The 115,343-nt window shown below is 71.0% G+C and carries 93 protein-coding genes (2 of these 93 running past the window's edge); 62 read left to right on the top strand and 31 right to left on the bottom strand.

Translation table 11 applies throughout. From position 1 onward, the window contains the following. The 4 genes from ACFZAT_RS14170 to ACFZAT_RS14155 all read left to right on the top strand — a co-directional run. Nucleotides 1-37 carry the final stretch of an SDR family oxidoreductase gene (locus ACFZAT_RS14170; protein WP_391264054.1) on the top strand. 743 nt of this gene lie to the left of the window's left edge, so 37 of the gene's 780 nt are visible here — the last part of the coding sequence; the start codon falls outside the window, past its left edge; the stop codon is at nt 35-37. Between the two features lie 61 nt (nt 38-98). Then, on the top strand, nt 99-1,139 hold the full coding sequence (locus tag ACFZAT_RS14165) for a substrate-binding domain-containing protein (RefSeq protein ID WP_391264053.1): 1,041 nt from the start codon (nt 99-101) through the stop codon (nt 1,137-1,139). A 2-nt stretch (nt 1,140-1,141) separates the two neighbouring features. After that, complete coding sequence (locus tag ACFZAT_RS14160) at nt 1,142-2,659, top strand: ATP-binding cassette domain-containing protein (protein ID WP_391264051.1); 1,518 nt, start codon at nt 1,142-1,144, stop codon at nt 2,657-2,659. Next, on the top strand, nt 2,656-3,708 hold the full coding sequence (locus ACFZAT_RS14155; RefSeq protein ID WP_391264050.1) for an ABC transporter permease: 1,053 nt from the start codon (nt 2,656-2,658) through the stop codon (nt 3,706-3,708). The genes ACFZAT_RS14160 and ACFZAT_RS14155 overlap by 4 nt, the downstream gene beginning before the upstream one ends. A gap of 119 nt (nt 3,709-3,827) precedes the next feature. On the opposite strand, the gene ACFZAT_RS14150 is transcribed toward ACFZAT_RS14155, so the two are convergent. The 5 genes from ACFZAT_RS14150 to ACFZAT_RS14130 all read right to left on the bottom strand — a co-directional run bounded on the left by ACFZAT_RS14150 (nt 3,828) and on the right by ACFZAT_RS14130 (nt 9,626). Further along, nucleotides 3,828-4,499 (bottom strand): FCD domain-containing protein, encoded by a 672-nt coding sequence (locus ACFZAT_RS14150; protein ID WP_391264048.1) that lies wholly within the window; start codon nt 4,497-4,499, stop codon nt 3,828-3,830. Nucleotides 4,500-4,608: 109 nt separating this feature from the next. Further along, nucleotides 4,609-6,222 carry an FAD-dependent oxidoreductase gene (locus ACFZAT_RS14145; RefSeq protein ID WP_391264046.1) on the bottom strand — a complete coding sequence of 538 codons (1,614 nt, stop codon included), beginning with the start codon at nt 6,220-6,222 and terminating at the stop codon, nt 4,609-4,611. A 5-nt stretch (nt 6,223-6,227) separates the two neighbouring features. Continuing rightward, nucleotides 6,228-7,769: a glycerol kinase GlpK gene (glpK, locus tag ACFZAT_RS14140; RefSeq protein WP_391264044.1), complete on the bottom strand. Its 1,542-nt coding sequence runs from the start codon at nt 7,767-7,769 to the stop codon at nt 6,228-6,230. Between the two features lie 42 nt (nt 7,770-7,811). Further along, complete coding sequence (locus ACFZAT_RS14135; protein ID WP_391264042.1) at nt 7,812-8,603, bottom strand: MIP family channel protein; 792 nt, start codon at nt 8,601-8,603, stop codon at nt 7,812-7,814. A gap of 240 nt (nt 8,604-8,843) precedes the next feature. Next, nucleotides 8,844-9,626, bottom strand: coding sequence for an IclR family transcriptional regulator C-terminal domain-containing protein (locus ACFZAT_RS14130; protein WP_391264285.1), 783 nt, complete (start codon nt 9,624-9,626; stop codon nt 8,844-8,846). Between the two features lie 219 nt (nt 9,627-9,845). Between ACFZAT_RS14130 and metH the strand changes: the two genes are divergently transcribed. The 3 genes from metH to ACFZAT_RS14115 all read left to right on the top strand — a co-directional run bounded on the left by metH (nt 9,846) and on the right by ACFZAT_RS14115 (nt 15,929). Beyond that, a complete protein-coding gene (gene metH, locus ACFZAT_RS14125) occupies nt 9,846-13,358 on the top strand; it encodes a methionine synthase (RefSeq protein WP_391264040.1) in 3,513 nt (1,170 codons plus the stop codon). Nucleotides 13,359-13,477: 119 nt separating this feature from the next. Beyond that, nucleotides 13,478-14,170 carry an HAD-IA family hydrolase gene (locus ACFZAT_RS14120; protein WP_391264038.1) on the top strand — a complete coding sequence of 231 codons (693 nt, stop codon included), beginning with the start codon at nt 13,478-13,480 and terminating at the stop codon, nt 14,168-14,170. Nucleotides 14,171-14,327: 157 nt separating this feature from the next. Beyond that, nucleotides 14,328-15,929 (top strand): ABC transporter substrate-binding protein, encoded by a 1,602-nt coding sequence (locus ACFZAT_RS14115; RefSeq protein WP_391264036.1) that lies wholly within the window; start codon nt 14,328-14,330, stop codon nt 15,927-15,929. Between the two features lie 16 nt (nt 15,930-15,945). Here the strand turns inward: ACFZAT_RS14115 and ACFZAT_RS14110 are convergent, their stop codons facing one another. Both ACFZAT_RS14110 and ACFZAT_RS14105 read right to left on the bottom strand, forming a co-directional pair. Further along, complete coding sequence (locus ACFZAT_RS14110; protein ID WP_018103734.1) at nt 15,946-16,617, bottom strand: response regulator transcription factor; 672 nt, start codon at nt 16,615-16,617, stop codon at nt 15,946-15,948. 9 nt (nt 16,618-16,626) lie between these two features. Next, nucleotides 16,627-17,472, bottom strand: a complete 846-nt coding sequence (locus tag ACFZAT_RS14105) for a PD-(D/E)XK nuclease family protein (protein ID WP_391264283.1) — start codon at nt 17,470-17,472, stop codon at nt 16,627-16,629. A gap of 183 nt (nt 17,473-17,655) precedes the next feature. On the opposite strand from ACFZAT_RS14105, the gene ACFZAT_RS14100 reads away from it, so the two are divergent. The 3 genes from ACFZAT_RS14100 (at nt 17,656) to ACFZAT_RS14090 (ending at nt 20,675) form a co-directional block, all read left to right on the top strand. Beyond that, nucleotides 17,656-18,906, top strand: coding sequence for a site-2 protease family protein (locus ACFZAT_RS14100; protein ID WP_391264034.1), 1,251 nt, complete (start codon nt 17,656-17,658; stop codon nt 18,904-18,906). A 72-nt stretch (nt 18,907-18,978) separates the two neighbouring features. Further along, a complete protein-coding gene (locus ACFZAT_RS14095) occupies nt 18,979-19,884 on the top strand; it encodes a tRNA (adenine-N1)-methyltransferase (protein ID WP_365687320.1) in 906 nt (301 codons plus the stop codon). Nucleotides 19,885-20,084: 200 nt separating this feature from the next. Continuing rightward, a complete protein-coding gene (locus ACFZAT_RS14090) occupies nt 20,085-20,675 on the top strand; it encodes a hypothetical protein (RefSeq protein WP_391264031.1) in 591 nt (196 codons plus the stop codon). 36 nt (nt 20,676-20,711) lie between these two features. On the opposite strand, the gene ACFZAT_RS14085 is transcribed toward ACFZAT_RS14090, so the two are convergent. Beyond that, the gene (locus ACFZAT_RS14085; protein WP_391264029.1) at nt 20,712-21,023 is read right to left on the bottom strand and encodes a ferredoxin; all 312 of its coding nucleotides are present in this window, start codon (nt 21,021-21,023) and stop codon (nt 20,712-20,714) included. A 242-nt stretch (nt 21,024-21,265) separates the two neighbouring features. On the opposite strand from ACFZAT_RS14085, the gene arc reads away from it, so the two are divergent. The 5 genes from arc (at nt 21,266) to prcA (ending at nt 27,074) form a co-directional block, all read left to right on the top strand. Then, the gene (gene arc, locus ACFZAT_RS14080) at nt 21,266-23,032 is read left to right on the top strand and encodes a proteasome ATPase (protein WP_073864561.1); all 1,767 of its coding nucleotides are present in this window, start codon (nt 21,266-21,268) and stop codon (nt 23,030-23,032) included. 240 nt (nt 23,033-23,272) lie between these two features. Then, nucleotides 23,273-24,784: a depupylase/deamidase Dop gene (dop, locus tag ACFZAT_RS14075; RefSeq protein ID WP_391264026.1), complete on the top strand. Its 1,512-nt coding sequence runs from the start codon at nt 23,273-23,275 to the stop codon at nt 24,782-24,784. Between the two features lie 130 nt (nt 24,785-24,914). Next, a complete protein-coding gene (locus tag ACFZAT_RS14070; RefSeq protein ID WP_018103742.1) occupies nt 24,915-25,133 on the top strand; it encodes a ubiquitin-like protein Pup in 219 nt (72 codons plus the stop codon). A gap of 202 nt (nt 25,134-25,335) precedes the next feature. Continuing rightward, nucleotides 25,336-26,184 carry a proteasome subunit beta gene (gene prcB / locus ACFZAT_RS14065; protein WP_391264024.1) on the top strand — a complete coding sequence of 283 codons (849 nt, stop codon included), beginning with the start codon at nt 25,336-25,338 and terminating at the stop codon, nt 26,182-26,184. Nucleotides 26,185-26,246: 62 nt separating this feature from the next. Next, nucleotides 26,247-27,074: a proteasome subunit alpha gene (gene prcA / locus ACFZAT_RS14060; RefSeq protein WP_391264022.1), complete on the top strand. Its 828-nt coding sequence runs from the start codon at nt 26,247-26,249 to the stop codon at nt 27,072-27,074. A gap of 52 nt (nt 27,075-27,126) precedes the next feature. On the opposite strand, the gene ACFZAT_RS14055 is transcribed toward prcA, so the two are convergent. Continuing rightward, a complete protein-coding gene (locus tag ACFZAT_RS14055) occupies nt 27,127-28,152 on the bottom strand; it encodes a substrate-binding domain-containing protein (RefSeq protein WP_391264021.1) in 1,026 nt (341 codons plus the stop codon). A 131-nt stretch (nt 28,153-28,283) separates the two neighbouring features. Here ACFZAT_RS14055 and ACFZAT_RS14050 point away from each other — a divergent pair, with 131 nt between their 5' ends. The 12 genes from ACFZAT_RS14050 to ACFZAT_RS13995 all read left to right on the top strand — a co-directional run bounded on the left by ACFZAT_RS14050 (nt 28,284) and on the right by ACFZAT_RS13995 (nt 40,355). Continuing rightward, nucleotides 28,284-29,543, top strand: a complete 1,260-nt coding sequence (locus tag ACFZAT_RS14050) for an MFS transporter (protein WP_391264020.1) — start codon at nt 28,284-28,286, stop codon at nt 29,541-29,543. A 9-nt stretch (nt 29,544-29,552) separates the two neighbouring features. Then, nucleotides 29,553-30,914, top strand: coding sequence for a Pup--protein ligase (gene pafA, locus ACFZAT_RS14045; protein ID WP_026171599.1), 1,362 nt, complete (start codon nt 29,553-29,555; stop codon nt 30,912-30,914). A gap of 142 nt (nt 30,915-31,056) precedes the next feature. Then, complete coding sequence (locus tag ACFZAT_RS14040) at nt 31,057-32,016, top strand: FKBP-type peptidyl-prolyl cis-trans isomerase (RefSeq protein ID WP_391264019.1); 960 nt, start codon at nt 31,057-31,059, stop codon at nt 32,014-32,016. Between the two features lie 43 nt (nt 32,017-32,059). Next, nucleotides 32,060-32,431, top strand: a complete 372-nt coding sequence (locus tag ACFZAT_RS14035) for an FKBP-type peptidyl-prolyl cis-trans isomerase (protein ID WP_391264017.1) — start codon at nt 32,060-32,062, stop codon at nt 32,429-32,431. Between the two features lie 113 nt (nt 32,432-32,544). Further along, on the top strand, nt 32,545-33,498 hold the full coding sequence (locus tag ACFZAT_RS14030; RefSeq protein ID WP_391264015.1) for a WYL domain-containing protein: 954 nt from the start codon (nt 32,545-32,547) through the stop codon (nt 33,496-33,498). Nucleotides 33,499-33,512: 14 nt separating this feature from the next. After that, nucleotides 33,513-34,469 (top strand): WYL domain-containing protein, encoded by a 957-nt coding sequence (locus tag ACFZAT_RS14025; RefSeq protein WP_391264013.1) that lies wholly within the window; start codon nt 33,513-33,515, stop codon nt 34,467-34,469. Nucleotides 34,470-34,485: 16 nt separating this feature from the next. After that, on the top strand, nt 34,486-34,764 hold the full coding sequence (locus tag ACFZAT_RS14020) for a hypothetical protein (RefSeq protein ID WP_391264011.1): 279 nt from the start codon (nt 34,486-34,488) through the stop codon (nt 34,762-34,764). A 14-nt stretch (nt 34,765-34,778) separates the two neighbouring features. After that, nucleotides 34,779-34,976, top strand: a complete 198-nt coding sequence (locus ACFZAT_RS14015) for a hypothetical protein (protein ID WP_391264009.1) — start codon at nt 34,779-34,781, stop codon at nt 34,974-34,976. A gap of 275 nt (nt 34,977-35,251) precedes the next feature. Next, nucleotides 35,252-35,536, top strand: a complete 285-nt coding sequence (gene tatA / locus ACFZAT_RS14010; RefSeq protein WP_391264281.1) for a Sec-independent protein translocase subunit TatA — start codon at nt 35,252-35,254, stop codon at nt 35,534-35,536. Between the two features lie 51 nt (nt 35,537-35,587). Further along, nucleotides 35,588-36,538, top strand: a complete 951-nt coding sequence (tatC, locus tag ACFZAT_RS14005; protein ID WP_391264007.1) for a twin-arginine translocase subunit TatC — start codon at nt 35,588-35,590, stop codon at nt 36,536-36,538. Nucleotides 36,539-36,555: 17 nt separating this feature from the next. Then, entirely contained in the window at nt 36,556-37,476 is a 921-nt protein-coding gene (locus ACFZAT_RS14000) for a diacylglycerol kinase (protein ID WP_391264005.1), read from the top strand. Nucleotides 37,477-37,520: 44 nt separating this feature from the next. Then, a complete protein-coding gene (locus ACFZAT_RS13995; RefSeq protein WP_391264003.1) occupies nt 37,521-40,355 on the top strand; it encodes a DEAD/DEAH box helicase in 2,835 nt (944 codons plus the stop codon). Nucleotides 40,356-40,433: 78 nt separating this feature from the next. Here ACFZAT_RS13995 and ACFZAT_RS13990 read toward each other — a convergent pair whose 3' ends face one another. The 3 genes from ACFZAT_RS13990 to ACFZAT_RS13980 all read right to left on the bottom strand — a co-directional run bounded on the left by ACFZAT_RS13990 (nt 40,434) and on the right by ACFZAT_RS13980 (nt 43,366). Further along, nucleotides 40,434-40,880: an SPW repeat protein gene (locus ACFZAT_RS13990; protein WP_391264001.1), complete on the bottom strand. Its 447-nt coding sequence runs from the start codon at nt 40,878-40,880 to the stop codon at nt 40,434-40,436. Between the two features lie 184 nt (nt 40,881-41,064). Continuing rightward, nucleotides 41,065-41,712: a fasciclin domain-containing protein gene (locus ACFZAT_RS13985; protein WP_391263999.1), complete on the bottom strand. Its 648-nt coding sequence runs from the start codon at nt 41,710-41,712 to the stop codon at nt 41,065-41,067. A gap of 109 nt (nt 41,713-41,821) precedes the next feature. Next, the gene (locus ACFZAT_RS13980; RefSeq protein ID WP_391264279.1) at nt 41,822-43,366 is read right to left on the bottom strand and encodes a molybdopterin-dependent oxidoreductase; all 1,545 of its coding nucleotides are present in this window, start codon (nt 43,364-43,366) and stop codon (nt 41,822-41,824) included. 207 nt (nt 43,367-43,573) lie between these two features. Here ACFZAT_RS13980 and ACFZAT_RS13975 point away from each other — a divergent pair, with 207 nt between their 5' ends. Genes ACFZAT_RS13975 through ACFZAT_RS13955 form a run of 5 tightly spaced genes read left to right on the top strand, consistent with a single transcriptional unit; the run spans nt 43,574 to nt 48,975 of the window. After that, nucleotides 43,574-44,848 (top strand): FAD-dependent oxidoreductase, encoded by a 1,275-nt coding sequence (locus ACFZAT_RS13975; RefSeq protein WP_391263997.1) that lies wholly within the window; start codon nt 43,574-43,576, stop codon nt 44,846-44,848. Continuing rightward, on the top strand, nt 44,845-45,567 hold the full coding sequence (locus ACFZAT_RS13970; protein ID WP_391263995.1) for a DUF1365 family protein: 723 nt from the start codon (nt 44,845-44,847) through the stop codon (nt 45,565-45,567). The genes ACFZAT_RS13975 and ACFZAT_RS13970 overlap by 4 nt, the downstream gene beginning before the upstream one ends. Next, entirely contained in the window at nt 45,564-46,847 is a 1,284-nt protein-coding gene (locus ACFZAT_RS13965) for a class I SAM-dependent methyltransferase (protein WP_391263993.1), read from the top strand. The genes ACFZAT_RS13970 and ACFZAT_RS13965 overlap by 4 nt, the downstream gene beginning before the upstream one ends. Further along, complete coding sequence (locus tag ACFZAT_RS13960; protein ID WP_391263991.1) at nt 46,844-48,175, top strand: class I SAM-dependent methyltransferase; 1,332 nt, start codon at nt 46,844-46,846, stop codon at nt 48,173-48,175. Before ACFZAT_RS13965 ends, ACFZAT_RS13960 begins: the two co-directional genes overlap by 4 nt. Then, on the top strand, nt 48,172-48,975 hold the full coding sequence (locus tag ACFZAT_RS13955) for a DUF1295 domain-containing protein (RefSeq protein WP_391263989.1): 804 nt from the start codon (nt 48,172-48,174) through the stop codon (nt 48,973-48,975). The genes ACFZAT_RS13960 and ACFZAT_RS13955 overlap by 4 nt, the downstream gene beginning before the upstream one ends. Nucleotides 48,976-49,022: 47 nt before the next feature. Here the strand turns inward: ACFZAT_RS13955 and ACFZAT_RS13950 are convergent, their stop codons facing one another. Both ACFZAT_RS13950 and ACFZAT_RS13945 read right to left on the bottom strand, forming a co-directional pair. After that, nucleotides 49,023-49,784 (bottom strand): anti-sigma factor domain-containing protein, encoded by a 762-nt coding sequence (locus ACFZAT_RS13950; RefSeq protein ID WP_391263987.1) that lies wholly within the window; start codon nt 49,782-49,784, stop codon nt 49,023-49,025. Then, entirely contained in the window at nt 49,781-50,365 is a 585-nt protein-coding gene (locus ACFZAT_RS13945; protein WP_391263985.1) for an ECF RNA polymerase sigma factor SigK, read from the bottom strand. The genes ACFZAT_RS13950 and ACFZAT_RS13945 overlap by 4 nt, the downstream gene beginning before the upstream one ends. Before the next feature lie 206 nt (nt 50,366-50,571). On the opposite strand from ACFZAT_RS13945, the gene ACFZAT_RS13940 reads away from it, so the two are divergent. The 3 genes from ACFZAT_RS13940 (at nt 50,572) to ACFZAT_RS13930 (ending at nt 53,190) form a co-directional block, all read left to right on the top strand. Then, complete coding sequence (locus tag ACFZAT_RS13940; RefSeq protein ID WP_391263983.1) at nt 50,572-51,207, top strand: helix-turn-helix transcriptional regulator; 636 nt, start codon at nt 50,572-50,574, stop codon at nt 51,205-51,207. Between the two features lie 196 nt (nt 51,208-51,403). Continuing rightward, complete coding sequence (locus tag ACFZAT_RS13935; protein ID WP_391263981.1) at nt 51,404-52,414, top strand: ATP-binding cassette domain-containing protein; 1,011 nt, start codon at nt 51,404-51,406, stop codon at nt 52,412-52,414. Then, nucleotides 52,411-53,190, top strand: a complete 780-nt coding sequence (locus tag ACFZAT_RS13930) for an ABC transporter permease (RefSeq protein ID WP_391263979.1) — start codon at nt 52,411-52,413, stop codon at nt 53,188-53,190. Before ACFZAT_RS13935 ends, ACFZAT_RS13930 begins: the two co-directional genes overlap by 4 nt. A 67-nt stretch (nt 53,191-53,257) precedes the next feature. On the opposite strand, the gene ACFZAT_RS13925 is transcribed toward ACFZAT_RS13930, so the two are convergent. Beyond that, nucleotides 53,258-54,100: an SIP domain-containing protein gene (locus ACFZAT_RS13925; RefSeq protein ID WP_391263977.1), complete on the bottom strand. Its 843-nt coding sequence runs from the start codon at nt 54,098-54,100 to the stop codon at nt 53,258-53,260. Between the two features lie 79 nt (nt 54,101-54,179). Then, nucleotides 54,180-55,088, bottom strand: coding sequence for a 5'-3' exonuclease H3TH domain-containing protein (locus tag ACFZAT_RS13920; protein ID WP_391264277.1), 909 nt, complete (start codon nt 55,086-55,088; stop codon nt 54,180-54,182). A 320-nt stretch (nt 55,089-55,408) separates the two neighbouring features. Between ACFZAT_RS13920 and ACFZAT_RS13915 the strand changes: the two genes are divergently transcribed. The 4 genes from ACFZAT_RS13915 to ACFZAT_RS13900 all read left to right on the top strand — a co-directional run bounded on the left by ACFZAT_RS13915 (nt 55,409) and on the right by ACFZAT_RS13900 (nt 60,487). Next, nucleotides 55,409-56,473: a betaine/proline/choline family ABC transporter ATP-binding protein gene (locus tag ACFZAT_RS13915; RefSeq protein WP_391263975.1), complete on the top strand. Its 1,065-nt coding sequence runs from the start codon at nt 55,409-55,411 to the stop codon at nt 56,471-56,473. Then, nucleotides 56,466-59,099, top strand: coding sequence for a glycine betaine ABC transporter substrate-binding protein (locus tag ACFZAT_RS13910; protein WP_391263974.1), 2,634 nt, complete (start codon nt 56,466-56,468; stop codon nt 59,097-59,099). Before ACFZAT_RS13915 ends, ACFZAT_RS13910 begins: the two co-directional genes overlap by 8 nt. A gap of 171 nt (nt 59,100-59,270) precedes the next feature. Then, nucleotides 59,271-59,816 (top strand): helix-turn-helix domain-containing protein, encoded by a 546-nt coding sequence (locus ACFZAT_RS13905; RefSeq protein ID WP_143625543.1) that lies wholly within the window; start codon nt 59,271-59,273, stop codon nt 59,814-59,816. A gap of 5 nt (nt 59,817-59,821) precedes the next feature. Next, nucleotides 59,822-60,487 carry a helical backbone metal receptor gene (locus ACFZAT_RS13900; protein ID WP_391263972.1) on the top strand — a complete coding sequence of 222 codons (666 nt, stop codon included), beginning with the start codon at nt 59,822-59,824 and terminating at the stop codon, nt 60,485-60,487. Here ACFZAT_RS13900 and ACFZAT_RS13895 read toward each other — a convergent pair. Beyond that, on the bottom strand, nt 60,426-61,574 hold the full coding sequence (locus tag ACFZAT_RS13895; protein WP_391263970.1) for a TDT family transporter: 1,149 nt from the start codon (nt 61,572-61,574) through the stop codon (nt 60,426-60,428). The genes ACFZAT_RS13900 and ACFZAT_RS13895 overlap by 62 nt on opposite strands. Before the next feature lie 70 nt (nt 61,575-61,644). Here ACFZAT_RS13895 and ACFZAT_RS13890 point away from each other — a divergent pair, with 70 nt between their 5' ends. Next, on the top strand, nt 61,645-62,583 hold the full coding sequence (locus tag ACFZAT_RS13890; protein WP_391263968.1) for a LysR substrate-binding domain-containing protein: 939 nt from the start codon (nt 61,645-61,647) through the stop codon (nt 62,581-62,583). Here the strand turns inward: ACFZAT_RS13890 and ACFZAT_RS13885 are convergent. After that, nucleotides 62,580-63,026, bottom strand: a complete 447-nt coding sequence (locus tag ACFZAT_RS13885; protein ID WP_391263966.1) for a winged helix-turn-helix transcriptional regulator — start codon at nt 63,024-63,026, stop codon at nt 62,580-62,582. The two genes, ACFZAT_RS13890 and ACFZAT_RS13885, sit on opposite strands and share 4 nt — an antisense overlap. Before the next feature lie 140 nt (nt 63,027-63,166). Between ACFZAT_RS13885 and ACFZAT_RS13880 the strand changes: the two genes are divergently transcribed. From ACFZAT_RS13880 to ACFZAT_RS13865, 4 genes are all read left to right on the top strand, one after another. After that, entirely contained in the window at nt 63,167-64,084 is a 918-nt protein-coding gene (locus tag ACFZAT_RS13880; RefSeq protein ID WP_391263964.1) for a zinc-binding dehydrogenase, read from the top strand. Nucleotides 64,085-64,138: 54 nt separating this feature from the next. Continuing rightward, nucleotides 64,139-64,513 carry a DUF4267 domain-containing protein gene (locus tag ACFZAT_RS13875; RefSeq protein WP_391263962.1) on the top strand — a complete coding sequence of 125 codons (375 nt, stop codon included), beginning with the start codon at nt 64,139-64,141 and terminating at the stop codon, nt 64,511-64,513. An 86-nt stretch (nt 64,514-64,599) separates the two neighbouring features. Then, complete coding sequence (locus ACFZAT_RS13870; protein WP_391263960.1) at nt 64,600-65,100, top strand: GNAT family N-acetyltransferase; 501 nt, start codon at nt 64,600-64,602, stop codon at nt 65,098-65,100. Then, nucleotides 65,097-66,038, top strand: a complete 942-nt coding sequence (locus ACFZAT_RS13865; protein ID WP_391263958.1) for an aminoglycoside phosphotransferase family protein — start codon at nt 65,097-65,099, stop codon at nt 66,036-66,038. Before ACFZAT_RS13870 ends, ACFZAT_RS13865 begins: the two co-directional genes overlap by 4 nt. Here ACFZAT_RS13865 and ACFZAT_RS13860 read toward each other — a convergent pair. Beyond that, nucleotides 66,035-66,718 carry a gamma-glutamyl-gamma-aminobutyrate hydrolase family protein gene (locus tag ACFZAT_RS13860; RefSeq protein ID WP_391263956.1) on the bottom strand — a complete coding sequence of 228 codons (684 nt, stop codon included), beginning with the start codon at nt 66,716-66,718 and terminating at the stop codon, nt 66,035-66,037. The two genes, ACFZAT_RS13865 and ACFZAT_RS13860, sit on opposite strands and share 4 nt — an antisense overlap. 110 nt (nt 66,719-66,828) lie before the next feature. On the opposite strand from ACFZAT_RS13860, the gene ACFZAT_RS13855 reads away from it, so the two are divergent. The 4 genes from ACFZAT_RS13855 to ACFZAT_RS13840 are packed head-to-tail and all read left to right on the top strand — an operon-like array spanning nt 66,829 to nt 71,344. Further along, entirely contained in the window at nt 66,829-68,196 is a 1,368-nt protein-coding gene (locus ACFZAT_RS13855) for a glutamine synthetase family protein (RefSeq protein ID WP_391263954.1), read from the top strand. 38 nt (nt 68,197-68,234) lie between these two features. Then, entirely contained in the window at nt 68,235-69,599 is a 1,365-nt protein-coding gene (locus ACFZAT_RS13850) for an aldehyde dehydrogenase family protein (RefSeq protein WP_391263952.1), read from the top strand. 7 nt (nt 69,600-69,606) lie between these two features. Beyond that, nucleotides 69,607-70,395 carry a 3-oxoacyl-ACP reductase gene (locus ACFZAT_RS13845; protein WP_391263951.1) on the top strand — a complete coding sequence of 263 codons (789 nt, stop codon included), beginning with the start codon at nt 69,607-69,609 and terminating at the stop codon, nt 70,393-70,395. 22 nt (nt 70,396-70,417) lie between these two features. Next, nucleotides 70,418-71,344, top strand: a complete 927-nt coding sequence (locus ACFZAT_RS13840; protein WP_391263949.1) for a DUF2510 domain-containing protein — start codon at nt 70,418-70,420, stop codon at nt 71,342-71,344. A gap of 116 nt (nt 71,345-71,460) precedes the next feature. On the opposite strand, the gene ACFZAT_RS13835 is transcribed toward ACFZAT_RS13840, so the two are convergent. Next, nucleotides 71,461-72,663 (bottom strand): alanine racemase, encoded by a 1,203-nt coding sequence (locus ACFZAT_RS13835; protein ID WP_391263947.1) that lies wholly within the window; start codon nt 72,661-72,663, stop codon nt 71,461-71,463. Nucleotides 72,664-72,972: 309 nt separating this feature from the next. Between ACFZAT_RS13835 and ACFZAT_RS13830 the strand changes: the two genes are divergently transcribed. The 4 genes from ACFZAT_RS13830 to ACFZAT_RS13815 all read left to right on the top strand — a co-directional run bounded on the left by ACFZAT_RS13830 (nt 72,973) and on the right by ACFZAT_RS13815 (nt 76,433). After that, a complete protein-coding gene (locus tag ACFZAT_RS13830) occupies nt 72,973-73,710 on the top strand; it encodes a hypothetical protein (RefSeq protein ID WP_391264275.1) in 738 nt (245 codons plus the stop codon). Next, nucleotides 73,707-74,879 carry a type VII secretion-associated serine protease mycosin gene (gene mycP, locus ACFZAT_RS13825; protein WP_391263945.1) on the top strand — a complete coding sequence of 391 codons (1,173 nt, stop codon included), beginning with the start codon at nt 73,707-73,709 and terminating at the stop codon, nt 74,877-74,879. The genes ACFZAT_RS13830 and mycP overlap by 4 nt, the downstream gene beginning before the upstream one ends. Nucleotides 74,880-74,913: 34 nt before the next feature. Further along, the gene (locus tag ACFZAT_RS13820) at nt 74,914-75,642 is read left to right on the top strand and encodes an SseB family protein (RefSeq protein ID WP_391263943.1); all 729 of its coding nucleotides are present in this window, start codon (nt 74,914-74,916) and stop codon (nt 75,640-75,642) included. 83 nt (nt 75,643-75,725) lie between these two features. Next, nucleotides 75,726-76,433, top strand: a complete 708-nt coding sequence (locus tag ACFZAT_RS13815) for an MIP family channel protein (RefSeq protein WP_391263941.1) — start codon at nt 75,726-75,728, stop codon at nt 76,431-76,433. Between the two features lie 85 nt (nt 76,434-76,518). Here ACFZAT_RS13815 and ACFZAT_RS13810 read toward each other — a convergent pair whose 3' ends face one another. Then, entirely contained in the window at nt 76,519-76,881 is a 363-nt protein-coding gene (locus tag ACFZAT_RS13810) for a DUF1844 domain-containing protein (protein WP_073967877.1), read from the bottom strand. 343 nt (nt 76,882-77,224) lie between these two features. On the opposite strand from ACFZAT_RS13810, the gene infC reads away from it, so the two are divergent. The 9 genes from infC to ACFZAT_RS13765 all read left to right on the top strand — a co-directional run bounded on the left by infC (nt 77,225) and on the right by ACFZAT_RS13765 (nt 86,963). Continuing rightward, nucleotides 77,225-77,932 (top strand): translation initiation factor IF-3, encoded by a 708-nt coding sequence (infC, locus tag ACFZAT_RS13805; protein ID WP_391263938.1) that lies wholly within the window; start codon nt 77,225-77,227, stop codon nt 77,930-77,932. 120 nt (nt 77,933-78,052) lie between these two features. Continuing rightward, on the top strand, nt 78,053-78,247 hold the full coding sequence (rpmI, locus tag ACFZAT_RS13800; protein WP_018103793.1) for a 50S ribosomal protein L35: 195 nt from the start codon (nt 78,053-78,055) through the stop codon (nt 78,245-78,247). A 107-nt stretch (nt 78,248-78,354) separates the two neighbouring features. Continuing rightward, the gene (rplT, locus tag ACFZAT_RS13795) at nt 78,355-78,738 is read left to right on the top strand and encodes a 50S ribosomal protein L20 (RefSeq protein ID WP_018103794.1); all 384 of its coding nucleotides are present in this window, start codon (nt 78,355-78,357) and stop codon (nt 78,736-78,738) included. 114 nt (nt 78,739-78,852) lie between these two features. After that, entirely contained in the window at nt 78,853-79,695 is an 843-nt protein-coding gene (locus tag ACFZAT_RS13790; RefSeq protein WP_391263936.1) for a TrmH family RNA methyltransferase, read from the top strand. A 120-nt stretch (nt 79,696-79,815) separates the two neighbouring features. Beyond that, nucleotides 79,816-80,922 (top strand): ATP-binding protein, encoded by a 1,107-nt coding sequence (locus ACFZAT_RS13785; RefSeq protein ID WP_391263934.1) that lies wholly within the window; start codon nt 79,816-79,818, stop codon nt 80,920-80,922. Nucleotides 80,923-81,077: 155 nt separating this feature from the next. After that, nucleotides 81,078-82,205: a phenylalanine--tRNA ligase subunit alpha gene (pheS, locus tag ACFZAT_RS13780; RefSeq protein ID WP_391263932.1), complete on the top strand. Its 1,128-nt coding sequence runs from the start codon at nt 81,078-81,080 to the stop codon at nt 82,203-82,205. Next, entirely contained in the window at nt 82,205-84,715 is a 2,511-nt protein-coding gene (pheT, locus tag ACFZAT_RS13775; protein WP_391263931.1) for a phenylalanine--tRNA ligase subunit beta, read from the top strand. The genes pheS and pheT overlap by 1 nt, the downstream gene beginning before the upstream one ends. Nucleotides 84,716-85,029: 314 nt before the next feature. Next, nucleotides 85,030-86,382 (top strand): transcriptional regulator, encoded by a 1,353-nt coding sequence (locus tag ACFZAT_RS13770; RefSeq protein WP_391263929.1) that lies wholly within the window; start codon nt 85,030-85,032, stop codon nt 86,380-86,382. Nucleotides 86,383-86,432: 50 nt separating this feature from the next. Further along, nucleotides 86,433-86,963, top strand: coding sequence for an NUDIX domain-containing protein (locus ACFZAT_RS13765; protein WP_391263927.1), 531 nt, complete (start codon nt 86,433-86,435; stop codon nt 86,961-86,963). A gap of 59 nt (nt 86,964-87,022) precedes the next feature. Here the strand turns inward: ACFZAT_RS13765 and ACFZAT_RS13760 are convergent, their stop codons facing one another. The 10 genes from ACFZAT_RS13760 to ACFZAT_RS13715 all read right to left on the bottom strand — a co-directional run bounded on the left by ACFZAT_RS13760 (nt 87,023) and on the right by ACFZAT_RS13715 (nt 113,541). Continuing rightward, nucleotides 87,023-87,526, bottom strand: coding sequence for a hypothetical protein (locus tag ACFZAT_RS13760; protein ID WP_391263925.1), 504 nt, complete (start codon nt 87,524-87,526; stop codon nt 87,023-87,025). Between the two features lie 6 nt (nt 87,527-87,532). Then, complete coding sequence (locus tag ACFZAT_RS13755; RefSeq protein ID WP_391263924.1) at nt 87,533-90,142, bottom strand: penicillin acylase family protein; 2,610 nt, start codon at nt 90,140-90,142, stop codon at nt 87,533-87,535. Further along, nucleotides 90,136-92,517 carry a lantibiotic dehydratase gene (locus ACFZAT_RS13750; RefSeq protein WP_391263923.1) on the bottom strand — a complete coding sequence of 794 codons (2,382 nt, stop codon included), beginning with the start codon at nt 92,515-92,517 and terminating at the stop codon, nt 90,136-90,138. The genes ACFZAT_RS13755 and ACFZAT_RS13750 overlap by 7 nt, the downstream gene beginning before the upstream one ends. Nucleotides 92,518-92,544: 27 nt before the next feature. Further along, complete coding sequence (locus ACFZAT_RS13745; protein ID WP_391263921.1) at nt 92,545-93,858, bottom strand: MFS transporter; 1,314 nt, start codon at nt 93,856-93,858, stop codon at nt 92,545-92,547. 1 nt (nt 93,859) lies between these two features. Next, nucleotides 93,860-94,897: a guanitoxin biosynthesis L-enduracididine beta-hydroxylase GntD gene (gntD, locus tag ACFZAT_RS13740; protein WP_391263919.1), complete on the bottom strand. Its 1,038-nt coding sequence runs from the start codon at nt 94,895-94,897 to the stop codon at nt 93,860-93,862. A 33-nt stretch (nt 94,898-94,930) separates the two neighbouring features. Further along, complete coding sequence (locus tag ACFZAT_RS13735; protein WP_391263917.1) at nt 94,931-98,824, bottom strand: amino acid adenylation domain-containing protein; 3,894 nt, start codon at nt 98,822-98,824, stop codon at nt 94,931-94,933. Continuing rightward, a complete protein-coding gene (locus ACFZAT_RS13730) occupies nt 98,824-103,536 on the bottom strand; it encodes an amino acid adenylation domain-containing protein (protein ID WP_391263915.1) in 4,713 nt (1,570 codons plus the stop codon). The genes ACFZAT_RS13735 and ACFZAT_RS13730 overlap by 1 nt, the downstream gene beginning before the upstream one ends. Nucleotides 103,537-103,599: 63 nt before the next feature. Further along, nucleotides 103,600-105,156, bottom strand: a complete 1,557-nt coding sequence (locus ACFZAT_RS13725) for a PhpK family radical SAM P-methyltransferase (RefSeq protein ID WP_391263913.1) — start codon at nt 105,154-105,156, stop codon at nt 103,600-103,602. Between the two features lie 38 nt (nt 105,157-105,194). Continuing rightward, on the bottom strand, nt 105,195-106,310 hold the full coding sequence (gene vioD, locus ACFZAT_RS13720) for a capreomycidine synthase (protein WP_391263911.1): 1,116 nt from the start codon (nt 106,308-106,310) through the stop codon (nt 105,195-105,197). Nucleotides 106,311-106,365: 55 nt separating this feature from the next. Next, nucleotides 106,366-113,541, bottom strand: coding sequence for an amino acid adenylation domain-containing protein (locus ACFZAT_RS13715; RefSeq protein WP_391263909.1), 7,176 nt, complete (start codon nt 113,539-113,541; stop codon nt 106,366-106,368). Between the two features lie 1,404 nt (nt 113,542-114,945). Between ACFZAT_RS13715 and ACFZAT_RS13710 the strand changes: the two genes are divergently transcribed. Then, nucleotides 114,946-115,343: the 5' portion of an amino acid adenylation domain-containing protein gene (locus ACFZAT_RS13710; RefSeq protein WP_391263908.1), read on the top strand. It continues 1,888 nt past the right edge of the window; the window shows 398 of its 2,286 coding nt (coding positions 1-398); its start codon is at nt 114,946-114,948; the stop codon falls past the right edge of the window.

Genomic DNA, 115,343 nt, shown 5'->3' with positions numbered 1-115,343 from the left:
GATGCAGGGTCTGCGCCTGCGCCCCGCCGGCAGCTGAACCCGCACCCCGCCATGCCCACCGGGTCCGAGCCGCGACCCCACACAGGAACGGGATTCCAATGAGAGTGCGTACGACGAGTGCGGCAGCCTGTGCCGTACTGCTGGCCGTCACCGCCCTCGCGGGCTGCAACCGCGAATCGTCGGACGGCGGCGCGGGCGGCGGCAAGGTCGGCATCGACCTGCCGCGCAGCGACAGCGACTTCTGGAACTCCTACCAGAACTACATCAAGAAGGGCGTCAAGGACGGGGAGGTCTCCGCGCTCCCGCTGACCAACTCGCAGAACGACATCGGCAAGCTCGTCGCCAACGTCCAGACCTTCACCGACCAGGGCGCCAAGGCCGTCGTGATGGCCCCCCAGGACACCGGCGCGATAGCCGAGTCGCTCAACACGCTCAACGAGAAGAAGATCCCCGTCGTCAGCGTCGACACCCGCCCGGACAAGGGCGACATCTACATGGTGGTGCGCGCCGACAACAAGGCGTACGGCACCAACGCCTGCAAGTACCTCGGCGAGCAGCTGAAGGGCAAGGGCAAGGTCGTCGAGTTCCAGGGCGACCTGTCCTCCATCAACGGCCGCGACCGCTCCGAGGCGTTCAAGGCGTGCATGGACAAGGACTACCCGGACATCCAGGTGTTCGAGCTGGCCACCGACTGGAAGGGCGACGTCGCCTCCGCGAAGCTCCAGTCCACGCTGGCCGCCCACCCCGACATCAACGGCATCTACATGCAGGCCGGCGGCGTGTTCCTGCAGCCCACCCTGGCGCTTCTGGAACAGAAGAAGCTGCTCAAGCCCGCCGGCACGGACGGCCACATCACCATCATCTCCAACGACGGCATCCCCGAGGAGTTCGACGCCATCCGCGCAGGGAAGATCGACGCCACCATCTCCCAGCCCGCCGACCTGTACGCGAAGTACGCGCTGTATTACGCGAAGGCGGCCCTCGACGGCAAGACGTTCAAGGAGGGCCCCACGGACCACGACTCCACCATCATCAAGATCCCCAACGGCTACGAGGACCAGCTCCCCGCACCCCTGGTGACCAAGGAGAACGTGGACGACCCGAAGCTGTGGGCCAACCAGCTGGAGAAGAAGAGCTAGCCATGGACGCTCAGGCACCACCCGCCGTACAGGCGGAAGGCGTCGTCAAGCGCTTCGGACCGACCGTGGCGCTCGACGGGGTGAAGCTGACCGTGCGGCCCGGCGAGTCCCACGCGCTCGTCGGCCGCAACGGCGCCGGCAAGTCGACCCTGGTCGGCGTCCTCACCGGCCTCCACAAGGCGGACGCGGGCACCGTCACCTTCGGCGGCGAACCCGCCCCCGCCTTCGGGGACACCGCGGCCTGGCAGTCCAGGGTCGCCTGCGTCTACCAGAAGTCCATGGTGGTCCCCGACCTGACCGTCGCCGAGAACCTCTTCCTCAACCGGTTCGAGGAGAACTCCCGCTGGATCAGCTGGGGCAGGCTGCGCAAGCGGGCCGAACGGCTGCTGGCCGCGTACGGCGTCGAGGTCGACCCGAACACCCGGGCGCGCGATCTCGCGGTCGAGCAGCGGCAGTTCGTGGAGATCGCCCGCGCCCTGTCCTTCGGCGCCCGGCTCATCGTCCTGGACGAGCCGACCGCCCAGCTCGACGCCCGGGGCATCGCGCGCCTCTTCGGCAAGCTCCGCGAACTCCAGAGCCGGGGCGTGGCGTTCCTCTTCATCTCGCACCACCTCCAGGAGGTGTACGAGCTGTGCACCGCGGTCACCGTCTACCGCGACGCCCGCCACGTCCTGACCGCGCCCGTCGCCGAGGTCGCCAAGGAGGACCTGGTCGCCGCGATGACCGGCGAGCGGGCGGCCGGGGCCACCGCCTGGCACGCGGCCGGTGACACGGCGCCCGACGCGGGCGCCGAACCCGTGCTGACCACCGAACAGCTGAGCCTCCCCGGCCGGTTCGAGCCCCTGGACCTCCAGGTGCGCCCCGGCGAGGTGCTGGGCCTGGCCGGGGCGGCGGCCAGTGGCAACACCGCCGTCGGCGAGGTGCTGGCCGGCATGCGCAAGGCGGGCGGCGGCACGGTCCGGGTGCGCGGCAGGACCGTACGGGCGGGCAGCGTGCCGGACGCGCTGGCCGCCGGGATCGGCTACATCCCGGAGGACCGGCACGACCAGGGCCTCGTCCTGGAGCGCAGCGTGGCGGAGAACGCCACCCTCACGGTCGCCGACCAGCTCGGCCCCTGGGGGACCGTCCTGCCCTCCCGTACCCGCCGGTTCGCCCGGTCCATGATCGACTCGCTCGACATCAAGACCCAGGGCCCCGAACAGCCCGTCTCCGGGCTCTCCGGCGGGAACCAGCAGAAGGTCGTGGTCGCCCGCGCGCTGGCCCGCGACCCCCGTGTGCTCGTGGCGGTCCGGCCCACGGCGGGCGTCGACGTCAAGTCCAAGGACTCGCTCCTCGGAGTCGTACGCCGGGTCGCCGACGCGGGCAACGCGGCCGTCGTCGTCTCGGACGAACTGGACGACCTGCGGGTCTGCGACCGGGTCCTCGCCCTCTTCCACGGGCGGGTCGTCGCAACGTTCGACAGCGGGTGGACCGACGGGGAACTCGTCGCCGCCATGGAAGGTGTGGGGGAGAGGGAATGACCGGCACGGTACGGCCGTCCACGGCCGAGGACTTCGACACGGCGCCCGAGGCGGGCCCCGGCGGTGACACCGCGCGCAGCAGGCTCAAGCTGATCCGGTGGAGCGACTTCTCGCTGGTGCCGGTGATCCTGGTGCTGATGCTGATCGGCTTCATCGTCTCGCCGGTCTTCCTCACCTCCGACAACCTGATCAGCGTCGTCCAGCAGTCCTCCGAGCTGAGCCTGCTCGTCCTCGGCCAGGCGCTGATCCTCATCTGCGGCCGAATGGACCTCTCGCTGGAGTCCACGATCGGCATCGCACCGGTCGTCGCCATGTGGCTGGTGCTGCCCACCGACGGCGGCCGCTTCGCCGGACTCGGGCTGCTCCCCGCCTGGTCCGCGATCCCGCTCTGCCTGCTGGTCGGGCTGGCCATCGGCGCCGTCAACGGCTTCCTGATGCTGAAGCTCCGGGTCAACGGCTTCATCGCCACGCTCGGCATGCTCACGATGCTGCGCGGCCTCCACATCGGCATCACCGAGGGCAAGTCCATCACCGATGTGCCGGAGTCCTTCCGCTACCTCGGCAAGAGCGAGTGGCTCGGGGTCCCGGCCGCCGTCTGGATCTGCCTGGTCCTCTTCGCGGGCGGCGGCGCCGCGCTCGCCTGGCTGCGCCTTGGACGGGCGCTGTACGCGATCGGCGGCAACCCGGAAGCGGCCCGCGCGGCCGGCATCCGCGTCGACCGGGTCACCTGGATCGTCCTCGCGATCGGCGGCCTGCTCGCCGCCTTCGCCGGCATCCTCTACACCGGTCACTACGGGGCGGTCGCCGCCACCCAGGGCGACGGCTGGATCTTCCAGGTGTTCGCCGCCGCGGTGATCGGCGGCATCAGCCTCAAGGGCGGCCGCGGCACGCTGTTCGGCGCCCTCACCGGTGTCCTGACGCTCCAACTGGTCGTCAACGTCATGACCCTGGGCGGCGTCCCGGCCCTCTGGAACCAGTTCCTGAACGGCGCGATCATCATCGTCGCCCTGATCATCTCCCGCTTCGCGAGCGGCGAGGAGCAGGACTGAACCCTTCGGTCCTCACGTGGTCCTCAAGCGCCGGACGCGCTCCTCCAGCCCGTCCGGCGCTTCTTTTCAAGCCCCTCCGGCGATTGAGGAGCGGGGCCCGGGGCAGAGCCCCGGAACGGTCACAACGTGGACCGCAACCACTGCTCCACGCTCGCCACGTGCACCGTCGCCCACGCCCGAGCCGCCTCCGAGTCCCGATCCCGCAACGCCGCCAGAATCGCCCGATGCTCGTGCAGCGTCCGGCTCACCGCGTCCTCCTGCGTCAGCCCCCGCCACACCCGCGCCCGCGTCGTCGGCCCCGAGAGCCCGTCCAGCAGCGAGCAGAGCACCGAATTGCCGGACGACTGGACGATGCCCCGGTGGAAGTCCAGGTCGCAGGCGACCAGCTCCTCCACCGAAGGATGCTCGCCCAAGGCGTCGAGCTGCGCGCTCAGCGCGTCCAGCTGCTCCTCGGTGATCCGGCTCGCCGCCATCGCCGTCGCCGCGGGCTCCAGGATCCGGCGCACCGCCAGGAACTCCAGCACGGTGTCGTCCCGGTGGAAGTCCACGACGAAGCTCAGCGCCTCCAGGAGCAGCTGCGGGTCCAGGCTCGTCACATACGTGCCGTCGCCCTGGCGGACGTCGAGAATGCGGATCAGCGACAGCGCACGCACCGCCTCCCGCAGCGAATTGCGGGAAAGCCCCAGCTCCGAGGCGAGCTCGCTCTCCTTGGGGAGACGATCGCCGGGCCGAAGCGCACCCGAGACGATCATTCCCTTGATCTTCTCGATGGCCTCGTCGGTGACAGCCATGGGCGACCTCCATACATCCGATGTATCGCCCCATTATGCGGGCACGAAGAGGGCCGGTACGACCGTCGGATCAACTCGTGGTCCGCCGCCCGCACCGGCCCGTCCCCGCTCAGCCGCGCCGCTCGCCGAGCATCTTCTCCACACCGGCCCGGACCTCGTCCGTCGCCAGGCCCCGGATCGTCAGCGTGGTCCGCCGCCGCAGCACGTCGTCCGCGGTCTCGGCCCACTCGTGGTCCCGGGCGTAGGCGACCTGCGCCCAGACCTCCGGGGCTTCCGGGTGGATCCGCTCGGCCAGCGCCGGGTTCTCGTTGGCCAGCCGGGCGATGTCGAAGGCGAGCGAACCGTAGTGCGTGGCCAGGTGGCGCGCGGTGTCGGCGGCCATCCGGGGACCGGGCGTCCCGCCGTCGATCAGCAGCCGGTGCGCCACCGCGTTCGGGGAGGCTATCCCGGGCAGGGGCAGCTTCCTGGGCAGCCGGGCCATCGGCTCCATGTCCTCCGCCAACGGGTGCCCGGGCAGCGCGGCCAGCTTGTTCATCACCGTACGGCCGATGTGGCGGAAGGTCGTCCACTTGCCGCCGGCCACCGACAACATCCCGCCCCGGCCCTCCGTCACGACCGTCTCGCGCTTGGCCTTCGAGGTGTCGCCGGGCCCGCCGGGCAGCACCCGCAGACCGGCGAAGGAGTACGTGATCAGGTCCCGGGAGAGCTGCTGGTCCCGTACCGAGAACGCGGCCTCGTCCAGGATCTGCGCGGTGTCCTTCTCGGTCACCGCGACATCCGCCGGGTCGCCCTCGTACTCCTCGTCCGTCGTGCCGAGGAGCAGCATGTCCTCCCACGGCAGGGCGAACGTGATGCGGTACTTGTCGATCGGCGTGGCCAGCGCGGCCTTCCACGGCCGGGTCCGCTTCAGCACCAGGTGGGCGCCCTTGGACAGGCGTATGGAGGGCGCCGCGTTCGGGTCCTCCATCTTCCGCAGGTGGTCCACCCACGGCCCGGTCGCGTTCAGCACCAGCCGGGCGGTCACCCCGAACTCCGCACCGTCCATGGAGTCCCGCAGCTCCGCGCCCGTCACCCGGCCCCGGGTGAACCGCAGCCCGGTCACCGCCGCGTGGTTGAGCACCACCGCGCCCGCGTCGACGGCCGCGCGGACCGTCATCAGCGCCATCCGCGCGTCGTTCATCTGGTCGTCGCCGTACACCGCGACCGCGCGCAGGTTCTCCGTGCGCAGCTCCGGCACGTCGCGTGCCGCCCGCGCCGGGCTGATCACATGGCCGACGCCGTCGCCGAAGGCGGACAGCGCCGAGTACGCGAACACACCCGCGCCGAGCTTCGCGGCGCCGTGCGGCCCGCCCTTGTAGACCGGCAGGTAGAAGGTGAGCGGGTTGGCCAGGTGCGGGGCGACCTGGCGGGAGACCGCACGGCGCTCGAAGTGGTTCTCCGCCACCAGCTTCACCGCGCCGGTCTGCAGGTAGCGCAGACCGCCGTGGAGCAGCTTGGAGGAGGCGGAGGAGGTGGCGCCGGCGAAGTCACCGGCGTCCACCAGGGCCACCCGCAGTCCGGACTGCGCGGCGTGCCAGGCGGTGGAGATGCCCAGGATGCCGCCGCCGATCACCAGGAGGTCGTACGTCGCCTTGGAGAGCTGCTCCCGGGTCTCGGCGCGGCTCGGGAGGGAGCCGGAGGCCGGATGCGTCCCGAGTGCGGGGACGCTCTGCAGGGTGGTCATGTTCTCTACTCCTCGTCTTCGAGCCAGCCCATGGTGCGTTCCACGGCCTTGAGCCAGCTCTTGTACTCACGGGCGCGGGTGTCCGCGTCCATGCGGGGGGTCCACTCGGCGGCGCGGCGCCAGTTGGCGCGCAGCGCGTCGGTGTCCGGCCAGAAGCCGACGGCCAGGCCGGCGGCGTAGGCGGCGCCGAGGCAGGTGGTCTCGGCGACCATCGGCCGCACCACGGGCGCGTCCAGGAAGTCGGCGAGCGTCTGCATCAGCAGGTTGTTGGAGGTCATGCCGCCGTCGACCTTGAGCGCGGTCAGCTCGACGCCGGAGTCCTTGGTCATGGCGTCACTGATCTCACGCGTCTGCCAGGCGGTGGCTTCGAGCACGGCGCGGGCGATGTGCGCCTTGGTGACGTAGCGGGTGAGACCGGCGATGACACCGCGGGCGTCGGGGCGCCAGTACGGGGCGAACAGGCCGGAGAACGCGGGCACGAAGTACGCGCCGCCGTTGTCCTCCACCGAGGAGGCCAGGGTCTCGATCTCGGCCGCGGACTGGATCAGCCCCATCTGGTCGCGCATCCACTGCACCAGCGAACCGGTGACGGCGATCGACCCCTCCAGGGCGTACACCGCCTTCTGGTCGCCGATCCGGTAGCCGACCGTCGTCAGCAGCCCGTTGTACGAGTTGACGGGCGTCTCACCGGTGTTGATCAGCATGAAGGTGCCGGTGCCGTACGTGGACTTGGCCTCGCCCTCGGCGAAACACGTCTGGCCGAACAGCGCCGCCTGCTGGTCGCCCAGCGCGGAGGCCACCGGCACACCGTCGAGCACGCCGCCCTTGGTGGTGCCGTACACCTCGGCGGAGGAGCGGATCTCGGGCAGCACGGCCATGGGCACGCCGATGGACGAACAGATCTTCTCGTCCCACTGCATGGTGTGCAGGTTCATCAGGAGCGTCCGCGAGGCGTTGGTGACGTCGGTGACGTGCACGCCGCCCTCGGTGCCGCCGGTCAGGTTCCAGATGACCCAGGAGTCCATGGTGCCGAAGAGGATGTCGCCGCGCTCGGCCCGCTCGCGCAGCCCCTCGACGTTGTCGAGCAGCCAGCGGACCTTGGGCCCGGCGAAGTACGAGGCGAGCGGCAGCCCGGTCTCGCGGCGGAAGCGGTCCTGGCCCACGTTGCGGCCGAGCTCCTTGCAGAGCCCGTCCGTACGGGTGTCCTGCCAGACGAGGGCGTTGTGGACGGGCTCACCGGTGTGCTTGTCCCACAGCAGGGTGGTCTCGCGCTGGTTGGTGATGCCGATCGCCTTGACATCGGCGGCGGTGATGCCGGCCTTGGAGATCGCCCCGGCGACGACTTCCTGGACGTTCTCCCAGATTTCGGCCGCGTTGTGTTCGACCCAGCCCGGCTTGGGAAAGATCTGCTCGTGCTCCTTCTGGTCGACGGAGACGATCCGCCCGTCCTTGTCGAAGACGATGCAGCGGCTGGAGGTCGTGCCTTGGTCGATGGCCGCGATGAACGGCCCTGCGCCGTGGCTGCCGGTGGTGTGTGCGTCGGTCACGGTGTGCTCCCGGAGGTCTGTGCGGTGAGGTGTGGGGGCGGGTCAGGCGAAGGCGAGGTTGTAGAGGCCGCCCGCGAGTGCGCCGCCGATCAGGGGGCCGACGATCGGGACCCATGCGTAGCCCCAGTCGGAGCCGCCCTTGTTCGGCAGCGGAAGCAGCGCGTGCACGATACGCGGACCGAGGTCGCGGACCGGGTTGATCGCGTACCCCGTCGGGCCGCCGAGCGACAGGCCGATGCCGACGACGACCAGGGCGGTGATCAGCGCGCCCAGCGTGCCGAGCCCGTTGCCGTCGTCGTTGAGGCCCTGGGTGAGGATGGCGAGGACCAGCACGACCGTGGCGATGACCTCGGTGAGGACGTTCTGCACGGCGTTGCGGATCTCGGGGCCGGTCGAGAAGACACCGAGCACCGGTCCGGCCTTGGGGGCCGCGGCCGGGTCGACCATGCCCTCTTCACCCGAGTGGGCGCGCAGCACGTCCTGATCGGTCAGGTGCGCCCGGAACTGTCCGTAGTAGGTGAGCCAGACCAGCACCGCGCCGATCATCGCGCCGAGCAGCTGGGAGGCGAGATAGAGCGGCACGTCGCCCCACTTGGTGCCGCCCTCGATCGCCAGGCCGATGGTGACGGCCGGGTTGAGGTGCGCCCCCGACACGCCGCCTGCGAGATACGCGCCGGTCAGTACCGCGAAGCCCCACCCGAAGGTGATGGCGACCCAGCCGGCGTTCTGCGCCTTCGAATGCTTGAGCGTGACGGCGGCACAGACACCGCCGCCGAGCAGGATGAGTACGGCGGTACCGATGGTCTCGCCGATGAAGATGTCGGAGCTGGACACCCGCGACTCCTTTGTCCTTCGTCCAGGAAGCCGAACCCCGGGTCCCTCCGGTGGTCCGCGCCCTCGTGTGAGGGCTTGGCCGGCCCTAGGCACGCTCACACCCTAACGCGAATATCCGTTAAGTGTTCGACAATGCCGACCGGTGAACGGCAGTGTTTCTCCCGGGTGAAGGCAGCGTCAAGAGGGATGTGACGTACGAATCGATCGTTACGAGGGAAGCCGGCCGGGTATCCGGGCGGCTCAGAAGCGACGGGCGCCCAGGTCCCGAGAGACCGCGCGGGCGCAGTCGCGGACCGCCGCGACCAGCTCGGGGCGCAGCTCGCCGTCCTTGCAGACCCGCTCCACCGCCCCCGTGATGGCTATGGCTCCCACCGGCATCCGGCGCCGGTCGTGGATCGGCGCGGCCACCGCGGCCACGCCCTCCCAGGTCTCCTCCACGTCGGACCCCCAGCCGCGGGCCCGCACCAGGTCGAGCACCCCCTCGAACTCCTCGGCGCCGGTCACCGTCCGGGGCGTGAACGGCTGCCGCTCCGCCTCCATCGCCTCGGTGTGCGCCACCGGGTCGTACGCGGCCAGCACCTTGCCCAGGGCCGTGGAGTGCAGCGGCTGCATGGCGCCCACCTCGAGCACCTGGCGGCTGTCGTCGGGCCGGAAGACGTGGTGGACGATGAGGACGCCCTGCTGGTGCAGCACGCCCAGATGGACGCTCTCGCCGCTGGACCGGGCCAGGTCGTCCGTCCAGACCAGGGCCCGGGCCCGCAGCTCGTGGACGTCGAGGTAGCTGTTGCCCAGGCGCAGCAGCTCCGCGCCCAGCTGATAGCGGCCGGAGGCGGTGTCCTGCTCCACGAAGCCCTCGTGCTGGAGAGTGCGCAGGATGCCGTGTGCGGTGCCCTTGGCCAGGCCCAGTGAGGAGGCGATGTCGGACAGCCCGAGCCGCCGCTCGCCGCCTGCCAGCAGCCGCAGCATCGCGGCCGCCCGCTCCAGCGACTGGATGTTCTTGGCCATCGCGCCGTACCCCTCCATCGTGTTCGACAATGCTGAACACTATCGGCCGATGCCGACCCGTGCTCGACCGCGGGGGAATTCCACAGCACCCCGCGACACCGGAACCCCCGTCATCAGGATGCCGTCCGGCTCGTGGGACAGAGTGACGGCCCGGCTCGCGGCCCGGCTACCCTGGCCGGGTGCGCCTTCCGCCGAAGACGCAAAGCCGACAGCCGTCGCATCCCAGGGAGTACATCCATGGCCTCGTCGCCGACCCCTTCCGCCGACAGCCGGAACCGATCCGCAGCCCTCCGTGAGGCGCTCGCCACCCGCGTGGTGGTGGCCGACGGCGCGATGGGCACCATGCTCCAGGCCCAGGACCCGACCCTTGAGGACTTCCAGCAGCTGGAAGGCTGCAACGAGATCCTCAACCTCACCCGGCCGGACATCGTGCGCTCCGTGCACGAGGCGTACTACGCCGTCGGCGTGGACTGCGTCGAGACGAACACCTTCGGGGCCAACACGGCGGCGCTCGGCGAGTACGACATCCCCGAGCGGGTCCACGAGCTGTCCGAGGCCGGTGCGCGCATCGCCCGCGAGGTCGCCGACGAGTACACCTCCTCCACCGGCGAGCAGCGCTGGGTGCTCGGCTCCATGGGCCCCGGCACCAAGCTTCCGACCCTCGGTCACATCGCGTACGCCACCGTCCGCGACGGCTTCCAGGCGAACGCCGAGGGCCTGATCGCCGGCGGCGCCGACGCGCTGATCGTTGAGACGACGCAGGACCTCCTCCAGACCAAGGCCGCCGTCCTCGGTGCCCGCCGCGCCCTCGACGCCCTCGGCAGCGACCTCCCGCTGCTCTGCTCCCTGGCCTTCGAGACGACCGGCACCATGCTGCTGGGCTCCGAGATCGGCGCGGCCCTGACCGCCCTGGAACCCCTCGGCATCGACATGATCGGCCTGAACTGCTCGACCGGTCCGGACGAGATGAGCGAGCACCTGCGCTACCTCACCCGGCACTCCCGCATCCCGCTGCTCTGCATGCCCAACGCCGGACTGCCGGTACTCACCAAGGACGGCGCGCACTTCCCGCTCGACGCCGAGGGTCTCGCCGACGCGCAGGAGACGTTCGTCCAGGAGTACGGCCTCTCGCTGGTCGGCGGCTGCTGCGGTACGACCCCGGAGCACCTGCGCCAGGTGGTCGAGCGCGTACGCGGCACGGCCCCCGGCGCCCGCGACCCGCGCCCCGAGCCCGGCGCCGCCTCGCTCTACCAGACCATCCCGTTCCGCCAGGACACCGCGTACCTGGCGATCGGTGAGCGTACGAACGCCAACGGTTCCAAGAAGTTCCGCGAGGCCATGCTGGAGGCCCGCTGGGACGACTGCGTCGAGATGGCCCGCGACCAGATCCGCGAGGGCGCCCACATGCTCGACCTGTGCGTCGACTACGTGGGCCGCGACGGCGTCGCCGACATGGACGAGCTGGCCGGCCGCTTCGCCACCGCCTCCACGCTGCCGATCGTCCTGGACTCCACGGAGCTGGACGTGTTGCGCACCGGCCTGGAACGGCTGGGCGGGCGCGCGGTCCTCAACTCGGTCAACTACGAGGACGGGGACGGGCCCGAGTCCCGCTTCGCCAAGGTCACCCAGCTGGCCGCCGAGCACGGCGCGGCGCTCATCGCCCTGACCATCGACGAGGAGGGCCAGGCCCGTACGGCCGAGCACAAGGTCGCCATCGCGGAACGGCTCATCGCCGACCTGACCGGCACTTGGGGCATCCAGGAGTCGGACATCCTCATCGACACCCTGACCTTCACCATCTGCACCGGCCAGGAGGAGTCCCGCAAGGACGGGATCGCCACCATCGAGGCGATTCGCGAGCTGAAGCGGCTCCACCCGGACGTGCAGACGACCCTGGGCCTGTCGAACATCTCCTTCGGCCTGAACCCGGCCGCCCGGGTCGTGCTCAACTCCGTCTTCCTGGACGAGTGCGTGAAGGCGGGGCTGGACTCGGCCATCGTGCACGCCTCGAAGATCCTGCCGATCGCCCGGCTTGAGGAGGAGCAGGTCAAGGTCGCGCTCGACCTGATCTACGACCGCCGCGCCGAGGGTTACGACCCCCTCCAGAAGCTCATGGAGCTGTTCGAGGGCGTCAACATGAAGTCCCTCAAGGAGGGCAAGGCCGAGGAACTGGCCGCCCTCCCGCTGGACGAGCGGCTCCAGCGCCGGATCATCGACGGCGAGAAGAACGGCCTGGAGGCCGACCTCTCCGAGGCGCTGAAGGACACGCCGGCGCTCGACATCGTCAACAACACCCTCCTGGAGGGCATGAAGGTCGTCGGCGAGCTGTTCGGCTCCGGGCAGATGCAGCTGCCGTTCGTCCTCCAGTCCGCCGAGGTCATGAAGAGCGCGGTCGCCTACCTCGAACCGCACATGGAGAAGTCGGACGCCGAGGGCAAGGGCACCATCGTCCTGGCCACCGTCCGCGGCGACGTCCACGACATCGGTAAGAACCTCGTCGACATCATCCTCTCCAACAACGGGTTCAACGTCGTCAACATCGGCATCAAGCAGCCCGTCTCCGCGATCCTGGAGGCCGCCGAGGAGCACAAGGCCGACGTCATCGGGATGTCCGGCCTCCTCGTCAAGTCCACGGTGATCATGAAGGAGAACCTGGAGGAGCTGAACCAGCGCAAGCTGGCCGCCGACTACCCGGTGATCCTCGGCGGCGCCGCGCTCACCCGCGCCTACGTCGAGCAGGACCTCCACGAGATCTACGAGGGCGAGGTGCGCTACGCGCGCGACGCCTTCGAGGGCCTGCGCCTCATGGACGCGCTCATCGCCGTCAAGCGCGGCGTCCCCGGCGCCACGCTGCCCGAACTCAAGCAGCGCCGCGTCCCCAAGCGCGACTCCGCCGTCCTGGAGGTGACCGAGCCGGAGGAGGGCGTCCGCTCCGACGTCTCCGTCACCAACCCGGTTCCCACCCCGCCGTTCTGGGGCAGCCGGGTCGTCAAGGGCATCCAGCTCAAGGAGTACGCCTCCTGGCTGGACGAGGGCGCCCTCTTCAAGGGCCAGTGGGGTCTCAAGCAGGCCAGGGCCGGCGACGGACCCACGTACGAGGAGCTGGCCGAGAGCGAGGGACGTCCGCGGCTGCGCGGCCTCCTCGACCGGCTCCAGACGGACAACCTGCTCGAAGCAGCCGTCGTCTACGGCTACTACCCCTGCGTCTCCAAGGGCGACGACCTCATCCTGCTCCACGAGGACGGCTCCGAGCGCACCCGCTTCACGTTCCCGCGCCAGCGCCGCGGCCGCCGCCTCTGCCTGGCGGACTTCTTCCGCCCCGAGGAGTCCGGCGAGACGGACGTCATCGGCCTCCAGGTCGTCACCGTCGGCTCCAGGATCGGCGGCGAGACCGCCAAGCTCTTCGAGGCCAACGCCTACCGCGACTACCTGGAGCTGCACGGCCTCTCCGTCCAGCTCGCCGAGGCCCTGGCCGAGTACTGGCACGCCCGGGTCCGCTCGGAACTCGGCTTCGCGGGGGAGGACCCGGCGCAGGTCGAGGACATGTTCGCGCTGAAGTACCGCGGCGCGCGCTTCTCGCTCGGTTACGGCGCCTGCCCGGAGCTGGAGGACCGCGCCAAGATCGCGGACCTGCTCCAGCCGGAGCGGATCGGCGTCCACCTCTCCGAGGAGTTCCAGCTGCACCCCGAGCAGTCGACCGACGCGATCGTCATCCACCACCCGGAGGCGAAGTACTTCAACGCGCGGTAAGACTCCGTTCGACGCGTCGTAGCCGATCACGTCGTACACTGGTCGGTCCAGCGCAGGCCGGTCGCCCATCCTCCGGGACGGGTGGCCGGCCTTCTCGTCCCTCATGGAAGGTGTGCCGGATGACCAGTACGGTTCCCGCGTCCCTGACCCGCACGGCGGAGGGCGCTGCCCTCCAGGCCGTCTTTCTCGACATGGACGGCACCCTGGTCGACACCGAGGGCTTCTGGTGGGAGGTCGAGGTCGAGGTCTTCGCCGGGCTCGGGCACCGGCTGGACGAGGCATGGCGGGACGTGGTCGTCGGCGGCCCCATGTCGCGCAGCACCGGCTACCTCATCGAGGCGACCGGCGCGGACATCACCCTCGACGAGGCCGCCGTCCTGCTCAACGACCGGTTCGAGAAGCGCATCGGCAACGGGGTGCCGCTGATGCCCGGCGCCGCCCGCCTCCTCGCCGAACTGCGCCGGCACGAGATCCCCACCGCCCTCGTCTCCGCCTCGCACCGCCGCATCATCGACCGGGTCCTGGACTCGGTGGGCCGCCACCACTTCGCGCTCACCGTCGCCGGCGACGAGGTCACCCGCACCAAGCCGCACCCCGAGCCCTACCTCACCGCCGCGCGCGGCTTCGGCGCCGACCCCCGGCTGTGCGCCGTCATCGAGGACACCGCGACCGGGGTGGCCGCCGCCGAGGCCGCCGGCTGCCGGGTGGTCGCCGTGCCCTCGGTCTCCCCGATCGCACCCGCCGAGGGCCGGGTGGTCGTGGGATCCCTGGAGGAAGTGAATCTCACATTCCTTCGGGGCCTCATCAACTGAATGCACAGGTGCGGGTACCGAGAGTATTCCTGTGAATGAAAGGAAAAGCTCTCGCGATGGCCGTGCGAAAGAATTCCGCGCACGACCCCCGTCCCATATTCCGGAACGCGGCCGCTAATGTATTTCTCCCTGAACCGATGAGGGAGAACGGCCAACCATGAAACGCAAGACCCTGGTGCTGCCGGCCGTCGCGGGCCTCCTGGCGCCCGTGCTCGCCGGCTGCGGCGCGGCGGGCGGCGGCACCGCGGGGAGCGGCGGCGCCATCGTCGTCGGCACCACGGACCGGATCGCCGCCTCCACCGAGGCGCCCGCCCCGCTCGACCCGGCCGTCGGCTACGAGGCGGGCGTCTGGAACGTCCTGCGGCAGACCGTGCAGACCCTGATGGCCACCCCGCGCGGCGGTGGCCTCCCGGTCCCCGAAGCGGCCGAGAGCTGCGGCTTCACGGACCGCGAGAGCGAGAGCTACCGCTGCCGGCTGCGCGCCGGGCTCACCTTCGCGGACGGCGACCCCGTCACCGCCGACGACGTGAAGTACTCCCTCGACCGGGTGCGGCGCATCAAGTCCGCGAACGGGCCCGCCGCCTTCCTGGAGAACATCGACACCGTCGAGACCGCCGGTGTCCGCGAGGTCGTCTTCCACCTCAAGACCCCCGACGCCACCTTCCCGTACAAGCTCGCCACCCCGCCCGCCGGAATCGTCCCGCGCGACCTGTACCCCGCGAATTCCGCCCGCAGCGGATTCCAGGTGGACGGCTCGGGGCCGTACACCATGAAACCGGAAGTGAAATCCGGGCGGGTTGTGAAAATATCCTTCACGAGGAATCCCCATTACCGGGGGAGCTACGAGGTGCGCAGCGAATCCGTCGAACTCGACCTCTTTCCCGACGCCACCGCCATGGGCAAGGCGTTCGACGCCGAGAAGATCGACATGATGGCCCGCACCCTCTCCACCGACCAGGCGCAGCGGATGCTGGCCAAGCCCGAGAACGGGGTCCGGCTCACCGAGATGCCCGGACTCGCCATCAGCTACCTCGGCTTCGACACCGAGGAGCCCGCCCTCAGGAACAAGGCCGTCCGCCAGGCCATCGCCCAGGTGATCGACCGGGGCAGGATCGCGAGCGAGGTCTACGGGACCACCGTCGAACCGCTGTACTCACTCATCCCGAGCGGGATCACCGCCCACGACAACGCGTTCTACAGCGCCTACGGCGAACCCAGCGCCGCCAAGGCCGCCGCCCTCCTCGAAAAGGCCGGGATCCGGACGCCCGTACGCTTCACGCTGCACTACACCGACGACCACTACGGCCGGGACACCGCCTCCGAGTTCCAGGCGCTGAAGAAGCAGCTCAACGACACCGGGCTCTTCGACATCACCGTCGAGGGCACCCCCTGGACGCGCTACCGCCCCGCCGAACTCCGCGGCGACTACGCCGCCTACGGCATGGGCTGGTTCCCCGACTTCCCGGACCCGGACAACTACACGGCGCCCTTCCTCGGCCCGGACAACTTCCTCGGCTCTCCCTACACCTCGACCGAGGCCCGGAACCTCATCGCGCACTCCCGCCGCCAGGCCGACCGGAGCGACGCCGCACCCGCCTTCGAACGGCTCCAGGACATCGTCGCCCGGGACGTGCCCGTCCTCCCGCTCTGGCAGGGCAAGCAGTACGTCGCCTCCCGCGAGGAACTGAGCGGCGTCGAATGGGCCGTCGACTCGGGCGCCGACCTCCACCTCTGGGAAATGGGCCGGGGCACCGACTAGGCCCCGCGCCCCGGTGTCACTGCGCGCCGGGGCGCACCAGGCCGCTCTCGTACGCGTACACCGCGGCCTGGACCCGGTCGCGCAGGCCCAGCTTCGTCAGCACGTGGCCCACATGGGTCTTCACCGTCGTCTCGCTGACGAACAGGTCGGCGGCGATCTCCGCGTTCGACAGGCCGCGCGCCACCAGCTTCAGCACCTCGACCTCGCGGTCCGTCAGCGTGTGCAGCGTGTCCGGCACGGGCTCCTCGCCCGACGGCAGATGGTCCGCGTACTTGTCGAGCAGCCGGCGCGTCACGCTCGGGGCGAGCATCGCCTCGCCGCCCGCCACCACCCGGATCGCCTGCACCAGCTCATCGGCCGGCGCGTCCTTCAGCAGAAAGCCGCTCGCTCCGGCGCGCAGCGCCTCCACCACGTACTCGTCCAGGTCGAACGTGGTCAGCACCAGCACCTTCGCCGGACCGTCCCGGCCGGGACCGGTGATCTGCCGGGTCGCCTCGACGCCGTCCATCCGCGGCATCCGGATGTCCATCAGCACCACGTCGGGCTGGAGCGCGCGCACCTGGTCGAGAGCCTGGAGACCGTCACCGGCCTCACCCACCACCGCCAGATCGCCCTCGGCCTCCAGGATCATCCGGAAGCCCGTGCGCAGCAGCGGTTGGTCGTCGACCAGAAGGACGCGGATAGCCACCAGATCTCCTCAATGCCCGTCGAGGGCCACAGGCCGGCCGGCCTCGGCCCGGACCGGCTCCATTCTGCCCTGGTCATCCTCCGTCGCACCGGCCGGGCGGACCGTCAGCGGATACACCGGGGGAGTCCCGCCGAATTCCGGACAGAGCGCCTGGTGGTCGCACCAGCCGCACAGCTTCGTCGGCCGCGGCCGCCACTCGCCGGTCCGCGTCGCCAGCGAGATCGCCTCCCACAGCGCCAGCAGCTTGCGCTCCACGCGCTCCAGGTCCGCCACCACCGGGTCGTACGTCAGCACGTCACCGCTGCCCAGATAGACCAGCTGGAGCCGGCGCGGCACCACACCCTTCAGCCGCCAGATCACCAGGGCGTAGAACTTCATCTGGAACAGCGCGCCCTCCGCGTACTCCGGACGCGGCGCCTTCCCCGTCTTGTAGTCCACGATCCGGACCTCGCCCGTCGGCGCCACATCGATCCGGTCGATCACCCCGCGCAGCCGCAGCCCCGACTCCAGCTCCGTCTCCACGAACAGCTCGCGCTCCGCGGGCTCCAGCCGCGTCGGGTCCTCCAGCGAGAACCAGCGCTCCACCAGCCGCTCCGCCTGGGCCAGCCACTCCGCCAGCCGCTCGCCCCCCGGATCCTCCGCGAAGAGCTCGCCCAGCTCCGGCTTCGACTCCAGCAGCCGGTCCCACTGCCCCGGGATCAGCGCCGTCGCCCGGCCCGGCGTGCGCTCCACCGCCGGGTTGTCGAACAGCCGCTCAAGCACCGCATGGACCAGCGTCCCCCGGGTAGCCGCCTCGCTGGGCTTCTGCGGCAGCTTGTCGATCACTCGGAAGCGGTACAGCAGGGGGCACTGCATGAAATCGCTCGCCCGCGAGGGGGAGAGCGAGGAAGGCGGCTGCGGCACCGGCGGGGAGGGCGGCGGGACGGAGGTCATGCGAAGACCCTACGACCCGCCACTGACACCAACCGGCATACCATCGACCACAGACCCCGGAACACCGCATCATCGTGCCGGAAGGCACCGAACCGAAGGGACCTCGTGGACGAGAGCGGCGACGGCCGGCGACCGCAGCCCGGCCCGGCGGCCCCCGGCCCCGGAGACGGCCCCGGCAAGGACGCGCCCCCGCGCCGGGACGAGCCCGGAGGCGGCATCCTCATGGGCCGCCCCTTCGGTGTGCCCGTCTACGTCGCCCCCAGCTGGTTCCTCGTGGCGGCCCTGATCACCTGGGTCTTCGGCGGCCAGCTCGACCGGGTGCTGCCCGACCTCGGCGCCGCCCGCTACCTCGTCGCGCTCTTCTTCGCGATCGCCTTCTACGCCTCCGTCCTCGTCCACGAGCTCGCCCACACGGTCGCCGCCCTGCGCTACAAGCTCCCCGTCCGGCGTATCCAGCTCCAGTTCTTCGGCGGCGTCTCGGAGATCGAGAAGGAGTCCGAGACCCCCGGCCGCGAATTCGTCCTCGCCTTCGTCGGACCGCTGCTCTCCCTCGTCCTGGGCGGGCTCTTCTACGTGCCCCTGCGCTTCGTGGAACGCGGCACCGTGCCCGCCGTCCTGCTCGGCGGGTTGATGATCTCCAACCTCATCGTCGCCGCCTTCAACCTGCTGCCCGGCCTTCCGCTCGACGGCGGCCGCATGCTCAGGGCCGTCGTCTGGAAGATCACCGGCAAGCCGATGAGCGGCACCGTCGCCGCCGCCTGGGTCGGCCGCGCGCTCGCCGTCGGCACCCTCATCGGCCTCCCGCTCCTCACCCGCAGCGGCTCCCTGGGCAACGACGCCGGCGAGATCAGCGGCATGGACACCGTCACCGACGCCCTGCTCGCCGCGATCCTCGCCGCCATCATCTGGACCGGCGCCGGGAACAGCCTGCGCATGGCCCGGCTCCGCGAGCACCTGCCCGGCCTCCGCGCCCGCAGCCTCACCCGCCGCGCCGTCCCCGTCGAGGCCGCCACCCCGCTCTCCGAGGCGCTGCGCCGGGCCAACGAGGCCGGAGCCCGCGCCCTCGTCGTCGTGGACGGCACCGGCGAGCCCAAGGCGCTCGTCCGGGAGACGGCCATCGTCGCCGTCCCCGAGCACCGCCGCCCCTGGGTCGCCGTCAGCGGCCTCGCCCAGGACCTCACCGACGGCATGAGGGTCCCCGCCGAACTCGCCGGCGAAGCCCTCCTGGACCGCCTCAAGGCCACCCCCGCCACCGAGTACCTCGTGGTGGAGGAGACCGGCGAGATCTACGGCGTGCTCTCCACCGCCGACGTCGAGCGCGCCTTCGTCGCGGCCATGGCCCGCCCCGCCGCCTGACACCCGCCCGCAACCCCGTACATCCGTACGGGCGGCGGTCGGCGGCCCGCGAAACACCGGTACGCTGGTCACATGTCTGAACCGACCGGTGCCGCCCGCCGACGCGGGCCCTTCAAGGTCGGGGACCAGGTCCAGCTCACCGATCCCAAGGGACGCCACCACACCTTCACGCTCGAAGCCGGAAAGAACTTCCACACCCACAAGGGTTCTTTCCCGCACGACGAGCTGATCGGTGCCCCCGAGGGCAGTGTGGTCCGTACCACGGGAAACGTCGCCTACCTCGCGCTGCGCCCCCTGCTCCCCGACTACGTCCTGTCCATGCCCCGCGGCGCCGCCGTGGTCTACCCGAAGGACGCGGGCCAGATCCTCGCCTTCGGCGACATCTTCCCCGGCGCCCGCGTCGTGGAAGCGGGCGTCGGCTCGGGCGCGCTCTCCACCTTCCTGCTCCGCGCCATCGGCGAACAGGGCATGCTGCACTCGTACGAGCGCCGCGAGGACTTCGCCGAGATCGCCCAGCAGAACGTCGAGCGCTACTTCGGCAGCCCGCACCCCGCCTGGCAGCTCACGGTCGGCGACCTCCAGGACAACCTCACGGACACCGACGTGGACCGCGTCGTGCTGGACATGCTGGCGCCATGGGAGTGCCTGGACGTCGTCTCCAAGGCCCTCGTCCCCGGCGGCATCCTCTGCGCGTACGTGGCCACCACCACCCAGCTCTCCCGGACGGTCGAGTCCATCCGTGAGATCGGCTGCTTCGCCGAGCCGCAGCCCTGGGAGTCGATGATCCGCAACTGGCACGTGGAGGGCCTGGCCGTGCGCCCGGACCACCGCATGATCGGCCACACCGGCTTCCTCGTCACCGCCCGCCGGCTCGCCGACGGCGTCGAGGCCCCGGCCCGCCGCCGGCGCCCCTCCAAGGGCGCCTACGGCGAGGACTACGACGGCCCGGGCGGCCGGAGCGGCTCCTCCCGCGACTGACCCCGCGGCAACGCACCGGCGCCGCCGCCGAGTTCCCGGACCGACCCGGGGACCCGGCGGCGGCGCCTTTTCCCGTACGGGGTGCGTCACGCTTGCACACCCCACCGTTCCGCTGCCGTGTGAGGTGTGGCACGATGCTGGCCACCCCCGTACCGCCGACGCCGACGGCCGCACCACAGGAACCACAGGAGACAGCCCGCGTGCAGACCTCCGCGCTCCCGGACCTCGCGCACACCGACAGCAGGCCCATGCACTGGCTCGCCACCGCGGCGGCCATGGCCGCCGTCGTCGCGGCAGCCGGTCTGCTCCAGCCCGACAGCAGCGCCTCGGCCTCCACCCGGCACCGCACCCCGGCGCAGCAGCAGCACGAGGAAGCGGCCGTCGCCCCCGACCCGGCCGAGGCGGACTTCCCCCTGGACTGCGGCAACGTCGGCACCACCGTCGCCAAGCAGGCCCCCGGCGACCTCGACGGCGACGGCAAGCCCGAGACCGTCGCGGTGGTCCACTGCGCGGCCGGATCGGGCACCCCGCCCAGCGGCGTCTACGTCCTCACCCAGGCGGGCGGGGCCGCACCCAGGATCGTCGCGACCCTGGTGGACCCCGCCCAGCAGCTGACCATCGGCGACTTCACGGTCCGCGACCGCGTCATCTCCGCCACGCTTCTCGGCTACTCCTCGTCATCGGTGCCGTCGTGCTGTCCCGACCAGCAGGAGAAGGTCACCTGGCAGTGGCAGAACGGCGCCTTCACGCGCAGCAGCGATACGGGCGAGGGCGCCGACGCCGGAGTCTGACCCGGGCCCGGCACCGCCGCCCGGCGGCCCGGACGGTCAGGCCGCCTCGGGGCCGTACACCTCGACCCTGTCCGAAACGCGACGCACGTGAATGCAGTCGCCCGGGCACTCCTTGGCCGAATCCACGACGTCCTGGAGCAGCGGCAGCGGCACCGGCGTGGTCGCGCCCTTGTCCTGCAGCAGCTCGTCGTCCCCGCTCTTCACGTACGCCAGACCGTCGATGTCCAGCTCGAACACCTCGGGCGCGTACTGCACGCAGATGCCGTCCCCCGTGCACAGGTCCTGGTCGATCCAGACCTCCAGGTCCTGCTTCTCGCCACCGTTGGGAGCGTCCTGCCGCACGGTCATGTCGCCTGCCGTTTCCTGCGTAGCCGGACCGGGAAAGAGCCAGCCCTGACGGGTGTTGAACGCTTTGACGATACAACCGGCCGCTTTCCGATGTTGAACGGTGGGTATCCCCCTGGGACGGGGGAGAGCGCAAGGGTGAAGATCGGACACACCTCACAGTCTTTGTGATCTAGGGGTTTCAATCACCACCCACGCAGGTAGGGTCAGGAAGCGTCCAGCTCCCCTTGGAGGAGGTGAGGACCGTGGCAGCCCACGACGACGACATCAACCGCGGCATCCGGCCCGGGCGGGGGTCCGACGACCCAGCCGGCCAGGTCGCCTATCTCGAGCAGGAAATCGCCGTCCTGCGACGTAAGCTCGCCGACTCTCCGCGTCATACGAGGATTCTCGAAGAGCGGATCGTCGAACTGCAGACCAACCTCGCAGGCGTGTCCGCCCAGAACGAGCGGCTCGCCGGCACACTCCGCGAGGCCCGCGACCAGATCGTGGCCCTCAAGGAGGAGGTCGACCGGCTCGCACAGCCGCCGGCCGGCTTCGGGGTGTTCCTGCAGGCGAACGAGGACGGCACCTGCGACATCTTCACCGGGGGCCGCAAGCTCCGGGTGAACGTCAGCCCCAGCGTCGAACTCGAAGACCTCAGGCGCGGCCAGGAGGTCATGCTCAACGAAGCGCTCAACGTAGTCGACGCCATGGAATTCGAGCGTGCCGGGGACATCGTCACCCTCAAGGAGATCCTTGAGGACGGCGAACGCGCCCTGGTGATCGGGCACACCGACGAGGAAAGGGTGGTGAGGCTCGCCGAGCCGCTGCTGGACATCACCATCCGCCCCGGCGACGCCCTGCTGCTCGAACCCCGGTCCGGCTACGTCTACGAAGTCGTGCCCAAGAGCGAGGTCGAGGAACTCGTCCTCGAAGAAGTGCCGGACATCGACTACGACAAGATCGGCGGTCTGGGCGACCAGATCGAACTGATCCGCGACGCGGTCGAGCTCCCCTATCTCCACCCCGACCTCTTCAAGGAGCACGAGCTCCGCCCGCCGAAGGGCATCCTGCTCTACGGTCCGCCCGGCTGCGGCAAGACGCTCATCGCCAAGGCCGTCGCCAACTCCCTGGCGAAGAAGGTCGCCGAAGTCACCGGACAGCCCGCCGGCAAGAGCTACTTCCTCAACATCAAGGGCCCCGAGCTCCTCAACAAGTACGTCGGCGAGACCGAGCGCCACATCCGCCTGGTCTTCCAGCGTGCCCGCGAGAAGGCGAGCGAGGGCACCCCCGTCATCGTCTTCTTCGACGAGATGGAGTCGCTGTTCCGCACGCGTGGATCGGGCGTCAGCTCGGACGTGGAGAACACCATCGTCCCGCAGCTGCTCGCCGAGATCGACGGCGTGGAGGGCCTGGAGAACGTCATCGTCATCGGCGCCTCCAACCGCGAGGACATGATCGACCCGGCGATCCTGCGGCCGGGCCGGCTCGACGTCAAGATCAAGATCGAGCGCCCCGACGCGGAGGCCGCGAAGGACATCTTCGCGAAGTACCTCACGCCTTCGCTGCCGCTGCACGCGGACGACCTGGCCGAGCACACCGGGTCCAAGGAAGCCGCGGCGCACGCCATGATCCAGTCGGTCGTCGAGCGGATGTACACCGAGTCCGAGGAGAACCGCTTCCTCGAGGTCACGTACGCCAACGGCGACAAGGAAGTCCTGTACTTCAAGGACTTCAACTCCGGCGCCATGATCCAGAACATCGTGGACCGGGCCAAGAAGATGGCCATCAAGGCCTTCCTCGACCACGGCCAGAAGGGCCTTCGCGTCTCCCACCTCCTCCAGGCATGCGTGGACGAGTTCAAGGAGAACGAGGACCTGCCGAACACCACCAACCCGGACGACTGGGCCCGTATCTCCGGCAAGAAGGGCGAGCGGATCGTCTTCATCCGCACGCTCGTCACCGGAAAGCAGGGCGCGGACACCGGCCGCTCCATCGACACGGTGGCCAACACCGGTCAGTACCTGTAAAAGGCCGAACCGGCTGCGGATGCCCGCCGGGCATCCGCAGCCGGTTGCTTTCCGGCCAGCCGCGGCGACACCGCGGCAATGACGACGCAATTGATCTCCCCACCGGCACGCGGGCGTTCTAGGCTCAGGCGTACCACCCGTTCACGCAGCGCGGGACGGGCAGACCGCGCACGCACCGAACAAGCAGCGGTACTTGAGCGCCGCCCCCGGAAGGGAGCGCCGCCGGGCAAGGAGGGCCGCATGACCGTACGGCGAGTAATGGGCATCGAGACGGAGTACGGGATCTCCGTCCCCGGACACCCCAACGCCAATGCCATGCTCACCTCGTCCCAGATCGTCAACGCGTACGCGGCGGCGATGCACCGGGCGCGCCGCGCCCGCTGGGACTTCGAGGAGGAGAATCCGCTGCGGGACGCGCGAGGCTTCGACCTCGCCCGGGAGACCGCCGACTCCAGCCAGCTCACGGACGAGGACATCGGCCTGGCCAATGTCATCCTCACCAACGGGGCCCGGCTCTACGTCGACCACGCGCACCCCGAGTACAGCTCGCCGGAGATCACCAACCCCAGGGACGCGGTCCTGTGGGACAAGGCCGGCGAACGGATCATGGCCGAAGCGGCCGAGCGCGCGGCGCAGCTCCCGGGCGCCCAGCCGATCCACCTCTACAAGAACAACACCGACAACAAGGGCGCCTCCTACGGGACGCACGAGAACTACCTGATGAAGCGGGAGACCCCGTTCTCGGACATCGTGCGCCACCTGACGCCGTTCTTCGTCTCGCGGCAGGTCGTCACCGGCGCCGGACGGGTCGGCATCGGCCAGGACGGCGGCGAGCACGGCTTCCAGATCAGCCAGCGCGCCGACTACTTCGAGGTCGAGGTCGGCCTGGAGACCACGCTCAAGCGCCCCATCATCAACACCCGCGACGAGCCGCACTCGGACGCCGAGAAGTACCGCCGCCTCCACGTGATCATCGGCGACGCGAACCTCTCCGAGATCTCGACGTATCTGAAGCTGGGCACCACCTCGCTCGTCCTGTCCATGATCGAGGACGGCTTCATCAACGTCGACCTGGCCGTCGACCAGCCGGTGCGCACCCTGCACCAGGTCTCCCACGACCCCGGGCTCCAGCAGCTCATCACGCTGCGCAGCGGCCGGACACTCACCGCTGTGCAGCTCCAGATGGAGTACTTCGAGCTGGGCCGCAAATACGTCGAGGAGCGGTACGGGGCGGACGCCGACGAGCAGACCAAGGACATCCTCAGCCGGTGGGAGGACACCCTGAACCGGCTGGAGAACGACCCGATGAGCCTGGCCGGTGAGCTGGACTGGGTGGCGAAGCGGCAGCTCATGGAGGGCTACCGGCGCCGCGACGGCCTGGACTGGGACGCCGCCCGGCTGCACCTGGTGGACCTCCAGTACGCGGACGTACGACAGGACAAGGGGCTGTACAACCGTCTGGTGGCCCGCGGCCGGATGAAGCGCCTGCTGGACGAGCGCGAGGTCGAGCAGGCCCGTACGGCGCCGCCCGAGGACACCAGGGCGTACTTCCGCGGCCGCTGCCTCGAACAGTACGCGGACGACGTGGCCGCGGCCTCCTGGGACTCGGTGATCTTCGATCTGCCGGGCCAGGACTCACTTCAGCGGGTACCCACCATGGAGCCGCTGCGCGGCACCCGGGAGCACGTGAAATCCCTCCTGGACCGGTGCCGCACGGCGCAGGAGCTGGTCGACGTCCTCTCGGGCCGCTGAAAGCGCCTGAAAGGGCTCCGGGCTGGGAATCATTCCGATGACCTCCGGACGTTGAGACAAGTACCGGGCCAATGTCGGACCCCGTAGGTAGGGTCTGATCAAGTGCTTCGAACCGAGCGGGGTGAGCTAGATGGCGACCAAGGACACCGGCGGCGGACAGCAGAAGGCGACGCGCTCCACGGAGGAGGTCGAGGAGCAGGCGCAGGACGCGCAGGCTTCCGAGGACCTCAAGGAACGCCAGGAGAAGCTGAGCGACGACGTGGACGACGTCCTGGACGAGATCGACGACGTACTCGAGTCGAATGCCGAGGACTTCGTCAGGTCATTCGTACAAAAGGGCGGCGAGTAACCGGCCCCGCGCCGGAGGCCGGCGGCGGGTGTGCGGCACGGGCAGAGCGCCCGTGCCGCACACCGCGGGCACGGACCGCGCTCCCCGTCCGATTGCCCGCGTCTTCGATGTGGATCACCGCCGATGGGCGGGTAGGGTCCGGGACGTAATGTGCTTCAACTGCAATGCGGCGCAGGGTCATCGCATACCTGGAGGGAAACGCGTGGAAGCCAACACTCGTAGCACCGGGCGTCTGCCGGCTGCCTTCCTGACGCCGGGATCGTCCTCCTTCATGGACTTCCTGTCCGACCAGGCGCCGGAGATGCTGCCGGGCAACCGCCAGATGCCGCCCCTGAAGGGCGCCATCGAGGCGCCGCACGGCACCACGATCGTGGCCGCGACCTTCCCCGGCGGTGTCGTCCTGGCCGGTGACCGGCGGGCGACCATGGGCAACATGATCGCGCAGCGCGACATCGAGAAGGTCTTCCCGGCCGACGAGTACTCGGCGGTGGGCATCGCCGGTACGGCGGGTCTCGCCGTGGAGATGGTCAAGCTCTTCCAGCTGGAGCTGGAGCACTTCGAGAAGGTGGAGGGCGCCCAGCTCTCCCTGGAGGGCAAGGCCAACCGGCTCTCCACGATGATCCGGAGCAATCTGGCGATGGCCATGCAGGGCCTCGCCGTGGTCCCGCTCTTCGCCGGTTACGACATCGACCGCGAGCGCGGACGCATCTTCAGCTACGACGTCACCGGCGGGCGCTCCGAGGAGCACGTCGGCTACGCGTCCACGGGTTCCGGGTCCATCTTCGCCCGGGGCTCCATGAAGAAGCTCTACCGCGACGACCTGACGGAGGAGGAGACGCTGACGCTGGTCGTGCAGGCGCTGTACGACGCGGCGGACGACGACTCGGCGACGGGTGGCCCGGATGTGGGCCGCCGTATCTATCCGATCGTCACCGTCATCACGGACGAGGGCTTCCGGAAGCTGACCGACGCGGAATCCTCCGAGATCGCCCGCTCGATTCTGGAACGCCGCCTGGAACAGCCCGACGGCCCGCGCGCCGCGCTGCTCTGAGCCCGCGTTCGTATCCAGCTTCTTCGATGCTCCCGCCACTGACAGAAAGGGACGGATAGCCGGTGTCGACGCCGTTCTATGTCTCACCTCAGCAGGCCATGGCCGACCGGGCGGAATACGCCCGGAAGGGTATCGCCCGCGGTCGCAGCCTGGTTGTGCTGCAGTACGCCGACGGAATTGTGTTCGTCGGCGAGAACCCGTCCCGTGCGCTGCACAAGTTCAGCGAGATCTACGACCGGATCGGTTTCGCCGCCGCCGGTAAGTACAACGAGTACGAGAACCTCCGCATCGGCGGAGTCCGCTATGCCGATCTGCGCGGTTACACCTATGACCGCGACGATGTGACGGCCCGTGGACTGGCGAACGTCTACGCGCAGACGCTCGGCACCATTTTCTCCAGTGCGGCGGAGAAGCCGTACGAAGTGGAGCTGGTGGTCGCCGAGGTGGGCACCGAGCCCGAGGGCGACCAGATCTACCGGCTGCCGCACGACGGCTCCATCGTGGACGAGCACGGCTCGGTCGCGGTCGGCGGCAACGCGGAGCAGATCAGCACCTTCCTGGACCAGCGCCACCGCGACGGGATGTCCCTCGCCGAGGCGCTGAAGCTGGCGGTGCAGGCACTGTCCCGCGAGGCCAACGGCAACGAGCGGGAGATCCCCGCCGACCGGCTGGAGGTCGCGGTGCTGGACCGCACGCGGCCGCAGCAGCGCAAGTTCAAGCGGATCGTCGGCCGGCAGCTGGCCCGGCTCCTCGAAGCGGAGGCCGCCGCTTCGACGCCGACCGACGCCCCGTCCGACGCGGAGGACGGCGAGTCCACGGACAGCCCGGCGGCCACCACGGACCCGAAGGGCACGACCGACACGACGGATTCCGGCGGCGACGTGGAGTAACGCCCCCCCGCCCCGCCGAGCCCCGGCCCGTCCCAGGCGGACCGGGGCTCCGTCATGCCGGCGGCGGGGCGGTGGAGCCGCGGACCACCAGCCGCACCGGCAGGCTGCCCGGCTCGGCGGGGCGGCCGTCCAGCACCGCGAGCAGGGCGGCCATGCCGCGCTCGCCGACCTGCACGGCGGGCAGCCGGACCGTGGTCAGCTCCGGTTCCACCGCCGTGGCCAGGGCCAGATCGTCGAAGCCGGTGACCGAGACCTCGTCCGGCACCCGCAGCCCGAACCGGCGGGCCGCCTTGCACGCGCCCGCCGCCAGGATGTCGTCGTCGCAGACGATCGCGGTGGGCCGGAACCCCGGCTCCCCGAGCGCGCGCTCCGCCGCGTCCCGCCCCGCCCGCACGTCCAGGGCGGCGGTCACCGTGCGGACCTCGGTGCCGGGGGTCCGGCGCAGCTCCTCGCGCAGGGCGTCGGCCCGGCAGGCGAAGGTCCAGGTGTCGACGGCCGAGGCGAGGTGGAGGAAGCGCCGGTGGCCGAGGGCGAGCAGATGGCGGGCCACCTGGCGCATCCCGTCGGCGATGTCCAGGTTGACCCGGGCGGCGGGCCCGGGCGCCGCGGGGTCGCTGTCCAGCATCACGAGGGGGACGTCGGCGCCGTGCAGGGCGTCGAGCGCGTCGGCGGCCATGGAGGAGGCGATGACCCCGTCCAGCGCCGCCCGGGCCGACGGGAAGGGGTCGCGGGCCGGGCCCGTGCCGTCGGGGGAGGGGTAGAGGACGACCCCGAAGCCGTGCTCGGCGGCGACCGCGGCGGCCCCGGTGTACACCCGGGCGAAGAACTCGTTGGTCAGGGCCGGGACGACCAGCAGGGCCGTCCGGGTGCGGCCGAGGCGCAGATTGCGGGCGGCGAGATTGGGCCGGTAGCCCAGCACTCGGGCGGCGTCGCGGACCCGGCCCGCGGTGGACTCGGAGACCCGGCCCCGCCATTTCTCGCCGAGCACCAGCGAGACCGTGGCCTGGGAGACGCCGGCGGCCCGGGCCACGTCGCGGCTGGTGGGCCGGGGCGGGCCGGGGGGTGCGGGGCTGGTCACGCGTGCCTCCGGGCCGTTCGGTTCAGGCCCGTGAGGTGGACCTGCGGACGGGCTCATGGTACGTATGAACCCGGAAGTTATACGTAAAACCTCGTAGGCCCGCACAGGCACCCGAGGGAGAGGGGCGGGACATGGCCGCGGGATATCTGGACATCCTCCGGGCGCGGCACGCCGCCAGGCTGCTGACCGGCACCCTGGTGGGACGGCTGCCCAACGGCACGGCGAGCATCGCGATCGTGCTGTTCGTCCGGGCCGAGGGCGGCAGCTACAGCGTCGCGGGCGCGCTCGCGGCGGTGTACGGGCTGGCCACGGCGGTCGGGCAGCCGCTGCTCGGCCGGGCGGTCGACCTGTACGGGCAGCCGCGCGTCCAACTCCCCGCCGCCGTCGTTTCCGCGCTCGGCATGGCCGTGCTCGCCCTGGCGGGGACCGGCTCGCTGCCGCTCGCCTACGCGGCGGTGGCCGTGGCCGGGCTCTTCACGCCCCCGCTGGAGGGCGGCCTGCGGGCGCTGTGGCCGAGCGTGCTGGGCGGCGAGGAGCGGGTGCACCGGGCCTACGCCATGGACGCCGTCGCGCAGGAGGTCATGTTCACCGCGGGACCGCTGCTCGTGACGCTCCTGGTCGCCCTCTGGTCGCCCGCCACGGCACTGCTGGTCATCAACGCGATCGGGGTGCTCGGCGCGCTGTCGGTGGTGCTCTCGGAGCCCTCACGGGCCTGGCGCTCCGCCCCGCGCGAGGCGCACTGGCTGGGCGCGCTGCGCTCGCCCGGGCTGCTGGCGCTGCTCGGCTCGTTCTTCTTCGTGGGCCTGGCCCTGGGCTCGATCACCGTGGCCGCGATGGCGTACGCCGACGACCTGGGCCGGGAGTCGGTGTACGGCTGGCTGATGGCGGCCCTGGGGCTCGGCGCCCTGATCGGCGGGGTGGTGTACGGGGCGCGGCAGTGGGCGGGGGCGCCCGAGCGGCGGCTGCGGGTGATCGTGGGGCTGCTCGCGCTGGGCTATCTGCCGCTGGTGCTGACGCCCGGTCCGGTCGCGATGACCGTGCTGGCGGCCGTCTCCGGGGTGTTCCTCGCGCCGGCCGTCGCCTGTTCGTTCATCGTGGTCGACCGGCACGCCCCTCGCGGCACGGTGACGGAGGCGTTCTCCTGGCTCGTGACGACCTTCGGGGTGGGCGCGGCCGTGGGGACGGCGGTGGCCGGTCCGGCCGTCGAGCTGGGCGGGACGGCGTGGAGCTTCGCGGTAGCGGGGGCCGGTGGAGTGGCGGCGCTGCTCGTTCTGCTGGCCACCGGATCGGTGCTCGCGGCTCCCGCCCGTACCGCCGTAGCGGTGCGAGGATCGGAAAATGATCGAAACGGTGCCGTCGAACCCGGTTTCAGCTCGGGCCATCAGGCGTAATGTTCAGTCATGGACCGCCGCATTTTCGGGCTGGAGAACGAGTACGGCGTCACGTGCACGTTCAGGGGACAGCGCCGACTGTCTCCTGATGAAGTGGCGCGCTACCTCTTCCGCCGTGTTGTGTCATGGGGCCGCAGCAGCAATGTCTTTCTGCGGAACGGCGCCCGCCTCTACCTCGACGTGGGATCGCATCCGGAATATGCAACCCCCGAATGCGACAACCTGACCGAACTGGTCACCCACGACAAGGCCGGCGAGCGCATTCTCGAGGGCCTGCTCGTCGACGCCGAACGCCGCCTGCACGAGGAGGGAATCGCCGGCGACGTCTATCTCTTCAAGAACAACACCGACTCCGCGGGAAACTCCTACGGCTGCCACGAGAACTACCTCGTCGCCCGGCACGGGGAATTCTCCCGCCTCGCGGACATCCTCATTCCCTTCCTCGTCACCAGGCAGCTGATCTGCGGCGCCGGCAAGGTGCTCCAGACCCCCCGGGGCGCGGTCTACTGCGTCAGCCAGCGTGCCGAGCACATCTGGGAGGGCGTCAGTTCCGCGACGACGCGCTCCCGCCCGATCATCAACACCCGTGACGAGCCGCACGCGGACGCGGAGCGCTACCGCCGCCTCCACGTCATCGTCGGGGACTCCAACATGTCCGAGACGACCATGCTGCTCAAGGTCGGCGCGACCGACCTGGTGCTCCGCATGATCGAGGCGGGCACGGTGATGCGGGACCTGACCCTGGAGAACCCGATCCGGGCGATCCGCGAGGTCAGCCACGACACCACCGGGCAGCGCAAGGTCCGCCTCGCCAGTGGCCGGGAGGCTTCGGCCATAGAGGTGCAGCGCGAGTACTACGAGAAAGCCGTGGACTTCGTGGACCGCCGCGGCATCCGCACGGGCAACGTCGAGCGCGTCCTCGAACTGTGGGGCCGCACGCTCGACGCGATCGAGGCCGAGGACCTCGACCGGATCGACACCGAGATCGACTGGGTCATGAAGTACAAGCTCATCGAGCGGTACCGGGCCAAGCACAACATGACCATGTCGAATCCGCGGGTCGCCCAGATAGACCTCGCCTACCACGACATCCACCGCCGGCGGGGGCTGTACTACCTGCTGGAGCGCAAGGGCCAGGCCGCCCGTATCTGCAACGACCTGAAGATCTTCGAGGGCAAGTCGGTGCCCCCGCAGACGACCAGGGCGCGGCTGCGCGGCGACTTCATCCGGCGGGCCCAGGAGCAGCGGCGGGACTTCACCGTCGACTGGGTCCACCTCAAGCTCAACGACCAGGCGCAGCGGACGGTGCTCTGCAAGGACCCGTTCCGGTCGGTGGACGACCGCGTGGAGAAGCTGATCGCGGGTATGTGAGGCGCAGGATACGCTCCGGCGCCGGTGCGACTCGGGCCCCGTACGTTCCTCGTACGGGGCCCTTCGTACGGCCTAGAGTGGCGGGGTCCCGGAACCCCCGGGGCGTGTCCCCCACATATGCCGTCTGAGATCTGAGGAACCAGTGCGCCGACTTGCCGGCCTTCTCGTCGTCCCCCTGCTGCTGTTGTCGTCAGCGGCCTGTGGCAGCGACGACAAGGGCTCCGACTCCGCTTCCGCCTCCGCGTCCGCCCCCTCCAAGGGCGGTTTCCCCGCCATCACCGCGGGCGCGAAGTTCGGTGAGAAGCCCACTCTGGCCAAGGGCACGGGCACGCCGCCCAAGGAGCTGAAGACCAAGGTCATCAGCGAGGGCGACGGCGCGAAGCTCAAGAACGGCGACGTGACCCAGGTCAACTACCTCGGTCAGGCGTACGACTCCACCAAGCCGTTCGACAACAGCTTCGACCGCAAGCAGCCGTTCGACCTGACGCTCGGCGCGGGCATGGTCATCCAGGGCTGGGAGAAGGGCCTGGTCGGCCAGAAGGTCGGCAGCAGGGTCCAGCTCGTCATCCCGCCGGACCTCGGTTACGGGGCCCAGGGTCAGGGCGACATCAAGCCGAACGCCACCCTGGTCTTCGTCGTGGACATCCTGAAGGCGAAGCAGATCCCGGCCTCGGCCAAGGGCACCGCCGTCGCCCAGGACAACATGGACCTGCCGAAGGTGGGCACCAACACCGACGGCAAGGCGCCGAGCCTGACCATCCCCAGCAAGGCCGCCCCGCCGAAGAAGCTGGTCTCCAACTACGTGCTGGAGTCGAAGGGCGACGTGGTCAAGGAGACCGACTCGGTCGTCGTGAACTACGTGGCCAAGCTCTGGAAGGACGGCAAGGAGTTCGACAACACGTACACCACCGGCAAGACGCAGACCTTCCCGCTGGCGCAGGTCACCCTCAAGGGCCTGAAGGACGGCCTGGTCGGCAAGAAGATCGGCAGCCGCGTCCTGCTGGTCGTGCCGCCGGACCAGGGCCTCGGTGACAAGGAGCAGTCGGGCGTCCCCGCCAACTCCACGCTGGTGTTCGCCGTGGACATCCTGGCGAAGATGTAAGACTGTCCCGGTTGCCCAGTTCATCTGTAAGAGGAGCAAGTCAGTGAGCATCGACAAGCCCGAGGTCGACTTCCCGGGTGGCGAGCCGCCGGCCGATCTGGAGATCAAGGACATCTGGGAGGGCGACGGCGAGGAGGCCAAGCCCGGCCAGTTCGTCTCCGTCCACTACGTGGGTGTCGCCTTCTCCACCGGCGAGGAGTTCGACGCCTCGTGGAACCGCGGCAAGCCGCTGCAGTTCCAGCTCGGTGCCGGCCAGGTCATCGCCGGCTGGGACAAGGGCGTGCAGGGCATGAAGGTCGGCGGCCGCCGCCAGCTGATCATCCCCGCGCACCTCGGCTACGGTGACCGCGGTGCGGGCAGCGCGATCGCCCCGGGCGAGACGCTGATCTTCGTCTGCGACCTGGTCGCCGTCTGATCCCGCGCGCAGGACGAGCAGGGCCCGCACCGCGAGGTGCGGGCCCTCGCTTTTGTCCGGACACCCCGGGGCGGTACGGTCGAGCGTCGTAGAGCACAAGGGAAAGGGCGCCGATGGCGATTGCCAAGGCCGAGCGGCTGATGAACCTGGCGCTGTGTCTGCTGGGGACCCGGCGCCCGCTCAGCAAGCGCGAGCTGCGCGGCTCCATCGAGGCGTACCTCGAAGCGGCTTCCGACGACGCCTTCAACCGGATGTTCGAACGCGACAAGGACGACCTGCGCGAACTCGGTCTGGTCATCGAGACCGTGGAGAACCTGGACGGCGACACCGGCTACCTCGCCCGCCGCGACAGCAACCGGCTGCCGCCCATCACGCTGGACGCCGAGGAGGCCGCCGCGCTCGGCCTGGCCGCCAAGGTCTGGCAGCAGGCCCGCCTCGCCGGCGCGGCCAGCGGGGCCCTGCAGAAGCTGCGCGCGGCCGGGATGCCCGAGACCGGGGACACCTACGAGGTGCACAGTGCCCTCGAACCCCGCATCCCCGTCCACGAGGCCGCGTTCGAACCCCTGATGCTGGCCTGCCGCGACCGCCGCCCGGTGACCTTCGACTATCGCAAGGCGAACGCCGCCCAGCCCGAACAGCGCCAGGTCGAGCCGTGGACCCTGGAATGCTGGCGCGGCCACTGGTATCTCGCCGGCTGGGACCGGGAGCGGGGCGCCGAGCGCGTCTTCCGGCTCTCCCGGATCACCGGCAAGGTCCGGTCCCGGGCCGGTGCCTTCACCGCCGAGGTGCCCGACGTGGTCACCGTCCGCGAGACCGTGGAGAGCTGGGCCGGCGAGACGGCCACCAGGACCGCCCTGATCCGGCTCCGCACCGACTCCGGCTACCCGCTGCGCGCCCGCGCCCTGTCGGTCCGGGAACTCGGGAACGGTTGGGACGAGTTGGAGATCCCGTACGGACACGGCCTGGACGCCTGGCTCGTGGAGTTCGGGCCCGACGTCGTCGTCACCGGACCCGAGGACCTGCGGGCCGACGTGGTGGACCGGCTGCGCGCCGTGGCCAAGGACTGAGGGGAACGTTTTCCATGGCCACGAACGCCATCGACCAGACGCGCCGGATGCTCTCCTTGGTGACGTATCTGCGCGAGCGCCCCGGCGCCCACGTCCAGGACGTCGCCCGGGCCTTCGGGATCACCGAGGACGAGCTGATCTCCGACCTGGACGTGCTGCCCATGTGCGGGACCAGCTTCCGGGGCGGCGACCTCCTCGACATCGACACCGACGGCGACCGCATCTGGTGGCACAACGCGGACGACGTCGCCGAACCGCTGCGGCTCGCCGCCGACGAGGCGACGGCCCTGCTGGTCGCCGCCCGCGCCGTGGCGACCCTGCCCGGGCTGCGCGAGAGCGACCGGCAGGCGCTGCTGCGGGCCACCGCCAAGCTGGAGACCGCCGCCGGAGAGGTGGGCGCCGCCAGCTCCCGGCTCTCGGTCACCTTCGAGTCCGAGGGCGGCGTCTTCGCCGAAGTGGACCGGGCGATCTCGGAGCGGCGCCGGCTCTGGCTGCGCTACTACTCGCCCGCCCGCGACGAGCTCACCGAGCGCGAGGTGGACCCGATCCGGCTCTTCGCCGTCGGGCACACCTATATGGAGGCGTGGTGCCGCTCCTCCGAGGACCGGCGCACCTTCCGCCTCGACCGGGTCGCCGAGATCCGGCTCCTCGACGAGCCCGCCGCCCCGCCCGAGCTGGAGCTGCGCGACCTGTCCGAGGGGCTGGTCCAGCCGGCTGCCGAGGACCCGGAAGTCGTGATCGAGGTCGGCCCCGGCGGGCGCTGGGTCGCCGAGTACTACCCGCACGACCGGGCCGAGGAACGGCCCGACGGCGGTCTGCGGATCACCCTGCGCACCCCGGACCCGGCCTCACTGCGCCGGCTCGCACTGCGGCTCGGCCGGGAGGGGCGCATCGTCTCGCCCCCGGAGCTGGCCGAGAGCGCGCGGAGTGCGGCGCGGGCGGCGCTCGCCGCGTACGACGGCCCGGCCTGAAGGGGCGGCGGTAGACATGGGCCACCTGTCCGCGCTGCCGGGCCGCGCCGCCGTGCCCACCGTGGCGGTGCCGGAGTCGGCGCGCTTCAAGGCCGCCTGCCCGGACTGCCGCGCGCGGTTCGAGCTGGCGGCGGCGGAGTTCCGGCTGGTGATCGGCGCGACCAGCCGCACCACGTTCTACTCCTTCACCTGCCCCGACTGCACCGCGTGCGTCCGTAAGCCGGCGGGGGAGCGGATAGTGGAGCTCCTCACCGACGGCGGCGTCCGCACGCTGCGTCTGCACACCGGCTCCTGAAAGGCTCCTCGCGCATGTTCTGGCCCATGCTCGCCATCGCTCTGGGATTCCTCGGAATCGCCGTGCTCGGCACGCTGGCCATCAGGGTGTTCATCGAGGCCCAGCGCCTCGGCCACCAGGTGACCCGCACCACGGAGCGCATCAACCGCGCCGCCGACGACCTGGAACGCGCGGCCGAACGGCTCGCCGCGACGGGGAAGACCCTGCCCTAGGGGGTGTCTTGTCGATCAGGGCCGGACCCGGCCATGATCGGCAAGACGCCCCCTAGAGGCCCCGTGGACGCGGCCTCCTGTTTCGGGAGCCCGGGAGGTACGCTGCTGCAGGACGGCCCAGGCAGGGAGGTGCGGGCCGCTATCGAAAGTATGCACGGGCATTGCCTCGCGTTTACTCCCGCGGGTTACGATCGCTGCCGGCGAATGGTCGGATGTGTATCCGCCACTCAAGGGCAGCGAGCCCACCTCCAGCCGCCTCAGCCAGAAGGAAGCACATCATGGGCAATCTGAAGCCTCTCGAGATCGTACTGATCATCGCTGTCATCCTGCTGTTGTTCGGCGCCAAGAAGCTTCCCGACATGGCCCGTTCGCTCGGCAAGTCGGCCCGCATCCTCAAGAGCGAGGCCAAGGCCATGAAGAAGGACGACGAGCCGACGGCCCCCGCCACCACGGACGCCCCCGCCGACCCGCAGGCCGCCGCCCGTACGATCCAGGCCGCGCCCGGCGACGTCACGAGCTCCCGTCCGGTGAGCGAAGCGAAGCCCACCACCCAGAGCTGACCGCGCTGACGGACTCATCCGTCAGCCGCCGCACGAGACGAGGGAAGTGGGTTGCTCAAGTCTGCCCGCAAGCAGGAGAAGGACAGCGAGGGGCGGATGCCTCTCGCTGATCACCTGCGAGAGTTGCGTAACCGACTGCTGATCGCGGTTGTGGCGATCCTCGTGATCACCTCGATCACGGCCTTCTTCTACCAGGACCTGATCACCTTCCTGATCAAGCCCATCCTGGAGTCGGTCGGCTGCGCCCATGGTGAGGCGAGGCAGCTCAACGGCAAGCCGTGTGCCGAGATGACGGTGAACGGAATCGTCGCCCCGTTCTCCATCGCGCTCAAGGTCTCCCTCATGGCAGGGGTGGTGATCTCCTCCCCGGTCTGGCTGTACCAGCTGTGGGCGTTCCTCGCGCCCGGCCTGCACAAGCACGAGAAGCGGTACGCGCTCTCCTTCGTGGGCGTCGGTGCGCCGCTCTTCCTCGCGGGCGCGACCCTCGCCTACGTGCTGATGCCGCAGACCGCGTCCGTGCTTCAGGAATTCACCCCGCATGACACGAAGCCCCTGCTGCCGGTCGACGAGTACCTCGACTTCATCACGCGCATGGTGGTCGTGTTCGGCCTCGCCTTCGAGTTGCCGCTGCTGCTCGTCCTGCTGAACTTCACCGGGATACTCACGGCCAAGCGACTCGCCTCCTGGTGGCGCTGGATGGTCATGGGCATCACGATCTTCGCCGCCGTGGCGACCCCGACCGGCGACCCGCTCACGATGATCACGCTGGCCGCGCCCATCGTGCTGCTGTACTTCCTCGCCCTCGGCGTCTGCATGGCCAACGACCGGCGCCGGAGGCGCAACAACCCGGACGCCGACCTCGACGACGACGAGGCGTCGGAGCTGGACCTCACCCCCGAGGACATCGGCGACATGGAGCAGGTCTCGGCGTCACCGACGCTGCCCGGCCAGTCCGACGGCGGACGATCCTCCGCGCGAGACGGTTACGACGACATCACCTGACCTTGTAGGGTCCCCGGGTGACCAGCGAGATCACCCTCTTCGTCAATCCCACCGCGGGACGCGGCCGGGGCGCGCGAGCCGCGCAGCCGGCCGCTTCCGCTTTGCGGGAGGCCGGTTTCTCCGTACGCACGATCCTCGGCGAGGACGCCGGTGACGCGCTGCGCCGGGCGCGGGACGCGGTCGCGGAGGGGACGGGCGCGCTCATAGCCGTCGGCGGGGACGGGCTCATGTCGCTGGCCCTCCAAGCGGTCGCCGGGACGCTCATCCCGCTCGGCGTGGTGGCGGTGGGGACCGGCAACGACTTCGCGCGCGCCCTGGGCCTGCCGATACGCGACCCGGAGGCGGCGGGGCGGCTCGCGGCCGACGCGCTCAAGGGGCGGGCGCCGGTGCGCGAGATCGACCTCGGGCGGGCCGGGGAGCGCTGGTTCGGCTCCGTGCTCGCCTCCGGCTTCGACTCCCGGGTCAACGACCGGGGCAACCGTATGCGCTGGGTGGGCGGCCGCTTCAAGTACGACCTGGCGATCCTCGCCGAGCTGGCCGCCTTCAAGCCGGTCACGTACCGCATGACCCTCGACGGCGGGCCGCCCCGGGAGCTGCAGGCGACGCTCGTCGCGGTCGGCAACGGCACCTCGTACGGCGGCGGCATGCGGATGTGCGCCGACGCGGTCATGGACGACGGCCTCTTCGACATCACGGTGGTCGGCGAGTGCAGCCGTACGACCCTGCTCAGGGTCTTCCCCCGGGTGTACAAGGGGACGCACCTCAGCCACCCCGTCGTCACCGTGCACCGGGCCTCGTCGGTCACCCTCGAAGCCCTCGGCGTCACCGCCTACGCGGACGGCGAACCGCTCGGCGCCCTGCCGCTGACCGCCACCTGCGTGCCGAGGGCGGTACGGGTGCTGGGGGCCGGTCCCGATGCGCGGACCATGGGCGATTAAAGATCGCGTCACTGTCAGAGGTGGCGGGTAGGCTCGACAGCAAGATGACAGAGGACCTCTCACCAGCTGAGCGCTACCAGGCTTCCCGGCTCCGGGCGGCCGAGCAGGCGACCGCTCTCGGGCCGTTCCGCGAGATGTACGACTTCGCTCTCGACCCGTATCAGATCGAGGCGTGCAAGGCGCTGGAGGGCGGGAAGGGCGTGCTCGTCGCCGCCCCCACCGGCTCGGGCAAGACGATCGTCGGCGAATTCGCCGTGCACCTCGCCCTGGAGCAGGGCCGCAAGTGTTTCTACACCACGCCGATCAAGGCCCTGTCGAACCAGAAGTTCGCCGACCTGGTCCGGCGCTACGGCTCCGACAAGGTCGGTCTCCTCACCGGTGACAACAGCGTCAACGCGGACGCCCCGGTCGTCGTCATGACCACCGAGGTCCTGCGGAACATGCTGTACGCGGGCTCCCAGGCGCTGAACGGCCTCGGATACGTGGTCATGGACGAGGTGCACTACCTCTCCGACCGCTTCCGGGGCGCCGTCTGGGAAGAGGTGATCATCCACCTCCCCGAGTCGGTCACCCTGGTCTCCCTGTCGGCGACCGTGTCCAACGCGGAGGAGTTCGGCGACTGGCTGGACACCGTGCGCGGCGACACCGAGGTGATCGTCTCCGAGCAGCGGCCGGTCCCGCTCTGGCAGCACGTGCTGGCCGGGCGCCGGATGTACGACCTCTTCGAGGAGGAGACCGACCACGGCGGCCGCGGCACCGGCCGCCGCGAGGTCAACCCCGACCTCGTCCGCCTGGCCCGCATGGAGAACCAGCGCGGGTACAACCCGCGCGAGCGCCGGCGCGGCAAGATGGTGCGCGAGGCGGACCGCGAGCGCGAGCGGCGCCAGCGCAGCCGGATCTGGACGCCGTCCCGCCCCGAGGTCATCGACCGGCTGGACGCCGAGGGGCTGCTCCCCGCGATCACGTTCATCTTCAGCCGGGCCGCCTGTGAGGCCGCCGTCCAGCAGTGCCTGCACGCCGGGCTCCGGCTCAACGACGACGACAGCCGCCGGACCGTCCGGGAGATCGTGGAGGAGCGGACGGCGTCCATCCCGTCCGAGGACCTGCACGTCCTGGGCTACTACGAATGGCTGGAGGGCCTGGAGCGGGGCATCGCCGCGCACCACGCCGGGATGCTCCCCAGGTTCAAGGAGATCGTCGAGGAGCTGTTCGTCCGGGGCCTCGTCAAGGCCGTCTTCGCGACCGAGACGCTGGCGCTCGGCATCAACATGCCCGCCCGCTCGGTGGTCCTGGAGAAGCTCGTCAAGTGGAACGGCGAGCAGCACGCCGACATCACCCCCGGCGAGTACACCCAGCTCACCGGCAGGGCCGGGCGCCGCGGGATCGACGTCGAGGGCCACGCCGTGGTGCTCTGGCAGCGCGGCATGGACCCGGGCGCCCTCGCCGGACTCGCCGGCACCCGCACGTATCCGCTGCGCTCCAGCTTCCGCCCCTCGTACAACATGGCCGTGAATCTGGTCCACCAGTTCGGGCGGCACCGCTCGCGCGAACTGCTGGAGACGTCCTTCGCGCAGTTCCAGGCGGACCGGTCGGTCGTCGGGATCTCCCGCCAGGTCCAGCGCAACGAGGAGGGCCTGGAGGGCTACCGCGAAGGCATGACCTGCCACCTCGGCGACTTCGAGGAGTACGCGCGGCTGCGCCGCGACCTCAAGGACCGGGAGACGGAGCTGGCCAAGCAGGGCGCGTCCCAGCGGCGGGCCGCCGCCGCGGCGTCCCTGGAGAAGCTGAAGCCCGGCGACGTCATCCACGTGCCGACCGGCAAGTTCGCCGGTCTCGCGCTCGTGCTCGACCCCGGTCTCCCGGCCGGGCGCACCAACGGGCACGGGCACCGCGGCATGGAGTACCACGACGGGCCACGCCCGTTGGTGCTGACCGCCGAGCGCCAGGTGAAGCGCCTCGCCTCGATCGACTTCCCGGTGCCCGTGGAGGCCGTGGAGCGGATGCGGGTGCCGAAGTCGTTCAACCCGCGCTCGCCGCAGTCCCGCCGGGATCTGGCCTCCGCGCTGCGGACCAAGGCCGGGCACATCGTCCCGGACCGGCACCGCCGGGGGCGCGCCCCCGCCGCCGACGACCGCGAGATCGCGCGCCTGCGGGCCGAGCTGCGCGCCCACCCCTGCCACGGGTGCGACGAGCGCGAGGACCACGCCCGCTGGGCCGAGCGCTACCACCGGCTCCAGCGCGACACCCGGCAGCTGGAGCGCCGCATCGAGGGGCGCACCAACACCATCGCCCGCACCTTCGACCGGATCGTCGCCCTGCTCACCGAGCTGGACTACCTGCGCGGCAGCGAGGTCACCGAGCACGGGAAGCGGCTGGCCCGGCTCTACGGCGAGCTGGACCTGCTGGCCAGCGAGTGCCTGCGCGCCGGCGTCTGGGAGGGGCTGAACGCGGCGGAGCTCGCGGCGTGCGTCTCCGCCCTCGTGTACGAGGCGCGGCAGGCCGACGACGCGGTGGCGCCGAAGCTGCCGTCGGGGCCCGCGAGGACCGCGCTGGGCGAGATGGTCCGCATCTGGGGCCGGCTCGACTCCCTGGAGGAGGACTTCAAGATCAACCAGGCGGAGGGGGTCGGCCAGCGCGAACCGGACCTCGGCTTCGCCTGGGCGGTGTACATGTGGGCGTCCGGCCGCTCGCTGGACGAGGTACTGCGCGAGGCGGACATGCCCGCGGGCGACTTCGTGCGCTGGTGCAAGCAGGTCATCGACGTGCTCGGCCAGGTGGCCGCCGCCGCGCCGCGCGAGAACAGCACGGTGGCCCGGAGCGCCCGCAAGGCGGTCGACGAGGTGCTGCGTGGCGTCGTCGCGTACAGCTCCCTGGGCTGAGACACGCGGAAGCCGGCCGGATCATGGTGGGTCCGGCCGGCTTTCGTACGGGGTTCCCTTCCCCCGGGAGAGGGCCGGCTAGGACCGGCCGCCTCGGCTCATTTTCATCGACGCGCCCGCGCAGACCAGTCCGAGCAGGGCGGTCAGTCCGCCGATGATGACGTTGTTGAGGATGACGCCGGTGTCCGGGCTGCTGCCGACCACCCAGGGCGAGATGATCATCCAGGCACCCATCGCGCAGATGGCCCAGCTCAGGCCGTACATCCGCTGCGGCATCGCGGTGAACCCGAGGCCGAGCACGGCGATCGCGATGCCCATGACCAGGTTGTGCGTCACCAGCGCGGACTGCGAGGTGGTGAAGTGCAGCACCCACGGAGAGACGGCGCAGTAGAGGCCGACCAGGAAGACCGGTGCGTCCACGAGCGCCACATCGCGACCGCCCATCACGCGTGCGTAGCGGTCGTTCATTTCCGACACATCGGGGTGTCCGGCCATGTCGTGGCCGACGTGCGAGACGTTTGACATGAGTTTCGTCCCCTTCGGATCATGCGGACCCGGTCACCGCCACGCGCGGGAAGTGGCCCGCACTGTCCATTCTGCTCTTATCTGTCGCTTATGTGTAGCTTCAAGGCGACTCGATCTCCGCAGGATCCGCACCGGCCGGACGAGGCCTCGCGGCGGGCCGTACGGCCCGCCGCGAGGGGTGTGATCAGGCGGCGGGCGGCATCAGGACCGTGTCCACGATGTAGACCGTGGCGTTGGCCGTGGGGACGTTGCCGCAGACGACCTTCGAGGAGTCGTTCACGGTGTACGTCATGTCCGAGCCGGACGTCTTCAGCTCGCCCTTCTCCAGCGTCTCGAAAGAGCCCTTCTCCAGCTGCTTCGGCGTCAGCTTCTGGCCCACGACGTGGTACGTGAGGACCTTGGTGAGCGCGTCCTTGTCGGCGAGGAGCTTGTCCAGGTCGGCCTTCGGGACCTTGGCGAAGGCGTCGTTGGTGGGCGCGAACACGGTGATGTTCTGGGCGTTGTTGAGGGTGTCCACCAGGCCGGCCTTCTTGACCGCGGTGACCAGGGTGGACAGGGCCGGGTTGTGCGAGGCCGCCGTGGCCACCGGGTCCTGCGCCATCCCGGAGAAGGAGCCCGAGCCGCTCTTCGGGACCGAGGCGCAGGCGGGGCCGAAGGGCTTGTCGGTGTCCATGGACTTCTCGGCGGACGGCGAGGCGGGGGCCTTCGCGGAGCTCGCGCTCGATCCGGACGCGCTGTCCTTGGAGTCGCTGGAGCAGGCCGTCAGGGCCAGCGGCAGGATCGCCGCCGCGGTGAGGGCGAGGGCGGCGCGGCGGGCGTGGATGACCTTCATGGTGTACTCCTGTTTGGGTAATCGATTGATTGCGTACGGTAGTTGATCAGGGGTGCGCGAGGCCGGGGCGGACGAGGCGCACGTGGGGGAGGCGGCCGGGCCGCGGGGATCAGGTCACGTCGACCACCACCGAGTGCCGGCCGGTCGCCCCGTTCGGCACGGTGCCGACGCGCCGGGCGGTCTGGACGGCGCCGGTCCCGTCGGTCGCGCGGACCTCCAGGGTGTGGTTGCCCGGGGTGGCCGGCCACTCCCACACCCACTGGCGCCAGACGTCCCGGCCGGCCCCCGCCGCCAGCCGCGCCGGATGCCACGGGCCGCCGTCCACCCGGACTTCGACCCGGGTGATCCCGCGGGGCTGGGCCCAGGCGACCCCGGCGACCGGCACCGTGCCCGCCTTCGGGGACGCGAAGGGGCGCGGGGTGTCGATGCGGGCCTGGGTCTTGATCGGCGCCCGCCGGGACCAGGACCGCTTCACCCAGTACGCGTCGTACGCGTCGAAGGTGGTCAGCTCGATGTCCTTGATCCACTTGCAGGCCGACACATATCCGTACAGGCCGGGTACGACCATCCGGACCGGGAAGCCGTGGGTGAAGGGCAGCGGCTCCCCGTTCATGCCGAAGGCGAGCAGGGCCTCGCGGCCGTCCATGACGTCCTCGACCGGGGTGCCGATCGTCATGCCGTCCACCGAACGCGCCACGAGCTGGTCGGCCGGTCCGCCCTCGGACGGCGGGCGCACCCCAGCCTCGCGGAGCAGGTCGGCCAGGCGCACGCCGAGCCACCGGGCGTTGCCGACGTACGGCCCGCCCACCTCGTTCGAGACGCAGGTCAGCGTGATGTCACGCTCCACGGCTTCGCGGCGCATCAGGTCCCGCAGACTCAGCGTCACGGGCCGGGACACGCCCTTGCCGTGGATCCGCAGCCGCCACGCCCCGGCGTCCACCCTCGGCACGACCAGGGCCGTGTCGACGCGGTAGAAGTCCTTGTTCGGCGTGACGAACGGGCTCAGCCCCCGGATCCCCAGCTGTGCGCCCGCCGGTACGGCGGGGGCGGGCGAGGCGGGCACCGGGAGCTTCAGATCCCGGCGGGACGCCTCCGCCCCGGCCTGCACGGCGGAGGTGAGCCGCCGCCCCAGCAGCCCGGCCCCGGCCGAGGCCACCGCCGCGACCCCCGCCGCGACGACGAACCCGCGCCGGTCGAAGCCCCCGGCCGGCCGCTCCCCGTACGAGCGGGCCGGGTACAGCCGCCCGGACAGCAGGTAGAGCACCCCGGCGCCGGCCAGGGCGCCCACCACGGAGGGCAGCGCGTCCGAGAGCCGGCCCTCCGGCCGTCCGACCGCCGCCGTCGCCCCGACCGCGCCGAAGACCAGCACGGCCGCGGACCCGGCGATCCGGTGGCGGAGCGTCAGCAGCCCGACCGCCACGGCGAACAGCGCCAGGACCGCCAGGATGCCGAGCTCCAGGACCAGCTTGTCGTTGGTCCCGAAGTTCCGTACGGCGAAGTCCTTGAGCGCCGGGGGAGTGCGGTCGATCACCGCACCGCCCACCGCCGCGACCGGACCCGCCTCGGGCCGCACGACCGCCGCCGCCAGCTCGGCGACGGCCAGGGAGGCGAACCCGGCGATCACCCCGCCGAGCGCGGCACAGGCCGCACGCAGCGCTCGGGACCGCCGGGGCTCGGTGGCCCCGGTCTCCAGGTCGTTCCGCTCTTCACTCACGGCGGGGATTCGGTGCCGGGTGCCCGGGCGGATTGGTCTTGTCACCCGATCGAGTGATCGGCGGATTACGCCAATCCGCCGAGCCGTCGGCAACGAATCAGTGGTGAAGAGGCATGGGCGTCGGGGCCGGTGCCCGGAAGGAGCGCGATGAGCGACAGGCGGCGACGCACGGCCGTCGTGGGCAGCGGGGTGGCCGGACTCACGGCCGCCCACATCCTGCGAAGGACCCACGACGTGACGATGTTCGAGGCGGACGACCGGGTCGGCGGCCACGCCCACACCCACGACCTGCCCGGGGCCGACGGCCGCGTCCACCGCGTCGACTCCGGCTTCATCGTGCACAACCGGCGCACCTACCCGCACCTGCTGCGGCTCTTCGCGGAACTCGGCGTGCCCACGCAGGAGTCGGAGATGAGCATGTCCGTCCGGTGCGAGGGATGCGGCCTGGAGTACGCGGGCGCCCGCGGCCCGGCCGGTCTCCTCGCCCGCCCGGCGTCCTTCCGCGACCCCGCCTACCCGCGGATGCTCGCCGCCGTCCCCCGCTTCCACCGGCTGGCCCGGCGGCTGCTGCGGGACGGCGGACCGGACGCGGAGACGCTGACCCTGGGGGAGTTCGCCGCGCGCGGGCGCTTCTCGCCGTACTTCACCGCGCACTTCCTGACGCCCGTGGTGGCGGCGGTCTGGTCCTGCGACCCGGTGACCGCGATGCGCTATCCGGCCCGCTACCTCTTCCGCTTCCTCGACCACCACGGCATGCTCACGATCGGCGGCTCCCCGGTCTGGCGGACCGTCACCGGAGGCTCCCGCGCCTATGTGGAGCGCGTGACCAAACAGCTCTCCACCGTCCGCACCGCCACCCCGGTCCGCAGCATCCGCCGGCACGCCGACGGCGTCGGGATCACCACCGACGACGGCACCACCGAACCCTTCGACCACGTCGTCGTCGCCACCCACCCCGACCAGGCGCTCCGCCTCCTCGCCGACCCGACCGACGAGGAGAGCCGCACCCTGGGCGCCTTCCGCTACTCCCGCAACGCGACCCTGCTGCACACCGACACCCGGCTGCTGCCCACGGCGCCCGGCGCCCGCGCCTCCTGGAACTACCTCATGCCCGGCTGCGCCGCCGACGCCTCCCACGTCACCGTCAGCTACGACATGAACCGGCTCCAGCGCCTCGACGCCCCGGAGACCTTCGTCGTCACGCTCAACGGGGCCGACCGCGTCGCCCCCGGACTCGTCCGGGCCCGGATGGTCTACGAGCACCCCGTCTACACCCCGGAGTCGGTGGCCGCCCAGGCCCGGCTGCCCGCCCTGTCCGGGCCGGTCACCGCCTACGCGGGCGCCTACCACGGCTGGGGGTTCCACGAGGACGGCTGCCGCTCGGGCGCCGAGGCCGCGGCGGCCCTGGGGGTGGACTGGTGAACGCCCTCTACCCCTGCACGATCAGCCACATACGGACCGCGCCCACCCGGTACGGCTTCCAGCACCGCACCTACCTGTGGCTGACGGACCCCGACGGGCCCCCGCCGCTGCCGCGCGGTCTGCGCTTCCTCGCCCGCTTCGACGCCCGCGACCACTTCGGCGGCACCGCCCCGACCATCCGGGCCGGGCTCGTCCGCTTCCTGGCCGCCCGGGGCATCGACCTCGCCGACGGCACCGTCCTCATGCTGAGCCAGGCCCGGGTCCTCGGATACGTCTTCAATCCGCTGACCGTCTACTGGTGCCGGCGCGCCGACGGCACCCCGCTGTGCACGGTCGCCGAGGTGCACAACACGTACGGCGAACGCCACTGCTACCTGCTGCGCCCCGACGACCGGGGGCGGTCGGTCACCAGCAAGGAGTTCTACGTATCGCCGTTCTTCGGCACCGACGGCGAGTACTGGATGCGGCTGCCGGAACCGGGGCCGGAACTGCGGCTGACGGTCCACCTGGAGCGCGCGGGAACCCGGCCGTTCACCGCGACCGTCCGGGGCGAGCGACGCCCGGCGACCGCCCGGGTCCTGCTCGCCCTCGCCCTGCGGCACCCCTGGTCCACGGCCGTCGTCTCCGCCGCCATCCGGCTGCACGGCATACGCCTCTACCTGCGTGGGCTGCCCGTCCGGCCCCGCCCCCACCACCGCACCCAGGAAGGCATGCGATGACCGCCTCCACGTTCCGTACTCCGGCCGTGCCCGCCCCCGTCACGGGCTCCGGGACCGACCCGGCGCGCTGGCCGGACGTCGTGACCCCGCCCCGCGCCTCCCGGCTGCGGACGGCCGTCGCCGAGCGGATCGTCCGCAGAGCCCTGGCCCGGCTGCCGCTGCGCGTCCGGCTCGGCGGGCGCGAGGACATCGGGCTCGGCGGGCCGCTGATGGACGTCCGCGACCCCGACGCCTTCTTCCGCAGGATCGGCGCGGCCGGGCTCATCGGCTTCGGCGAGTCGTACATGGCGGGGGAATGGGACGCACCCGACCCGGTCGGCGTCCTCACGGTCCTGGCGGGAGAGGTCGCCACCCTGGTCCCGCCGCCCCTGCAACGGCTGCGCGGACTGTGGGCGCGGCGCCACCCCGAGGCCCAGACCGGCACCCGCGAAGGGGCCCGGACCAACATCAGCCACCACTACGACCTGTCCAACGACCTGTTCGCGCTCTTCCTGGACGAGACGCTCAGCTACTCGTCCGCGCTCTTCCGCGGCTTCCCCGCCGAGCCGGCCCTGCTCCCCGCCGCCCAGCACCGCAAGATCGACCGGCTGCTCGACCTCGCCGCCGTCGGCCCCGGCACCCGGCTCCTGGAGATCGGCACCGGCTGGGGCGAACTCGCGATCCGCGCCGCCGCGCGCGGCGCCCACGTCGTCTCCGTCACCCTCTCCCGCGAGCAGCGCGACCTGGCGCTCCGGCGGATCGCGGCGGCCGGCCACGCGGACCGGGTCGACGTCCGGCTCTGCGACTACCGGGACATCGAGGGGAGTTACGACGCGATCGTCAGCGTCGAGATGATCGAGGCGGTCGGCGCGGAGTTCTGGCCCGTCTACTTCCGCACCCTGGACCGGCTGCTCGGCCCCGGCGGCCGGATCGCCCTCCAGGCCATCACCATGCCCGACGACCGCATGCGGGCCGGCCGGTCCACCTTCACCTGGATCCAGAAGTACATCTTCCCGGGCGGCCAGCTCCCGTCCACGGAGGCCATCGACCGGGTCACCGCCGACCGCACCGGGCTGCGCGTCGAACGGTCCGACGGCTTCGGCACGCACTACGCCGAAACGCTCAGGCTGTGGCGCGAACGCTTCACCGAAGAGGCCGAAGCCGTCGACGCCCTCGGCTTCGACGCGACCTTCCGCCGCATGTGGACCCTCTACCTCGCCTACTCCGAAGCGGGCTTCCGCTCCGGCTACCTCGACGTGCGGCAGCTGCTGCTGACCCGTCCGGAACAGGAAACGGCATGACACTCACGGACAAGCGCCCCGCCCACGGGGCCGCCCAGCGCGTCGAGCCCCTCGTCGAGCAGTTCCTCGGCGGCCGGCTCCCGGTCAGGGTGCGCATGTGGGACGGCAGCGAGACCGGCGCCGCCGACGGTCCTCTGATCCACGTCCGGGCCCGCCGCGCCCTGCGCCGCCTCCTGTGGGAACCGGGCGAACTCGGCCTCGCGGAGGCGTACATCACCGGCGACATCGACATCGAGGGCGACCTCGCCGAGGGCCTGCGGGCCGTGCACCGGGCCGTCCGCGAGCGCGGACTCGCCGCACCACGGCCCCGCCTCGCCGACCGGCTGCGCGCCGCCCGGACCGCGGTGCGCCTCGGGGCGGCCGGGCCCCGGCCGCCGGTGCCCGCCGCCCGCGCCACCGGACTCGACGGCGCCCTGCACAGCAAGGCCCGTGACCGGGCCGCGATCAGCCACCACTACGACCTCTCCAACGCCTTCTACGCCCTCCTCCTCGACGACACGATGGCGTACTCCTGCGGCTACTGGACCAGCGACGACCCCGCGTACGGCCCCGCCGACGCGCAGCGCGACAAGCTGGAGCTGATCTGCGGGAAGCTGGGGCTGCGCCCCGGTGCGCGGCTGCTGGACATCGGCTGCGGCTGGGGCTCGCTGACGCTGTACGCGGCCCAGCGGCACGGCGTCCGCGTCACGGCCGTCACCCTCGCCGCCGAACAGGCCGCGTATGTGCGCCGCCAAGTGGCCGAACGCGGCCTGGAGCAGCTGGTCGAGGTGCGCTGCAGCGACTACCGCGACATCGCGGCCGCCCCGGACCACGAGGGCGGCTACGACGCGGTGTCCACCATCGAGATGGGCGAGCACGTCGGGGACGCCCAGTACCCGGCCTTCGCGGCGACCCTGCACGACATGGTCCGGCCGCGCGGCCGGGTGCTCGTGCAGCAGATGTCACGAGGGCGGAACGCGCCGGGCGGCGGCGCGTTCATCGAGGCGTACATCGCGCCCGACATGCACATGCGCCCGCTCGGCGAGACCGTCGCGCTGCTGGAGGGCGCCGGTCTGGAGGTGCGCGACGTCCAAGGGCTGCGCGAGCACTACGTCCGGACCGTCGACGCCTGGCGCCGGACCCTGGAGGAGAACGAGGCGCGGTTCACGGACCTGGTCGGGGAGGAGACCGTACGGGTGTGGCGGCTGTATCTGGCGGGCGGGGCACTCGCCTTCGCCGAGCGACGGATGGGCGTGGACCAGATCCTCGCCGTACGGCCCGCCGGTGACGGGGAGTCCGGGATGCCGGCCACCCGCGAGGCCCTGCGCTCGGCCGGGGGTACGGCATGAGCGGCTTCGCCTGGGAGGCGTTCGCGCGGGGTCTCGCACCCTGCGCGGGCGCCGCGCTGGTCGTCCTGCTCGTCGCGTTCGCGGCCGGGGTGCGCCGGGGCATGCACCGGGGCGTGGACGTCGCCTGGGGCCTGGGCTTCGCCGCCGTCGCCCTCGTCTCGTACGGCCTGTCGGCGGGGGAGGGCGACGCCACCCGCCGCCTCCTCGTCACGGTGCTCACCGCGGTCTGGGGGGTGCGCCTGGCGTGGCACATCGCCCGGCGCGGACGCGGCCACGGAGAGGACCCGCGCTACGAGAAGATGCTCGCCAGGGCACCGGGCAACCCGGACCTCTACGCCCTGCGGAAGGTGTACCTCCTGCAGGGCGCCCTGGTCTGGCTCATCTCGCTGCCCGTGCAGGCGGCCGGATACCTCACCGGGCCGGTGAACGCCCTCGCCTGGGCCGGGACCGCGCTCTGGGCGGTCGGCATGTTCTTCGAGGCGGTGGGCGACCACCAGCTGGCCCGGTTCAAGGCCGACCCCGGCAACCGGGGGAAGATCATGGACCGGGGGCTGTGGTCGTGGACCCGGCACCCGAACTACTTCGGGGACTTCTGCGTCTGGTGGGGCCTGTTCCTGACCGTCTGCCAGGCCCCGGCCGCCGCCGCGGCCACGCTGGTGGCGCCCGCCCTGATGACGTATCTGCTCATCGGCGGCAGCGGCAAGGCCCTCCTGGAACGGCACATGGCCGACCGACCGGGCTTCGCCGCGTACGCCGCGCGCACCAGCGGCTTCTTCCCGTTCCCGCCGCGCCGGGGCTGACCGCGCCCGCGAACCGTGCGCCCGGGGCATCGCCCCGGGCGCACGCCTCACGCGGGCAGCTCCATCAGCGCCACCGGCTCCGAGGTGGGCCGCGCCGAGCCGCCCGCGGGCTCCACGGTGATGCCCATGCCCGTGGCCCCGTCGACCGGTCCGTCCAGCAGTGTCGTGTACGTGGTCGAGGACGGGCCCGAGGCGCGCAGCAGCCCCGCCGGGCGCATCGTGCCACCGTCGGAGAACCACAGCTGGTACACCTTGCCGCTGGGCGCCTCGGTCAGTCCGGAGGCCAGGAACACCGCCCGGTCCTCGGTCCGGGAGACCACCACCGTGCCCTTCGCCCCGTCCTCCAGCGTGCCGGAGGCGGTCTTCGCGTCGGGCGCGGCGAGGACCCGGGCCAGCTCCTCGGCCCGGAGCCGTGCCGCGTCCGCCTGCCGCTGGGCGTCCCGCGCCTCCTGGTGCTGCCAGACGGCGATCCCGCCGAAGCCCGCCGCCGCGGCCAGGCACGCGGCCAGGGCGAACCGGGACCACCGGGCCGCCGTGCCCCGCCGGTCCGTCGAGCGCTCGCGGCGGGCGAGCGCGGGCGGCTCCTGGCGTACGGTCGTGATCTCCCGAAGCACGCGGTCCCGAAGCTCCCGGGGGGCCGGGGTGGCGACGGCGAGGCCGAGCCGGGTCGCGGTCTCGGAGAGTTCGCGCACCTCGGTGGAGCACGCTTCGCAGTCGCCCAGGTGGCGTTCGAAGTCGCGGCGTTCGGTGTCCGGCAGGGCGTGCAGGGCGTAGGCGCCCGTCAGTGTGTGGAGTCCGGCGTCGGTCATGAGGTCACCCCCAGGCAGTCGCGCATCCGGATCAGCCCGTCGCGCAGTCGAGTCTTGATCGTGCCGAGCGGTACCGCCAGCAGTTCGGCGACCTCGCGGTAGGTGAGCCCCCGGTAGTACGCCAGGGTGACGGACTCCCGCTGGAGCTCGGACAGCGTCCGCATGCAGCGGCGCACCTGCTCGCGTTCGAGCCGGGTCTCGACCTGTTCGGTGACCTCGTCGAAGGCGGGGGTGCGTTCGAGGAGGGCGGCCTTGTGCTCGCGGGCGGCCGACGCCTGCGCCGAGCGGACCCGGTCGACAGCGCGGCGGTGGGCGAGGGTCAGCACCCAGTTCATGGCGCTGCCCCGGGCGGCCTGGAAGCGGGACGCGGTGCGCCACACCTCCACCAGGACCTCCTGGGCGACCTCCTCGGACTGGGCGGGGTCGCGCAGCACGCCGCGGACGAGGCCGAGCACCGGCCCGCTCACCGCGTCGTAGACCTGGGCGAAGGCGTCCTGGTCGCCTCGGGCGACCCGTCCCATCAGCTCCTGGAGATCGGGCCCCGCCGAGGCCGTTCCGCTGATGTACACGGCTTCTTTCACGCGGGGTTCCCTTCGGTGGTCATCGCTCTCCGGGGGTGATTCGGAGCCGGTGACCGGGCGGATTGGCCGGAGGCCGGAGATCCTCCCACGACTTCCCGGAGAAGCGGCCGGAAAACGCGATACATCGTGGTTGACGCGTCCTCGGAAATCGAGCTATGTTCGGCGACGAGTATTCGGGAACGAGCGATGGTTCGAAGGGAGCGGCGTTGGCCAGGCGGCGCAAGCTCACCAACCCGCTGGCGCTCACGGTGATGGTGCTGCTCGCCGAGCGGTCCATGCATCCGTACGAGATCGCCCAGACCCTCCGCAGGCGCGGCAAGCAGCACAGCGTGAAGATCAACTTCGGCTCGCTGTACACCGTCGTCCAGAACCTGGAGAAGCACGGCTACGTCGAGGTGGCGGGCGTACAGCGGCAGGGCAACCGCCCGGAGCGCACGCTGTACGGGCTCACCGAGGCCGGGCGCGCCGAGATGCTGCACTGGCTCTCCGACCTGATCGCGGTGCCGGCCGAGGAGTACCCGGTCTTCGACACCGCGCTGGCCCTGCTCCCCGCGCTGCCCCCGGAGGAGGTGGGCGAACTCCTCGCGGACCGCGAGCAGGCGCAGACCGTGCGGGCCGCCGCGCTGCGCGGGGTCCTCGCCCAGCTGGGGGGCGCGCTGCCCCGCGTCTTCGTCGTGGAGACGGAGTACCAGCTCCACATGCTGGAGGCGGAGCTGGAGTGGATCGCCACGTTCCGCAAGGAGATCGGCGAGGCCGCCATCAGCGGTATCGAGGAGTGGAGGTCGTTCCACGAGACCGGTGAGGTCCCGCAGGACTGGCAGGACCTCGACGACCGGGAGTAGGCAGAAAGAAAAGACCCCGGCGGGGGCCGTTGCAGCGGTCCGCGCCGGGGTCTCGAACCCCAAAGCCGGACCACCGTGGAGGCGGCCCGGGCGATCGAGGTGCGGCACACCCAGGATAGCCCGGCACTCCTCACGCGGACCGGCCCCACGGCGCCCGGAGAACCGGACGCCCGGCCGACCACAGGAGAGCTCCGTCATGAGCACCCGTGCGCCCGCTGTCGAGGCGCGACAACTCGTCAAGACCTATCCGGGAGGGGTCACCGCGCTGCGCGGCATGGACCTCACCGTCACCGCCGGCACCGTCTTCGGGCTCCTCGGGCCCAACGGCGCCGGGAAGTCCACCACCGTCAAGATCCTCACCACCCTCGCCCGCCCCGACTCCGGGACCGCCTCCGTCGCCGGGCACGACGCCCTCGCCCACCCGGACCGGGTGCGCCGCGCGATCGGGGTCGTGGCCCAGAAGTCCGGCGCCGACCCGGTCGCCACCGGCCGCGAGAACCTGCTCCTCCAGGGCAGGCTGTACGGGATGCGGGGCGCCGCCGTACAGCGCCGCGCCGACGAGCTTCTGGAGCGGTTCGCCCTCGCCGACGCCGGGAAGCGCCTGGTCAAGGGGTACTCCGGCGGGATGCTGCGCCGCCTGGACGTGGCGCTCGGGCTGATGCACCGGCCGGAGGTGCTGTTCCTGGACGAGCCGACGACCGGGCTCGACCCGGAGGCCCGCACGGCGATGTGGGACGAGATATCCCGGCTGGCCGGTGACGAGGGCCTGACCATCGTCCTCACCACGCACTACCTGGAGGAGGCGGACCGGCTCGCGGAACGCATCGCGATCGTCGACCGCGGCCGGATCGTCGTCGAGGGCACCCCCGACGAGCTCAAGGGCGAGCTGCGCGGCGACGCCGTCCATGTGGAGCTGCGCGCGGACGCCGTTCTGGAGGCGGTCACCGTGCTCGCCGGGCTGCCCGGGGTGCACGAGGCGGTGGCCGAGGGGCGCCGGGTCAGCGTCCGGGCCGAGGACGGCGCAGCCGCCGTACCGGTGCTGCTGGCCGCCCTCGAACGGGCCGGGGCCACCGTCGTGGCGGCCACCGTCGCCCGCCCCTCACTGGACGACGTCTATCTCCGGTACGCGGGCCGCCGCTTCCAGGACGCGGAGTCCGAGGACGCGGCCACCGCCCCCGAGCCGGTCCTCGCGGGAGGTGCCCGATGAGCGGTCAGGTTCTCACCCACACCTGGTACATGACGCAGCGCCAGCTGATGGCGATCCTCCGGCAGCCCGTCTTCCTGGCGATCTCCCTGATCCAGCCGGTGATCTGGCTCTTCCTCTTCGGCAACCTGTTCCGGAAGGTGGTCGAGCTCGGCGGCTTCGGCACCACCTCCTACCTTGACTACCTCGTCCCCGGCATCGTCGTGATGAGCGCGCTGGGGTCGAGCATGTGGGCCGGCATGGGCACCCTGGAGGAGATCGAGCGCGGCACGCTCAACCGCTTCCTGACCACGCCGGTCAGCCGGAACGCCCTGATGAACGCCAACGTCGTGCAGAACGGCATCGCCAACACCGCCCAGTCCGTCGTCATCCTGCTGCTCGGACGGGCGGCCGGGGCCGGCTATCCGGGCGGGGCGGCCGGCCTGCTCGTCCTGGTCGCCGCATCGGTGCTGCTCGGCACCGTCTTCGGGGCGCTCTCGAACGCCGTGGGCATGATCGTGCGGGAGCGGGAGTCGATCATCGGCATCAACACCTTCCTGCTGATGCCGCTCACCTTCCTGTCCACGTCCTTCATGGCACCGAGCCAGATGCCCGGCTGGATGCGGGACGTCGCCGCCTTCAACCCGGTCAACTGGGCCATGGTGGCCGGACGTTCCGTGCTGGGCGACGACCCCGACTGGCAGCTGGCCGGCACCCGTTGCGGCGGGCTGCTGCTGCTCGCCGCGGCCGCCGTCGCGCTGTCGACCCGTACGTTCCGCTCGTACCAGAAGTCCGTCTGAGGCACGGACCCGCGACACAGCTGTGCCCCGGCCCTTCGGACCGGGGCACAGCTGTGCGTACGGCAGGTCAGGCCGCGCTCTCCTGCTCGCGCTCCACCTGCTCGTTCCACTCGCGCTTGACGGAGCGCCACGCCTCGTCGTCGTGGCCGAGCCGCCAGTAGCCGGAGATCGACAGCTGGGAGGCCGGGATCCCGCGCTCCAGGCGCAGGTTGCGGCGGACCTCCTTGACGAAGCCCGCTTCGCCGTGCACGAACGCCTGGACCCGGCCGGGCGGGAACTCCAGGCCCGTCACCGCCTCCGTGAGCGCCTCGCCGACCGGGCGGCCCGCCCGGTGCAGCCAGGTGACCTCCACGCCGTCCGGCGTGGCGATCTTCTGCTCCTCCGTCGCGTCCGCCACCTCGACGTACGCGTGCACCACCGCGCCCGCCGGCATCTGCTCCAGCGCGGCGGCGACGGCCGGCAGGGCGCTCTCGTCGCCCGCCAGCAGGTGCCAGTCCGCCGAGGCGTCGGGGGCGTAACCCCCGCCGGGGCCCAGGAACGTCACCTGATCGCCCGGCGCCGCGCCCGCCGCCCAGGGCCCGGCGAGGCCCTCGTCGCCGTGCACCACGAAGTCGATCGCCAGCTCCCGGGCGGCCGGGTCCCAGGAACGCACCGTGTAGGTACGGGTGGTGGGCCACAGCTCGCGGGGATACTCCTCGCGGATGCGGGCCATGTCGAAGGGGTGGCTGTAGTCCGCGCCCTCGGGGGCGAAGCACAGCTTGACGTAATGGTCGGTGAAACCCGCGAGCGCGAACTCGGCGAGACCGTCGCCGCCGAGCACCACCCGGATCATGTGCGGGGTGATCCGCTCGGTGCGCAGGACCTGCGCCCCCTGAGCCTTCGGTGCCCGCCGCTCCGGTCGTTCTGCCACGAGATCTGCTCCCTGCTGCCGGAATTGGAGACCGTCGACCGCTGCCGACATCGGCCTTAGGGTTACCTAACTTAACACCTCAGGTTCGCAGGGCGGAGTGGAGGCGCCCCAGGGCCCCGCCCAGCCCCCACCGGGCCGCGAGCGCGTCCAGCGCTGCCGGATCGCGCGGCGCGGCGGGCAGCGCCGGGTCGAAGTCCGGAAGCGGTACGTCACCGGCGACCCGCACCACCTTCGGCGCGACGGCCACATAGGCGCGGGCCTCATCGAGCCGCTTGCGCTGCGAGGGCGTCAGCTTCGCCGCCGGATCGTCCACCGCCGCCATGATCCCGTCCAGATCGCCGAAGGCGTCCAGCAGCTTCGCCGCCGTCTTCTCGCCGATCCCGGGCACGCCCGGCAGTCCGTCGCTCGGGTCGCCGCGCAGCAGCGCCAGGTCCACGTACCCGGGGCCGTCCACCCCGTACTTCTCGCGCAGCCAGGCCTCGTCCGTCACCTGGAGCGTGCCGACCCCCTTCAGCGGGTAGAGCACCCGCACCCCGCGGGCGTCGTCCACCAGCTGGTACAGGTCCCGGTCGCCGGTGACGATGTCGACCGGGCCTGCCGCCCGCCCGGTCAGCGTGCCGATCACGTCGTCCGCCTCGTACCCCTCGGCGCCGAGCCGGGCGATACCCAGCGCGTCCAGCACGTCCGCGATGACCGGCACCTGCGGGGCCAGGGTGTCGGGCGTCTCCTCCTCGTCGGGCACCCCCGCCCCGGTCTCGACGGCCACCCGGTGCGCCTTGTACGTCGGGATGAGGTCGACCCGCCACTGCGGCCGCCAGTCCGCGTCCCAGCAGGCGACGAGGTCGTCCGGCCGGTGGTCCTGCACGAGGCGGCCGATGAAGTCCAGCAGCCCGCGCACGGCGTTGACCGGGGTGCCGTCCGGCGCGCGCACCGAGTCGGGCACGCCGAAGTAGGCGCGGAAGTAGAGGGAAGCAGTGTCGAGGAGCATCAGGCGTCGCGTCACACGCCGATGATGCCGCACGGCACCGACACCGGCCGCCGCGGACGCGGTTCCCGGAAAACCAGTCTGTGTTATGTGATCCAGGTCACTCTTGTGTTTGCTCCGGGTAAGCGCGGGCAGGCGCGCCATCGGAGCGGCCCACGTCGCATTTTCAACTAGTGCGCGTGCCATGCGGACGGAATCCGCGCCGCTCCACGGTCTGCCGGCGGGGGTGGCAGACCGTTCTCGGTTCAACGCGTGAGGTGTATGTGTCCAGGCTGCAAGCCGAGCACTTGTACAAAGTGTTCGGCAGACGACCCGATCAAGCCGTGCAGAAGCTGAAGAGCGGCACCGGCCGCGACGCGCTGCGCGCCGACGGAACCACCGCAGCGGTGATCGACGCATCGTTCACCGTCGAACCGGGCCAGATCTTCGTCGTGATGGGTCTGTCCGGCTCGGGCAAGTCCACGCTGCTGCGGATGCTCAACGGACTGCTGGAGCCCACCTCCGGCCAGGTGCTCTTCGACGGGCAGGATCTGACCGCCCTGAGCCCCGCCGAGCTCCGCCGCGTCCGCTCCACCAAGATCAGCATGGTGTTCCAGCACTTCGCGCTCTTCCCGCACCGGAGCGTCCTGGAGAACGCCGCGTACGGCTTGGAGGTGCAGGGCGTCCCGCGCGCCGAGCGCAACCGCCGTGCCACCGAGGCCCTGGAGCTGACCGGTCTGGCCGGCTGGGAGAAGTCCTGGCCCGACGAGCTGTCCGGCGGCATGCAGCAGCGCGTGGGCCTGGCCCGCGCGCTCGCCACCGACGCCGACCTGCTCCTGATGGACGAGTCCTTCAGCGCGCTCGACCCGCTGATCCGCCGCGATATGCAGGACCAGCTCCTGGAGCTCCAGAAGCGGCTGAAGAAGACCATCGTCTTCATCACCCACGACCTCAACGAGGCCATGCGCCTCGGCGACCGCATAGCCGTGATGCGCGACGGCGAGATAGTCCAGCTCGGCACCGCCGAGGACATCCTCGTCACCCCGGCCAACGACTACGTCGCCTCCTTCACCCAGGACGTGGACCGTGCCCGGGTGCTGACCGCCGGCGCGATCATGGCCGAGACGGACACCGTCATCGGCACGCTCTGCGACCAGGGCAAGGAGATCCGGAGCACCGACGACGTGCTGAAGGCCACCCCGGCCACCGTCACCGAGGCCACCCCGATCATCGAGCTGTTCACGCCCTGCTCGCAGAGCCGGGTCGCGGTCGCCGTGACCGACGACGAGGGCAAGCTCCTCGGCGTCGTGCCCCGCGAGCGGCTGCTCGCCGTGCTCGGTGAGCCGATGACCCCCGCCCAGGCTCCCCAGGACGCCGCGACCTCGCTGAAGAAGGTGGCCGGTGTTTAGGCTCCATCTCGGCGACTGGGTCGACTCCGCGGTCGACTGGCTCCAGACCCACCTCTCCTGGCTCTTCGACTTCATCAGCTCCGTCGTGAGCGGGATGTTCGACGGCATCGCCGCCGTTCTCTCCGCTCCCGCGCCCCTGCTCTTCGCGGGCATCGTCGCCGTCATCGCCTGGTGGCTGCGCGGTCTGCTCGCCGGTGTCCTCGCGTTCGTGGGCTTCGCTCTCATCGACTCGGTCGAGTTGTGGGACGAGGCGATGGACACGCTCACGCTGGTGCTCGTCGCGACGATCGTGACGCTGGTGCTGGCCGTGCCGCTCGGCATCTGGGCCTCCCGCTCCAAGACGGTGAGCGCGGTGACCCGGCCGGTCCTGGACTTCATGCAGACCATGCCCGCCATGGTCTATCTGATCCCCGGCGTGATCTTCTTCGGCGTCGGTGTCGTGCCCGGCATCATCGCCACCATCATCTTCGCGCTGCCCCCGGGCGTCCGGATGACCGAACTCGGCATCCGCCAGGTCGACGGCGAGCTGGTCGAGGCGGCCGAGGCATTCGGCACGACCTCCCGCAACACCCTGCTGCGGGTCCAGCTGCCGCTGGCGCTGCCCACGATCATGGCGGGCATCAACCAGGTCATCATGCTGGGCCTGTCCATGGTGGTCATCGCCGGCATGGTCGGCGGCGGCGGCCTGGGCGGCTCCGTCTACCGCGCCATCGGCAACGTCGACGTCGGCCTGGGCTTCGAGGCCGGTGTCTCCATCGTCATCCTGGCCATGTACCTGGACCGGATGACCAGCGCGCTGGGCCGCGAGGTCTCCCCGCTCGCCCGCCGCGCGCTCGCCAAGGCGCAGTCGATGGCCGGCGGCCTGAAGATCTGGCACCACCGCCCGCAGCCCGTCGTCGCCGTCGCGGGCGTCGTCGCCCTGGCGCTCGTCGCCGGCGGCATGGGGGTCTTCGGTTCCTCGGACGACGAGTCCGCCACGACCTCGGACACCACGAAGATCGGTGCCGGCAAGAAGATCAGCATGGGTTACATCCCGTGGGACGAGGGCATCGCCTCCACCTTCCTCTGGAAGGAGCTGCTGGAGCGGCGCGGCTTCGAGGTCGACGTCAAGCAGTACGAGGCCGGCGCGCTGTACACCGGCATGGCGAGCGGCCAGATCGACTTCGAGACCGACTCCTGGCTGCCCGTCACCCACGCCTCGTACTGGAAGAAGTACAAGGACCGCCTGGAGGACATGGGCTCCTGGTACGGCCCCACCTCGCTGGAGCTGGCCGTCCCCAGCTACGTCAAGGACGTGAAGTCCCTGACCGACCTCAAGGGCAAGGCGTCCGACTTCAAGGGCCGGATCGTCGGCATCGAGCCCAGCGCCGGTGAGATGGGCCTGCTCAAGGACAAGATCCTGCCGGGCTACGGCCTGGACAAGGAGTACAAGGTCGTCGACGGCTCCACGCCGTCCATGCTGGCCGAGCTGAAGCGCGCGTACGCCAAGAAGGAACCGATCGTCGTTCCGCTCTGGTCGCCGCACTGGGCGTACAACCAGTTCGAGCTGACCAAGCTCAAGGACCCCAAGAACCTCTGGGGCAAGGGCGACGGCATCCACACGCTGACCCGCAAGGGCTTCGCCGGGGACAACCCGGAGGTCGGCAAGTGGCTCAAGGACTTCAAGATGAGCGAGGACCAGCTCACCAGCCTTGAGGCCCAGATCCAGAAGGGCGGCTCCGGCAAGGAGCAGGAGGCCGTCCGCACCTGGCTCAAGGCCAACCCGGACGTCGCCGACAAGTGGACCCCGGTGAAGAAGTCCGCCCCGGCCAAGGGCGCGAACGGCAAGGACGAGCGCGACCGCCCGGTCGAGATGGCCTGGTTCCCCTGGGAGGAGGACATCGCCGCCACGTACCTGTGGAAGGCGGTCCTGGAGGAGCGCGGCTACAAGATCAACCTCAAGCAGTTCGAGGTCGGTCCGATGTACACCGCGATGTCGCGCGGCCAGATCGACGTGCAGTTCGACGGCTGGCTCCCCTTCACCCAGAAGAACTACTGGTCCACCTACGGCTCCAAGCTGACGGACATCGGTTCCTGGTACGGCCCGACCTCCATCGAGGTCGCGGTGCCCGACTACGTCAAGGACGTGAAGTCCCTGGCCGACCTCAAGGGCAAGGGCTCGAAGTTCAAGGGCCGGATCGTCGGCATCGAGCCCGGCACCGCCACGATGGAGAACCTGAAGAAGAACGTGCTCCCGGCCTACGGTCTGGACGACGAGTACAAGGTGGTCGACTCCTCGACGCCCGGCATGCTCGCCGAGCTGAAGCGCGCGTACGCCAAGAAGGAGCCCATCGCCGTCCTGCTGTGGACCCCGCACTGGGCGTACAGCGAGTACGGGATGACCAAGCTCCAGGACCCGAAGAAGGCATTCGGTGAGGGCGACCGGCTGCACACCATCGCGTCCAAGGAGTTCCCGCAGAACTACCCGCAGCTGACGAAGTGGTTCAAGAACTTCAAGCTGAGCGAGGACCAGCTCGCCGGCCTGGAGAACCAGATCCAGAAGCTCGGTACAGGACACGAAGAGGAAGCCGTGAAGGCCTGGATGGCGAAGAACCCGGGCATCGCGGACAAGATGGCTCCCCAGTAGGAGGCGTCACCGGCCCCCACCAGGGCCGCCGCCCGTGAAGGGGTGGGTCGCGCCGACGGCGCGACCCACCCCTTCCGGCGTGACGGTGCGGTCACTTTCCGGGTCGTCCTGGCGTAACGGTGTGCGCGCGGCGCCCGTAACCGGAAGTATGGCGACGGGAGGGAGCCGGACATGGACGAGAAGGAAACACTCCGGGTGGGCGCCGCCGTCCGCCGACAGCGCAGATCCCTGGGACTCACCCTGGCCGCTGTCGCGTCGCGCAGCGGCCTTTCCGTACCGTTCCTCAGCCAGATCGAGAACGAGCGCGCCAGGCCCAGCGCCCGGTCGCTCGACCGGGTCGCCGAGGCCCTGGAGACCACTACCGCCCGGCTGCGCGCCGCCGCGGACTCCGCACGCGCGGTCGACGTGGTGCGCGCCGCCCACGAGGACGGGGTGCACCGGGTGGTGCGCGGACGCCACCAGCTCAGCGCCCTGGAATTCACCGGGGAACTCGACCTCGGGCGCGAGTTCCAGCACCGCAACGACGAGCTCCTGTACGTCGCCGAGGGCGCCGCCGAAGTGGAGGCGGAGGGCCGGGCCTACCGGCTGGTCCAGGGCGACACGCTGTTCCTGTCCGGGGGGGTCCGCCACCGCTGGCGGGCCACCCTCCCCGGCACCCGGCTGCTGTGCGTCGCGGTCGCCGAACACATCGACGCCACGTCCGACCCCCGGCGCTGACCGCCGTGCGCGTCGTCTCCCTGGTCCCCTCCCTCACCGAGGCCGTCGCCCAGACGGCCCCCGGCCTGCTCGTCGGCGTCACCGACTGGTGCACCCACCCGGCCGGGCTGACCGCCGCCCGCGTCGGCGGCACCAAGAACCCCGACGTCGAAGCGGTCCTGGCGCTGCGCCCGGACCTGGTGGTGGCCAACGAGGAGGAGAACCGGGCCCCCGACCTCGCCGCCCTGCGGGACGTCGGCGCGGACGTCCTCGTCACCACCGTCCGCACCCTCGACCAGGCCTTCGGCGAGCTGGACCGGCTGCTGGCCGGTGCCTGCGGGCTGCCCCGCCCGCGCTGGCTGGACGAGGCCGAGGCCGCCTGGGCGTCCCTCCCGCCGCCCGGGCCGCCGCGCCGCGCGATCGTCCCGGTGTGGCGCAGGCCGTGGATGGTGCTGGGCCGCGACACCTTCGCCGGCGACCTGCTGGCCCGGCTCGGTGTGGCCAACGCCTACGCGGACCACGCCGAGCGCTACCCGCGCGTCGCGCCCGACGAGCCCTACCGCTTCACCCGGGACGACGGCCCGGAAGCCTTCCCCGGCCTGCCCGCCGCCCTCGTGGACGGGCGGTACCTCACCTGGTACGGGCCGTCGCTGGCACGGGCCCCCGAGGCGCTGCGAGCAGCACTCCGCTGAGCAGCCCGCGCACCGTGCGGACGCCCGCCACCGCCCACGCCGACACCAGCAGCACGTACAGTGCGACGGCCAGCCAGGTGAACGCGGTCAGACCGGTGTGCCGGGCCAGGCCCGCCGCACCCGTCACACAGGTGCCGACGGGAAACGTGAAGCCCCACCAGGTCATCGAGAACGTCATTCCGCCCCGTACCGCCCGTACGACCAGCGCCGCGGCCAGGGCCAGCCACAGCAGCGCGAAGCCCATCACCGGCACCCCGTACAGCACCGCGAAGGCCCGCAGCGCCGAGGCGTACGGGCTCCCGATGGCGCCCGGCGCCACATCGGCCAGCGCGTTGACCGCCGTCGTGGACTGGCCCAGCGGGCCGAGCACCAGGAACAGGGTGGGCGTCAGGGCGAGCGGCAGCGGGCCGCCGTGCAGCAGCCGGCCGAAGACCAGCGGCAGCATGACCAGCGTCGCCAGCAGGCTCAGCCCGAACATCGCGTAGCAGCCGAGGAGCAGCGCCTCCCGCCCCTGCCCCGGGGGCAGCTCCGCCACGAGCAGCGGGCCGAGCGCGGCCGACACCATGGGCGCCACCACCGGCAGCAGCCACACCGGGGACGCGGTGCCCGGCTCCGGCCGGTGGCGCGTGATCATGAGATACGGGACCGCCACGGCCGTCACCAGTCCGGTCACCGTGCCCGCCGTGTACAGGACCACGTCCAGCGCGAGCGCCGCCCGGTGCCCGATCAGGTCCTTGCCCACGGTCAGGCCGGAGCCCCCGACGGCCAGCAGGGCCATCGACAGACAGCCGTAGAACGGTGCGACAGCCTGGTCCGCGAGGTGGGCGCGCGCCTGGTCGGGGTGGGCCGCCCAGTGCCCGGCGCGGGCGGCCAGCACGGCGGCGAGCAGCAGAGCCGCGAACAGCCAGACCACCGTGCAGGCGCCCCGCAGCCCGGGCACGTGCACCGGCAGCGCGGCACCGGCACTCGCGACGATCGCGGTCCCCATCACCGTGGCGTACCAGTTGGGGCCGAAGTGCCGCAGCGCGGGCCGCCGGAGGGTGCCGGAGTACGGGGGAGAGGTGCGGGTCCGCAGATGGATGGCCATGCCACGATTTTCTTCGGCGCATCGGGACCCCACCAGGGAGCACCGCCCTATGAGGTCATAAAGTGGACTTATGTCCAGCGAGCCGACCGTCCCTCTGTCCCACCGGGTGCCCGACCTGGGCGCGCTGGAACTGCTCCTCGCCGTCGCCCGGCACGGCAGCCTCGGCCGGGCCGCCCGGGACGTCGGCATCACCCAGCCCGCCGCCAGCAGCCGGGTCCGCTCGATGGAACGGCAGCTCGGCCTCGCCCTCCTCGACCGCTCGCCGCGGGGCTCCCGGCTCACCGACGCCGGCGCCCTGGTCACCGACTGGGCGCGCCGGGTCGTGGAGGCCGCCGAGGCGTTCGACGCGGGCGCCCAGGCGCTCCGTGACCGCCGCGACTCCCGGCTGCGGGTCGCCGCCTCCATGACCATCGCCGAATACCTGCTCCCCGGCTGGCTCATCGCCCTGCGCGCCGAACGTCCCGGGACCGCCGTCTCGCTGCTCGCCGGGAACTCCGCGGTGGTCGCCGAGCGGCTGCTGAGCGGCGAGGCGGACCTGGGCTTCGTGGAGGGCCTGTCGGTCCCGGCCGGGCTCGACGGCACGGTCATCGCCCACGACCGCCTCGTCGTCGTGGTCGCCCCCGCCCACCCGTGGGCCCGCCGCCGCACCCCGCTGACCCCGGGCGAACTGGCCGCGACGCCGCTGATCCTGCGCGAGCACGGCTCCGGCACCCGTCAGGTGCTGGACGCCGCGCTCGCCGTCCACGGCCCGCTGGCCCCGCCGCTCCTGGAGCTCTCCTCGACCACCGCGCTCAAGGGCGCGGCGGAGAGCGGCGCGGGCCCCTGCGTCCTGAGCGAACTGGCGCTCGGCGAGGAGCTGTCGGCCCGCCGCCTGGTCAAGGTCCCCATCGCCGGGGCCCGGCTGCGCCGCCAACTGCGCGCGGTCTGGCCCTCGGGGCACCGCCCCACGGGCCCGGCGCGCGATCTGCTCGCGCTGACCCGGTCGGAACCCTCCGGGGGCGCGGCCTAAGGGGTCTCCTTCCCCCGGTCATAGGCGTCGCGATGGGTGAGGACCTCCTCCATGTTGGTCTCCGCCCACTTCTTGATGTCCCGCATGACCCGCTGGAGCGAGTGGCCGAGATCGGTGAGCTCATAGCTCACGGTGACGGGCACGGTCGGGGTCACGGTCCTGGTCACCATCCCGTCCCGCTCCAGCGCGCGCAGGGTCTGCGTCAGCATCTTCTGGCTCACACCCGAGATCCGGCGTGACAGCTCGGAGAAGCGCAGCGGCCGCGCCTCCTCGACGGTGGTCTCCCCGGGGCGCGGGCCGTCCCCGCCGAGCGCGGCGAGCACGAGCGCGACCCACTTGTCGGAGATCCGCTCCAGGAGCCGGCGGCTGGGGCAGACCGCGAGGAACGCGTCGTACTCCCGCTTGGCCTCGGCCCGTCGCTCGGACGCGGTGCTGGTCGCCATGGGGCGTCATCTCCTCGGCTCGGTGACTTACTTACTTCAAGGTGCCTACTTCCCAGTGGTAACCGGGTTCTTCCATGCTGGTGTTCCGACGCGGGGATGGCAAGGCCTCACACGAACCCTGCGCGAACAAGGAGTTGACGATGAATCAGGCAATGTCGCGACAGGCCCTGGTCCGTGTCCCGTCCGGTCCCGAGTCCATCGAGATCGTCGAGGCCCCGGTGGCCGAGCCCGGGGCCGGGGAGATCCGCGTGAGGATCGCCGCTGCGGCGGTCAACCCGGTCGACCTGGGCGTGGCCTCGGGCGTCTTCCACCGGCTGGGCATGGTCCACCAGTCCGACCGGACCGGTCTCGGCTGGGACTTCGCGGGCACCGTCGAGGCCGCCGGGCCGGGCGTGGAGCTGCCGGCCGGCAGCCGGGTCGCCGGCTTCCTCGACGGTTTCGACCGCGACCACGGCTCCCATGCCGAGCACCTCGTCGTCCCCGCCGCGAACGTCGCCGCCGTCCCGGACGGAGTCGACCTCGTCGGGGCGGCCACGGTGCCGCTCAACGCCACCGCCGCCGCCGAGGCCGTCCACCTCGTCGGCGAGGCGCCGATCGACGCCCGGCGGCTGCTGGTGACCGGCGCGGCCGGTGCGGTCGGAGCGTACGCCGCCGTGCTCGCCCAGGACCGGGGCTGGCAGGTGACCGGGCTGGCACGGGCGGCCGACCAGCCGTTCGTCCGCGGCCTGGGCGTCGGCTTCACCACCGAAGCCGGCCAGGGGTGGGACGCCGTCCTCGACGCCGGAGCCCTTCAGGAGCCCGCCCTCGGGGCGGTGCGCGACGGCGGCCGCTTCGTGGGCGTGCAGCCCGCCGCCAGGCTCCCCGAGGAACGCGGCGTCACCGTCGAGGTCATCTTCGCCCGCCCCGACGGACCGCTGCTCGCCGGTCTGCTGGCACGGGTGGCGGCGGGGCGGCTCCCGGCGCGCGTCCACGCCGTCGTGCCGCTCGACAAGGCGGCCGACGCCTACCGGGCGATGGCCGAGGGCGGCGTCCGAGGACGGATCGTCCTCGTCCCCTGACACGGGGTCACACACGCCCGACGACCACGACACTCCTCTGCGTAAGGACAGCTGATGCTCACCACCCTGGCCACCGTCGTCGCCGGTCTCCTCGGCGCGGGCCTCGTCCTCATGGGCGCGAACGCCTTCGTCGGACCGCGGGGCGCCGCCGGTTTCGGCATTCCCGACACACCGGTCGAGGACCCCGGATTCCAGTCCTGGCTGCGCGTGAAGGGGCTGCGGGAGATCGCGCCCGGCGCCTTCGTCTTCGTACTGATGGCCGTCGCAAGCCCATCGGTCCTCGGCTGGTACCTGCTGGTGTTCGCGCTGGTACCCGCCGGGGACGCGCTGGTCGTGCTGCGCAGCGGCGGGCCGAGGGTCACCGCGTACGGAGTCCACGCCGCGACCTCCGCGGTGATGCTGCTGACCGGCGTCGGACTCCTGGTCTGACCCGGCCGGCCCTGAAAAAGGGCGCGACGTGCCGGGCCGGGCGGGACACCCTTGCAGGGCACGGCACTTCAGCGAAAGGACGAACCATGAGCACTCCACCGCACCTGAGGCGGGCCGGCGCGGACGACGCGCCCGAACTCACCCGGCTGCGCCTGATCATGCTCGCCGCCCTCGGCGACGTTCCCGGGGCGGGCTGGACACAGGAGTGCGAGGCGGCCTTCCGCGAACGGCTGAGCACCGACCCGCAGTTCGTCGCCTATGTGATCGACGGCGGGGACCGGCTGCTGTCCAGCGCGGTGGGCCAGTACACGCGGTCGCTGCCCCGGCCCGGCCGCACCCCGTACGTCGGGCACATCGCGTCGGTCGCCACCGACCCCGCCCACCGGCGGCAGGGCCACGCCCGCCGGGCCTTCGAGGCCGTCCACGAGCACCTCGTCGCGGCCGGCTGCGCCCGCATCAACCTGACCACCACCCCCGAGGGCGAGGGCCTCTACCGGGCACTGGGCTACGCAGACCCCGGCGGCCACACCCCCCTGAGCTGGTTCGCCGCCCCCACGCCCGGCCCCACCGGAAGGACCGGCCGGTGATCGCCACCGCACCGCCCGCGCAGGGCGTCCGCCGCCCCTGGTCCGCCCTGCCCGCCCCCGTACGCGCCGCCGTCGAGGACATCCTCGGCGCACCGGTCACCGAGGCCCGCAGCCAGAGCGGCGGCTTCTCGCCCGGAGTCGCCGCCCGGGTCCGCCTCGCCGACGGCGGCCGGGCCTTCGTCAAGGCGGTGAGCGCCGAGGTGAACCCGGACAGCCCGGACATGCACCGCGCCGAGGCCCGCGTCACGGCGTCGCTGCCCGCGCACGCCCCGGTGCCCCGGCTGCTCGGCTCGTACGACGACGGCACCTGCGTCGCCCTCGTGCTGGAGGACATCGACGGCCGCCAGCCCCGGGTGCCCTGGGACCGGGCCGAGCTGGACCGGGTCCTGACGGCGGTGGGGGACCTCGCCCTGGTCCTCACCCCGGCCCCGGCCGAAGTGCCCGCCGTCGCCGAGCTGAAGGCCCGGATGTTCACCGGCTGGCGCACCCTGCACGCCGCCGGCGGCGACGCCCGGCTCCACCCCTGGGCCGCCGACCGCCTCGCCGAACTCGCGGAGCTGGAATCCGGCTGGGCCGGGGCCGCGGCCGGGGACACCCTCGCCCACAGCGACCTGCGCGCCGACAACATCCTGCTCACCGGGGACCGGACCGTCTTCGTGGACTGGCCGCACGCGGTGCGCGCCGCGCCCTGGTTCGACCTGCTGGTGATGCTGCCGTGCGTGGCGGCACAGGGCGGTCCCGACCCGGACACCACGTTCACCGCCCACCCGCTCGGCCGGGACGCCGACCCCGGGGCCGTCACCGCCGTGCTCGCCGCCGTCGCCGGGTACTTCGCGGAGCACGCGCTGCGCCCCGACCCGCCCGGTCTGCCGACGCTCCGCGCCTTCCAGGCTGCCCAGGGCACCGCCGCCCTGACCTGGCTGCGCAAGCGGCTCTAACCCCGTACCGCCTCCACCAGACCCCGCACCACGCGGAAGTCGTCGCCCATCTCCGGATGCCACTGCACCCCCAGGACCCAGTGCTCGCCGGGGAGTTCGACCGCCTCCACGGTGCCGTCCGGTGCGTGCGCCGACGCCACCAGGCCCGTGCCCATCCGGTCCACGGCCTGGTGGTGGTAGGCCGGGACCTCGCACGGGGCGGGCGCCAGCGACGCGTAGCGGGTGCCCGGGACCGGCGTCACCGGGTGCGAGCCGAACACGCCCGGCGCCCCGCCGTGGCCGTCCAGATGCTGGGTCAGGGTGCCCCCGCACACCACGTTCAGCAGCTGCATCCCCCGGCACACCCCGAGCAACGGCGTCCCCGACTCCAGCGCGGCCGCGATCAGCGCCGACTCCCAGGCGTCCCGCTCCGGCGACGGCGGCCCGGTACGCGGATCGCGCCCGGCCCCGTACCTCGCCGGGTCCACATCGGGGCCGCCCGCCACCACCACCGCGTCCAGCCGGGCCACGGTCGGGGCCGCCAGCTCCGGCGCGTCCGGCGGCAGCAGCACGGCAAGGCCGCCCGCCTCGCGCACCATCCGGGCGTACCCGGCGGGCAGCAGCGCCGCCGGCAGGTCCCATACGCCCCAGCGCGCCGAATCCACCAGGTACGTGCTGATCCCGACCAGCGGACGGTTCACCGGTGCTCTCCCTCGTACGGCGCGCGGAACACCCCGGCACCGTACCCACAACAGCCGCCCTGCCCATAAATTGTTACGCGCCAGCCGGCCCGCGAGGAGAGGACCCGTCCGTGTCCGACCGCACCGCCCCGCTCGCCCTCGAAGACCTGCGCCGCCTCGTGCACAGCGGGGAGATCGACACCGTCGTCCTGGCCTTCCCCGACATGCAGGGACGGCTCCAGGGCAAACGCTTCGCCGCCCCCTTCTTCCTCGACGAGGTCCTCCGCCACGGCACCGAGGGCTGCGCCTACCTCCTCGCCGTGGACACCGAGATGAACACCGTCGACGGGTACGCCATGTCCTCCTGGGACAACGGCTACGGCGACTTCGCCATGCGCCCCGACCTCACCACCCTGCGCCGGGTGCCCTGGCACGAGGGCACCGCCCTGGTCCTCGCCGACCTGGCCTGGGCCGACGGTGCCCCCGTCACCGCCGCGCCCCGGCAGATCCTCCGCCGCCAGCTGGAACGCCTCGCCGGGCACGGCTACACGGCCCACGTCGGCACCGAGCTGGAGTTCATCGTCTTCAAGGACACCTATGAGCAGGCGTGGGACCGGGGCTACCGGGAGCTGACCCCCGTCAACCAGTACAACGTCGACTACTCCGTCCTCGGCACCGGCCGTGTCGAACCCCTGCTCCGCCGCATCCGCAACGAGATGGCGGGTGCGGGCCTGGCCGTCGAGTCCGCCAAGGGCGAGTGCAACCCCGGCCAGCACGAGATCGTGTTCCGCTACGACGAAGCCCTGGTCACCTGCGACCAGCACGCCGTCTACAAGACCGGCGCCAAGGAGATCGCCGCCCAGGAAGGCATGGCGCTCACCTTCATGGCCAAGTTCAACGAACGCGAGGGCAACTCCTGCCACATCCACCTCTCGCTGCGCTCCACCACCGACCCCGGACGCTCCGTCATGGCCGGTGCGGACGGCGAGATGTCACCCGTGATGCGGCACTTCCTGGCCGGGCAGCTCGCCGCCCTGCGCGACCTCTCCCTGCTCTTCGCGCCCAACGTCAACTCGTACAAGCGGCTGCGCCCCGGCTCCTTCGCCCCGACCGCCGTCGCCTGGGGCCACGACAACCGCACCTGCGCCCTGCGCGTCGTCGGCCACGGCGCCTCGCTGCGCTTCGAGAACCGGCTCCCCGGCGGCGACGTCAACCCGTACCTCGCCGTCGCCGCACTGGTCGCCGCAGGCCTGTACGGCATCGAGCACGGGCTCGAACTCCCCGAACCCTGCGAGGGCAACGCCTACACCGCCGCGTACGACCACGTGCCGGCCACCCTGCGCGAGGCCGCCGCGCTCTGGGAGGACAGCGCGCTCGCCCGCGAGGCGTTCGGCGAGGACGTCGTCGCGCACTACCGCACCATGGCCCGCGTCGAACTCGACGCCTTCGACGCCGCCGTGACCGACTGGGAACTCCGCCGCTCCTTCGAACGCCTCTGACCACGACGCCGCCAGGCCACGACCGCTGTGAGGACCACGTGATCCACGAGCACCACGTCCTGAACCCGGCGACCGAAGAGCTCGTCGCCACCGTCCCCGCCACCCCCGCCCCGGCCGTCCACACCGCCGTCGTCCGCGCCACCGCCGCCCAGCGCACCTGGGCCGCGCTCGCCCCCGCCGACCGGGCCCGGCTGCTGCGCCGGTTCGCCGCGGCTGTCGACGCCCGCACCGAGGAGCTGGCCCGGCTGGAGGTCCGCGAGGCCGGCCACACCCTCGGCAACGCCCGCTGGGAGGCCGGCAACGTCCGCGACCTGCTCGACTACGCGGCCGGGGGAGTGGAACGGCTCAGCGGCCGGCAGATCCCCGTCCCCGGCGGCCTCGACCTCACGATCCTCGAACCCCTGGGCGTCGTCGGGGTCATCGCCCCCTGGAACTTCCCGATGCCCATCGCCGCCTGGGGCACCGCCCCCGCCCTCGCCGCCGGAAACGCGGTGATCCTCAAACCCGCCGAGACCACCCCGCTGACCGCCCTCCGCCTCGCGGAGATCGCCCTGGCGGCGGGCCTGCCCGAACACCTCTTCCAGGTCCTGCCCGGTGCGGGCGACGAGGCAGGGAACGCTCTGGTCGAACACCCGGGCGTCGCCAAGATCGTGTTCACCGGTTCCACCCGCACCGGCAAGCGGATCATGGCCAAGTGCGCCGACCGCCTCACGCGCGTCACCCTCGAACTCGGCGGCAAGAGCCCCAGCATCGTCTTCGCCGACGCCGACATCGAGGCCGCCGCGGCCGCCGCCCCCGACTCCTTCCTGGACAACGCCGGACAGGACTGCTGCGCCCGCACGCGCATCCTCGTCCAGCGCTCCGCGTACGACCGCTTCCTGGAACACCTCGCCCCGGCCGTCGCCGCGTACACCGTCGGCGACCCCGCCGACGAGAAGACCCGGATGGGCCCGCTCATCTCCCGCACGCAACTGGAGCGCGTACGCGGTTACGTCCCCGAGGGCGCGACCGCGATCCGGGGGAGCGCGCCCGAGGGGCCCGGCTTCTGGTTCCCGCCGACCGTCCTCACCGATGTCCCGGCGGACGCGCCCGTCGCCACCGAGGAGGTCTTCGGGCCCGTCGCCGTCGTGCTGCCCTTCGAGGACGAGGAGGACGCCGTCCGGCTCGCCAACGCCACCGACTACGGGCTCGCCGGCTCGCTCTGGACCCGGGACGTGGGGCGCGCCCTGCGCGTGTCCCGGGCCGTCCGGGCGGGCAATCTCTCCGTCAACTCGCACGCGGCGGTGCGCTACTGGACCCCCTTCGGCGGGTTCAAGCAGTCCGGCGTCGGGCGCGAACTGGGGCCCGACGCCCTCACCGCCTTCACCGAGACCAAGAACGTCTTCCTGAGCACGGAGGCATGAAACGCCCATGACCACGGACCCCGAGATGATCTGCCGCCGCCTCGTCGGCCGCACCGCCGTCATCACCGGTGCCGGCAGCGGCATCGGCCTGGCCACCGCCCACCGCCTCGCCTCCGAAGGGGCGCACGTCGTCTGCGGCGACATCGACGCGAAGGCCGGCGAGGCGGCGGCCGAAGCGGTCGGCGGCACCTTCGTACGCGTCGACGTGACCGACCCCGGACAGGTCGCCGAACTGTTCCGTACCGCCGACGAGACCTACGGCTCCGTCGACATCGCGTTCAACAACGCGGGCATTTCACCGCCCGACGACGACTCCATCCTCACCACGGAGCTGGAGGCGTGGAAGCGCGTCCAGGACGTCAACCTCACCTCCGTCTACCTCTGCTGCAAGGCGGCCCTGCCCTACATGCGCCGCCAGGGCCGGGGCTCCATCATCAACACCGCCTCCTTCGTGGCCCGGATGGGCGCGGCCACCTCGCAGATCTCGTACACCGCGTCCAAGGGCGGGGTGCTGGCGATGACCCGGGAACTGGGCGTCCAGTTCGCCCGCGAGGGCATCCGCGTCAACGCGCTCTGCCCGGGACCGGTCAACACCCCACTGCTCCAGGAGCTGTTCGCCAAGGACCCGGAGCGGGCGGCCCGGCGGCTGGTGCACATTCCGCTCGGCCGGTTCGCCGAGGCCACCGAGATCGCCGCCGCCGTCGCCTTCCTGGCGAGCGACGACTCCTCGTTCGTCAACGCCACCGACTTCCTGGTGGACGGCGGCATTTCGGGCGCCTACGTCACCCCGCTGTAGACGGCTCTCCTAGAGTGGAGCGATGAGCTATACGACGCCGCCCGGCTGGTATCCGGACTCCTCCGCGCCCGGCACCGAGCGCTGGTGGGACGGGACGGCGTGGACCGCCCACACCCGGGCGCCCGCCGCGCCCGTCCCCGCCCCGGCTCCTGTCGCGGTCCCGGCTCCGGCCCCGCAGGGCGGCGGGAGCTCCCGGGCCGTCGCGCTCGTGGTGGCCGGGGCGGTCGTCGTCGGCGCCGTCGTGACCGGGGCCGTGCTCCTCACCCGGAACGACGACCCGGAGGCCCCGACCGCCCACGCCTCGCGGAAACCCGCGCCGAGCAGCACCGGCCACCCCTCACCGGACGGCACACCGGCCAAGCAGGACCCGAACGTGCTCGTGGATCAGCTCAACGGCATCACCCTGCCGATTCCCGACGGCTGGGAGCGGATCGAGCACCCCTTGGAAGAAGCGCTCACGATGCGCACCGCCCAGGACGAGGGGTACTTGTGCCCCACCAACCGCTCCGCGGTGTGCGACCACGGCGCAGTGACCATCCGCACCGCAACCCGCACCGACCTCACCACACCCGAGGAGATAGCCAAGAAGGACATCGTCGAGGCGGCCGACCTTGCGTACGAGGAGGACCTCATCGGCCGCTCACTCCACGGCGGCATCATGTCGCACCGTCAGCTCTCCGCAGGCGCGGTCAGCGTGGCCGGGCGCACCGGATACCAGGTGCGCTGGCGAGTCGTCACCGGAAAGGGTCCCGGCGGCTATGTGCAGACGCTGGTCTTCCCCTCACCCACCGGCAGCGAGTCGCCCGTCATCGTGCGGTACGCCTTCGACGCCGGACACGACGGACCGCCCCTGGCCCTCATGGACACCCTCACCCGCGGCATCCGCCCCATCGGCGCGAAGGGTACGGACGGCGGCGTCGGCAGCGAGGTCGAGCACCCGGCCGGCTAGGGGCTGTCTTGTCGATCAGGGTCGGACCCGGCCATGATCGGCAAGACGCCCCCTAGGGCCTTGTCCGGAAAGTCCCGTCTGACCTGCGGGCGTACGACGGGACTCTTCGGACACACCTAGAGGAACGTACGGCCCTCGCCCCGGTACGTCGGAACCGTCGCCGTCACCCGGTCGCCCTCGATCAGGTGCAGCGCGTCGAACCGCTCGCACAGCTCACCGGCCTTCGCGTGCCGGAACCACACCTTGTCACCGATCAGCAGATCGTCGGCCGGGGCGCCGAGCAGCGGGGTCTGCACCTCGCCCGGGCCCTCCTGCGGGTCGTAGCGCAGCCCCTCCGGGAGATACGGGACCGGCAGCCGGTCCGCCCCGGCCGCGCCCGACGCCGGATAGCCGCCGCCGAGCACCGTCACCACGCCCACGCCCGGCCGCCGCACCACCGGCTGCGCGAACAGGGCCGCCGGGCGGGCCGTGAACGAGGTGTAGTTGTCGAACAGACGCGGCACGTACAGCCCCGAACCGGCGGCGATCTCCGTCACCGCGTCCTCCGCCGCCGTGTGCTGCACGCTGCCCGTGCCGCCGCCGTTCACGAACTCCAGGTCCGGCGCCACGGCCCGGACCGCCCGCACCACCTCGGCCCGCCGGGCCGCCAGCTCCCTGCGGGCCGTGGCCTGCATCAGCCGGATCGCCCGGGACCGCAGCGGACGCCCCGCCACCGCGTCCCCGACGCCCGCGATGTGCCCCTCGTACGCCATCAGCCCGACCAGCCGGAAACCGGGGCGCCGGACCACGGACCTGGCCAGGTCGGCCAGCTGGGCGGGGGAGCGCAGCGGCGAACGCAGGGCCCCGATCCGGACCCGGCCGCCGAGCATCCGCAGCGAGGTGTCCAGCTCCAGGCAGACCCGGATCTCCTGGGTGCCGCCCGCCCGCGCCGCATCGATCAGGTCCAGCTGGGCGTGGTCGTCCACCATCACCGTCACGGCCCCGGCGAGCTTCGGATCGGCCGCCAGCTCCGCGTACGCCGGGCGGTCGGCGGACGGGTACGCCAGCAGCACGTCGTCGAAGCCGGCCCGGGCCAGCCACAGCGACTCCGCGAGCGTGAACGACATGATCCCCGCGAACCCGGGCCGCGCCAGCACCCGTTCCAGCAGGGCCCGGCAGCGTACCGACTTGCTCGCCACCCGGACCGGCTTGCCCGCCGCCCGGCGGACGAGATCGTCCGCGTTGGCGTCGAACGCCTCCAGATCCACGACGGCGACAGGGGCGTCGAGATGGGCGGTGGCCCGGTCGTAACGGGCCCGGTCAGTGGCTCGGGCAGTCATGGCCGCAGCTTGCCAGACGGTTCTACCGCAGGGTAGGGGGAAGATCCGTGCAGATCGGCCGGTACCCGTACGGCCCGCTCCCACCCGGGTATCCGCAGCCCGTAGAGTGACGCCCACGCGGCGAACGGGGTCCCGCCCACGCGGCGGGAAGGACGCGCGGTACGGAACGGACCAGGGGGGCGGATGAGCACCGAAGCACGGCGCTCCCCCGTCCCGCCCCGCCCCGCGACAACGCCCCGCCCCGCAGCCCCGCCGCCGTACGAGCCCGCACCCCCGCCCCCCGGGGTCCCGGCCCGCGCCCGCCGGGCCGTGGCCGCCGGTGTCTGCACCGTCCTCGGGCTCGGGCTGATCGCCGGGGCCGCCGCCGGCAGCCGGCTCACCGACGGCGCCGACGACGACCCCGCCGCCCGCAGCGCGTACACCGTGGGCCGCGAAGCCTGGCACAGCATCCCCGTGGACACCCTCTTCCCCCGCACCCTGAAGGGCGACGGCACCGGGCCCGGCGGCGCCGACCGGGTCTGGACCAGGCTCGCCGTCGCCCCCGACAGCGGCTGCGCCGCCGCGCTGGACCCGCTCCTCGCCAAGACCCTGCGTACGGCCGGCTGCGCCCACGTCCTGCGCGCCACCTACACCGACGCGACCGCGAGCAGCGTCACCACTGTCGGGCTCGCCTTCACCGAGGCCGACACCGACGCGATGCGGGCCCTCTCCGCCCGGTTCGCCGACCAGCACCTCGACCGCCGCACCGACCTGCTGCCCCGCACCTACCCGGTGAAGGACGGCCCGGCCGCCTCCTTCGGCGCCCGGCAGCGCGCCAGCTGGTCCGTCCATGTCCTGACCGAGATCCCGGTCGTCGCCTTCGCCGTGACCGGATTCGCCGACGGACGCGTGAGCAGCCCGCCCCAGCCCGCCGACCGGGCCATGGCCACCGGCGCCACCACTCCCGCCGCACAGGCCGGACTCGGCCACGAGGCCAAGGGCCTGTCCGACGGCGTCGAACGCGCGCTGCGGACCCATGTCGCAGACCTCATGGAGCAGCCGCGATGAAACACGCCCTGGGCGTCCTCTGCGCGGCCACCGCCCTCGCCCTGCTCCCCGCCGCCCCCGCCGGGGCCGACACCATCCGGGCCCAGCAGTGGGGTCTGGACGCGCTGCACACCGACCGGGCCTGGGAGACCACGCGCGGCAAGGGCGTCACCGTCGCCGTCGTGGACACCGGGGTCGACGGCAGCCTGCCCGACCTCGCGGGCCAGGTCCTGCCCGGCAAGGACCTCATCGGCTTCGGCGCCGGGCGCGGCGACAAGGCGTGGGCCAGGCACGGCACCGCCATGGCCGGGATCATCGCGGGCCGGGGCCACGGCAGCGGACGCGCCGACGGCGTCCTCGGCATCGCGCCCGAGGCGAAGATCCTCCCGGTCCGCGTCATCCTCGAAGCGAGCGACCCGGACCGTGCCGAGGCCCGCAGGACCCGGGGCACCGCCCTCGCCGACGGCATCCGCTGGGCCGCCGACCACGGCGCCGACGTCATCAACCTCTCCCTCGGCGACGACAGCGAGTCCGCGCACCCCGAGCCCGGCGAGGACGCCGCCGTCCAGTACGCGCTGAAGAAGGGCGCCGTCGTCGTCGCCTCGGCCGGCAACGGAGGCGAGAAGGGCGACCACATCTCGTACCCCGCCGCCTACCCCGGGGTCATCTCCGCCGCCGCCGTGGACCGGTACGGCACCCACGCCTCGTTCTCCACCCGCCGCTGGTACGCCACCGTGAGCGCCCCCGGCGACGACATCGTCGTACCGGCACCGGACCACAAGTACTACGTGGAGTGGGGCACGTCCGCCGCCGCCGCGTTCGTCTCCGGCGCGGTGGCCCTCGTGAAGTCCGCGCACCCCGGGCTCACGCCCGCGCAGATCAGGAAGCTGCTCACCGACACCGCGCGCGACGCCCCCGCCGGCGGCCGCGACGACGCACGCGGCTACGGGATCGTCGACCCGGCGGCGGCCATCGGGGCGGGCGGCGCCCCGCGCTCCGCCGACGCGCGCGGCGACTCCGCCCCGGCGGGCTACCGCAAGCGGTACTTCGGCGCCGGACCCACGCCCGAGCCCGAGGACGAGGGACCGGCCGGATGGCTCGCCCCGGCCGCCGGGGGCCTCGGCGTGCTCCTGCTGGCGGCGGGCGTGCTGCTGTGGCGCGGCCGCTCCCCGTTCACCCGGAACCGCTGACCGGGCGCCGCCGGCCAGGCACTACGCTCGCCCTGTGGCGCAGAAGAACATCCCGGACCCCGGTTTCTCCGACGACGACGGCACCGCCGACCCCGCCCTGGCCTCGGCGCTCGCCGCCTGGGCCGGGGACCGCGCGGCCGTCGCACCGGTCCTCGAAGCGCTGAAGGGCGCCCGGCTGCTCGTACCCGTGGTGGCCGTCCTCGGTGAGGTGGAGGAGGACGAGTCGGGGCTGCGGCGCGAGAAGACCAGCGATATGGCGGTGCCCACCCTCCGGGCCGGGGACCGCCGCGCCCTGCCGGCCTTCACCTCCACCGCGTCGCTGGCCCGCTGGGACCCACAGGCCCGCCCCGTCGCCGTACCCCTGCACCAGGCGCTCCAGGCCGCCGCGCACGAGAAGGCCGACACGGTGGTGCTCGACCTCGCGGGTCCGGTGGCCTTCGAGCTGACCGGGGCCGCCCTGCGCGCCCTCGCCGAGGGCCGTACCAGCGCGGACCCGCTGCACGACCCCGCCGTCACCGCCGCCGTCCGCGCGGCGGTCGCCGCCGAGCCCGCCGTGCTCCGCGCCCACCTCGGCCCCGGCAGCGCCGACGGCACCCTCGCCCTGGTCCTCGCCCCGGACGCCGACCCGGCCGAAGCGGCGGGCCGGGTCGCCAGGGCGCTGGCGACCGACGAGGTGCTGCGCGCGAGGCTGGTCCGGGGCCTGGACCTCGCGCTGCTCCCGGCCGGGGCGAACACATTGGGTGAGCCCCTGTTCACGCGCTGATCGCCCGCACGGCTCAACGCGCGCGAATCCGTACACCACCGGAGAATTGCGAAGAAAAGGGACGATCTTCGCGAGGTGGTTGTATGCAGACGCGGACAGCCGTGTCGGAGTTCCTCGGCACCCTGCTGCTGGTTTTCTTCGGAGTCGGCTCGGCGGTGCTGGGCACCCAGTTCATCGGGGTCGTGGGCATCGCGCTCTCCTTCGGCTTCGTGCTTCTCGCACTCGCCTACGCCCTCGGTCCGATCTCCGGCTGCCACATCAATCCCGCGGTCACCCTCGGCATGCTGACCGCCCGGCGGATCGACGTGCGCACGGCCGTGACGTACTGGATCGCGCAGTTCCTCGGCGGCATCGCCGGTGCGGCGCTGCTGTTCCTGCTGGCCAAGCAGGTGCCGGGGCTGAAGACGAGTGGGCACTTCGGGAGCAACGGCTACGGCGACCGCTCCGACGTGCACATCAACATCGGCGGCGCCTTCCTCGCGGAGGTGGTCCTGACCTTCCTGCTGGTCTTCGTGGTCCTCGCGGTGACCCACAAGGTGGCGGTCGTCGGCTTCGACGGGCTCCCCATCGGCATCTCCCTCGCGGTCATCCACCTGGTCGGCATCCCGCTCACCGGCACCTCGGTCAACCCGGCCCGGAGCCTCGGCCCGGCCCTGTTCGCGGGCGGCGCGGCCCTGTCCCAGCTCTGGCTGTTCATCGTGGCCCCGCTGGCGGGTGGCCTGCTCGCGGCGCTCGCCCACCGGCTGACCCACCCCTCGATGCGCGGCGGCGAGACGACCGCGGAGGTCTGATCCGCGCCCGCACGGCGAAGAGCCCCCGCCGGAAGGACCGGCGGGGGCTCGTTCTCGTACGGAAAGGGGACGGGGCGGCGGTGGCTCAGCCGAAGACCGGGCCGGTGTACTTCTCGCCCGGGCCCTGGCCCGGCTCGTCCGGGACCAGCGACGCCTCGCGGAAGGCCAGCTGGAGGGACTTCAGGCCGTCGCGCAGCGGGGCGGCGTGGAAGGAGCTGATCTCGGTGGTGCTCGCGTCCAGCAGGCCGGCCAGCGCGTGGACCAGCTTGCGGGCCTCGTCCAGGTCCTTGTGCGCGTCGCCGTCCTCGGTCAGGCCGAGCTTGACGGCGGCGGCGCTCATCAGGTTGACGGCGACCGTCACGATCACCTCGACGGCGGGCACCTCCGCGATGTCGCGGGCCATCTCGTCGAAGCCGGGGGAATCACTGCTGGGGGTCGCGTCACTCATGCGCCTTACGATAGGCCCACGGCCCCGGCCCTCCGGTCGCGGGAGCCGGTGGGACGGCCGGTTGGTGCCCGCTCGGCCGAGCTGCTAACCTTGTGTAACGACCGGCCGGACAGCTATGTGCCCGGCCCACAAGTGGAGGCTCCGTTCTCCCACCTGACCGCCCTCAGGGCGGCGGGTCACCGGTCAGGTGGTCCCCATCGTTCCGTACGGACGATGGAACCGCCCGATGCGCCCCCGCGGTCTCACCGTGGCGGTGTTCCGGTTTTCCAGGAGCCCCGCCTGTGTCCCGTCCGGGGCATTTTTGTTGCTCCGATGCGGTTGGTCTGTCTGAAACAGACGTTACGTGGCTGTCCGCCAGGCGGTCGCGTGGTGCTACCGAGGAGGATCCATCAGCGCCGAGCCCCGCATCAACGACCGGATTCGCGTGCCCGAGGTGCGACTTGTCGGTCCCAGCGGCGAGCAGGTCGGGATTGTGCCGCTTGCCAAGGCCCTGGAACTCGCACAGGAGTACGACCTCGACCTGGTCGAGGTGGCGGCAACCGCCCGTCCGCCCGTGTGCAAGCTCATGGACTACGGGAAGTTCAAGTACGAGTCGGCCATGAAGGCCCGTGAGGCGCGCAAGAACCAGGCGCACACGGTCATCAAGGAGATGAAGCTCCGGCCGAAGATCGACCCGCACGACTATGACACCAAGAAGGGTCACGTCGTCCGGTTCCTCAAGCAGGGCGACAAGGTCAAGATCACGATCATGTTCCGTGGTCGTGAGCAGTCCCGCCCCGAACTGGGTTTCCGACTGCTCCAGCGGCTCGCTTCGGACGTGGAGGAACTCGGTTTCATCGAGTCCAACCCGAAGCAGGACGGCCGGAACATGATCATGGTTCTGGGCCCGCACAAGAAGAAGACCGAAGCCATGGCCGAGGCCCGCGAGGCCCAGGCCGCCCGCAAGGCGGAGCGCCAGGGGAACAACACCCCCGACGCCGCGCCCGCGGAGAAGGCCCCCGAGGCTCCGGCCGAGGCGGCGCCCGAGGCCGAGACACCTTCCGAGGCGTGACCGCGGGGGGTGCCATCCAGGCACCCCCGGGTCCCCCCGGAACCCCCATCAAGATCTGACGCCCCTGCAGTCCGGTGCCCGCACCGAGAGGGGCGCCACTGACGAGGAGAGAACGGCGCGATGCCGAAGAACAAGACGCACAGCGGTGCCAGCAAGCGCTTCAAGATCACCGGCTCCGGCAAGGTGCTGCGCGAGAGGGCCGGCAAGCGCCACCTGCTCGAGCACAAGTCGTCCAAGAAGACGCGTTCGCTGACCGGCACGGTCGTCGCGGCTCCGGCCGACGCCAAGAAGGTCAAGAAGCTTCTCGGCAAGTGAGGCCGCAGTCCCCGGTGAGCCCGGGGACGCGCCCTCGATCCGACCGGGACCAATTCGTTTCCGGGCCGTGTGAGTACGACCACGGCCCCGCTACAAGGAGTTAACAAGTGGCACGCGTCAAGCGGGCAGTCAACGCCCACAAGAAGCGCCGGGCGATCCTCGAGCAGGCCAGCGGTTACCGCGGTCAGCGTTCGCGCCTGTACCGCAAGGCCAAGGAGCAGGTCACCCACTCCCTGGTCTACAACTACAACGACCGCAAGAAGCGCAAGGGCGACTTCCGTCAGCTCTGGATCCAGCGCATCAACGCGGCTGCCCGCCAGAACGGCATGACGTACAACCGCCTCATCCAGGGTCTGAAGGCCGCCAACATCGAGGTGGACCGCAAGATCCTGGCCGAGCTCGCGGTCAACGACGCCAACGCGTTCGCCGCCCTCGTCGAGGTCGCCCAGAAGGCCCTCCCGAGCGACGTCAACGCCCCGAAGGCCGCCTGACCCAGGCCGCACTTCTCGGTACTTGAGCCGGACCCGCAGGCGCCCGCCGTCTGCGGGTCCGGTGCGTTGTACCCCCAGCCCCCTTTTCCGACGCAGAGAGGCTCGCCGCCGACCATGGGCATCCCTGAACTGATCTCCCCGCGTTCGCCGCGGGTCGCCGCCGCCCGGCGGCTGGCCAGGCGCAACTTCCGCGGCAAGGAGCGCAGGTTCATCGCCGAGGGGCCGCAGGCCGTGCGCGAGGCCGCCGAGCACCGGGGCGACGACGGAGAGCCGACCCTGGTCGAACTCTTCGCCACCGTCGAGGCCGCCGACCGCTACACCGCGATCATCGACGCCGCCCACGCGGCCGGCGCCCGCGTCCACCTCGCCGGCGCCGACGTCCTGGCCGACGTCTCCCAGACCGTCACCCCGCAGGGTCTCATCGGGGTCTGCCGCTTCCTCGACTCGCCCTTCGACGCCATTCTCGCCGCCCGGCCCAAGCTGGTCGCCGTCCTGGCGCACGTCCGCGACCCGGGCAACGCCGGCACCGTGCTGCGCTGCGCCGACGCGGCGGGCGCCGACGCGGTCGTCCTGACCGACGCCTCCGTCGACCTGTACAACCCCAAGTCGGTGCGCGCCTCGGTCGGTTCGCTCTTCCACCTGCCGGTCGCCGTGGGCGTCCCCGTCGAACAGGCCGTACGCGGGCTGCGCGAGGCGGGCGTCCGCATCCTGGCCGCCGACGGCGCGGGCGCGGACGACCTGGACGACGAACTGGACGCCGGCACGATGGGCGGGCCCACCGCCTGGGTCTTCGGCAACGAGGCGTGGGGCCTGCCCGAGGAGACCCGCGCCCTGGCCGACGCCGTGGTGCGGGTGCCGATCCACGGCAAGGCGGAGAGCCTGAACCTCGCCACCGCCGCCGCCGTCTGCCTCTACGCCTCCGCGCGCGCCCAGCGCCCCCGCCGCACCCCCGCCTGAGCCCCTTCGCACGCTCTCACTTCGACGGAGAGCCCCGACAGGGTGTCGCTGCGTCACCGGCGACTAGTAGGGTGACGAACTCGGGGGCCCACTGCACCGGTTCGAGAGTGGGGTACGGGTATGGCTGTCGGCATGAGCGGGCCGCGCGCTGCACAGGCGGACACCGCGGCGGGCGGCCTCGGGCTGGACCCCGACGACCTGCCCGACGGGCTCGTCGTCGCGGACGGGACCGGCCGGATCATCTGCTTCAACGCCGCCGCCGTCCGCATCACCGCCGTGCCGGAGGCCGCCGCGCTCGGGCGCCCGGTCGCACAGGTGCTGCCGCTGGAGGATCTCAAGGGCCGCCGCTGGTGGGAGCTGACCGACCCCTACGGCGGCCTCGCCACCCGGACCGGCCAGCCCGAGCGCAACCTGCTGCTGCCCGGCGGGCGCGAGGTCCTCGTCTCCGCCCGCTATGTGCGCGAGACCCCCACCGGACCGGTCCGCCGCCTGGTCATCAGCCTGCGCGGCACGGAGGCCCGCCGGCGCACCGAGCGCAGCAACGCCGAGCTCATCGCGACCGTCGCCCACGAACTGCGCTCGCCGCTGACCTCGGTCAAGGGCTTCACGGCGACGCTCCTGGCCAAGTGGGAGCGGTTCACCGACGACCAGAAGCGCCTGATGCTGGAGACGGTGTACGCCGACGCCAACCGGGTAACCCGGCTCATCACCGAGCTCCTGGACATCTCCCGGATCGACTCCGGCCGCCTGGAGCTGCGCCGCCAGCCCGTCGACCTGTCCGCCGCCGTCGAGCGCCACGTCCAGGCGCACACCGCGGCCGGCCAGGACCCCGGCCGCTTCCTCGTCCGCACCCGGCAGCCGCTGCCCGCGGTGTGGGCCGACCCGGACAAGATCGACCAGGTCCTCGGCAACCTGCTCGAAAACGCGGTGCGCCACGGTGAGGGAACTGTCACCATCGATGTGGCACCCGCACCGGCGAAGAGCGACGAGAGGGGAGCGGCCGTCACCGTGAGCGACGAAGGTCCCGGCATCCCCGAGGAGTCGATGAGCCGCGTCTTCACCCGCTTCTGGCGGGGCAGCAAGCGCGGCGGCACGGGCCTGGGCCTCTACATCGTCAAGGGCATCGTCGAGGCCCACGGCGGCACCATCACGGTCGGCCGCGGCCCCGGAGGCGGCGCGGAGTTCCGATTTATGCTGCCCGTGAGCACGCCGGCCTATCTCAGTTAAGGCCCCGAGCGGCCCACGGGCGCCCCACCCGCCCCGCGACCCTTAGACTCGACCCTTGGCACCTTTGCGTCCTCCGGTCTTCGAGCGAGGTCACGGGGGTCCGGGAGTATCCCCCGGCAAGCGCAGCACTCAGCCAATCGGAAGTACGGGAAGAGATGTCGGCACCGAACAAGTCGTACGACCCAGTCGAGGTCGAGGCACTGAAACCGGAAGAGATCGAGCGCATCCGGGACGAGGCGCTCGCCGCCTTCGCCGCCGCGGGTGACCTCGAAGCGCTCGCCCACGCGAAGACGGCGCACACCGGTGGCACCTCGCCCCTGTCGCTCGCGAACCGCGAGATCGGCGCACTGCCCCCGCAGGCGAAGGCCGAGGCCGGCAAGCGCGTCGGCCAGGCCCGTGCCGCCGTGGGCCGTGCCCTCGCGGCCCGCCAGGCGGAGCTGGAGGCCGAGCGTGACGCCCGGGTCCTGGTCGAGGAGGCGGTGGACGTCACCCTGCCCTACGACCGCACCCCGGCCGGCTCCCGCCACCCGCTGACGACCATCATGGAGCGCGTCGCCGACGTCTTCGTGGCCATGGGCTACGAGATCGCCGAGGGCCCCGAGGCCGAGGCCGAGTGGTTCAACTTCGACGCCCTCAACTTCGTGCCCGACCACCCGGCCCGGCAGATGCAGGACACCTTCTTCGTCCAGGGCCCCGACGGCGCGAAGAACGACGAGTCCGGCGTCGTGCTGCGTACGCACACCTCCCCGGTCCAGGCCCGCACCCTGCTCGACCGGGAGCCCCCCGTCTACGTCGTCTGCCCCGGCCGCGTCTACCGCACCGACGAGCTCGACGCCACGCACACCCCGGTCTTCCACCAGATCGAGCTGCTCGCCGTGGACGAGGGCCTGACCATGGCCGACCTCAAGGGCACCCTCGACCACATGGTCCAGGCGCTCTTCGGCCCGGACATGAAGACCCGGCTGCGCCCGAACTTCTTCCCGTTCACCGAGCCGTCCGCCGAGATGGACATGGTCTGCTACGTCTGCCGCGGGGCCTCCGTCGGCAACCCGGACCGCCCCTGCCGCACCTGCGGCAGCGAGGGCTGGATCGAGCTCGGCGGCTGCGGCATGGTCAATCCCAAGGTGCTCACGGCCTGCGGCGTCGACCCCCAGAAGTACAGCGGATTCGCCTTCGGGTTCGGCATCGAACGGATGCTGATGTTCCGCCACAACGTCGAAGACATGCGAGACATGGTCGAAGGTGACGTCCGGTTCACCCGGCCCTTCGGGATGGAGATCTGATGCGCGTCCCGCTTTCCTGGCTGCGGGAATACGTCGACCTGCCGGCCACCGAGACCGGCCGTGACGTGCAGGCCAAGCTGGTCGCCGTCGGCCTGGAGGTCGAGACGGTCGAGCAGACCGGCGCCGGCCTCACCGGCCCGCTGGTCGTCGGACAGGTGCTGACCATCGAGGAGCTGGAGGGCTTCAAGAAGCCGATCCGCTTCTGCACGGTCGACGTCGGCACCGCCAACGGCACCGGCGAACCGCAGGAGATCGTCTGCGGCGCCCGTAACTTCGCCGTCGGCGACAAGGTCGTCGTGGTCCTGCCCGGCGCCGTGCTCCCCGGCGACTTCGCGATCGCCGCCCGCAAGACGTACGGCAAGACCTCGCACGGCATGATCTGCTCCGCCGACGAGCTCGGCATGGGTGACGACGGCACCCACGGCATCATCGTGCTCCCGCCCGAGTACGAGGTGGGCACCGACGCGATCGAGCTCCTGGAGCTCCGCGACGAGGTCCTGGACATCGCCGTCACGCCCGACCGCGGCTACTGCCTGTCCATGCGCGGTGTCGCCCGCGAGACCGCCATCGCCTACGGCCTGCCGCTGCGCGACCCGGCGCTCCTGGACGTGCCCGCGCCGAACGCGTACGGCTACCCGGTCAAGGTCTCCGACCCGATCGGCTGCTCCCGCTTCACCGCGCGCACCGTCACCGGACTCCAGCCCGAGGCCCGCACCCCGATCTGGATGCAGCGCCGGCTGCAGAAGGCGGGCATGCGGCCGATCTCGCTCGCCGTGGACATCACCAACTACGTGATGCTCGAACTCGGCCAGCCGCTGCACGCCTACGACCGGACGCGCATCGACGGACCGATCGGCGTCCGCCGTGCCGAGCAGGGCGAGAAGCTCACCACGCTCGACGGCGCCGTCCGCGTCCTGGACTCCGGCGACCTCGTCATCACCGACAACCGCGGCCCCATCGGCCTCGCGGGCGTCATGGGCGGGGCCGACACGGAGATCGCCGACGCCGCCGAGGGCGCGCACACCGCCGAGGTCGTCATCGAGGCCGCGCACTTCGACGCGATCTCGATCGCCCGCACCGCGCGCCGCCACAAGCTGCCCTCCGAGGCGTCCAAGCGCTTCGAGCGCGGCGTCGACCCGCAGGCCGCCGCCGCTGCCGCGCAGCGCACCGTCGACCTGCTGGTCCTCCTGGCCGGCGGCACCGCCGAGGCAGGCGTCACCGAGGTCACCGCCCCCTCCGCGCCCCGCACCATCACGATGCCGGCCGACCACCCCGACAAGGTCGCCGGTGTCGCCTACGGCCGCGAGACCGTCGTCCGCCGCCTCCAGGAGGTCGGCTGCGACGTCTACGGGCAGGACGAGCTCCTGGTCACCACGCCGTCCTGGCGCCCCGACCTCAACGAGCCGAACGACCTGGCCGAAGAGGTCATCCGCCTGGAGGGCTACGAGAACCTGCCCTCCACGCTCCCGACGCCGCCCTCCGGCCGCGGCCTCACCGACCGCCAGCGGCTGCACCGCCGCGTCGGCCGGGCGCTCGCGGGCGCCGGTTACGTCGAGGCGCTGAACTACCCGTTCATCGGCGAGGCGGTCCTCGACCAGCTCGGCCTGGAGGCGGACGACGCCCGCCGTCGCACGGTCCAGCTCGTCAACCCGCTCTCCGACGAGGAGCCCTCGCTGCGCACCACGCTGCTGCCGGGCCTCCTCGGCGCACTGCGGCGCAACGACGGCCGCGGCAGCCACGACCTCGCCCTCTTCGAGACCGGCCTGGTCTTCCGGCCGACCGGTGAGGAGACGAAGCCCGTCCGCCTCCCCGTCGACCGGCGCCCCTCCGACGCGGACATCGCGTCGCTCAACGCCGCGCTCCCGCGTCAGCCGCGCCGCGCCGCCGTCGTCCTCGCGGGCGCCCGCGAGCAGGCCGGCTGGTGGGGCAAGGGCCGCCCGGCCGACTGGGCGGACTCCGTCGAGGCCGCGCGCACCGTCGCCCGCGAGGCCGGGGTCGAGGTCATCGTCCGTGCCGACCGGCACGCGCCCTGGCACCCGGGCCGCTGCGCCGCGCTGTACGTGACCGTGGCCGGCGAGGAGACCCTGTTCGGACACGCGGGCGAACTGCACCCGCGCGTCATCAAGGAGCTCCACCTGCCCGAGCGCACCTGCGCCATGGAGATCGACCTCGACATTCTGGAGCAGGCCGTCGACGGCGTCCTGCGGGCGCCGCGGATCTCCACCTTCCCGGTGGCGACCCAGGATGTCGCGCTGGTCGTCGGCCAGGACGTGCCCGCCGCCGACGTGGAGCGCGCGCTCCGCGAGGGCGCGGGCGAACTCCTGGAGTCGCTGCGGCTGTTCGACGTCTTCACGGGCGAGCAGATCGGCGAGGGCAGCAAGTCCCTGGCGTACGCGCTGCGCTTCCGCGCCGCCGACCGCACCCTGACGGTCGACGAGGCGAGCGCCGCCCGTGACGCGGCGGTGGCCCTGGCTGCCGAGCGCACGGGCGCGGTGCTGCGCGGAGCGTAGCCACCCCGCGAGAAGCACGAGAAGGAGGGGCGCGTCCGGCCACCGGACGCGCCCCTCCTGTGTGCTCGCCGTCCGCCTCCGCCGTGGAGTGTCGGGCAGGCCGGCGGGGTGGACCGCGCGGATGCGGGCCGTCTTGCTGTACGAGGGGGAGCAGACGGCCCGTCCGCGCCCTGCGAGGGCATTCATTCAAGCGAGCCCGGGGCCGGTGCGGCAGCGTGCGCGGAGGGACGGTTCGGGCATTCCGTTCACACCCCGTGTGAATCGTGCTCCACTGGGGCGACACGTCCTGGCGTGCCGAACCACCGGAGGGGGACATGGGGCCAAGGGAGCCCAACACCGCGCTGGAGGCCCTGATCGAGGAGGCCGGCGTCTCCCGGGCGGGACTGGCCGCCCATGTGAACCGGGCCGGCCGCGCGCGCGGTCTCGGACTGCGTTACGAACACACCGCCGTCGCCCGCTGGCTGAAGGGCCAGCGCCCGCGCGGTCAAGTGCCCGACCTCATCTGCGAGGTGCTGGGAAACCGCCTGCGCCGGGCCGTGTCGCTGGACGACATCGGCATGGCGGGCCCCGACGGGAGCCACCCGCCGGTCCAGGGCTCCTCGCTCCCCGGCTTCGTGGAACGGGCCACCGCGGTGTGGCGCTGCGACGCCCAGCAGCGCCCGCACGTCGTCACCACCCCGGCCGTCACCGGGACGGGCGCGGTGATGCCCGTCTGGGAGTGGGAGAACCCGCCGGAGGACGCCGATGTGTCGCGGACCGGGCCGGCCGGGGTCGGCGCGGCGGACATAGCAACGCTGCGGGCCGCCCGTGACCACTACGAACTGATGTACCGCAGGGCGGGCGGAATCGCGACGCGTCCGCGCATCGTCGGCTTCCTCAACGCCGGTGCCGCCCCGCTGCTGCGCGGCGGCTACAGCGACGCGACGGGCCGTCAGCTGCACCGCGCGACGGGCGCTCTGGTGGCCGTCGCGGGGATCTGCGCCTACGACTCCGACGCGCACGGCCTCGCCCAGCGCTACTTCCACCAGGCGCTGCGGCTGGCCAAGGCGAGCGGGGACCGGGCGCTCGGCGGCTATGTGATCGCGCTGCTGGTCAACCAGTCGCTGTTCCTCGCCGAGTTCCGCCAGTCCGTCGCGTTCGCGGAGGCGGCCCTGCGCGCGGCCGGCCGCGAGATCACCCCCGCGCTCGCCGCCGACCTGCACGCGATGCAGGCCAAGGCGTACGCGAGGCTCGGCGACCGGGCGAGCGCGCTGGCGTGCATCGGCCGCGCCGAGTCCGAGGCCGCCCGCATCCGGCCGGGCCGGGAGCCGGACGAGACCGGCTACGTGCAGCCGGGCCTGGTCGACGTCCAGGTGGCGGAGGCACTGCTCAGCCTCGGGGACCTGCCGGCGGCCCGCGAGCACGCGGTGGTGGCGGTCCGGACCCCCGCGCACGACCGGGGCCGGGTCCACCGCCTGGCCATGCTCACCACGGTCGAGCTGCGCCGGGGCGAGGCGGACCGGGCGGCGGCCACGGCCGTCGAGATGGCGGACCGGGCCCGGGGCATGGAGTCGCAGCGGCTGCGCGACCGGCTGCGGGCGGTCCGGGCGGACCTGGCCGCCAGCGGGAGCGCCGACGCGGAACGGGCCGCCGAACGCGTGGAGGGGGCACTGCGCGTACCGCTCTGAGCCGAAGTCTGCTGCGATACCGCCACCAACGATCGAAAGGTGGCAGAACCGTGCAGTGGACGAACCTGAACGAACAACCCGTGTACGAGAACCCGTGGTTCCGGGTCAATCTGGCCGATGTCGAACTCCCCGACGGAGCCCGGCTCGACCACTTCGTCATCCGGCTGCGCCCGGTCGCGGCGGCCACCGTCGTCAACGCGGCGAACGAGGTGCTGCTGCTGTGGCGGCACCGTTTCATCACCGACAGCTGGGGCTGGGAGCTGGCGGCGGGCGTGGTCGAGGACGGCGAGTCCCTGCCGGAGGCGGCCGCCCGCGAAATGGAGGAGGAGACCGGCTGGCGCCCCGGCCCGCTCCACCCGCTCCTGACCGTGGAACCGTCCAACGGCCTCACCGACGCCCGGCACCACTTCTACTGGTCCGAGGAGGCGAGGTGCACGGGCGAGCCGAGCGACGCCTTCGAATCCTCGCGCCGCGAGTGGGTCCCCCTGAAGCTGGTCCCCGACCTGACAGCCGCCGGCGAGGTCCCGGCGGCGGGCATGGCGGCCGCCCTGATGATGCTCCACCACTTACGACTGGGCTGAGCCGTGTCCCGTACGTGCGAGGCGGTGCGGCCCTCGCACGTACGGGCCGTTCCGGGCGATCAGGTGAGTCCGTCGGGGCCGGCCGAGCCCTGACGTGTCCTGGCCCGTCTCCAGGACAACACCATGCCGATGGCCGACCGCCCCAGCCACAGCCCCAGCAGTGACTGGAGCAGTGCGATGAGCAGCGTGGTGCCGATGAGGAGCGAAGCCCACGGAGGGAGGCCCGCGAGTGCCCCCACGGTTCGGGCCGTTTCCGCGAGTGGTTCGCCGGAGAGGGAACGCCACAGGAGGGGGGCTCCCCATCCGCAGACGCCGGCGGCGACGATGAGCAGTGCGGTCAGCCTCTTCCGGACGGACCGCCCGCCCGTGGCGATCCCGAGCAGGGCACTGGACACGAAGGGCAGGTACCACGCCCCCCAGACCGAGCCGAAAGCTATGACAGGCACGGCCGCGAGGACGGCCACTGCCACGAGGACGGTTCGGTCGGCGGGTACGGCCGTGAAGGCCGCGGCCGTGTTGCCGGGGGACGTCCGCGGCGGCGAGCAGTGCTGAACTTCCGTCACTTCGAGTCACTCTCCCGAGCGCAAGGTCCAGATGATGTCTGAGTGTTCATGTGGGGTGGCCAAGGACAGTGGGAAGTACCGGCCGCTGCGCCAGAACGGAACCTGGTCGCGGTACCAGGGGGACGCCGGGTTCTCACTCTGGCCTCCGGCATAGACGGCCACCGCGCCGACGTCCTGCGGGCTCTTCCAGTCGACCACCATGCGCCAGCTCGGTCCGAACGAAGAACTTGGCTCCCCCAGGGCGGCGTTCACGGTCCAGCGATGTCCCGGCGCGGGACGAGGGGGCTCCCCGAGGGCCGGTATCTCGCTGAGCGCGGGTATTTCGACGGTGTGCACCCGGCCCCAGGACCAGGATGCCGGGTCGGGACCGAGCTTGTCGGCCAGTTCGGCAACGGCACGGGTGAAGGCTTTGCGCATTGCCGTCGAGGAGTCTCCTCGTGCGGCTCCGGGAGCGGTGAAGGCCGGGTTGTGTGGATCGCTCAACGTCCACTTCTCCAGGTTCTGGTTGAGCCCCGAGCGCTTGTTGGAGACCGCCAGGGATGACTCGTGGCGGTCCACCGGCACCTTCTCGGCATCCCACCAGGGCTGGAAGACAACCGAGAGGTAGTCGCTCCAGAACTGCCACCAGATGCTCGCACCGGCGGAATTCACTGTCATCCGGGAGTCCCAGCTCTCCAGGATCTCCAAGGCTTGGCGCTCGCGTCCACTCGGCTCGGTGGTGCGCAAAGCCTCCTTGAGACGCGGCACGATCCGGGGAGCCAGCTGGTCGGTCACGTCGTTCTGCAGGGACTGGAAACTCGCGGCCGTGAGGGACGGGGCGGATTGGAGGGCCTCATAGATGCGATTCGCTCGGTAGCCGTTGTCGAAGGAGGAGCTGGTCGTACCGATGTAGTACGGGTAGTCCGGTCCCACCGGACGCTGATTGGCGGAGGCGAGGATGTGCGAAGGCGGGTTGTATGCCTGGGGCATCGCCTCGTACGGGATGGTCCCGAAGATGTCGTTGTCGCCGGTTCCGGACATCGGAAGCCACGGCTCGCGTGCGTGGGTGAGCGGCAGGTACCCAGCGGCGAACATGCCGATGTTCCCGCTTCCATCGGCGTACGCGAAGTTGAGGGCGGGCGCGTGCCAGTCGGCGAGGGCCGAGCGGAAGCCCTTGTAGTCCGTGGCCTTGTTCACGGCAAGGATCGCCTTGACGTTGGGCGAGGGGAGGTTGCCGGACCAGGCCACCGACGTGGTGAGGCCGGCCTCGGTCATCACCGGGCCATGGGCGGTGAGTTCCACCGTGAGCTTCTCGGTCGCGGCGCCACGTACCGGGATCGTGTAGTGCACCTTGCGACTGGTGCGCCACTTGCCCTTCCAGTAGTACTGCCCCGGCCGGTCGGGGCTGGTCTTCTCCGCGTAGAAGAAGGTCGACTGGTTCTGCATGTTCGTGATCGACCAGGAGACGTGGCGGTTGCGGCCGATGAGAACGCCCGGCAGGCCGGTCAGGCTGGCACCCGTGACCTCGGTCGTGGGCGATGACAGCGCGATCTGGTACCAGAACGAAGGCAGCGTCAGTTGGAGGTGCGGATCACCGGCGAGCAGGGAGCGTCCCTTGCCCACCGCAGGCCCGTTGGCGACCCAGGCGTTGCTGTTGTGGAAGGCGTCGAGGCGGCCGACGGGGAGGTCCCGCATCCTGTCCAGGATGTCGGCCGCCGCGCGGGCGGCACCGTCGGCGGGAACCTTCGTTTCGTCGAGGGCCGCCCCGGGGACGAGCGGGCTCCGGACGGCGCGGCTCGGCGCCACGGGCGCGTCCTCCCGGGAGGACGACACACCGGGGACCGCGGAATTGGCGTTGGCCGTCAGCGGGAGGGGCGTGGCGTCGAGTGCGCGGTAGGGGCCGGCGTCGTAGGGATGCTGCTCGTTGGGCGCGGTGACCGGGAACCACTCCATAGTGCGCTTCGCCCCCAACGAAGCATGCAACAGGGCGTAGTCCAGCGGCGCGGTCCCGTAACTCATGTTCTGGGTCAGCAGTTGCTGGACGACCAGACTGTCGACAGGGGTCCAGTCGGACGGGTACACACCCGTCAGCGTGAAGAGCGCGGGCCACTTTCCGGACTTGCGCAGTTCGGCGAGACGGACATTGACGCCCTCGCTGTACGAGGTGAGCGCCTCGGCTTCGGGACTGCCGGGTTCGGTGGCGGCCCAGGTCGCCTCTGCAGTACGCAGCAGCCCGCTCTGCAACTGGAACTTGTCGGATTCGACCCCCGCGGGACCGTTCAGCTCTGCCAGACGCCCGCTGCCCATGCGGCGCTCCAGGTCCAGCTGTGTGATCCGGAACGCTGCGTGCAGATAGCCCTGGGCGCGGAAGAGGTCCGCGTCCGAGCGCGCACGCACCGACGGCACTCCCTTGCCGTCGAAGGCGACCGTCACCGGAGCCCCGAGGGAGTCCAGCCGGATGGTCTGGGAGTGAGGGAGCTTTCCGTCCTCGGCCGATGACCACACGCCCGCCCCCGGCGACAGGAGACCTCCCAGAGCTGGGAGCGGTCCCGCGCCCAGCGAGAAGAAGCCCATGACGAGCAAGGAGAGGACGGCGGCGGCCAGAGCCGAACCCGCCTTGCGGACGGAACTCAGCACGGTGCCTCCGAAGGGTGTACGGGTGTGGAAGGTGCGGGCCGGTCGACCGCGACACATCGCAGCTCCGCCGTGTAGCGCTCACCGTCGGCGTCCTCCAGCCAGAGGCCCCCGGTGTCGGGCAGCATTTCCGAGACGGAGAGGGTGCCGGCCTGCGCCTCGTGGGTACGCCGGACGGCCTTCGCGAAGATGTTGACCAGGGGGATGCTGGTGAAGTCCACGGCGGTCGGCTTGTCCTCGACCGGCACCTTGTAGAAGGCGCGTTCGGGAATGCCGTGCCGGGCCGTCCAGGCGCGTGCCGCCGCGAAGCGTGCGCTCTCGTCCTTGATGAAAGCCCAGCCGGTCTCCTCGGGGTCAAACGTCCACGACTCGCGGCACAGCACCAGACGGTCCAGGGTGACACGGGGCTGGTGGGCCGCCCCCGGGAAGGGCTTGAAGGCGTTGGCGACCGTGGCGGAGAGGATCTCGCCGATCATCTCCACGAAGTCGAACTCCCGGCCCGACGCGCGGGAACGCACCATGAGACGGCCCTGCGAGAGGTGTACTTCCAGATCGACCACGGGCAACGGCTTCACGGGACAGTCCACGGCCTCCTCGCCCGAGGACCAGTACTGGAAGCCGGACGAGAGGAGAGCCGTGGGCGGGGACACGCGGGAAGTGACGTAGGGGGAGCTCTTGCGCGGTACGGAGTAGATCCGGCGTCCGCCCTGATCGTCGGTGGCCGCGGCCACCAACCGCTCCGGAGCGTCGTGCTGTTCCACGAACAGCCTGCTCTCCAGGGTGTTGACCGCCAGATGGATCTCGCCCAGGACCAGCTGGAAGTCCCCGCGCGACAGGGCCTCGGGCCCGGCAGCCGCGATCATGAGGTCCGGTGAGTGCTGGGTCGCGTTGCTCCAGGCCGGGGCGATGAAGGGAAAGAGCCGGCTCGCGGACGCCGCCGGCCCTTCCACGCCGAGTCGGTGGCGGCGCACGTTCGCGGGGACCTGAAGCAGTTCCTGCCAGCGCCGCTGGAAGTCCGTCACGACCTCCGACACCAGCGCGGGCAGTACGCGCGACGAGGGCGTCAGCAGATCCGGGGTCGCGACCAGCATGAGCCGGGACAGTGGGACGGACTTTGCCTTCGCACGCGCACACTCGCGGGCGAAGTGTTCCAGGAAGCGGGCATGGTACCGCTGGGCGACGGTCCCGGTGAGCCAGCGGGCGCTGTCCAGGACGAGCCCCAGGGGCTGTGCCATGGCGTCCAGGACCTGCCGTCCGAGCTGGATCTCCACGTCGCGCACCGTGTCCTGGTACACCAGGGTGCGCCCCGCGTAGGTGCGCCCGTGGGCACGCGTCGCGGCTACGCCGGTGTGCCTGCTGAAGACCTCGCCGAGGCGCTGCGTGGCCGCCAGCACCTCCTTCGCGTTGCCCGCTGCGGCGTCCACGGCGTCACGGGCGGCGACGAGCTCGTCGAGGGGCGCGATGGCCCGGGCGCGTATCGCAGGTTCGCCGATTGCCTCCAGGCGGCGGCGCAAGGATCGCTCGGGCCACGCCTCCATGGGCCCCTGGAGGTCGACCCGCAGGGCCTTGTGGTCCCGCAACCTCAACAGGGCCGTCAGGGCCGCCTGCTCGTCCGGGAAACAGGGCGTGGAGCCGTCGCCGGGGTCCGCCGCCAGTGCGGCAACGGCCTGTACGGTCCGGGTCCCGTCGCACAGCGCGAACAGACGGGCGGCGGGGGCGGAGAGCCGCGCCGGGCGGCGCAACGGCAGGTGCAGCAGCTGACCGGCAAGCGTGCAGGCGGGTTCGGGGCGAGGAGTGAGCCAGGGCAGGACGCCTTCCTGCGCCGCGATCGCCCGCGCGAGTTCGTCAATCGCCCACACCTCGAAGTACGTGGTGCGCCGGCGCAGCAGATCCGGACCTGGGCGGGCGCCGAACGACGGCACCGAGGGATCGGCGGTGGCCCAGCCGACGGGCCCGAAGAAGCCCACGGTGTCGTTCTTCAGCGCGTACCGCTGAAGGTAGCTGGTGATGGCCAGCTCATGGTTGCGCCCACGTACGTTGCGAGGTTCCCCTCGGGCCGCCTTGTCCAGGCAGTTCGCGATCAGGTCCGGGTTCTGCCAGGCCACGGCCTCGCGAAAGCGGAGGTCGGCGGCAACGCGTCGCGTGGTGCGCTTGAGCCGCTCGGCGGCTTCGGCGTACACCTTCGCGTACTGCTCGGGCGACTGCGCGGCCCGGTCGGCGGCCTGGGCCAGTTCCGGGTCGCGCAGCTCCTCCGCCCGGGCGGCCGGGAAGCCGGCGCTGCGCAGCGCGACGTCCTTCCACAGGCTCCACCGGGTGGATCCCAGCGGTGTGCGATGGCTGCCGGGCGTCTTGTCCTGGGGCTGCATGGTGTCGGTCACAAGCGGTTACCTCTCCTTGACCGGGCCTCAGGCCGTCGTGGGTTCGGGCGTCGGGACGGAAGGCAAGGCGTCGGGCAGCTCCTCCTCGACCTGCCGCAGCCGAGGGTGCAGGTACCCGGCGACAGCGGTGAGCAGGATCGTCATCCCGCACCCCAGCAACAGGAGAGCCATGCCGCGTCCGGCCCCCGTGCCGATCAACGCGCCCACGTTGTGCGCAAGGGCTCCGTCGGCGTTCATGAGGGGCTGGAAGAGGTGGTCGGTGAGGGGGCCCGCGAGAAGGTAGGCCACGGGCAGGGACGAGGTGGCAACCATGTTCTCCAGCGCGATGACCCGCCCCTGCATGTCGGGTTCGACCTTCGTCTGCCAGATGCTGCGGCTGCTGGCGTTGATGACCGCGGAGCAGAAGAGGAAGACGAACGCCGCGCCGGCTATGAGGACGAGGTTCGCCCGCAGCGACCCCAGGGTGAGGGCGAGTCCGAGCAGTAGTGAGAAGCCCAGAACGCCGTGGATGCGCCGTCGGGGCCCGCCCCACACGCTCATCAGCACGCTGCCCAGGACCATGCCGACTCCTCCGACAGCCATGACCGTGCCCAGCGCACCCGTCTCCGAGAAGCTCAGCACCAGGGGCGTGATCAGTACGTCGACGAAGCCGACGGCGAAATTCAGCACCGCGTAGAACACCAGCAGCCAGAGCAGCCCGGGCCGCCGGGTGATGTAGCGCCAGCTCTGGGCGGTCTCGCCCAGCAAGGAGCCGCTTCCGGCCGAACCTTCGAGCGTCGCCTTGGGACGCGGCAGGCGAATGGTCAACAGGCAGCCCAGTGCGAGGGCGAAGCTGAGGCAGTCGACGAGGACGACCCCTTGGAGGTCAACGGCCGCGATGAGGAAGCCGCCCGCGAAGGGGCCCACGATCTGGCTGACCGCCTGGGCGAAGAGCACCATGCCGTTGGCCCGCCCCAGTTGGGCACGGGGGACGAGCAGGCTCACCGTGGCCGTGAAGGCCGGCAGCTGGAGCGCGGTGAGGACCGAGGTCACGGCACTCGTCACGTAGATGTGCCAGGGCTGGAGGAGATCTGTCGCGTACAGCGTGGCGAGGACCAGAGTGCAGGCGACACCACCGCCGACGCTCAGCAGGAGGGGCTTGCGCCGGTCCCAGCGGTCCACCAGGGCACCGGTGAACGGAGCCACCAGGATGCCGGGCAGGAAGGTGAGCAGGTAGACGAGTCCGAGGCCGGTGACGGACCCGGTCTGCTGGAAGACCCAGACGCCGAGCGCGAAGCTCGTGAGTGCGGAGCCGATGAGTGAGGCGAACTGGCCGCACCACAGCACGAGAAAGGTGCGCATGCTAGAAGATCACCCGGTCTGCGCTGGAGACCCGGGCCGCGCGTGAGCCGCGCAGGTTCCGGGTGATGTTGAGACGCTTGAGCCAGCGGTCCTTGCCGTCGAAACGCGCCTTGAACGGATCGCGGCCGTGCACCGCTCGCAGGTTGTCGATGAAGCAGCAGTCGCCGGGCTCCAGCACGAGCGCTTCCAGGGATGTCTCGATCGCTGCCACGAGCCCGTCGAACGCCTTGCGGGCGGTGGGTTCCAGGTCGTCGGACTTCATGAAGTAGGGGTCGAGACACATGTACGGTGCCGTCCGGTCGCCGTGCAGCACGGGAACCCGCTCGGGGCTCCGCGTCATCGCGGTGATGCGGTCGTAGGCGGCATCCAGCAGGCGGGCCCGGGCCGGGTCGGTCTCGTCCTGTGCGGCCCGGTTCTTCGGCAGGTGCGACTCGTCGGGACGGATGGTGTAGAGCGGCGAGAACAGGGTGTCGAGGTCAAGTTCGTCCCACGCAATGCGCTCCGCGGCGGCAACCGTGGTGGCGACTCCGTCCGGGTTGCGCAGACACATCAGCGAGACGTAGTCCCCCTTGAACGGGTGGAACGCGTCCTCCGTGTGCCACCACAGAGTCTGCTCGCTGCCCGAGCCGAGCTGTTCCTGCTCGTGTCCCTTGATGGGAAGCACGTCGTGCATGATCGTGCCGTCCTGCTGAGTGGACCAGGCGAAGACGTCGCCCAGCAGCGAGGCGCACAGCAGGAAGAAGATCTCCTCGCGGAGCGTGGGCGTCGGCGACAGAAACGCCTTGTCACGCCAGTGCTCAGGCGTTCTGCCGAGCTTGGCGTCGTCAATGGGGTAACCCGATATGAGGCAGATCCCGGACGGCTCGTCCAGGACGTAGTCCCGCATGAACTCCTTGATCCGAAGAGGGAGCTCATGTGCGAGCAGCGGGGCTTCCCGGATCAGACGGGGATCCTCGATCGACAGGTACCGCGTGGCAAGCCGGTCGAGCAGTGGCTCGATCACCCGGTATTCGCTCCCGAGAAGAGTCAATTTGTGCATGGTCACAACCTCGGATTTCTGTGTGCTGCCCGATCACCAGCCGTGCTGGACGAGTTCGGCCAGCTCGGTGGCATGGTGCTTGAGGAAGTAGTGGCCGCCACCCGGTATCACGGCCAGATCGGTGACGGGGCTGAAGCTCTCCCACTCCCGGTGGCGTCGCTCGAACCCACGGGTTTCGGGGTCCTCGGTACCTGCGACGAAGGTGATGGGAGCGGCGAGCGGTGCAGGCCCCCCGCTCGCCCTGTGACGGTTGAAGTATTCACGTGCGTGGTTGCCGTCGTGACGGAACGCCCGCATGACGTGGGCGAGTTCGTCCTCGTCCACCAATTCTTCGAAACCGCCGAGCGACTGCAGATAGCGAAGGATCCGCTCGTCGGTCTCCCGCCGCCGGAACGGCAGTATCCGAGTCAGGTCCATGCCGAGCACCTGCCGTGAGGGGAAGGGGAACGAGCCGCCGAGGAACACCCGGTCCACAGTCCGGCCTGCCCGCTCCAGCCGGTGTGCGAGCTCGACCGCGAGGGCCACGCCGATGCAGTGGCCGTAGATCGCGATCCTGCCCGGGATCTGCACCAGAACCTCCTGGAGGCACGCCTCGGCGACGGTTTCCAGGGTCTGGAGCTCTTCCACGGAGCCTGCGTCGTGGCCCGGCAGCGTCACCGCCCGCACGGCGATCCGGTCGGGGAGCTGCTGTGCGAGCGGCAGGTACGAGAGGGGAGTTCCTCCCCCGTACGGGACGCACAGCAGGGTCCGGTCGGCGTCCCGGCGGTTCGACGTGAGGTCCAGCAGGACGGCTCGGGGCTTCTGCGCCCCGTGGTCCCGCAGCGCTGCCGCGAGCCCACGTGGGCTCGGCCACTGGAACAGGGTGGTCACGGTGGTGCCCGGCAGGTCACGCACGGCGCGCAGCGCGCTGAGCGAGTCCCCGCCCAGCGCGAAGAAGTCGGCCTCGGGGCCGACGGCGCCCTGGTCCAGTCCCAGGACCTGGGCGAACACGCGGGCGATGTCTATTTCCTTGCCGCTCAGCGGCTCCACGTCCTGTGCGGGCACGTCGGCGTGAGCAAGCCGCGGAGCCGGCAGCGAGGCACGGTCAAGCTTGCCGTGCGCGGTCATGGGCAGCGCGTCGAGCAGGAGCAGGTCCGCCGGGACCATGTGCGCGGGCAGCCGCGCACCGAGGTGGGCCCGCAGTTCGGCGGGCGTGGGAGCGGCGCCGTGGGGAACGGCGTAGCCGGTAAGCCGCTGTCGGCCCGGCCTGTCCTCGCGCAGGACGACGGCTGCGTCACGCACGGCGGGATGCTCGCGGAGGCGGTGCTCGATCTCCCCGGGCTCGATACGGAAGCCCCTCAGCTTGACCTGATGGTCCAGGCGTCCCAGGAACTCCACCGAGCCGTCCGGGAGCCGCCGCGCGAGGTCGCCCGTGCGGTAGAGCCTGCCCCCGGGGGGTGCGTAGGGATCGGGCAGGAAGGAGGCCGCCGTCAAGGCGCCGCGGCCGACGTACTCCAGGGCCACTTGAGCGCCGCCGATGTACAGCTCGCCGGGAACGCCGACCGGAACCGGCCGGAACCGGCGGTCCAGCAGATGAATCTGCGTATTGGCGACCGGGCGCCCGATGGGCACGGTCCCCGCGGGGGCGCTGTCGCGGCAGTCCCACCAGGTGACGTCCACCGCGGCCTCCGTCGGACCGTAGAGATTGTGCACGCCCGCTCCCGGCAGCAGAGCCATCGCGCGCGTCGCCACGTCGTACGGCAGGGCTTCACCGCTGCAGAACAGCAGGCGCACCGAGGTGGAGCCCGCGCATCCGGGCTCTTCCAGGAAGTGCGTGAGCATCGACGGAACGAAATGAAGCACGGTGATGCCGAACTCGGCCACTGCCTCCACCAGGTAGGCCGCGTCCCGGTGCCCGCCGGGGCGGGCGAGCACCAACTCGGCCCCGGAGACCAGGGGCAGGAAGAACTCCCAGACCGATACGTCGAAGCTGTAGGGAGTCTTCTGGAGGACCCGGTCCTCGGACGTCAGAGCGAAGGTGTCCCGCATCCACAGAATCCGGTTGACGATGGCGGCATGGGACACCGCCACGCCCTTGGGCCGTCCTGTCGAACCCGAGGTGTAGATCACGTACGCGGCGGTCTGCGGGCCGACCGCAGGTCCGGCTCGCTCGACGGGGGCCGCCCACGGCCCCGCGATCGGCAGTGCGGTCAGATGCGGGGGAAGACCGACGGCCCGGTCCGTGAGCACCAGACGGGCGGCGGCATCGGTCAGCATGAACCGCAGCCGCTCGTCCGGCAGCCCGGGGTCGAGGGGCAGGTAGGCCGCACCCGTCTTCAGGACACCCAGCAGCGCGGTGACCAGGGCGGATGAGCGGTCGGCGCAGACGGCGACCACGCTGCCCGGCCCGATCCCGCGGGCGCGCAGCCCGGCCGCGACACGCTCGGCCTCTTCATCGAGCTGTGCGTACGTCAGCTGCTCGGCCCGCGAGCGTACGGCCACCGCGTCAGGGGTGCGGGCCGCCTGGCGCTCCACCAGCCCGTGCAGGGTGGCGTCGGCGGGATAGTCGAGCCGGGGGCCACTCCAGTGTTCGGCCAGCGCCCGGTACGCGGAGTCGGTGAGGAGTTCGATGTCTCCGACGAGCCCGTCGGGGTGCACGGCGAGGTGCTCGAAGAGGGTGCGCAGCTGCTCTGCGTACGCCGCCACGACACCTTCGTCGAACCGGTTCCTGTGGTACTGGAGACGCACCGTCAGGTCCGGCTCGGTCGAGGCGACTACGGTGAGTGCCTCACTGGTCTTCTCGAAACTCGTGTCCGTGGTGATACGCAGATCGCCGATCCACTGCCGCACCTCCGTGGGAACCGGGTAGTTCTCGAAGACGACGATGCTTTCGAACAACGGCTGCCCCGCCGGCAGCCCGCTCCAGCGCTGGACGAGTGAGAGAGGGCTGTGCTCGTGCTCGCGCACGGCGGTCTGCCGTTCCTGCACCTCCCGCAGCCACGGGCCGAGGGACAGTTCCTCGGGAACCCGCAGGCGCAGCGGCAGGGTGTTGATGAACAGGCCCACCATGGACTCGACGCCCGGCAGCGCGGCGGGACGGCCGGCTGTCGTCATTCCGATCACTACGTCATCGCGGTCCGTGTGCCGGGCGACGAGCAACGCCCAGGTTGCCTGGACCACCGTGTTGAGGGTGACTTGGTGGCGGGAGGCCAGGGCGCGAAGGGCAGCGGTGGTCCGTGCGGACAGCCGCAGTTCCTCCACCCCGGTCTCGGCAGGGGTGCCCGGTGCCACTGGGCCGGTTCCGGCCCGTGCGAGCGGGGCAGCGTCCGGGCAGCCGTGCAGCGTGTCGCGCCAGAACTGCTCGGTGTCGGCCGGGTCCCTGCTCTGGAGCCAGCCGATGTACGCGCCGAAGGGAGCCACGGAGGGGGATGCGGCGCGCTCGCCGCGAGTGCGTGCCGCATAGGCGAGGAAGAGGTCGCGCGTCACCAGCGGGACGGACCAGCCGTCCAGCAGCATCATGTGGTGTGTCCAGACGAACCGGTAGGTCTCCTCTCCCAGCCGGACCAGGGTCAGGCGCATCAGAGGGGCCGCGGTGAGATCGAAACCGGCGCTGCGGTCTTCGCGGAGGGCCCGGTCCATCGCGGCGCCTTGGGCCTTCGGCTCCAGTTCTCTCCAGTCGAGGACGGTCAGTTCGACGGGGACGGCCCGGTGTACGACTTGGAGGGGCTTGTCGAGGTCCGCCCAGTGGAAGGTCGTGCGCAGCGCGGGGTGCCGCTCCACGACGTCCTGCCAGGACTCCGAGAGCGCCTGGGCGTCCAAACGGCCTTGCAACCGGAAACTGCGCTGCGCGACGTACATCTCGGGATCGGTGCCGGCCAGCGTGTGGAACATCAGCCCCTGCTGGAGTGGGGACAGCTCGTAGATGTCGGCGATGTTTTGACTGCTCATCACAGGCTGTCCCGTCCACTCGCGCCGAGCCGGCTCATGAAGCTGTCGAGCGCGGTCTGGCTGAGACGGGCACCGGGGAAGTCGGAAGGCGTGAAGCCGCCCTCGTCCGTATGGCGGCAGTGGTCGATCAGCTCGCGCAACCAGGCGAGGTAGCGCTCGGCCACCTCTTCGATCTGCTCGGCACGATGCACCCGGCGGCTGTAGCGCCAGGAGACGCGCAGTCGCCCGCCACTGACCTCGGCCGACACCTCCAGCAGGTGGGCCCGGTGCCCCGACGGGTGCTCTGTGGGGCCCACCGGTTCGGAAGCTACGACGAAGGGACCGTCGGCCCGGCTGAGCTGGTCGAACTGCCCGAAATAGGTGAAGGCGACATCGGCGATTCGCGTACCGCCGGACGGCCGGTGGTGGGTGCCGTAGCCGACGCCGCCTGCCGGAACGGCCCGCAGGTGCTCCTTGACCCGCTTGAGTACGTCGGCCGTGCCGTCGCCGTCCCGGGTTTCGAGCAGGACGGGGTAGGCAGCGGTGAACCAGCCGACCGTACGGGAAAGATCGATGCCGTCGGCCAGATCCGTCTGCCGGCCGTGGCCCTCCAGCTCCACCACGTGTGCGGCGGCTCCGGTCCAGCCCGAGAGGGCTCCGGCGAGCGCGGCGAGCAGGGCGTCATTGATCCGGGTGCGGTACACGGGAGGGACTTCCCGGAGCAGGGCGTCGGTCGCCTTCTCGTCGAGGGAAGTGGTGACGATGGCTGCGTCGCCGACCAGGTTGCGGGACCGGGGGTCGGCGACGTCCACCGGCAGAGCACCCGAGGCGGTACCGGTCACCCGGTTCCAGTGGGCGGCCTCCTGCGCGCTCTCGGCCGCGGACCGGCGGGCTTCGAGAAGTTCCGCCCAGTGCCTGAACGAAGTCGTCCCGCGCGGAAGAGTGACCGGCCGGCCCGCGTGGAGCGCCGCGCAGATCGTCTGGAGGTCCTCCAGCAGAATCCGCCAGGACACCGCATCGACTACGAGATGGTGGGCGATCACCAGCAAACGGGGCGGTTCCCCGGTGCCGAGCTGGAACAGCGCGGCACGCACCAACGGCCCGTCCTCCAGATCGAGAGAGGACTGCAGCTGAGCGGCGAGGGCGGTCAGCCGGTCCCGCTGGGACTGCTCGGCCTCGTCCGACAGGTCGTACACCTGGAAGGGCAGCGAACCCGCCGGGCCCTCCGCCTCCTCGATCCGAGCGTGCACCGCACCGTCCGCGACGACGAAGCGCTGACGCAGTGCGTCGTGGTGGCGCAGCAGCGTGTCGAGGGCTGCCCCGAGCAGTTCCGGACTGTATGCCTCACGGACTTCGAGGAGGACGGACATGTTCCAGTGGTGCCGCTCGGCGAAACCTTCCTCGAAGAACCACCGTTGCAGCGGTACGACGGGTAGCGGGCCGCTGGAGGGGCCCCGCTCGCCACCGGGCTCGTCCCGCGCACCGGTGGCGCGCGCCAGGCTGCCGACCGTGGGGTGGCGGAAGATGTCCATGGGCTGGACCCGGATACCCACCGCCTGGGCCCGGGAGACGATCTGAATGGCGAGAATGGAGTCGCCGCCGATCTCGAAGAAGTTGTCGTGCACGCCGACCTGGTCGACACCGATGACCTTGGCCCAGATGTCCGCGAGCTGCTCCTCCACCTCCAGGCTCGGAGCGACGAACTCCTCCGCCAACTCGGGGCGGACACCCTCCGGGGCGGGCAGAGCGGCCCGGTCGACCTTGCCGTGTGCCGTCACCGGCAGGGCACCCAGCAGGACGAACGAGGACGGCACGAGATGTGCCGGCAGGCTCGCGGCGAGGAAGTCCCGGAGTTCGCCCACGAGCGGGAGCTTTCCCTCGGCGGGCACGGCGTAGGCGACCAGGCGCTTGTCTCCCGGCCGGTCTTCACGCACTGTCACGACGGCGTCACGCAGGCCCGGATGACGGGTCAGTGCGGCCTCCACCTCGGCGGGCTCGATCCGGAATCCGCGCACCTTGGCCTGGGCGTCGATGCGCCCGATGAATTCGAGGTTCCCGTCGTGGAGATGGCGTACGAGGTCGCCCGTGCGGTACAGCCGCCCACCGGCCCGCGACGCGAACCCATCGGGCAGGAAACGTTCCTTCGTGAGTTCGGGCTGGTTGAGGTAACCGAGTCCGACGCACTCGCCGCCGATGTAGAGCTCACCGGCGACCCCGACCGGGACCGGGCGCATCCGCTCGTCCAGCACGTGCAGCCGCTGGTTGGCCAGCGGCCTGCCGACGGGCAGGTTGTGCCACACCGACCCGTCGGCGTCTTCGGGCACCCGGAAGGTGGTGGTGGTGACGGTGGTCTCGGTGAGCCCGTACACATGGATCAGCGGCACGCCCAGGCGCTGCCAGGCAGTGAGCCGGTCGGGCAGCACCCGCTCGCCTCCGATGATGACCCGGGACAATGAGGTGGGAAGCGCGGTCGGGTCCTGAGACAGCTGGTAGGCCCACTCGTGCCAGAAAGCGGTGGGCAGTTCACACAGGGTGATGCCCTCCTCCGCGATCAGGCGGCACAGGTCCGTTCCCGCCCCGAGGCGTTCCTCGGGAGCCATGACCACCGCTGCTCCGGCGAGCCAGACCGGAAAGAGTTCTTCCACCAGTACGTCGAAGCCGAGCGCCGCGAACTGCAGCATGCGGTCGTCCGAGGTGAGGCCGAAGGCGTCGACCGCCGCCAAGGCGTACGTGGTCAGCGCACGGTGGCTGATCATTGCGCCCTTGGGGCGTCCGGTGGAACCCGAGGTGTAGATGACGTACGCGAGAGATTCCCCGTCGACGGAAGAGTCCGGCATGGTACGGGGGTGGGAGATGATGGCGGCGCGGTCCGTGTCCAGCGCCACCGTCCTTCCCCCGTACGAGTCCAGCAGCCCGCGCAGTCGCTCCTGGGTGAGGACCAGCGCCGGTGCCGCGTCGGCCAGCATGAGGGCCAGCCGCTCGGGCGGATAGGACGGGTCGAGGGGTACGTAGGCGGCGCCCGCCTTGAGTACGGCCAGCAGGGCGACGGCCATGTCCGCGGAGCGCTCGATGCACAGGGCGACCAGATCGCCGGCCCCGACGCCCGACGCGGCGATGTGCCGGGCGAGCTGGTTGGCCCGGGCGTCGAGATCGGCGTAGCTGAGCGAGATGCCGTCGAAGACGACCGCGGTGGCGTCAGGGGTACTGGCTGCCTGCCGCGCGATGAGCGTGTGCACGGCGGCGTCGGGAACCGGGGCGCCGGTGTCGTTCCACGCGGTGAGGCTTCGCTCGTCCTCGTCCGAGAGCAGATCGAAGTCTCCGACACGCTGATCGGGAGCCTCCACCATGGCTTCCAGCACAGCGGGCAGCATCCGCCCAAGTCGCTCGATCGTCTGCGCGTCGAAGAGATCGGTCCGGTATTCCCAGGTGGTGAGCAGTCCGTCGCCGGACTCCGTGATGGTCAGGGTGAGATCGAAGTGCACCACGTCCAGCGTGTACGGGAGGAGTGAAAGCCGCAGACCGGCGAGTTCCAGCGTCGTCTGCGGGGTGTTGTCGTAGTTGAGCATCATGCGGACGAGCGGCGTCTGGGTGGCGTTCCGCTGCGGCTGAAGCTCCTGGACCAGCTTCTCGAACGGCAGCTCCTGGTGTTCATAGGCACCGAGCGTGGTGTCGCGAACGCGGTACAGGAGGGTGCGGAAACTCGGGTCGCCGGACAGATCGGTGCGCAGTGCGACGGTATTGACGAAGCAACCGACGAGAGCCTCGGTGCCGGCCTGTGTGCGGTTGGCTATGGTCGAGCCCATCACCAGGTCCTGCTGGCCGGTGAGACGGTGCAGGAGGGCCTGGGTCGCGGCGAGGAGCACCATGAAGACGGTGCAGCCTTCTTGTTCGGCCATGCTGTTGACGCGTGCGGCCAGGGATGCGGGCAGGACCACGTCGTGCGCCGCGCCCGCGAACGCCTGACTCTCGGGGTGGGGGCGGTCGACAGGCAGTTCCAGACGGGCCGGCGTGCTGCCCAGGGTACGGCGCCAGTAGTCGAGAAGGCCGTCGAGACGGTCGCCGCGGAGCTGTTCGCGTTCCCAGGCGGCGTAGTCGGCGTACTGGAAGGCCAACGGGGGCAGCGTGGCGGGGCCGCCCCGGGTGAAGTTCTCGTACAACGTGCCGATCTCGCGGATGAGCACACCCATGGACCAGGCGTCCATGGTGATGTGGTGCATCGTCAGGAGAATGACGTGCCGCTCCTCGGACGTACGCAAAATCGTTGCGCGCAGCAGGAGGTCGCGGGTGAGATCGAAGGGTTTGCGGGACTCCTCGTGGGCGGCCCGGCGTACCGCCTCCCGAACGTCGGGGGCCGTGCGCAGGTCGACGACCGGGAGGGGCACCCCGCTGGGAGGCCGGATGATCTGTACCGGTGTGCCGTCGCGCAATTCGAACGTACTGCGCAGTGCCTCGTGCCGTTCGACCAGGGCATCGAGGACCCGCCCGAGTGCCTGGAGGTCGAGGTCTCCCTCGATCTCGATCGCCGCCGGCTGGTTGAAGGTCGGACGCAGCTGGTTCATGAACCAGCTGCGCTGCTGCGCGAAGGAGAGCGCCGCGGGCTCTCCCGGATTCTCGCGGCGCGTGATGCGCCGGGACGTCGCCCCCGCGCGTGCCGCGTTCTCCTGGAGCCGCTGCTCCAGCAGCGCGCGCTTGTGGGGAGGCAGCGCCAAGATGCGCTGGTGAAGGTCAGTCATTGTTCGCCGTACTCCGTCCTGGGGCCCACTGTGGTGTTGCGGCGCCGCTGGGCGCGCGTCCGGTCAGAAGTGGCGGACCATTTCTCGCCCTGCGGTGCGCATGAAGGACGTGAGGTGCTCCGTCTGGAGGCCCTGGCCGAAGAGGTAGGGAATGGACCAGAAGTCGAACATGTAACCCGGCATGATCAGCGAGTTGTCGATGTTGCGGTACATGGTCTCGACGGCCGCGCACGCCTGCTCCGCGTCCATGGTGTCGTGACGCCAGTGATAACCGGTCCCCTTGAGCCCGTACTGGTCGGCCTGCTGATGGATCGGGACTGCCGAGTAGTGGTAGTACATCTCGGCCCGGTAGAACGTCGGACTGGTTTCCGCGATGAAGTCCATCGTGTTCTTGATGGATTCCTGCGTCTCGCCGGGAAAACCGACGATCAATGAGGCGAAGCTGAGTATGCCGCGCTCATTCAGCTTGCCGATGCCGCGACGGTACTTCTCGGAGCTGGCCGACTTGTTCATGTTCTTGAGTATGCGGTCGTCACCGGACTCGATTCCCAGGAATACCCCCTTGCAGCCGCTCTCGGCCATCAAATCGAAGGCTTCGTCGTCGGAGTTGGCGCACCGGAAGAAGGAGAACCAGTTGAAATCAAACTCGTTTTCGATCATCATTCGGCACAGCTTCTTGAAGCGAGGGAAGGGAACGTTGAACGTGTCGTCGATAAACACGACGTTCTCCACACCCGCCTCCTTGAAGGTGCGCAACTGGTGCTCCACGTGCTCGATCGAGTTGAGGCTCAGTGGCCCGCCCAGCTGCGGGTACTGGCAGAAGGCGCAGGAATACGCACAACTCCGGGCCGTGCGCATCTGCACGGTGGGGGCGTAGAAGTCGGGCGCGAACAGTGACCAGTCGACGATGCTGTCGGCGATCGGATTGTCCTCGATGGAGCGTCCGGTGCGCTCGAAGGTGGAGGCGTCACGGCTGAAGACGAGGTTCGGAACGAGAGCGACATCCGCCCAGCGCCGGTTGCGCAGGGCGCGCAGCAGGTGAGTGAGAGTACCTTCGCCCTGTGAGTCGCAGATGTAGATATCGGCGCCGATGGTCCGGAAGATGAAGTCCTGCGCCTTGGCGTCGTAATTGTTGTACACGTTCAGAATGTGCGGGCCGCCGACAATGATCCGCGTACTCGGATTGTGCTTGCGCACGAACGCGACGATCTCGGTCAATGCGTCGTTGTCGACGTAGAACGTGCTGGTGATGGCGACCGCCAGCGGGTTCTGCGCGAGGAGTTCCACCAGTCGGTCCTGCTCCCAGGTGAAGAAGTTGACCTCCTCCGCGATCAGGCCGGCCCGGTGAAGGGCCGTTTTGAGGTGGCCGATCGCCAGGCTGGGGAGCTTGCAGACGTGAAGGTCGGACTTACGTCCTGTGGCGTCCGTCATCAGTCGGTTGAGCATGTCGAAATAGGTCATTCGGCGGCCGTCGAGCACCGTCGAATTGGTCTTGAGGACGCGGTACGCGATGGAGTCCTCACCCATCGCCCGCAGGCCCGCCTCGTACTGGTCGAAGTCGAGTTCGTGGGGGCCGATGAGAACGCAGTCCAGATCGCCGCGCTTGCCTGTGAGGCTCATGAATCGCACTCCCTGTGTGCTGCGAGGAACATCCGGGATCAGCCGCTGTGGGTGTCGAGATGGGTGGCCAGCCCCGCGAGGCCGGCTTCGAGCTCGCTGGTCGGAGCACCGAATCCGAGGCGGACGAAGCCTTCGTGCTCGAAGCAGCTTCCGGGCACGAGGAGCACGCGGTGCTCCCGCGCGAGACCGCGGCAGAACTCCGCGGTGTCCGAAACCTCATGCAGTCGTACGAACGTGCACACGCCACCCTCGGGCGGAACCCAGCCCACCTGCCCGGGCCGGTCACCGACCCATTGAGCCAGCAGGTCCCGGTTCTTCCGGGCCGATTCGCGGCGGCGGCCGATGAAAGCGTCTCCCGCGCTGATCACACGCTCGGCGACCAGTTCCACCATCGGAGACAGATGCAGGGACACGTAGTCACGTACGCGGGCGCAGCGCTCCAGTACCTCGGGAGAGGCGAGGCACCAGCCGACGCGCAGTCCGGGCAGACCGTAGACCTTGGAAAGCGTGCCGTAGCTGATCGTGCGCTCGTACCAGGTACCCGGATCGGGCAAGGGCGGGCGCTCGTAGGTGATCTCACCGAAGGCGGCGTCCCACACGAGATACGCGTTTCGCTCAGCGACCACGGCGACCAGGTCACGCTGCTCCTGCGGAGTCAGCGAGAGGCCCGTCGGATTGTGCGGGAAGTTGACGACCACCATGCGGGTGCGGGGCGTCATCATGTCGCGCAGGGAGTCCAGGTCCGGGCGGAAGCCGGCCCCGAACTCCAGCGACCAGCGTTTCACATCACAGCCGAGAGCCTCGCCGATGCCGTACAGCTGCTGGTAGGCGGGATCGAGCGCGATGATCTCGTCACCCGGCGAGAGCAGGGCGTTCATGGTGAGGAAGATCGCTTCGCTGGAGCCGTGCGTCACCATGACCCGCTCCACGGCTCCACCGGCGTACCGGTCGGCGACGGCCCGGCGCACCCCAGGGCCACCGAGAGTCCAGCTGTCCTCGAACAGCACACCGTCGATCTCTTCGGTCGAGAGACCGGTGAGCTGCCGGACCTCGGACATGGTGTAGGGGTGGACTCCGCTGCTCCCGATGTCGAGGTCCGTCTCGAAGTAGTAGTCGCGCATCCATTCTTCGAGGAGGGCTGCGTCGAGTCTCATGGGCGCTGGTCCTGTTCTGTGCTCGGGCTGTCGGTCGAGGACGGTGGTGCGGGGGTCACTCCAGTTCCTTCAGCAGCTCGGCCAACTCGTCCTCGTCGGTGAGCGCAGCCTGCGTTTCCACGACCAGCAGGGCCAGCTCGGCGACCGTGGGTGACTCGAACACGCGACGCACGGGAAGCTCGATTCCGTAGACGTCCTGCACCCGTGCGATGAGCCGGGTGGCGAGCAGCGAGTGCATCCCCAGCTCGAAGAAGTCGTCGTGGACACCGATCCGGTCAACGTCCAGCACGTCCTGGCACAGCTCCACCAACTGCTCCTCCACCGGCGTGCCGGGGGCCGTGTAGGCGGTCTCCCACAGCTCTTCGAGTTCGTCGTCGGGGGCGGGCAGCGCCGCGTGATCGACCGTGCCGTCGGAGCCGACAGGCAGTGCCGCGAGGACCATCACGGACGTCGGAACCAGGTGTGGTGCCAGCAGGCCCTGGAGATGGGCGCGCAGTTCCTCGCCCGTGGCCGCGGGCGCGTCCGGGTCCATATCGCGGTCCGGGCCGGCGAGCACCACATGGGCGACGAGCTGGGGTTCCTGGAGTCCGTTGTCGTAGGCGTGAACCACGGCCTGGCGGACCGCCGGATGGGAGACCAGGGTTTCCTCGACGTCCAGCGGGTCGACGAGGAAGCCCCGGACCGTCACACGTCGCGGCGGTGCGGACACCGCGTCGCCCGCGATCTTCGACAGAGCGGTCTCGGGATTGCCGACAGCGGCCCTCAGTACCTCCTGGTAGTCCGAGAGCATGCGCTGGATCGACGCGGGTTCGAACAGGTCCGTGTTGTATTCCAGCAGGACCGTGATCTCACTGCTGGAGGGCGCTCCGCGCTCGGTGCGCTGCTCGGCGTGCGGGATGAGCACCATGTTCAGGTCGAACTTCGCCGACCGGTTGTGCGCATCGATCACCTCGAACTCCAGACCCGGAACCCTGAGCGAAGGCATGGGGGTGTCCAGGAAGCTGAACATCGCTTGGAAGAGCGGGCTGAAACTGGCGCTCCGCTCCGGGTGCAGCACTTCGACCAGCTTCTCGAACGGCATGTCCTGGTACGCGTACGCCTCCAGGCAGGTCTCGCGTACCTGCTCGAAGAGGGTCAGGAACGCGGGATCACCGGACATGTCCGAACGGAGCAGCACGGTGTTGATGAACATCCCGAGCAGGTTCTCCGCCTCAGGGCGGCTGCGGTTGGCGATGCCTGCCCCGACCACGATGTCGTCCTGTCCGCTGTAGCGCTGAAGCAGCACCGTGAACGCGGCGAACATCGTCATGAAGAGGGAACCGCCGTTGGAGCGTCCGAACTCCCGCAGGGCATCGGCCAGACCCGCGTCGATGTGCAGGACCTCTTGGTCCCCGTCCGAACCCAGCCGCGAGGGGCGGGGACGGTCCGTGGGGAGTGCCAGCAGCGCCGGCGAACCCGCCATCCGGTCCTTCCAGTAGTCCTGGAGCAGGCGCAGACGTTCCCCGCTGACGGCACGGCGCTGCCACGCCGCGTAGTCCGCGTACTGCACTGTGAGTTCCGGCAGTTGCGGCGCACGGCCCGCGGCCGTGGCCGCGTACAGTTCGAGGAAGTCCCGCAGAAAGACGCCCTGGGCCCAGCCGTCGTGGATCAGATGGTGCTCCACGACGACGAGTATGTGATCCTCGGCGCCCAGCCGAAGCAGAGACAGCCGCATCACGGGCCCCACGGCCAGGTCGAAGGGCTGTTGCCCGGCGCGCAGGATCTCCTCGTGCACGCGCTCTTCGCGGTCCTGGTGGGGCAGGTGGGACAGATCGATCACGTCGATGGGGAAACCCCTGGCAGCGTGCACCTGCTGCACAGGGCGCCCGTCCACCGAAGGGAAGACGGTCCGCAGGATCTCGTGGCGCTTTTCCAGCGCGTCGAAGACCTGTGTGAGCACGGCATGGTCGAAGGAACCCCGGATGCGCAGGGCGCGCGGGACGTTGTAGTTGGTGGACTCCGGCTCCAACTGCTGAAGGAACCAGATCCGCTCCTGCGGGAAGGTGAGAGGCAGATCGCCGCCGCGGTCTACGACGTGGAGCGGCTCGTCGGGAACACCCGCACCCATGGGCGACGGCCCCGCGCTGTCGGCGAGCGCGGCGGCCAGGTCCCGCAGGACCGGCCGCTCGAAGGCTGCACGCAGCGGGACGGACCGGCCCGTCGCCTCACGGACCCGGGCGAGGACCTTGGTCGCCAGCAATGAGTGTCCACCGAGTGCGAAGAAGTCGTCCGTGGCGCCGACGCCGGGGACATCGAGCACTTCCTGCCACAGGGCGGCAAGGAGCTTCTCCTCCGCGGTGACGGGCGCGACATGCACGGGGGAGGCGCGCACCGCCGACGCCGCCGGGGAGGGCAGCGCGCCCAGGTCGACCTTGCGGCTGGGAGTGAGCGGCCACGAGTCCAGGACGACGAAGGCCGCAGGCACCATGTACGCGGGCAGCAGCCGCGAGAGATGCGCACGGAGCGCGAATTCGTCGGTCTCCGCGTCCGGAACGGGAACCACGTAGGCGGCCAGCGCACGGCCCGTAGCGGTGGCGTACGCGGTGACCAGGGCGTCCTGTACTTCAGGACGTGCCCGCAGGGCGGTCTCGATCTCGTCGGGCTCGATACGGAAGCCGCGCAGCTTCAGCTGCCGGTCGAGCCTGCCGAGGAACTCCAGGGCGCCGTCCGAACGGCGCCTCACCAGGTCCCCGGTGCGGTACATACGGGTGCCGGGCGGGCCGAACGGGTCGGGGACGAAAAGGGAGTGGGTCAGTTCCTCCCGGTTGAGATACCCGGTGGCCAGGCCGGCCCCGCTGAGGTGGAGCTCACCGGGCACGCCGACGGGCACCAACTGACCGTGCTTGTCGAGGACATGCGCCCGGGTGTTGGCGATCGGCATGCCGATGGGCGCTCCGGCCAAGGCAGCGGAGCCCGACAGCTCCGCCGTGGTCGCCACGACGGTGGCCTCCGTGGGGCCGTAGGTGTTGACCAGCCGCGAACGGTCGCCGGAGTGCTTTCGCCAGGCAGTGACCTGCTCCGGGCGGACGCGTTCACCGCCGATCACCGTAAGACGAACCGACGTCGGGAAGGGCGAATCGCCCCGGACGAGCCCGTCGACGAGTTCGTGCCAGTAAGCGGTCGGCAGGTCCAGTACGGTGATACCCCAGTCGCGGACCTGCGCGAAGAAGGCGGCGGGCGAGCCGAGCATGTCGTCGTCGCGCAGCACCACGGTCGCGCCCGCAGCGAGTGCGGGGTAGATCTCCTCCACGCTGGCGTCGAAGCTGACGGTCGCGAACTGGAGCACCCGGTCGTCCGGGCCGATTCCGTAGTGATCGACTGCGAATCGGGTGAAGTTGGTGAGCGCCGAGTGCGGGACGGTGACGCCCTTGGGCTTTCCGGTCGAGCCGGAGGTGTAGATCACGTAGGCGGTGTCCGACGGCTTGCCGACGCGGTCCTCTTCGTCCGGTGCGGCGGCCGGCTGGTGGGCCTCGTCGACGCGTACCGCGGTGACATGAGCCGGCAGCTTCGCGGCGGTTCCTGCGTCACTCATGACTAGGGAGACGGCGGAGTCCTCGAAGACGGACGCGATGCGCTCAGCCGGATACAGAGGGTCCACGGGTACGTACGCGGCCCCCGTCTTGAGGACGGCGAGCAGCGCGGCCACCAGGGCGGGGGATCGCTCGCAACACACGCCGACCAGCGTTCCCGGGCCGGCGCCCAGGGTCCGGAGCGTCCGGGCCAGACCGTTCGCCCGGTGGTCGAGCTCCTGATAGGTGATCTGCTCGCCGTGTCCGACGACGGCGTCGGCGTGCGGTGTCGTGCGGGCCTGCCGCTCGAAGAGCTGGTGGACGCGCAGGGCGGACTCCCCGTCACAGCCGGAGCCGTTCCAGCTGCCGAGGAGCTCGGCGCGCTCGGGCGGGGTGAGCAGGGACAATTGCGAGACGGGGCGCTCGGGGTCGGCTGTGACGTCTTCGAGCAGCTCCATCAGGTGTCCGGCGAACCGGTGCGCGTCCTGAGGGGCGAGCACATCGGTGCGGTAGCGCAACGATGCGCTGTAGGCGTCCTCGACCTCGGAGACGGTGAGTTCCAGGTCGAGCGCGCTCTCGCTCGGGCTGAGCGGGACGGACTCGGCCTCCAGGCCGGCGAACCGGAGGCGTGCCCCGGGGGCGCCGACGGCCAGGAGGGTCACGTCGCCGTCCCCCTGCCGGTGGGAGCGGTTGAGGACGAACATGACGCGGAACAGCGCATTCCCCACGTCAGGAGCACTGTGCTTCCGGGCCATCAGGCGGGCAGGAAATTCCTGGTGCTCCAGTGCGCCCACGACCTGGCCCCGGACCTGCGGCAGGAGGTCGCGGAACGTGGTGTCGCCGTCGAGGCGCGTACGGATGGGCACGGGGTTCATGCAGTATCCGACGACGTGCTCGAACTCGGGCCGCCCCCGTGACGCCGTGGGCGTGCCCACGATGATGTCGTTCTGTCCGGTCCAGCGGTGCAGAACGGTCTGGAACGCGGTGAGCAGGAGGACGAACGGGGTCACTGCCTCGGCTCGGGCGCATGCCTTGATGCGGTCTGTGAGTGCGGGGCTCAGCGTCAGCGTGTGTACCCCACCGCGCACCGGCTGTTCCGCGTCCGATGCGTCAGCAGGGCCGGGCAGCCGCAGTTCGGGCAGTTCCCCGGACAACCGGTCCTCCCAGTACGCGCGCAGAACCTCGGCCTGTGGACCGCTCAGCACGTCCCGCTCCCGTGCGAGAACGGCTTCGAAGCCGGCCTCGACGTGGGGGAGTGCCGCACGCGCTGCGTCGCCGCCGACGGCGTACAACGCCTCCAGCTCACGGACGAGCGTCGTCATGGACCAGAAGTCCGTGACGATGTGGTGCACGGACAACAGGACGACCGCTTCCTCGGCCGACCGCCGGAACACGTCGAAGCGCAGGAGCGGTCCCGAGCTCAGGTCGAACGGACGGTACGCGGTGTCCGACAGGCGTGCCGACAACTCCTCCTCGCGCAAGCCGTGGGCATCATGCACGGTGAACTGCGGCCTGGCGTCGGGGCTGAGCAGCTGAACGGGTTCACCGTCCCGCTCCGGGAAGACCGTACTGAGCATGGGGTGGCGGTCGGCGAGTACCCCGACGGAGCGGCGCAGCGCCTCGACGTCAAGGGAGCCGCGCAAGCGGATCGGCAGGGCGATGATGTGAGCCGAGCCGGCCGGCGTCAGCTGTTGCAGTACCCACAAGGAACGCTGCCCGTGCGAGAGGGGAAGCTCGACGGGTGAGGCGTGCTGGTCCCGGTCTGTGGGGACGACGGCTGTGCTTTGCGCGGTCTCCACTTCCCGTACCACGTCGAGCAGGCTCGCGCCGCCGAGCACGGAGGCGAGGGACAGGTCCACGCCGAACTCACCACTGACGGCCTGTTGGAGCGAAACCGCCGCCAACGAGTCGAGCCCCAGGGCGAGCAGCGGCCGATCGGCCCGGATCTCCGACTCGGGAAGCCGGCAGGCTTCGGCGAGCAGTGAACGCAGACGAGCCTCGGTCACCTGGCCCTGGAGCGTGCCGCCCTCGCGCGGCTGCGCTCCCTCGACAGGGGCGAGGACCGTACGAGACTCGGTGTACTGGCTGCGGCACAGGTGACGCTGCACCTTGCCACTGGAAGTCTTGGGGAGGTGGCCGGCGGGAAGCAGTACGACGTCGTGGACGTGTACACCGTGTTCGGCGGCGACGGCCTGGCGGACGGCTGAAAGGATCTCTTCGTGTCCGGTGTCCTGGGCGTCGCGGATGAGCTCGTGAAAGATGACGAGGCGCTCTTCACCCTCCAGGTCGACGGCGAACGCGGCGCCGCAGCCCGGGCGAAGGGCGGGATGGCTGTCCTCCGCCGTGGCCTCGATGTCCTGCGGGTAGTGGTTCCGGCCCCGGACGACGATCAGGTCCTTGATGCGTCCGGTGATGACGAGTTCACCGTTGTCCGCGACGAACCCCAGGTCGCCGGTACGCAGGAAGGGTCCCTCGCCGGTTCCGGCAAGCCGTGCGGCGAAGGTGGAGGCCGACTCCGCGGGGCGCTCCCAGTACCCCTGAGCGACGCTGGGGCCGGCCAGCCAGATCTCTCCCTCGGCGAGGGGCGCGCACGGGGTCAGAGTGGCGCGGTCCACGACGACCAGCCGTTGACCGGGGGCTCCTGTGCCGCTGCCGACCAGTTCGGCCTCGGCAGTTCGTCCGTTCGGGTGGTGAACGGGCGCGCCGGTGCCTGCGCCCGACACGATGAGGGTTGCCTCGGCCAGGCCGTAGCAGGGGTGGAAGGCGTCCCTGAGGAACCCGGCGGGGGCGAACGCCTCCGCGAACCGGTCGAGTGTTCCGGGGCGGATCGGCTCCGCGCCGTTGAACGCCACCCGCCACGTGCTGAGGTCCAGTTGCGCGCGCTGCTCAGCGGTCGTCTTGCGTACGCACAGGTCGTACGCGAAGTTGGGTCCGCCACTTGTGGTCGCCCCGGTGCGGGAAATCTCGCGCAGCCAGCGCACCGGCTCCTTGAGGAAGTCCATGGGAGACATGAGCGTCACGGGGAAGCCGCCGAAGACGGGCTGGATGATTCCGCCGATGAGCCCCATGTCGTGGTATGGGGGAAGCCAGATCACTCCGCGGCTCTGTGACGAGTGGCCGAAGTAGTCGTGTATGAGCTGGGAATTGTGCAGCAGGTTGCCGTGGGCCAGCAGTACGCCACGCGGCGATCCGGTGGACCCCGAGGTGTACTGCAGCAGCGCGATGTCACCGGGACGGATCTCCGGCTCCCGCCAGTCCTCCGCGGTGTCGGTCAGATCGGCATCGGTCACGAGCCAGGGCATCCGTGCGCACTCGGGCGCGCCGGCGAACAGGGAGTCCGACATCCCGTGCACGAGGGAGTCGGTGAGCACGACAGCGGGGCGGGCGTCGCGGACTATGGCACTCAACCGGGGCAGAGCGCGGTCCAGTTTGAGGGGATTGGGTGGATAGGCGGGCACCGCGACGGCGTTGGCGTAGAGGCAGCCGAAGAACGCGGTGACGTAGTCGAGCCCCGGCGGATAGAGCAGGAGAACCCGCTCGCCCGGGACGACTTCACGCTGCAACCGGGCGGCTATGGCGCGTGCACGGGCATCCAGCTCGGCGTAGGTGAGCGAGCGGGTCTCGTCGCCGGTGAACTCCACTGCCAGGGAGTCCGGTTGCTGAGCAGCGCGCCGGCTGAGCATCTCAACCAGATTGCCGACTACGGGCGTTGCCGCACTTGGGTCGATTACGGCGGCGGATGGACGGGCCGACTCCGGCCGTGACTGAACCATGAGACTCTTTCGGAATAGGCAGCGCTGGAGAACCCGAAGTGCACGACCGCGGTGCGCCGGGCCGTGCTCGCTCGGCTGGACAGGCAAAGGCGCATGGGTAACGCACGGACAGGCCGCATGAAGAACATGAAGGCCGACGGGCGCGATGACCCCGCACTCGATGGTGTTGCTCAGTAGCGGTCTTCCGCCCGGGCTCTGTCGGACAGCAGCACGATATGCACACGACCTGAAGTTGTGCCAGATGCAAATCGAAAAGCGTGGATGCTTTGTCCCGGAATGGACGATGAAATCGTATTTCATAGAGTTCGCTCGGTGCAGTCAGATCTTCCCGAGCGGCACATGCCGTGCTTAGATGACGACTGCCCGACCCTCTGTCGCGGAGTATTGAAATTGCATTCCCGCTACGCGGTCGGCGCCTGCCGCCGGCAGGCGTCCCGTTGGGGAGTGGGCAGTTTCGGCAGTCCGAATGACCTCCCCGGAGCAGGCGCCTCGAAGGAATGCAATTGCCGTATCTAAGAGAGTTCCAGCCACACAGCTGCGGCCCTCGCCAGCAACTTTCCGTCTGCGCGGTAGAGAGCGGTCGTTGTATGCATCGAGTGTTCCCGCCGGGAATCCAGGCGACCCATCACCACGATCTCCTCCCCTGTGCGAGGGGGTTCGTGGATCGTTGCGGTCATCCGTCCCAGCACCATGGGCAGACGCGTGAGGTCGGCGACCCATCCACCCGGGCAGTCCAGAGCGGCCCAGGTCATCTCGGTCCGAACCAGGTCCGACGAGCCCTCAAGGTGAAGGGGGCCGGGACGCCAGACGCATGCGGTGTGCCCCGGCTCGTCCGGCATCGTGCCGGGCGAAAGTGCGAATCCGCCGAGCCCTTCGGAGGTGGTCCCGCAGACGAAGCATGTGGGGAACGGGTGCCCGTTCCTCCCGTAGTAATTTCGCTCGGCGGCAGCGGCAACGGCCGGCGACACGCCAGGAGGCGGCGAGATTCGCATGTTCGTGGGTATGGCCGATGCAACAAGGTCCGAACCACTCCAGAGATGAATTCGACGTGCAGTCGACTCGATCTGCAAGGCGGTGTCGAGTGGGGGTGGGGCATGCAGTGTAACCATGATGTCTGGAGTGCGGAGCGCCTTTTGGGCGTAACGAGCCAGGAGCCCGCAGGCGTACCCGCCGTTGGCGCTTTCCGGTGGCCCGTTGAACTGGCGGTGGATGGTCAGTGGATCATTCAATTTTGATTCCTTTGGGTGGTCGGGTGAGGGTGGGGCCTTCGGCCGAAGGTGAATGTGGAAATACGCGATCGAAAGGTGCTTTGTGGTGGGAACAGAGATAGAAAGTGGCGGCATTTCTGTTGCCGACCCGAAGATGGATATATCGAACCCATTCGATCTGTCAATGGCGCGACTTGCCGCGCTGGCCGCACTCCTTCACCGCCGTGACGGCGCATCGGAGGTGCGGGTGCGAGCAGTAATGCCGGGGTTTCCGGACGACACCCCGGTGGTGACGGTTTCTGTGGAGGTCGACGGGGAACTCACGTTCGCCGAACTCGTGCGGAGACTGGGAGGTCTGGTGGCGTCGGCCCCTCCGCAGGCGTACCCGGAGGAGGAGACCGGACCCATCGCCGAACTACGCGGCGGACCGGACTGGCATCATGATCGAGATGTCCGCGTACAGGTTCAGGTCGCCCTCGCGGCGGGACTGGCGGATCCGGAACT

Origin of the sequence: Streptomyces sp. NPDC008163, from assembly GCF_042956885.1 — a bacterium.
Taxonomy (GTDB): domain Bacteria; phylum Actinomycetota; class Actinomycetes; order Streptomycetales; family Streptomycetaceae; genus Streptomyces; species Streptomyces drozdowiczii_A.
This window is presented reverse-complemented; position numbering and strand designations above follow the sequence as displayed.

Bases quoted from the DNA above. Each gene is read 5' to 3' on its own strand.
- metH (WP_391264040.1), top strand. From the start codon at position 9,846: ATGGCCTCGTCGCCGACCCCTTCCGCCGACAGCCGGAACCGATCCGCA.
- ACFZAT_RS14015 (WP_391264009.1), top strand. From the start codon at position 34,779: ATGTTCTGGCCCATGCTCGCCATCGCTCTGGGATTCCTCGGAATCGCC.
- ACFZAT_RS13990 (WP_391264001.1), bottom strand. From the start codon at position 40,880: ATGTCAAACGTCTCGCACGTCGGCCACGACATGGCCGGACACCCCGAT.
- ACFZAT_RS14025 (WP_391264013.1), top strand. From the start codon at position 33,513: ATGGCCACGAACGCCATCGACCAGACGCGCCGGATGCTCTCCTTGGTG.
- ACFZAT_RS13975 (WP_391263997.1), top strand. From the start codon at position 43,574: ATGAGCGACAGGCGGCGACGCACGGCCGTCGTGGGCAGCGGGGTGGCC.
- ACFZAT_RS14020 (WP_391264011.1), top strand. From the start codon at position 34,486: ATGGGCCACCTGTCCGCGCTGCCGGGCCGCGCCGCCGTGCCCACCGTG.
- ACFZAT_RS14070 (WP_018103742.1), top strand. From the start codon at position 24,915: ATGGCGACCAAGGACACCGGCGGCGGACAGCAGAAGGCGACGCGCTCC.
- pheS (WP_391263932.1), top strand. From the start codon at position 81,078: ATGTCGGCACCGAACAAGTCGTACGACCCAGTCGAGGTCGAGGCACTG.
- ACFZAT_RS13955 (WP_391263989.1), top strand. From the start codon at position 48,172: ATGAGCGGCTTCGCCTGGGAGGCGTTCGCGCGGGGTCTCGCACCCTGC.
- ACFZAT_RS13810 (WP_073967877.1), bottom strand. From the start codon at position 76,881: ATGAGTGACGCGACCCCCAGCAGTGATTCCCCCGGCTTCGACGAGATG.
- ACFZAT_RS14155 (WP_391264050.1), top strand. From the start codon at position 2,656: ATGACCGGCACGGTACGGCCGTCCACGGCCGAGGACTTCGACACGGCG.
- ACFZAT_RS14160 (WP_391264051.1), top strand. From the start codon at position 1,142: ATGGACGCTCAGGCACCACCCGCCGTACAGGCGGAAGGCGTCGTCAAG.
- ACFZAT_RS14050 (WP_391264020.1), top strand. From the start codon at position 28,284: ATGGCCGCGGGATATCTGGACATCCTCCGGGCGCGGCACGCCGCCAGG.
- rpmI (WP_018103793.1), top strand. From the start codon at position 78,053: ATGCCGAAGAACAAGACGCACAGCGGTGCCAGCAAGCGCTTCAAGATC.
- mycP (WP_391263945.1), top strand. From the start codon at position 73,707: ATGAAACACGCCCTGGGCGTCCTCTGCGCGGCCACCGCCCTCGCCCTG.
- gntD (WP_391263919.1), bottom strand. From the start codon at position 94,897: ATGCACAAATTGACTCTTCTCGGGAGCGAATACCGGGTGATCGAGCCA.
- ACFZAT_RS14095 (WP_365687320.1), top strand. From the start codon at position 18,979: ATGTCTGAACCGACCGGTGCCGCCCGCCGACGCGGGCCCTTCAAGGTC.
- ACFZAT_RS14130 (WP_391264285.1), bottom strand. From the start codon at position 9,626: ATGGAGGGGTACGGCGCGATGGCCAAGAACATCCAGTCGCTGGAGCGG.
- dop (WP_391264026.1), top strand. From the start codon at position 23,273: ATGACCGTACGGCGAGTAATGGGCATCGAGACGGAGTACGGGATCTCC.
- ACFZAT_RS13960 (WP_391263991.1), top strand. From the start codon at position 46,844: ATGACACTCACGGACAAGCGCCCCGCCCACGGGGCCGCCCAGCGCGTC.
- ACFZAT_RS13785 (WP_391263934.1), top strand. From the start codon at position 79,816: ATGGCTGTCGGCATGAGCGGGCCGCGCGCTGCACAGGCGGACACCGCG.
- ACFZAT_RS13895 (WP_391263970.1), bottom strand. From the start codon at position 61,574: ATGGCCATCCATCTGCGGACCCGCACCTCTCCCCCGTACTCCGGCACC.
- ACFZAT_RS13730 (WP_391263915.1), bottom strand. From the start codon at position 103,536: ATGACTGACCTTCACCAGCGCATCTTGGCGCTGCCTCCCCACAAGCGC.
- vioD (WP_391263911.1), bottom strand. From the start codon at position 106,310: ATGAGACTCGACGCAGCCCTCCTCGAAGAATGGATGCGCGACTACTAC.
- pafA (WP_026171599.1), top strand. From the start codon at position 29,553: ATGGACCGCCGCATTTTCGGGCTGGAGAACGAGTACGGCGTCACGTGC.
- ACFZAT_RS13905 (WP_143625543.1), top strand. From the start codon at position 59,271: ATGGACGAGAAGGAAACACTCCGGGTGGGCGCCGCCGTCCGCCGACAG.
- ACFZAT_RS13715 (WP_391263909.1), bottom strand. From the start codon at position 113,541: ATGCTCAGCCGGCGCGCTGCTCAGCAACCGGACTCCCTGGCAGTGGAG.
- ACFZAT_RS13845 (WP_391263951.1), top strand. From the start codon at position 69,607: ATGACCACGGACCCCGAGATGATCTGCCGCCGCCTCGTCGGCCGCACC.
- ACFZAT_RS14030 (WP_391264015.1), top strand. From the start codon at position 32,545: ATGGCGATTGCCAAGGCCGAGCGGCTGATGAACCTGGCGCTGTGTCTG.
- ACFZAT_RS14145 (WP_391264046.1), bottom strand. From the start codon at position 6,222: ATGACCACCCTGCAGAGCGTCCCCGCACTCGGGACGCATCCGGCCTCC.
- ACFZAT_RS13875 (WP_391263962.1), top strand. From the start codon at position 64,139: ATGCTCACCACCCTGGCCACCGTCGTCGCCGGTCTCCTCGGCGCGGGC.
- ACFZAT_RS14120 (WP_391264038.1), top strand. From the start codon at position 13,478: ATGACCAGTACGGTTCCCGCGTCCCTGACCCGCACGGCGGAGGGCGCT.
- ACFZAT_RS13815 (WP_391263941.1), top strand. From the start codon at position 75,726: ATGCAGACGCGGACAGCCGTGTCGGAGTTCCTCGGCACCCTGCTGCTG.
- ACFZAT_RS13995 (WP_391264003.1), top strand. From the start codon at position 37,521: ATGACAGAGGACCTCTCACCAGCTGAGCGCTACCAGGCTTCCCGGCTC.
- ACFZAT_RS14115 (WP_391264036.1), top strand. From the start codon at position 14,328: ATGAAACGCAAGACCCTGGTGCTGCCGGCCGTCGCGGGCCTCCTGGCG.
- ACFZAT_RS14105 (WP_391264283.1), bottom strand. From the start codon at position 17,472: ATGCAGTGCCCCCTGCTGTACCGCTTCCGAGTGATCGACAAGCTGCCG.
- ACFZAT_RS13930 (WP_391263979.1), top strand. From the start codon at position 52,411: ATGAGCGGTCAGGTTCTCACCCACACCTGGTACATGACGCAGCGCCAG.
- ACFZAT_RS13725 (WP_391263913.1), bottom strand. From the start codon at position 105,156: ATGAGCCTCACAGGCAAGCGCGGCGATCTGGACTGCGTTCTCATCGGC.
- ACFZAT_RS13835 (WP_391263947.1), bottom strand. From the start codon at position 72,663: ATGACTGCCCGAGCCACTGACCGGGCCCGTTACGACCGGGCCACCGCC.
- ACFZAT_RS14165 (WP_391264053.1), top strand. From the start codon at position 99: ATGAGAGTGCGTACGACGAGTGCGGCAGCCTGTGCCGTACTGCTGGCC.
- ACFZAT_RS13735 (WP_391263917.1), bottom strand. From the start codon at position 98,824: ATGAGCAGTCAAAACATCGCCGACATCTACGAGCTGTCCCCACTCCAG.
- ACFZAT_RS13920 (WP_391264277.1), bottom strand. From the start codon at position 55,088: ATGCTCCTCGACACTGCTTCCCTCTACTTCCGCGCCTACTTCGGCGTG.
- ACFZAT_RS13965 (WP_391263993.1), top strand. From the start codon at position 45,564: ATGACCGCCTCCACGTTCCGTACTCCGGCCGTGCCCGCCCCCGTCACG.
- ACFZAT_RS13770 (WP_391263929.1), top strand. From the start codon at position 85,030: ATGGGGCCAAGGGAGCCCAACACCGCGCTGGAGGCCCTGATCGAGGAG.
- ACFZAT_RS14150 (WP_391264048.1), bottom strand. From the start codon at position 4,499: ATGGCTGTCACCGACGAGGCCATCGAGAAGATCAAGGGAATGATCGTC.
- ACFZAT_RS13790 (WP_391263936.1), top strand. From the start codon at position 78,853: ATGGGCATCCCTGAACTGATCTCCCCGCGTTCGCCGCGGGTCGCCGCC.
- ACFZAT_RS14085 (WP_391264029.1), bottom strand. From the start codon at position 21,023: ATGACCGTGCGGCAGGACGCTCCCAACGGTGGCGAGAAGCAGGACCTG.
- ACFZAT_RS13840 (WP_391263949.1), top strand. From the start codon at position 70,418: ATGAGCTATACGACGCCGCCCGGCTGGTATCCGGACTCCTCCGCGCCC.
- ACFZAT_RS13890 (WP_391263968.1), top strand. From the start codon at position 61,645: ATGTCCAGCGAGCCGACCGTCCCTCTGTCCCACCGGGTGCCCGACCTG.
- ACFZAT_RS13985 (WP_391263999.1), bottom strand. From the start codon at position 41,712: ATGAAGGTCATCCACGCCCGCCGCGCCGCCCTCGCCCTCACCGCGGCG.
- ACFZAT_RS13935 (WP_391263981.1), top strand. From the start codon at position 51,404: ATGAGCACCCGTGCGCCCGCTGTCGAGGCGCGACAACTCGTCAAGACC.
- ACFZAT_RS13950 (WP_391263987.1), bottom strand. From the start codon at position 49,784: ATGACCGACGCCGGACTCCACACACTGACGGGCGCCTACGCCCTGCAC.
- ACFZAT_RS13885 (WP_391263966.1), bottom strand. From the start codon at position 63,026: ATGGCGACCAGCACCGCGTCCGAGCGACGGGCCGAGGCCAAGCGGGAG.
- ACFZAT_RS13870 (WP_391263960.1), top strand. From the start codon at position 64,600: ATGAGCACTCCACCGCACCTGAGGCGGGCCGGCGCGGACGACGCGCCC.
- ACFZAT_RS13745 (WP_391263921.1), bottom strand. From the start codon at position 93,858: ATGCGCACCTTTCTCGTGCTGTGGTGCGGCCAGTTCGCCTCACTCATC.
- ACFZAT_RS13880 (WP_391263964.1), top strand. From the start codon at position 63,167: ATGAATCAGGCAATGTCGCGACAGGCCCTGGTCCGTGTCCCGTCCGGT.
- pheT (WP_391263931.1), top strand. From the start codon at position 82,205: ATGCGCGTCCCGCTTTCCTGGCTGCGGGAATACGTCGACCTGCCGGCC.